Source organism: Amycolatopsis sp. GM8, assembly GCF_021653975.1.
Taxonomy (GTDB): Bacteria; Actinomycetota; Actinomycetes; order Mycobacteriales; family Pseudonocardiaceae; genus Amycolatopsis_E.
In genome coordinates, this window is the sequence record NZ_JAJKFK010000009.1 from 180,332 (window position 1) to 274,044 (window position 93,713).

Consider the following 93,713-nt stretch of genomic DNA (forward strand, 5'->3'; position numbering starts at 1 on the left):
GGTTTGGTTTTTGTGGTGGCGGGTACGGTCGTGTTGGCCCCGCGCGCCTGGGGGGCGGGGCCCCCCCACCCGGGCCCCCACGACGGCGTCGAACTGCTCTTCGGTGGTACGCAACAGATCCAGTACCGCCGCGGCGGACAGGAAGCTGTCCAGCCAGCCCTCGGCCGACTCGGGGCCCCAGGACGGGGTGCGGGCCAGGATCTCGGTGCCGGGACTTGCCGCCGCGCGCGCCCCGGCCTCGATCTCCTTCGTCATGGCTTCGGTGGTGTTGCAGTTGGTGACCAGGATTCTCACGCTGTCGTCCTCTTGCCCACGGCGAAGTACGCGACCGCCGACACGGCCGTGCCGATGAACCACGAGTACGGTGCGGCCGGAGCGAACAGCGGCACCAGTGCGATCACCGCGGTGAGTGCGGCCGTCGGCACGAACACCCCGAGGGCGCGCGGATTGATGCCGCGACGGTAGTGGTACGGCGAGCCCGCAGCGGGGTCGAACAGTCCGGCGATGTCCACCTTGCCTCGCTTGACCAGGTAGTAGTCGACGATCATGATCCCGAACAGCGGGCCGAGGAAAGCGCCGAGCCCACCGAGGAAGTAGTTGACCACGCCCGGTGAGGAGTAGAGCTTCCACGGCAGCACGCACAGTGCCAGCACCGCGCTGATCATCCCGCCGGTCTTGAAGTTGATCCGCCTGGGCCAGATGTTGGCCAGGTCGTAGGCGGGAGAGACGAAGTTCGCGACGATGTTGACGCCCATGGTGGCCACCGCGAACGTGACGGCGCCGATGATGAGAATCGGCGTGCTGTGCACTTTGGACAGTAGCTCGGCCGGATCGGTGATCGCTTCGCCGAACACCTTGAGGCTGCCCGCGGTGACGATCACCGACAGTAGCGCGAAGGCGGTCGAGTTGATCGGCAGGCCCCAGAAGTTCCCGCGCCGCACCGTTTTCTGGTCAGGCGCGAACCGGGAGAAGTCGCAGAAGTTGAGCATCAGGGTGCCGTAGGTCGCGAGGATCAGCCCCGCGGCGCCGAACCACTGGCGGAACTGCTCACCGGTGGAAAGCGCTTTCGGGCTTTCGGTGAACGAGATGCTCCAGTGCCCGGCGGCGAGGATCCAGACGGCGAGCGCGATCATCACGACCCAGATCGCGGGGCCGCACCAGTCCTGGAACTTCCGCACGGCCTCCATCCCGCGGGTGAGGATCAGGGCCTGGATCGCCCACAGGGCGACGAAACAGATCCAGCCGAGGGCGTGCAGGCCGAGGAAACCGTGTTCGGTCCAGGATTTCAGGCCGGGATCGATGGCGAGCACCAGCACCGTGATCGCGACCGACGCGAGGTAGGTCTGGATGCCGTACCAGAAGATCGCGATGATCGCCCGGATGAGCGCGGGCACGTTCGCGCCCGCGGTGCCGAAGCTGATCCGCGCGACCACCGGGAACGGCACGCCGGTCCGCTGCCCGACACGGCCCATCAGGTTCATGCCGAAATAGATGATCACGAACCCGAACAGCAGGGCGGTGAACACCTGCCAGGCGGACAGCCCGAGGACGAACAGGCCGGCGGCGAACGTGTAGTTGCCGAGGTTGTGCACATCCGACATCCAGAGCGCGAAGATGTCGTACACCTTCCACTTGCGCTCCTTGGCCGGGGCGAGATCTTCGTTGTACAGCCGGGAACCGGTGGCGGGCTCGGTTCCGGTCGCGGCTTCGACGGCGGTCACGACGACTCCTCCCGGTGGTTTGGGATACCAAAACTTGGTATCCCAAAGGTCGTACACTGGCGTCCGTACGTCAAGGGAGAGGCGGGTTGCGTTCGTGTTAAGTCAGAAACCGCTGGCCGTGGTACGGCAGCGAGTGGTGGACGAATTACGCGAGCGGATCATCACGGGCAAGCTGAAGCCCGGAGACCGGCTCGTCGAGCGTGACCTCGCCGAGGACCTGGGGGCTTCCCGGCTCCCGGTCCGTGAGGCGATTCGAGCCCTGGAGTCCGAGGGGTTCCTGGAAACCCCCTCGCCACGGCGCGTCGTGGTCCGCCAGTTGTCCAAGGTCGATGTCGAAGAGCTGTTCGACGTGCGAGAAGCACTGGAGGTCCTCGCCTGTGGCTTCGCCGCCGAGCGCGCCGGTTCGGCCGGGCTGGCCCGGCTGGACGCCGTCCTGGCCGATGCCGCCGACGCGACCGCCAGCGGGAAGGGGACCCGGATCACGGCCGCGAACAACCGCTTCCACGAGGAGATCCTCGCCGTCGCCGGGCACCGGCTGCTGTCGACGCTGATGCAGCCACTCGAAGGGCGGCTGGCCTGGCTGACCGGCCAGAACGAGCACTGGAACGATCTGCTGGCCGAGCATCGGCGGTTGTACGACGCCATCGCTTCCGGCGACCCGGAACAGGCGAAGACCTGCGCCCTGGAGCACGTGCGGGTCAACCGGAAGGTGACGCTGGGACTCCTGTTCCCGGAGTGAGCTTCAGGCCCAGGTGATCCGGTGGTCGTCGAAGCCTCGCGCGGTGCTTACCCGTGCTGCCTCGGATTCCACCGCTTTCCGAGCGGACGGCGGTAACGGGTCGAACAGGGTCACCGTGAAGTCCAGGCGTTTCCGGCCGCTGCCCTTGGTGCGCCAGACGCCCGCGATCTCGCCGCCCGCCAGCACCGCGCCGGGATTGCCGAGGATCTTCCAGATCTCCTTCTGCCGCGCCTTGTCCGGCACGATCGTGACCCTGTCCCGCGACTGCAGATACGGATCCCACGGCGGCAACAACCGCACCACATCCGGCTCGGGCGGGTTCGCGAGCCGGTCCACGTCACCGACCGGGATGAAGGTCTTCCGGCCGTCGAAGCGGACCTCCGCCAGGTCTGTGGGCCACATCTTCTTCACGGCACCGGCCGTGGTGCCGACGAAGCCCGCCGCGTCGGACGCCGTTCCCGGGCCGTGCAGGGACAGATACCGCGCCACCACTTCCGTCGCGTCGGGAACGGACGGCGTCGTGCGCACGCGACCGCGGCCGGCGACAGGCGCGAGTGTCGCGGGAGTCGTCCCTGCCTCCAGTCGCGCGCCGCCATGGATGGCGGCCAGGCGCATCACCTGCTCGAGGATATGCGTCGCCTGGCAACCCCGGCACCAGTAGGACAGGCCCGCCGGCACGATCTTCGTGATCTCCGTGCTGACCGCGCCCTTGGTCATCGTCCGGTCCACCACCTGGCGGATCGCCCGCGCCGCCGTGAACAGGCCGTCCGTGGCACTCATCCCGGCGGCCTCGACCTGCCGGCGCTGCCAGCCCATCCGTGCCATCGCATCGGCCTCGTCGAGCGGGATCAGCGCCCGCGTGACCGCCCCGATTTCCGCGGCACGGTGGAAATGCGGCGCACCCCGATGCGTCCAGGCGAGCACGAACCTGTCATCGTCCACAAAGGACCCGTCGAAGCGCGCCGCGACCGAGATCTCCGCGGTGTCCCGCTGCGTGCTCTGCAGCCCGAGATCGAACACCGCCAGTTCGGCGGCATCCTTTGCCGTCCGGTGCAGTCCCTGCGCCGCGATCCGGTAGGCGACGACCTGTTCGCGATCCACTTCCAGCATCGGTTCCTACAGGGTGTATTCGAACGTGTAGTCCATGGTCTCGCTCGCCCCGGCGATCGTCCCGCTGCCGCTGAGCCCCGCCAGCTCACCGGTCGCCGAACCGGGCACGACGGTGAACGTGCCGTGGACACCGTCGCTTCCATAACGTACCTCGTGCCGGATGACGAAACTGCCCTTCCGGCCGTCGACGCTGCCGGTGATGCGCTCCAGGCCGGGCGCCGTGTTGCCCCCGCCGTCGTACCCTTCGCCCGCGTAGTACAGCAGCGAGTCGCCCACCGAGGTGCCTTCGATGACCCCGATATAGGCGAAGGTGGCGTGCGCGTGCACGAACCGCGGCCCGTTCTCGGGCCCGTCGACGATGGCTTCTTCCCAGGTCTTCATGCTGAACGTGTTGGTCATGGTGTCAGGATTCCGCGGATACCTGCCATCTACTGTCAGGTTTTTGAGCGATACTGGAACCCGTGCGGGCGAGCAGGTTGCTGTCGGTGCTGTTGCTGTTGCAGAACCGCGGCCGGATGACCGCCGACGAGCTGGCGGCGGAGCTCGAGGTGTCGGTGCGGACGGTGTACCGGGACATCGAGGCGTTGTCGGCCGCCGGTGTGCCGGTGTACGCCGACCGCGGCCGGGCGGGTGGATATCAGCTGGTCGACGGCTATCGCACGCGCCTGACGGGGCTCACCGAAGAGGAGGCGCGATCGCTTTCGCTCGCCGGGTTGCCCGTCGCGGCGGCCGAGCTGGGGCTGGGCACGGTGCTCGCGGCGGCGCAGCTGAAGCTGTACGCGGCACTGCCCGCCGAACTGCGGGACCGCGCCGGCCAGGTCGCCCAGCGGTTCTTCCTCGACGTGCCCGGCTGGTTCCGTGGCATCGAGAGCCTGCCGCAGCTGGCCGAGATCGCGCGCGCCGTTTGGGAAAGCCGCCGGATCACCACCCGCTACCGCCGCTGGGACAACAGCGAAGTCGATCGCGTGCTCGAACCGCTCGGCCTGATCCTCAAGGCGGGCAACTGGTATCTCGCCGCCCGGGCGAACAGCGGTACCCGGACCTACCGGGTGTCCCGGATAGACCGTCTCCAGCTGGGCGAAATCTTCACCCGGCCCGCGGATTTCGACCTCGCCGGATACTGGCGCGAGTGGTCCGAGCAGTTCGAGCGGCGGATGTACCCGCGGGTCGCGGTGGTGCGGCTGTCGCGGCTGGGGCGGGACCTCGTACCGTTCTACCTCGGAGCCGTCGGCGCCCGCGCGCTGCGCGAGTGCCGCGACGAACCGGACGAGGACGGGTGGTTGCGAGTGGAGTTGCCGGTCGAGCCGGGTGCCCCGGCGCTCGGTGAGCTGCTGCGGTTCGGGCCGGAGCTGCAGGTACTCGAACCGGCCGACCTCCGCGCCGAGGTCGCCGCCGCGGTCGCCCGGATGGGTGCGACCTATGGGTGATCTGACCGGGCGCACCATCGGCGTGACAGCGGAGCGGCGCGCGGAGGAGTTCATCAGCGCGCTCGAACGCAACGGCGCGACAGTGCGGCACGCGCCGATGATCCACATCGTGCCGCTGCCCGATGATCTCCTACTGCGCGCGGCGACCGACGACGTGCTGGCCGAGGGTATCGACGCGCTCGCGGTGACCACGGGCGCCGGTTTCCGTGGCTGGTTCGAGGCGGCGGACGGCTGGGGTGTGTCCGCCCGGCTGCACGCGACGCTCGGCCGCGCGCGCATCTTCACCCGTGGCCCCAAGGGAAAGGGCGCTGTGCGCGGTCGCGGCCTGACCGAGGAGTGGTCGGCGCCGGAGGAGAGCAACCGTGAGTTGTTCGCGCACGTACTGGAGTCCGGTGTGGACGGTAAGCGGATTGCCGTGCAGCTGCACGGTTCCTCGCTGCCGGAGCACACGGACGCGTTGGCTGCGGCGGGTGCACGGCTGATCGAGGTGCAGCCCTACCGGTGGGAGTGGCCGTCCGATTTGGACCCGGCGTACCAGCTGCTGGACGGTGTGCTGGACCGGCAGGTGGACGCGCTGGCGTTCACCAGCGCCCCGGCGACGGCGAACCTGCTGAGCCTGGCGCGGCAGCGCGGTAAGTACGAAGAACTGGTGCGGGCCCTGCGAAGCGACGTGGTGTGCGCGTGCGTCGGGCCGGTCACCGCGGCACCGCTGACGGCTGCCGGGGTGCCGACGCTGCAACCGGAACGCCAGCGGCTGGGCGCGCTCGTGAAGCTGCTGGTGTCCGAACTGGGTAGTTAAACCATCTGATCCTGGGTCGCGCCGAGCCGCCAGTACCCGGTGAATGTGACGGCGTTCTTCGCGAATCCCCGGTCGTTCACCAGGTGCCGTCGGGCGTACTTGACCATGCCGGCCTCGCCGGAGATCCAGGCGTATGGCGTGCCGTCGGGGAACCGGGCGAGCCGGACGGCGTTGAGTACGGACTCACCGTGGGGCGCGTCGCCGCGATGCACCCAGTACGTCCGCACGTTCCCGAGGGTCGAGAACCGCTGCTCTTCCGCCGGCCCGTCGACCTCGATGAACGCGTGCGCCACCGCCCCGGGCGAAAGCCGTTCGAGGATCGCGCCGATCGCGGGCAGTGCCGATTCGTCGCCGATCAGCAACTGCCATTCGGAGTCCTCCGGCGGTATGTGCAAACCGCCCGTGCCGAGGATCGCGATCGTGTCCCCGGGCCGCGCGCCGTGTGCCCACCGGCTGGCCGGGCCGCCGTCGCCGTGCAGGACGAAGTCGATGTCCATCTCGGTGCCGCGATGGGCGCGCACGGTGTAGGTCCGCATCGGCGGCCGGATCTCGTCGGGCATCGCGAGGTAGGTGCGATACCAGGAGTCGTCGTGCAGCTCCGGCAGCCGCGGGCGATCCTGGCCGGGCAGCGGGAAGAACAGCTTGACGTAGGCGTCCGGACAGGGAGAGGTCATCCGCCGCAGGCCTTCGCCGGTGACGCTGACACGCACCATGTGCGGGCTGAGCCGCCGTACCTGCTTCACCCGCGCCTCGGAAGTCTCCACGAAGGGAAGGCTAACCTAACCATGCCGCTATCGCCAGCGGTACTTCCGCAGATCCACCTTCTGGCCGTCCGCCAGCACCCCCTCCGCGCGCAGCAGTTCGAGCTGACGGTGCGCGAGATGCGGGGCCGGGGTGCCGTTGGCGCGCAGGATCCGGTGCCATGGCAGGTCGTGCCCGTCCTCGGACAGGATCCGGCCGATCATCCGCGGCGACGGCGCGCCGGCGACGGTCGCGATGTCACCGTAGGTCGCGACCTTCCCCGCGGGCACCGACGCGATGACGTCCCGCACGCGCTCGTGCAGCTCCTCGTCCATGGGCCAAAGTTACTCCGGCGGCGCGGCCGTTCACCTTTCTGTCAGTGGGTCATGATTCGATCGCACTGTGAACACGCGCGGGACGACGACGCGGCGGGCGCGGCTGATCCGCCGCCCCGCCGAGCCGCTGCGCCCGCAGCACTGGGAACCCGCCGCGCAGGCCGTGATCGACGCGGCCGGCGGGTTCGTGCGGATCCTCGGCGGACCGGGCACCGGTAAGACATCGCTGCTGGCCACGGCGGTGGCGAACCGGATCGACGCCGGGATCGATCCCGAACGCGTGCTGGTGCTGACGGCTTCGCGCCGCGCGGCCGACTCGCTGCGCGCGGACATCACGCGCCGCGGCACGTCCGGCGCGCACGGCCGCACGATCCGCGAGCCGATCGTCCGCACGGTGCACTCGTACGCGTTCGCGCTGCTGCGGTTGCAGGCAGGCGTCCAGGGCCTGCCGCCGCCGCGGCTGCTGTCCAGTCCGGAACAGGACGTCGTGGTCCGTGAGCTGCTCGCCGGTGACCTAGAGCTCGGCGCCGAGAACTGGCCCGAGCAGCTGCGGCCCGCGCTGCCGGTGCCCGGGTTCGCGGAGGAGCTGCGCGATCTGATCCTGCGCGCGGCCGAACGCGGCCTCGGCCCGGACGATCTGGTCAAGCTCGGCCGCCGCACGGACCGGCCGCAGTGGATCGCGGCCGGGAAATTCTGGCGCCAGTACGAGGAAGTCACGATCCTGCAGGGCGCGGGCGGTGCCCCGGCGCTCGACGCGGCCGAGCTGGTCGCCAGCGCGCTCGTCGAGATGGAGGGCGATCCCGAGCTGCTGACCCGTGAGCAGGCGCGCGTCCGGCACGTGTTCGTCGACGACGCGCAGCATCTGGATCCGCTGCAGTTCCGGTTGATCACCCTGCTGGGCTCGGCGGCCGAGGACTTCGTGCTCGCCGGTGACCCGGATCAGGCCGTGTTTTCCTTTCGTGGCGCGGATCCCGCGCTGCTCGCCGACGCCGACCCCAACGGCGACCGGACGGTCACGCTGACCCGCGCGCACCGGATGAGCACCGAGGTGCACGCGGCGGTCACCAAGTTCGCGGGCACCCTTTCCGGCGCCAACCGGCATCGCGCGCCGCGGCTCGCGCCGGCCGCGGAGCACGGCGCGGTGAAGGTTCGCCTGCTGCCCACGCCGTCCGCGGAGGCGAGCTGGATCGCCGACCAGCTGCGGCGCGCGCACCTCACCGACGGGGTGCCGTGGTCGGACATGGCGGTGCTGGTGCGCTCCCCGAGCCGATCTTTTCCCGTCCTGCAACGGGCTTTGCGCGCCGCGGGGGTGCCGATCGCGTCGGCGGCGGAGGAGCTGCCGCTGGCGAAACAGCCTGCGGTGCGCCCGCTGCTGGCGATCCTGCGCGTCGCGGCCGACCCCGAGGTGCTCGACGTCGACCTCGCCGAGATGCTGCTGTCGTCCTCGCTCGGTGGCGCCGATCCGCTCGCGCTGCGGCGGATGCGGCGCGGCCTGCGGCGGCTCGAGCTGGCCGGCGGCGGGCAGCGGTCGAGCGACGAGCTGCTGCTGGAAGTGTTGCGGGACAACGACAAGCTCGCCGGGCTGGCGGCGGCCGAGGCGGCCCCGATCCGGCGCATCGGCGGGCTGATCGCGGTGACGGCGGCCGCGATCCGGCGCGGCGCACCGGTCGAACAGGTGTTGTGGGAGCTGTGGCGGGAAGGCGGGCTGCAGCCGCGCCTGGTGCGGCAGTCCGCCCGCGGCGGCACCCTCGGTTCGCAGGCGGACCGGGATCTCGACGCGATCGTCGCGCTGTTCCATGCGGCCGGGCGCTATGTCGACCGGCTGCCCAGGGCGAGTGTCGCCGCGTTCGCGGATTACCTGTCGTCACAGAACATCGCGGGCGACAGCCTGGCGCCGGTCGCCGCGCGGGGCGAGGGCGTGTCGCTGCTGACGGCGCACGGCGCGGCCGGACGCGAGTGGAATCTGGTCGCGATCGCCGCCGCGCAGGAAGGCAGCTGGCCGGACCTCCGGTTGCGGGGTTCCCTGCTGGGCGTGGAAAGGCTCGTCGACCTGCTGTCCGGTGTGGACGATGATGTGGTGTCCGCGACGGCGCCGATCCTGGCCGAGGAGCGGCGCCTGTTCTACGTCGCGGCCGGCCGGGCGCGGCACACGTTGCTGGTCAGCGCCGTCGCGGGCGAGGACGAGCAGCCGTCACGGTTCGTCGACGACATCGAGCCGAACAGCGCCGACGAGTCCGGTGTGGACTCACGCATGAAGCCGCCGGGCCGGTCACTCGTCCTGGCCGAGCTGGTCGGCGAACTACGCAAAGCCGTGTGCGACGAGCGAACCGAACCCGAGCGGCGAAAGCGGGCGGCGCGCCAGCTGGCCCGGTTGGCCGACGCCGACGTGCCGGGCGCGCACCCCGGCTCGTGGTACGGCGCGGCCGACGTGTCCTCGGAGAAACCGTTGTACGGAGCCGGTGACGTCGTACGCATCTCACCGTCTACTGTGGACACGCTCAAGAAATGCCCGCTGCGCTGGGTGATCGAGCGGCACGGCGGCAGCGACCCGGCACAGCTCGCGGCGATCACCGGCACCCTGGTGCACGGGCTCGCGCAGGCAGCCGCGGACGGGATGGACGACCAGCGGCTGCGCGAGGCGCTCGACGAAGCATGGGCGAAGGTCGACGCCGGCGCGCCGTGGTTCTCGCGCCGCGAGCGTGGCCGGGTCGAGCAGATGGTGCGCAACTTCCTGACCTGGCTGGAAACCAGCCGGGGCGAACTGGCGCAGCTGGGTGTCGAGCAGGACATCGAGGTCGAGCTGCCGGTGGGCGAGGACGGCCTGCTCGTGCGGCTGCGCGGCCGGGTCGACCGGCTGGAGTCCGACAAGGACGGCCGCCCGGTGATCATCGATCTCAAGACCGGCAAGAACGCCGTGTCCGCCTCCGACGCCGAGGAACACCCGCAGCTGGCCGCTTACCAGCTGTCGGTGCTGCTGGGCGCTTTCGGCGACGACAAGAAGCCCGGTGGCGCGAAACTGGTGTACCTGGCCAAGGCCAACAACAAGACCGGTGCCACGCAACGGGAACAGCCACCGCTCGACGAGGAAAGCGGCCAGCGCTGGCTCGAGCTCGTCCGCGACGTCGCGGCGTCCGCGTCCGGGCCGGGGTACCGGGCCGACGAGAACACCGACTGCGATCGCTGTCCCGCCAGGGGTTCCTGCCCGCTGCGGCCCGAGGGGCGGCAGGTGACCGGAGGATGACCGTCAGCCCGGCCGAGGTCGCCGCCGCGCTCGGCCTGCACCCGCCCACGCCCGAACAGGCCGCGGTGATCGCCGCGCCGATCGAGCCCGCGCTCGTCGTCGCGGGCGCGGGCGCGGGCAAGACCGAGACGATGGCCGCACGCGTGGTGTGGCTGGTGGCCAACGGTGTCGCGACGCCGGAACGCGTGCTCGGGCTCACGTTCACCCGCAAGGCCGCCCGCCAGCTTGCCGAGCGGGTGCGTGCGCGGCTGCGCCGGCTGGCCGGTTCGGGGCTGCTGGATCGCGTCGATCCCGGCGGCGCCCGCCGTGCCGCCGTGCTCGCCGGTGAGCCGACGGTCCTCACCTACCATGCCTATGCCGGGCGGCTGCTGTCCGAGCACGGGTTGCGGCTGCCGGTGCAGCCCGGTGTCCGGCTGCTGTCCGAAACCTCGTCGTGGCAGCTCGCGCACCGGGTGGTGTCCACATGGGACGATGATCTGGATACCGACCGGGTGCCCGCTTCGGTTACGGCCCAAGTGCTCGCGCTCGCCGGGGAGCTGGGGGAGCACCTGGTCACCGAAGAGCAGCTCGCGGAGTACAGTACCTGGCTGTGCGAGCTGATCGAGACCGCGCCGCGCGCCAAGGGAGGGCGCGCCGCGCTGCCGCAGGCGCTGCGAGAAATCGCTGCGGCACAACGGTTCCGGCTCGCGCTCATCCCGCTCGTCGAGGGGTATCACCGGCGCAAGCGGGCCGACGGCGCGCTCGACTTCGCCGACCAGATGTCGCTGGCCGCGCAGCTCGCGGAGAGCCATCCCGAGGTCGCGCGCGGCGAACGGGATCGGTTCGGCGCGGTGCTGCTGGACGAGTATCAGGACACCGGGCACGCGCAGCGCGTCCTGCTGCGCGCGTTGTTCGGTGGCGTGGGGGAGAACCCGCCGCTGCCGGTCACCGCGGTGGGCGACCCGGCGCAGGCGATCTACGGCTGGCGTGGCGCGAGCGCGGCCAACCTGCCCCGGTTCACCACCGACTTTCCCCGCTCCGACAACGGAAAGCTGGTGCCGGCTCGCGAGTACGGGCTGCTCACCAGCTTTCGCAACCCGCCGGAGGTGCTCACCCTCGCCAACGGCATCGCCGAGCCGCTGCGGGCTCGCGGGCTCGGCGTGGCGCGCTTGCGTGCGCGAGACGGCGCCGGCCCGGCGGATATCGAATGCGGGCTGCTTCCCGATATCCGCCAGGAGCGGGAGTGGGTCGCCGACGCGCTCGCGCGCCGCTGGTACGAACACGCGGACGCGACCGGTTCGCCGCCGACCGCGGCCGTACTGGTGCGCCGGCGAGCCGACATGGCGCCCATCGCGGCGGAACTGCGCGCGCGCGGGCTGCCGGTCGAGGTCGTGGGGCTCGGCGGGCTGCTCGACGAGCCCGAGGTCGCGGACCTCGTCGCGACCCTGCGCGTGCTGGCGGACCCGCTCGCCGGAACAGCGGCGGCCCGGCTGCTGACCGGCGCGCGCTGGCGGCTGGCGGCGTCGGATCTCGCGGCGTTGTGGCGGCGTGCCAACGAGATCGCCGCGCCGCCGCCGACTCCCGAGTCCAGTGTGGACGATCTGTTCGCCGAACGTGCCGAGCAGACCGGGCTCGTGGACGCCCTCGACGATCCGGGCAACCCCGCGCGCTACTCCGAAGACGGGTACGCACGGATCCGGCAGCTGGCCGACGAGCTGTCCAGGCTGCGGGGGCGGCTCGACCAGTCACTGCCGGAGCTGGTGGCCGACGTGGAGCGCACGATGCGGCTCGACGTCGAGTCGCTGGCCCGGCCGGGCGGTGCGGGCCGGGCCCATCTCGATGCGTTCGCGGATGTCGTCTCGGATTTCGCCGAAACCGCACCGGACGCCACGCTGATGTCCTTTGTGGACTATCTGCTGACCGCGGCGCACGCCGAGGATGGCTTGACGCCCGGCGAAATCGAGGTCCTGCCGGATCGCGTGCAGGTGCTGACCGTGCATTCCGCGAAGGGGCTGGAATGGCAGGTCGTCGCCGTGCCGCACCTCGCGCGCGAGGTGTTCCCCAACAGGCGCCGCTCGTCCTCGTGGCTGCGCACGGTGACGTCGCTGCCCGCGCACCTGCGAGGTGACGCGCAGGATCTGCCGACGCTGCGGGTGTCGATGGGCATGGACCGCAAGGAGATCAGCGAGGCATTCGAGATCCACGAGCAGAGTTTCGCCGAGCGGGAGGCCGAGGAGGAGCGGCGGCTCTGCTATGTCGCGCTGACCCGGTCGGAGCACGCGCTGATCGTGTCGGGGTTCTGGTGGAACGAGACGAGCACGCGGCCGAAGGGCCCGTCGGACTTCCTCGCCGAGATCGCCGCGCTCGCGGGCTCGACGGTCTGGGCGGACGAACCGGCGGAGGACGCCGAGAACCCGCTGGTCACGCAGTCGCGGACGGCGCAGTGGCCGGTCGACCCGCTCGGTGCTCGGCGCCCGGCCGTCGCCGAGGGTGCGGAAATGGTGCTGGCCGCGCTGGAATCGCCGGTGCTGTGGGAAGAGGAAGACGATCCGGACGGCTGGATCGCGGACACCGATGTGCTGCTCGCCGAACTGGCCGAGCGTGCCGGTGCGGCGGATCAGGTCGCCTTGCCGGGTCACCTGTCGGTGAGCCAGCTGGTCGAGCTGGCGTCCGACCCGGGGGCGCTCGCACGCCGGCTACGCCGGCCACTTCCGGTGCCGCCCAACACATTCGCTCGCCGGGGAACCGCGTTCCACGGCTGGCTGGAGCGGCGTTTCGCCGGTGCGCGCCTGCTGGAGATCGACGACCTGCCCGGCGCGGCCGACGAAGCGGCCGCACCGGATGAGGCGCTCGACGAACTGCGCGCGGCGTTCGAGGCGAGTAGCTGGGCGGTCCGGACGCCGCACGAGGTGGAGGTCCCGTTCTCCACGGAGGTCGACGGGGTGCTGGTGCGGGGCCGGATGGACGCGGTGTTCGCCGATCCGGACGGCGGCTGGACGGTCGTCGACTGGAAGACGGGCGCGGTGCCGGAGGAGCCGAAGCTGCGGTCGCTGGCCGTGCAGCTCGCGGCGTACCGGCTCGCGTGGGCTTCGCTTTCCGATGTGCCACTGGAAAAAGTCCGCGCCGCGTTCCATTACGTCCGCGACGATCACACCCTGCGCCCGGTGGACCTGCTCGACGCCGACGGCCTGAAAGACCTGCTGCGATCTGTACCTGAGGGTTAGGGTTCGCCCATGTCGATGCCGGATGACATGAGAGCCGTCAACAGAGCCATCGTGGACGAATTCCGGGCGAACAACGGGGTGGTGAGCGACGAGCGCCTCCGGCGGGGCCGGCATCGAAGCCGTGGCGACCACCGCCGAAGGCGCGGCACGCGAGCAGCTGTTCGCGCAACTTTCCCAGAGCCATCCGCACGTCGCCGCCCACCAGGACCGGACGGAACGCGAGATCCCGATCGTGGTCATCGACTGCTGACCCGGCTGCCGGGCGTCGCGACGGGTAGCCCTGCGGGGATTGATCCTTTACGATCCGCCGCGTGCGTGATCCGGACCCAGCGGACCTCGTCGGCGTCATCAGGATGCCGGAGCCGTCGATCAGCCCGCTGCGGTCTATCGGCCGGCGGGTGCTCGGCGCGCTGCTCGCGCTCGTCGCGACGGTCCTGATCGTCTACGCCGGGCGCGCCGGCTACCGCGACGTCAACGGCGACGGGCTGTCGCTGCTCGACGCCTTCTACTACTCGACGGTCTCGCTTTCGACGACCGGGTATGGCGACATCACCCCGGTGAGCGCGACCGCCCGGCTGGTCAATGTCCTGATCATCACCCCGCTCCGCGTGCTGTTCCTGATCGTGCTGGTCGGGACGACACTGGAAGTACTCACCGAACGGTCGCGGCAGGCGCTCCGGATCCAGAAGTGGAGGTCCAAGGTGCGGGACCACGTGGTGGTCGTCGGCTTCGGCACGAAGGGCCGGGCCTCGGTCAAGACGCTGCTGGGCGACGAGAACGTCGAGCCGAACCGGATCGTCGTGGTCGACACCGACCAGCAGGCGCTGGACGCGGCCGCCGCGCTCGGCCTCGTCACCGTGCACGGCTCGGCGACCCGCTCGGACGTGCTCCGCGTCGCGGGGGTGCAGCGCGCCCGGGCCGTGGTGGTCGCGACGAACCGGGACGACTCGGCGGTGCTCGCCACCCTGACCGCCCGCGAACTGGCGCCGAAGGCCCACATCGTCGCGTCGGTGCGCGAGGCGGAGAACGTGCACCTGCTGAAGCAGTCCGGCGCGAACCAGGTCGTCGTCTCCAGTGAGACCGCGGGCCGGCTGCTCGGCATGGCCACCTCCACCCCCGTCGTGGTCGACATGGTCGAGGATCTGTTGACGCCGGAGTCCGGACTGGCGATCGCGGAGCGTGCCGTCGAACAGTCCGAAGAGGGAGGTTCGCCCCGGCATCTGAGTGACATCGTGCTGGGCGTGGTCCGCGACGGCCGCCTGCACCGCGTCGACTCGCCGCAGGTCGACGCCATCGAACCGGGCGACCGCCTGCTGTATGTGCGGAAAGTGACCCCGGCTGACCACAACGAGTGATAGATCGAGCGCACAGCGGTCTCCCTGGGAATCCCCGGAATCATCTGGAACCATTGCGTCCGTGCGGTTGCGCTGGCAGAGCCTCGTGATCCCGGCGCTCGCCGGGATCGTGATCGTGTTCTTCGTGTGGTTGGCGGGCCCCGGCGTCCTGGGTTCGGCCCCGTCGAGCAGCGGCACGGTCGCCGAAGCCACGGTCATGACTCCGGCGGCCTGCTCGGACGCGAACGCCGTCGAGACGGTGCAGTTCCAGTCCGGCGGCCAGCCCCGCACCGGTTCGCTCGACGCTTGCGGGCACGACAAGAACGACCGTGTCGAGATCACCGTCCCGTCCGATCTCGGTGCCGGCACGGTGGACGTGCACCTGGCGGATGTCGTGGTGGGACACAGCGACCTGCGGCGCCCGGTCGGCCTCGCGCTGCTGGCACTGAGCTGCCTCAGCGGCGGCGGTTACGCGTTTCTGGTTCAGCGGCGTTCCCGCACGCCCGCGCTCGCGGGCTGAAGGCGAACTACGACACGTCGGCCGCGGGTGCGGCGAACGTGTTGCACTGCGCGATCCGGTTGTACTGCGCCCCCTTGCGCCACCACGCGGCGTAATGCGCGTTCGTGCCGTGGTCGTGGGTGCCGGAGGTGTTGTCCCCGCGGGTGTCCTGGTCGCGCCAGGCCTTTTCGTACATGTCCCGGGTGACCGAACCGCCCCGGTCGACCACCGCGCCCAGGAACATGCCCGAGAAGCACTGCGCCTGCAGCTCCTTGCGCCGCGACAGGTCCAGCCCGGCCGGGGTGACCTGCCCGACGCGGTAGATCTGCTGCCACACCGCGTCCATGATCCCCGACAACTCCTGCACGTGGTGGCCGTACTCGTGCGCGATCAGCGCGAGGTACACGCCGGGATTGTCGCCGTACTGGTCGATCTGCAGTCCCTTGTACGGCACGTACAGGTTGTTGTCGCAGTAATACGCCGCGGTCTCGACGCCGACGCCGATCGTGCCGCACGCGGTGTCGAACCGCGCGCTGTCCGGGAAATGCAGCGTCGGTGGCGCGAACGGCAGGCCGTACGCCTGCAGGAACGGGCCCCACGCGGCGTTCAGGCACTGCTCGGCGGCGGTGAAGAACGCCTCGACCGACGCCTCGTCCCGGTGCCATTCCGGCAGCGTGCAGACGATGTTCTGCAACCCGGCGTCCGGATCGCGCAGAATGGGGTGGTCGGCCAGGGCGAGCACCTTCTGGCCGGCGACCGCGCCAGGTGCGGCGTTGCCGCTGCCGGGTGCGGTGGAGGCGGGCGTGCTACCGGACGCGTTGTCCGAGCCGCCGGTGTGGCTCACCACGACGAACACCACGAGCCCGGCCAGTAGCACCGCGACCGCGCTGAGCGTGAACGCGATCAGCGGTCCGGAGGACGACCTCGAACTGCGGTGTCGTCGGGGCGGCGGCGGAGATGTCATCGCGCGCCAGCATAGCCAGCGCGGAGATCACGACTGGAGAAAGAGCCGCGCGCCCGGCATGGTCGGCCGCCGCGTGCTCTGCGAGAGTGGGCGCGTACAGACGAAGGAGACCTCGATGAGTGACACCGGGGGCTGGACCAACCCCGACCAGCCGCGCAGTGACCTGCCGCCCGCCCCGCCGCCACCCACGCGGGCGCCCGGCGGCGATTACGGCAAGCCCGGCGTGATCCCGCTGCGGCCGCTGTCCGTGGGCGAGATCCTGGACGGCGCCATCCAGACGATGCGGCGGTATCCGGCCCTGGTCTTCGGGGTCTCGGCGCTGATCGCGGTCGTCGCCGGCGCGCTGGACCTGGTGGCCTCCAACTGGGTGCTCGGTGACGCGCCCCGCGCGGTGCAGCCCGGCCCGGCCGCCACCCAGGCCGAGCAGATGCGCTACGTGACCGACATGTTCGGCAGCCTGCTCGCGTCGCTCGGCGTGCTGCTGGTGATCTCGCTGCTGATCCGCACGTTCCTGGCGGGGTTCATCACGGTCGTCGTCGGCAAGGCGGTACTCGGCCGCCCGGTCACGCTGCGCGAGTCCATGGCGGAACTGCGCCCGCGCCTGCTGCCGCTGCTGGGGCTGACCGTGCTGGTCACCATCATCGTCGCGGTCGCCTCGATCTTCCTGATCATTCCCGGCATCTGGATGTGGGCGCTGCTCAGCCTGGCCGCCCCCGCGCTGGTGCTGGAGCGGGCCGGGATCGGCCAGTCGATGCGGCGGTCCTGGCGGCTCGTGTCCGGCACCTGGTGGCGGGTGTTCGGTGTGCTGCTGCTCACCGGGATCGTCGGCGTGATCATCAGCACCGTCATCGAAATCCCGTTCGGGGTCGGGCTCGGCGTCACCTCCGACGCGGCGGACATCGCGAACGAGTCGATCGGCAGCCAGCTGCTGTCCACGCTCGGCAGCGTGATCGCGCAGACGATCGTCGGGCCGTTCACCGCGGCCGCGACCGCGTTGCTGTACATCGACCAGCGGATGCGCAAGGAGGGCATGGACATCCAGCTGGCGCGCGCGGCCGCGGCGCCGCAGTGATCCTGCCGCTGCCCGCGGACGTCCCGGTCACCATCGACCGGGACGCGGCGCAGCATGCGGCCCAGGCGGAACTGGCCAAGCCCGAGTACCACGCGGCCGATCCCAGCCTGGCCGGCCGGATGCTGAACTGGCTGGCGCACCGGCTGTCCGACCTGTTCGACGCCGCGTCCAAGGCCGTGCCGGGCGGTGTGCTGGGCCTCGTGGTGCTGCTGGCCGTGCTCGTGCTGATCGCGGTCGTGGTGCGGCTGCGGGTCGGGAAGCTGGCCCGGAACGCCCGCGTGCCCGGGACGGTGTTCGAGGACCGGACGCGCACCGCGGCGGATTACCGGCAGGCCGCTGAAAGCGCTTTCGCTGCCGGCGAGTTCGCCCCGGCCGTGCGTGACCGTTTCCGCGCGATCGTGCGCGGGCTCGAGGAACGCGAGGTGCTGGAAGCGCTTTCCGGGCGCACCGCCGACGAGGCCGCACGTGCCGCGGGCGCCCGGTTGCCGGGTTCGCGCGACGAGCTCGCCGTGGCGGCCCGGTTGTTCGACGACGTGCACTACGGCGACCGCCCCGCGACCGCCGAGGACTACCGCCGCCTCGCCGCGCTCGACGAGCAGGTGTCCCGGGAGCGCCCGGGAGTCCTTACGTGACAACGGTTTCTCCCGACGCCCGGCGGATCTGGCTGGCCGCGCGTGCGCCCGTGTTCATCGCCGTGGTGCTGCTGCTCGGCGCCGTCGCGCTCGTGCTGGCCCGGGACGACGGGAACCACGGTGCGCTCGATCCGGGGTCGGCGGATCCCGGTGGTTCGCGCGCGCTCGCGAACCTGTTGGCACAGCAGGGAGTCCGGGTCGTGCCGACACACTCGCTCCCCGACACGGCGGCGGCGCTGGATGACGGAACGACGCTGCTGGTCACCGATCCGAGCCTGGTCGGGCCTGCCCAGTTGGGCCAGCTGCGCGGGCGGGCCGGCGATGCCGTGTTCGTCGGGCCCGGGCAGGACGTGCTCGATCTGCTGCTGCCCGGTGTCGTGGTGCGCGGGCAGAACGACGCTTCGGTGCGCTCGCCCGACTGCACGGTCGCGGCGGCCGTCGCCGCCGGAAACGCGGTGATCGGCGGTCTCGAGTACGCGGCGCACGAGCGCGGTCGGCCGTGTTACGGCGGTTCGCTACTGCAGATCACCGGCAGCACGACGCTGCTCGGCGACGGCACCCCGCTGACGAACGCCCGGCTCGGCGACGAAGGCAACGCGGCGCTCGCGCTTCGGTTGCTGGGGCGGCACGGCACGCTCGTCTGGTACGTCCCGTCGCCGGGTGATCCGGCCGCCGCGGTGCCCCAGCGGTCGCTGACGGATTTGCTGCCGCGCGGCTGGCTGTTCGGCGCGATCCAGCTGGCGATCGCGGCGGTGCTGTTCGCACTCTGGCGGGCGCGGCGGCTCGGACCGGTCGTCGTCGAACCACTGCCCGTCGTCGTTCGGTCCGCCGAGACGACGGAAGGCCGCGGCCGACTGTATCGGCGTTCGTGCTCGGCCGCGCACGCCGCCGGGCTGTTGCGCGCCGCGGCGATCGAACGGCTGCTGCCCGTGCTCGGGCTCGGTGCCGATGCGGAACCCGCCGCAGTGCTGACCGCGATCGGCGCGCGGACCGGCTCGGACGCGCGGTGGCTGTTGTACGGGCCGGCTCCCGACGACGACGCGTCGCTGGTCCGGCTCGCCGACGAACTCGACCGGTTGGAAAGAGAGGTACGAGGATCTTGACGACTGAGGCGGCCGTGGACGCTCGCGACGCGTTGCTGGCGCTGCGGGCAGAGGTCGGCAAAGCGGTGGTCGGCAACGACGCCGCCGTCACCGGGCTGATCATCGCGTTGCTGTGCCAGGGACATGTGCTGCTCGAAGGCGTGCCAGGGGTGGCGAAGACGTTGCTGGTGCGCACTTTGGCGGCGGCGCTCGACGTCGGCACCACGCGCATCCAGTTCACCCCGGACCTGATGCCCGGTGACGTGACCGGCTCGATCGTCTACGACTCGGGGGAGTTCGCGTTCCGCGAGGGACCGGTGTTCACGAACCTGTTGCTGGCGGACGAGATCAACCGGACCCCGCCGAAGACGCAGTCCGCGCTGCTGGAGGCGATGCAGGAACGGCAGGTTTCGGTCGAGGGCAAGGCGCGGCCGCTGCCGGACCCGTTCATCGTGATCGCCACCCAGAATCCCGTTGAGTACGAAGGAACCTACGCGTTGCCGGAGGCGCAGCTCGACCGGTTCCTGCTGAAGCTCACTGTGCCCACGCCGTCGCGGGAGGACGAGATCGGCATCCTGCACCGGCATGCGCAGGGTTTCGACCCTCGTGACCTGCGGGCGGCGGGGGTGCGCCCGGTCGCGGGCGTCGCGCAGCTGGCGGCGGCGCGTGCGGCGGTCGGCGGGGTCGTGGTGAACCCGCAGGTGCTGGGCTACATCGTCGACCTGTGCCGGGCGACGCGTTCGCTGCCTTCGGTGCGGCTCGGCGTTTCCCCGCGCGGCGCCACCGCTTTGCTCGCGGCGACGCGAGCCTGGGCCTGGCTGGCCGGACGTGACTACGCGACGCCCGACGACGTGAAGTCCTTGGCGCGCCCCGCATTGCGGCACCGGCTGGACCTGCGTCCGGAGGCGGAACTGGAGGGCGTGACCCCGGACGGGGTGCTCGACCGGGTGCTCGCGACCGTCCCGGTGCCACGGTGACCCGATGGCCGTAACCGCGCGGGCGGGGGTGCTCGCCATCATCGGAGTGGTCGTCGTCGGGCTGGGAATCCCGTCGTGGCGCGGGATCGGGGCCGTGGCCGTGGTCATTCTGGTGCTGATCCTGCTCGATCTCGCCCTCGCCGGTGGGGTGCGCGGGCTGGTCTTCACGCGCTCCGGCGCGACTTCGACGCGGCTCGGCGAGCCGGCCGAGGTGCACCTGGCGATCACGAATCCCGGCAGGCGCCCGGTGCGCGGCATCGTGCGGGACGCGTGGCCGCCCAGCGCGGGTGTGTCGCTGGACCGGCATCCCGTCGTGATTCCGGCGGGGGAGCGGCGCACGGTGACCGTGACGCTGCGGCCGGCCCGCCGCGGTGAGCGCTCGGCGGCGCGGGTCACCGTGCGGGCTGTCGGACCGCTCGGACTCGCGGCACGGCAGGGATCGCACCGCGTGCCCTGGGCGGTCCGGGTGTTGCCGCCGTTCCACAGCCGCCGGCATCTGCCGTCCCGGCTCGCCCGCCTGCAGCAGCTCGACGGCCGCCAGGCGGCGCTCGTCCGTGGCGCGGGCACCGAGTTCGATTCCTTGCGCGAGTACGTGATCGGCGACGACGTGCGCTCGATCGACTGGCGCGCCACCGCCCGCGCGTCCGACGTCATGGTCCGCACCTGGCGGCCCGAACGCGACCAGCACGTGCTGCTCGTGCTCGACACCGGTCGTACGTCGGCCGGTCGCGTCGGGGACGAGCCGCGGCTGGACGCGATGATGGAAGCCGCGTTGTTGCTGGCGACGCTGGCTTCCCGGGCGGGCGATCGCGTCGACCTGCTCGCCTACGACCGGCAGTTGCGCGCGAAGGTCAGCGGCGGGTCGCTGCCCGAGCTGGTGAACGCGATGGCGACGCTGGAGCCGAGCCTGCTGGAAACGGACGCGCGCGGTTTGGCCGGTGAGGTGCTGCGGCGGACCCGGCAGCGGTCGCTGGTCGTGCTGCTCACCGCCGTGGACGCCGCGCCGCTGGAAGACGGGCTGCTGCCGATCCTGCCCTCGCTGACCGCCCGGCACCGGTTGCTCGTCGCGTCGGTGGCGGATCCGCGTATCGCGGAAATGGCTCAGGGACGGGGAAACGCCGAGGCCGTGTACGACGCCGCCGCAGCCGAACGCACCCTGGCCGAGCGTCGTCACGTCACGGCTTTGCTGCGCCGGCACGGCGTCGAGGTGGTCGACGCCACCCCCGCCGACCTCCCCCCGACCCTCGCCGACCGCTACCTGGCCCTGAAAGCCGGCGCCTGACCCGGCGTGTTTGCCGCCTACGCGGGCGTGTTGGCTCCTCACGTCGGTGAGTTGGCTGCCCGCGGGGCCAACTCGGTGACGTGGCGGGCCAACACGCCCGGCGCGACCAGAGCGGTGGGCCTCACGCCCAGGGCGCGGTGACCTCCCAGGTCGTGTCGTCGGCCCACAGGGTCGGTGTGTCCCAGGCGTTGCTGCCGCCGCCGTCGCGGGCGATGTAGACGGTGCTGTCGTAGTGGCGGAGGTAGTAACCGGGGTAGTTGACGGACTGGAACGACGTGTACTGGCCGGTGTTTCCCGGTGCGGGACAGAAGGTGGCGTCGCTGGCCATCAGGGTGCTGCCGTCGAACGGCTGGCGGTGCAGTTGGTAGCCGGAGTGCCGGAGGAATTCGCCGGGGTAGTTCCCGGACTCGAACGAAACGCACGAGCTGTTGGCGAAGCCGCGACGGACGATCCAGGTGGCGTCGTTCTTGTCCAGGGCGGAGCTGCCGGACGTGATCTCCGAGGTGACGGCATCGCCGTTCGCGTGGCGGATGTAGCGGGTGGTGCAGCAGGCCGTGGTGGCGCGCAGCGAAATCGAGGAGCCGGGGGTGAGGGTGCCGCCGGGCACGCCGTTGGCGCCGCCATAACCGGCGGCGACGATGTTGGCCTGCACGGCGTCGTCGGCGGCGTCGCTGGGCACCCCGGCGGTCATGACGCCCTCGAAGAAGTTGCCGGAGTCGGCGTTGCTGTTGTCGCCACCGGTGCCGAGGACGATCGCGCCCTCCTGGTGCAAGGGGGAGTAGCCGGACTTCACGGTGGGTTCGGAGCCGGAATACGTGGTGGTGAGGCCGCCGGTCTGGGAATTGCCGCGCTTGAGGGCGAAGTGATCCTGGCCGTTGTTGTTCAGCATCGCGGTGACGAACGGGATGACGCCGGGGCCGGGGTCGGACGCCTGGGTGCCGGTGTTGGACTGGAAGAGCCCGTTCTCCAGGTCGGCGGCCACCCACGGACCACCGGAGCTGTTGCAGCCGCCGAACTCGCAGCGCAGGCCGAGATAGACGGCGTCCATGTGGCCGTTGCCGGTGTCCTGGTTGTTGGTCTCGGCGTTGCCGTAGTCGAAGCAGCAGCCGCCGTTGACGTGCGTGGCCGACGCGACCATGTACATGCCTTCGGGCTGGCCGTTCACGGCGACACCGCTGGTGGTGTTGTCGCGGTAGCCCATGCCGGGCGAGATTTCGACGCCGTAGGCGGTGTGGCCGCCGACGCTGACCGGCAGCGCGTTGGCCGGTGCGCCGACGTCGGCGGCGCCCGCGCCGCCCGCCCCCTCGATGTCGAGGTCGTTGTGCCGCGGCGACTGGTCGTAGATCTTGTTGATGACGCACGTGGTGTCAAGGCAGAAGTTGTCCTGGGTGGCGGCGTTGGCGATGCCGCCGGGGGCGAGCAGGCCGATGTCGTTCAGCGCCCCGTCGGCGCGTTTGACCTGGTAGAGCGGCCCGTTGTAGGACGAGTAGAGCGCGCGGATGGTGCTGTGCGCGGCGACGCACGGGGTGCCGGCCGAGCCGTAGATGTCGCAGGGCAGCGAGGAAGCGGCCTGCGCCGGCGTGCCGGTGACCGCGAGGGCGGTCAGGCAGCTCGCCACGATGCTGACGATTCCGACGACCGACACGCGCAAGCGTGATCTGAGTGTCACGAAGACCTCCCGAGTCGAGTTTTGTGGTGCTAGCCGGTGAAGCCGTGGAAGATGTTCGTGAACTCGTCCTGTGACTGGGAAATGCTGCTGCACGTCGCGGAAACGCCGCCGCCGGGGCACGATCCGTTGTCCCGGCCCGCAGACCAGAACGCGAGGCGCCCGATGTGGTTCGCACCCGCCCACTGGACCAGCTGGGTCGCGTCGTTCTGCTCGAAGACCTTGCCGTTGTAGTTGCGGCCGATCATCGGCGTCACCCCGAGGTGCCGCTTCAGGTCCGCGTCCGACATCCCCGGCCAGATCTGCTTCAGCTGCCCCAGCGAACTCTGCGCGGCGGAGATCACCGCGTCACCCCAGTCGGCCTGGCTCGTGCCGAACTCCATCGTCATCGGGTTCACCAGCACGTCGACCCCGTGTGCCGCCGCGCTTTGCAGCACCTGCACCGAGTACGGGTCCATGCCGTAGTCGTCGCCCTGGACCCGCATCGTGTAGCTGATACTGGTGCCCCGCTCGGCCTGGATCGTCTTCAGTGCGGCGTTCACCGTGTCCTGCGGGATCGTCGCCTCGACGTCCACGTCGAGGCTGTTCGTGCCCACCGTGTCGAGGATCTTGCGGTACGCGCCGGCCAGCGCGTTCGCGTCGCCGCAGGTGTACTCCAGGTACGGCCCCGCAGCACCGCCGGTCGCCACGATGACCTGACCGCCCATCGCCTGGAAAGCCTTGATGTCGCCCAGGATCCGCGAGTCGTCCAGTGGGATCGTGCCGCCCCAGGACGGGTTGCACCCGGTGCTGTCGGCGAGCACGAAGGCCAGCGTGAAGGTCTTCTGCCCGGTCGCCTTGGCAATGTCCACAAGGGACGGTGCGGGCATCGTGATGTCGAGGTAGGGCGCCGATCCCGGCGACGTGACCGCCGCCTGTGCGGGACTGGCGAGGCCGGGCGCGGCCACCGCGGCCGCCAGGCAGAGTCCGATCCGGGTCAACCAGTGGGCCATGACGACCACCTCCACCGCGGGTGCGTGATTCACCAACGGTAGATGGTCTAGACCAGAGCGTCAAGAAGTGGTCAGCACCATGAACAACCTGGTGTTCACGGTTTCCAGCAACTGCGTGGAAATCTCGCCGACCTGCTGGTCCAGGGAGGCCTTGGGAACATGATCGAGCCGGGTGTAGGAGATGTGCAGGCCTTCGGGCGTGGTCACGGTCAGCGGGTCGGGGGTGGCGACGACGTCCATCGTGATCACGTACGGCACCGCGTCGAGATCGTTGAACATGTCCCCGCTGTAGACCAGCACGCGCCGCCGATCCGGGCCGGCGACCGACCAGAGCTGTCCTCTACGCGGCCGAAGAACCACGCCACTCCTGGCGGCGGCGGTACGCGGCGGTCTCCGCGCGGGCCTCGTCCGGGTGCGCCTGCCACCACTCGTCGGTCTTCTCGCACAGCTGCCGGAACGCCTCGCGCTCCACGGCGGCGACGATCCAGGCGTGCCCCGAGACCCCGGCCTCCGCGGCCAGCGCCCGCACCTGGGCATGCGAGTCGTCCGACAGAGACAGTGCCAGCCGCTTCCCCATGGCGTCACCCTACGACGTCCCGCGCCGGCGTCAGCCGAAGCACCCGAGGCGTGTCGCTCAGCCCGCTTCCGGCCGCACGTCACCGCCGTAACGGGCGTCGACGTCGCCGGTCACGCCCGCCCGCGCGGCCCGCCTGCCCAGCACGAACACATACGTCAGGAACGCGGCCTCGGCCACCACGCCGATCCCGATCCGGGCCCACGTCGGCAACCCGGACGGGGTCACGAAAGCCTCGATCACCCCGGACACCAGCAGCACGCACGCGAGCCCGAGCGCCATCGCCGCCGTCGCGCGACCCTCCTGGGCGAGCGCGACCCCGCGGCTGCGCGGGCCCGGGTTGATCACCGCCCAGCCGAGCCGCAGCCCGGCGCCGGCCGCGACGAACACCGCGGTCAGCTCCAGCAGGCCGTGCGGGGTGATGAGCCCGAAGAAAATGTCGAGCCGCCCGGCCGCGGACATCAGGCCCGCGCTGACGCCGATGTTCGCCGCGTTGGCCCACAGCGCGGCGATCACCGGAATCCCCGCCAGGACACCGAGGAACAGGCAGGTGGCGGCCACCCACGCGTTGTTCGTCCACACCTGCGCGGCGAACGAGCCCGCGGGGTTGGACGAGTAGTACGTCTCGAACTCGCCGCCGGGCTGGGTGAGGCGGCGGATCTGCTCGGGCGCGGCGATGCCGGCCTGCACGTGCGTGCTGGTCGCGACCCATGCGGCGAGCAGCGCGGTGACCACGATCGTGACCAGCGCGGTCGACAGCCACCAGCGGCGGGCGCGGTAGACGGCGGCCGGGAACCGCTGGGCGAAGAACAGCCCGACCTCGCGCCAGGCCGGGGTGTGGGTGCCGGTGACGGCCGAGCGGGCCCGGGTGACCAGCGTCGAAAGGCGGGACAGCAGTGCCGGGTCCGGCGCGGCCGAGCGCACCGTCGACAGCTGCGTGGCCGCGCGCTGGTACAGCGTGATCAGCTCGTCCGCCTCGGCGCCGTGCAGCCGGCGGCGGTCGAGCAGCTCACCGAGCCGGTCCCATTCGGCGCGATGCGCCGCGACGAAGAGATCGACGTCCACCCGGCCAGATTACAGTTAGCTGGTGAGTCCCGAACCCGATCTGGTGACCGGCGACGCGGTCGTCCTGGACCTGCGGCTGGCCCGGCTGGCGAGCCGCGGGCTGGCGTTCGCCCTCGACGCGGTCATCCAGCTCGCGATCCTGGTCGCCGGGCTGCTCGTGGTGATCATCGCCGGTCCCGACGACGACGCCCTGCGCGCCACGCTCCTGCTGACCCTGCTCGTGCTGGTGCGCGTCGGATATCCGCTGCTGTTCGAGGGGCTGGGCCACGGCCGCACCCCGGGGAAGTCCGCGGTCGGGCTGCGCGTGGTGCGCGACGACGGCGGGCCGGTCCGGTTCCGGCATACGCTGACGCGGGCCCTGGCGGGCGCGATCGTCGACTTCGGGCCGGTGTTCGCGTGGGGTGCGGTGGCGCTGATCTGCTCGCTGGTGTCGGAGAAGTCCAAGCGGGTAGGGGACTTCCTCGCCGGGACGGTCGTGGTGATGGAGCGCGCGCCCGCCGAGGTCCGGCTGGACCTCGCGATGCCGCCGCAGCTCATGACGTGGGCCGCGCAGCTGGACCTGTCCGGGCTCACCGACGATCTCGCGCTCGCCGTGCGCCAGTACCTCGCGCGGTATCACTCGCTGCGGCCGGAAGCGCGGGACAGCCTGGGGTTCAGCCTCGCGCAGGAGGTCGCCTGGCGGATCGGCGCGGCGGTCCCGCCGGGTGTGCCGCCGTGGGCGTACCTGATGGCGGTGCTGGCGGAACGCCGCAACCGCGCCTACCCGCCCCCCGGACCGTGGAACTCACCGTCGCGAATGTGGGACTCACCGTCCTGAACGTCGGACTCGCGTTCCCGAGTGTCGGACTCGCCGTCCCGAGCGTCGGACTCGCGGGCGGCACCGGCGGGCCCGCGCGAGTCCGACGTTCCCAACCGCGAGTCGTGCGTTCGGGACGGTGAGTTGTGCGTTCGCGGCCGGCTAGCTGACGTCGGCGTCGGGGGCGGCGAAGGTGTTGCACTGGGCGAGCCGGTCGCTCTGCGCGCCCTTGCGCCACCACGCCGCGTAGTGCGCGTTGGTGCCGTGGTCGTGGCTGCCGGACGTGTTGTCCCCGCGGGTCTCCTGGTCGTTCCATGCCGCGTCGAACACGTCCTGGGTGACCGTGCCGCCGCGGTTGGCCGTCGCGCCGAGGAACATGCCGGAGAAGCATTGCGCCTGCAGCTCCTTGCGGCGCGACATCTCCAGCCCGTCGGTGCTCTGCTGGCCGTCGCGGTAGATCGCCTGCCACACCGCGTCCATCAGGCCGACGAGGTCCTGCACGTGGTGGCCGTACTCGTGCGCGAACAGCGCGAGATAGATGCCCGGCTTGTTGCCGTACTGATCGGTCTGCAGCCCGCGATACGGGATGTACAGGTGGTCCTTGCAGTAGTAAGACGCCGTGGCCAGGCCGACGTCGATGGTGCCGCAGTCGGTGGTGAAGCTCGGCCCCGCCGGGAACTCCAGCTTCGGCGGGGAGAACGGCAGGTTCATCGACGTGAGCAGCTGCCCCCACCGGTCGTTGAGGCACTGCGCCGCGGCGGTGAAGAACGCCTCGGAGGCGGCCGGGCTGCTCGGCCAGCCGGGCAGGTTGCAGCCCGCGTTCGACAGGCCCGCGTTCGGGTTGGTCAGCAGCGGATGGTCGGCGAGCGTGAACACCTGACGCGGGCCGGCCGGCGACGACGGGGTGCTCGACGTCGACGTGGTGGCGCGGCTGGATGACGTGCGCGTGCTGGTCGAGGGGGTCGTGCGGGTGCTCGACGTGGGCGACGGCGTGTCCGTCGTGTCGTAGGAGGCCGCGTTGCTGGAGCCGGACGGCCCCGAGGTCAGCGCGACGACCAGGGACACCGTGAGCAGCACCGCCGCGCCGAGTGAGATGGCGACGATCGCCCCCACGGGCTTCTTCTTCGGCGCGGGTGGCTGCGGCGGGCGCGGACCCCACGGGGGTGGCTGCTGCGGGGGATAGGGACCCCAGGGCGGCGGCCACTGGCCTGGTGGAGGTTGGCTCATCGCCCGCTTGTCTCCCGGTGCTCGGGCACGCCTGTCTGCGCGCGTCTTGCAGCATAAGGGGTGCGCCCGCCGCCGGGTGCCCTCCGGCGGAATTCGACCCCTCGGTATCCGGCCCGACCACACCCGCCGCGACCTGCGCATCGCCGGTGTTCAGGTCGTCTGTCCAAATAGGACACGTGCGCTTTGTGGCAACGCGTGGCCTGGATGGCGCACCCCGAGATCCAGGACGCCGCCATCTGCTAGGCCATTCGCCGGGGAAGTCGGCCGAACGCTGGGGGCCGACGCTTGTCGTTTACCGACGGGCCGTCGCGCGCTCACCTTCCAGTCCCTCTCTTGTTTGTTTACCCGAGCAAAGCTTTCGATCTCGGCGGCGGAACTCACGCCAGCCGCCGCTCTGGGGTGATCAGCTGTGGGGTCGTCCCTTTGTCGCAGCGGTCTCGGGACCGCACCAGGAGGGGGACCACGTGTCGCGCTTCCAGTTGTACCGCACGGATGAATCGAGAATTCGGTGGAGACTGCTCGGGGGTAACAACCGCGTGTTGTGCGTGGGCGAGCGCTGGCACGCCGATCAGGCGGCGGCGCTGGCCGAGGTCGCGCTCGTGCGGCTGGTCGCGCCCCGCGCCGATCTCACGGTCGAGCACGAGGAAACCGCGTTGTGGTGGTGGCGGGCCGTCGTGGGAAAGGCGAACCTCGTCAAATCGGCCCAGGGATTCGCGCGCCGCATCGACGCCGAACGAGCCGTCGAGCGTTTCCGGCGCTGTGCGCCGGCCGCGGTGGTCGAACCGGGGCTGGCGGTCTTTCCCCCCGGCCGGCGCGGCCGGTTGCTGCATCCGGTGGTGCACCGTTCGCTGAACCGGAGCAAACCGAATGGTTTAGACGTTGCGCCGCAGCGGCCTGTTGGCTGACCGTTCACCCCGCGATCCGGCCCCGGTCATGCCGGTGCACTTCGCTTTCCTTGGGGCACTGCGGGTTTTTCGAGAAGAAGAAAAGTCGAGAGGCGGGAAGGTTCTGTGACAACGCTGGCCGGCGACACCGGGTCGTCAGGCGCGGACGCTTCGGCCGACAAACCGCGATCGATCCGGCCCGGGGTACCGGTTTCCGACCGGGTGTTCCGCGCGATCGCGCGGGGCGGCGGAATTCTCATGCTGGTCATCATGCTCGGTATCGCGGGCTTCCTGGGCCAGCAGGCGGCGCCCGCGCTCGGCGTTTTCGGCTGGCATTTCTTCACGGTCCAGACCTGGGAGGGCGAGCACCTCGGGGTGCTCGGGGTGATCACCGGAACCCTGCTGGTCGCGGTCGTGGCGATCGTGGTGTCGTTCCCGCTGGCGATGTTCACCGCGCTCTACATCGCCGAGTATTCGCCGCGCTGGTTGCGCCGCACCCTGATCGCCGTCCTCGACCTGATGGCCGCGGTGCCCAGCGTGGTGTACGGCCTGTGGGGATTCGCGGTCCTCCAGAACAACACGATCTACCTGTCCCGCTGGCTGCACACCTATCTCGGTTTCCTTCCCTTCTTCCACGTCGACACCGATCCGCACGCGGCGTTGTGGGACAAGAGCATGTACACCTCGTCGATCTTCATCAGCGGCCTGGTCGTCTCGCTGATGGTGATCCCGATCGCGTGCTCGGTGATGCGTGAGGTGTTCTCCCAGGCGCCGCAAGGGGAACGGGAGGCGGCGCTGGCCTTGGGCGGCACCCGGTGGGGCATGGTTCGCGCGGTGGTGCTGCCGTTCGGCCGAGGCGGGATCATCGGCGGCACCATGCTCGGGCTGGGCCGCGCGCTGGGCGAAACCATTGCCATCACCTACATCCTGTCGCCGGACTTCAGTGTGCACTTCCGGATTCTCGAGAAGGGTGGCAGCACGATTTCGTCGCTCATCGCGAACCGGTTCGGCGACGCCACGGGTGTCCAGGTGTCCGCACTGCTGGCCGCGGGCCTGACGCTGTTCGCCATCACGCTGGTGGTCAACATGATCGCGGGCTTCGTGGTCGCGCGCAGCCGTAGCGGTGCGGCGACGGAGATCTGAGGAAACCCATGCAGGACAACACGAACTACGGCGCGGTCGACGGAGCAGGCCCCAGCACCGGCGAAGCGACCGTCCCGATCGACGTCGGCGCCGGGCCGGGTGCCACGGCCACCGCGACCGCCCCGGCCAAGCCCACCACCGCCACAATGGCCCCGGCGCCGCCCGCCCCGGCGCGCCCGAGCGGTCCCGCCAAACCCGAGCGGCGGCGCAATCTCCGTACCTCGACGCTGGACGACTACCTGTCGGTGATCGGCGCGCTGATCGGCTCGCTGTGCCTGGTGTGGTTGTGCTACAACCGCTTGCTGCCCTTCTCCGGCCCGCTCGGCTTCGCGGTGTGCTGGTTCGTCGCATTCCTGGCCTTGTACGCGGTCGTCACCTCGTTGCGGCACGGCCGGCCCCAATTGGCCGATCGGATGATGGCGGTCGTGATGCACGCGGCGGCCATCATCGTCGTCGCGACCCTGGCGTACGTCGTCGTCAGCACCCTGTGGGGCGGCCGCGATGCCTTGTCCCACTTGAACTTCTTCACCGAGGACCTGCGGAACACCGGCTCGCTGGACCCGCTCAGCAGCGGCGGCGTGCTCCACGCGCTGGTCGGGACGCTGGTCGAGATCGCTATCTCGATCGTGATCGTGTTGCCGCTGGGGGTGCTCACGGCGGTGTATCTCAACGAAGTGGGCGGCCGGGCGGCGCAGATCGTCCGCACGGTGGTGGAGGCGATGACCGCGCTGCCGGACATCCTCGCCGGTCTGTTCATCTACGTGTTACTGCTCCTGGTTCTCGGGTTCCAGTTCTCGGGTTTCGCGGCGGCGGTGGCGCTTTCGGTGACGATGTTGCCGATCACCGCTCGCGCGGCCGAGGTCGTGCTGCGCGTGGTGCCGAACGGGCTGCGCGAGGCGAGCCTGGCGCTTGGCGCGTCGCAGTGGCAGACGGTCTGGCGAGTCGTCCTGCCGACCGCGCGCGCGGGCCTGGCGACGGCACTGATCCTCGGTGTGGCCCGTGGTATCGGGGAGACCGCCCCGGTGCTGCTCACCGCCGGATACGGGACCTACCTGAACGCCAACCCGTTCAGCGGGCCGATGGCCTCGCTGCCGCTGTTCGCCTACACGCTGTCCAAGTCGCCGTCCGAAATGGACGTCGCGCGCGGTTATGGCGGCGCGTCGGTGCTGCTCGTGCTGGTTGTGCTGCTGTTCGTGGTCGCGCGGGTGCTCGCCGGGCGCGGCCGGGAGGGTCGTCGATGAGCGGCCGGAATTCAGTCGATCGGGAGTCCGCAGGCGTGGGAGAAGGAAAGTGTTGAACGAGATGCGGCGGCACCGATGGTGGCGCCCGATGGTGCGACTTGTGGCGATACTCGGCGCGGCAACGCTACTGATCGTGAGCGGTGGCCCCGGAGCGCCGGTGGCCGGCGCGGTGGGCGAGGCGATTTCGGGCAGTGGCTCGACGTGGAGCTTCCCCATGGTGAACCAGTGGCGGGCGGACGTCGCATCGCAGGGCACGAACGTCAACATCGGGCCGGGCGGGTCGAGCGTCGGGCGTCAGCAGTTCGCCGATGGGATCACCGACTTCGGTGACTCCGACATCGCTTACCAGGGCAGGGATCTCCTCACCGGCCAGCAAGACGTGTCCATCCGTGCCTACGCCTATATTCCGGTCATCGCCGGTGGTACGTCGCTGATGTACCACCTGGAAGCCGGTGGGCAGCTGATCCGGAACGTGCGGCTGTCGGACCTCACCGTGGCCAGGATCTTCACCGGCAAGATCACCATGTGGAACGATCCGGCCATCACCGCGGACATGAACGGTCATGCGCTGCCGGCCAAGAAGATCCAGGTGATCGTCAACTCACAGGGCGCGGGTACGTCGTTCCAGTTCACCGACTGGCTGTCGAAGCGGCACCCGGATCTGTGGAAGGACTACGCCGGCAACAACGTGCCCACCTCCTACTACCCGATCAAGTTGCCCAACTTCTCGGGCCAGGCCGGTGACGACCGGATCGCCGCCACGATCGAGGGCCCGAACGCCGACGGAGCGATCAGCTTCGTCCAGTACTCGTACCCATTTTCGAAGGGCTGGCCGGTGGCCAAGGTGCTGAACCCAGGTGGCTACTACACGGTGCCGACTCCGGGGAACGTCGCCTTCGCGCTCCAGAGCGCCCGTGTCGAGACCGCCAACCACGACCCCAAGGTGTACCTGACCCAGGATTTGTCGGGCGTCTACACGGCGGGCGACCCGCGGGTTTACCCGCTGTCATCCTACTCGTACATGATCATCCCGATCGACCCGAGCGACCCGCACGAGACTGAAGGCAAAGCACAGACCTTCGCGAACTTCTCCTACTACTCGTTGTGTAACGGGCAGGCGAAGGCGCCGGCGCTGGGCTACTCACCACTGCCGTACGTCCTGGTGCAAGCCGCGTTCGACCAGGTTCCGAACTACTCGAAGATGAAGCCGGAGTTCCACAGCAACCAGGACCCGAAGACCTGTGACAACCCGACCTTCGACAAGAACAACCTCAACCGGAACCTGCTGGCCGAAACCGACCCGTTGCCGCCGCCCTGCGACAGGGTGGGGCAGGGACCGTGCGAGTCGAACGACCCCAATTCCCCCTCGTCCCGGAACCCGGCCGGTGGCGCGGGCGGCAACGGTAACGGCAACGGCGCGAACGGAAACGGAAATGGCAACGGCGCCAACGGAAACGGCGCGAACGACGACGCTGCCAACGGCAACGCGAACGGCGACAACGCGGCCCAGGACGCCGCGCTGGGTCTCGGCCAGGACCAGAACGGCTCCGCGGATTCCGCGGTGGCCGGCACGTCGAGCCAGTTGGCGGCGTTCCGCGGTAGCGGGATGACCACGCTGCTGGGCGTGCTCGCGGCGATCGAACTGATTCTGGTGCTCCTGGTGCCCGCGCTCGTGCGGCGCGCGCTCGAGCGCCGGCAACAGGGGCAGAAAAATGGGAACGGCTGACGTGCACGAGCACAGGGACGGGAGAACCACGGTGTTCGGGAAATCGGTGCGGCGCCGGGAGTTTCCCCGCCCGCTGCGGAAGTTCGGCGGGCTGGTCGCGGTACTGGTCCTGGTCGCCATGAGCATGGTCGTCATTCCGGCGAGCGCGGCACTGCCGGCGCCGCAGCAGGTCGCCGCGCCCGGTTCCTGTGACGGGTGCACGCAGACCCACCCGCTGACCACCTGGCAGATCGCCGACCCGAACGCGGATCCCAAGACCCTGACGAAGGTGACGACCGCGCCGGCGTCGGTGACCGTGTCGCAGCGGACGAACCTCCAGCAGCGGCAGGTCATCACGGTCGGCTGGAACGGGTTTATCCCGAGCGTCAACGGGGGTCCGAACCAGTTCGACGGGGTCAGCCTCGATCCCACCAACTTCCCGGTGGTGATCGTGGAATGCTGGGGTACCGACACCGGTGGGCAGAATGGTATGGACCCCACGCACTGCCAGGGACCTCCGTTTACGAACGGGGGACACCGGCTGCTCAGCCTGGGCGGAGGTGTCAAGGCCACGATGACGAACGATGCGAACGAAGTCGGCGCGGCAAATCCGACGGATATCAGCGGTGGAAACGCCATCACCGGCCCTGACACGCTGGGGTTCACGGCCGTGGACGGCACGCATTACAACATGATCGCCGAGGTCCCACCCAGCCTGAACGCGGACGCTACAGCGCCGTTGCCGGGCAACGCCCTTTCGACATTCAGTGACGCGACCGGTTCCCGGTCCGGTGTGGCGTTCGAAGTGCGCGGCGGCAGTGACATGCCGGTGCTGGGCTGCTCGAACCAACAGGCGTGCACCCTCGAGGTCATTCCGATCATCCGGCCGTACTGCAATCCGGATCTCTACACGGCAAACCCGGCGTTCAAGATCCTCGTCGGCACGAGGTGCCTGCAGGAGCCGGCCGCGACCGACGGCGCTCCGAACCCGTTTCTGACCGCCGACGGCTGGTGGCTTGCCGCGCAGTGGCAGAACCGGTTCTCGTTCCCCCTGCAGATGGCCCCGCGGCCTGGTGAGTGTCCGGTGGTGGACCAGCGGCCGACCGTCACGATCCAGGGATCCGAGGCGGCGCAGACGGCTGTGGCGGGGACCTGGAGCCCGTTCTTCTGCCTGGACCCGAAGAGTGCGTTCAAGCTGACCCAGACCGTGACGCCAGAGGACGCCGCGCGGACGGCGCTGACCACCGGCAGCGCGAACGCGATCTTCACGTCTCAGCCGGTCACGGACTCGCCGCGTCCGGTGGTGCATGCCCCGGTGGCCGCCACGGGCTGGACGGTGGCGTACCTGGTCGACGACCAGAACGGCCAGCAGTATCTGAACCTCACGTTGTCACCACTGCTGCTCGCCAAATTGATAACGAACTCCTACACCACCGACTTCGGGATCGAGCCGGCGATCGGTGGCAATCCGACGAGTTTGTTCCAGGATCCGGAGTTCGTGGCGCTCAACCCCGATTTCCATACGGCGGAGACCCGGGTGAACGTGACCTGGCTTTCTCAGGACTCGGATCTGTTCACCGCGATGTTCGCCTATATCGACGCCGACCCTGATGCGCGCGCGTTCTTGGACGGGAAACCGGACCCGTTCAGCGGCATGGTGATCAACCCGGCGTACCGGGGCCAGCTGCACCCGCCGCAGGCGGGTTACCAGCAACTCGACACCTTTGTGAATCCGCCGTCGAGCGTCAATGAAGCCTGCAACGCCCTGCCGCTGAAGTTGTACGACCTAGCGGCACAGTATGCCATTTCCCTGGATGCGGCGGCACAAGACGTGCTCGGCCGGAAGGCGCCGTTCCAAATCTGCAAGGGTGGCGCTGCCGGCGTACCCGCATCGTGGGGAATCAACAACGACAGTCAGCGTATTGGCAGCCGGCATGTATTGGCGTTCACCAGCGTTCCGCTGGCGGAGCAGTACGGTCTGTCGATGGCCAGGCTGCAGTCGCATTCCGCGAATTCGCGGCCGGTCGCGCCATCCGGATGGGAGAGCACTGGCGGTTTCAGCACCATCCAGGCCGCCTTGGGCTATACCAAGCAGGACAAGGCAACGGGCGTCACGTCGCCGGACTTCTCCATCTTCCCGTACAACAACGCGTATGCGGGTATGACGCCGGTTTACGCGGCGGTGCCGACCTGCGGGCTGGATCCGGCGGAGGCCGGGCGCCTGGCGGACTTCCTGGACTTCGCCGCCGGCCCGGGCCAGACCCCGGGGACACTGGCCGGGCAGCTGCCGCCGGGCTACGCCCCGCTGCCCACCGCCTACACCGACTACACGAAGACCGCGGCGGAAGCGGTGCGGCATCAGACCTGCGCGGTTCCGCCGCCGCCCGCCGACCTGGCCGGGGCGGTGCGCGACGAGCTAGGCCTGCCCGCGCCCGGGTCGACCGGCGACTTCGGTAGTTTCGGCGGCTCCGGAGCAGGCAACACGAATGCGGCGAACGTGGCGGCCGGCGGCCCGGCTGCAGCCAACCCGGCCTTGGCGCCGAACGCCGGTGGCGCGCCCCCGGTGGCCACCGGCAAGCCGACGACGACGGCCGCGACCCGCGGGGCCGGCTCCCTGCTCGGCCGCTGGGGCCTGGCGGTGCTGCTGATCGTCGGTCTGGTGGCGGGGCTGCTGGTGCCGGTGGTGCGGGTGGCGGGACAACCCGGGCATCCGGTGCGGGTCTTCTTCGTCCGCGTCGGCCGATGGCTGAAGTCGGCCGTGCGGCGGGAATCGGTATGACACGGAGCCGGCCGGGCCACCGCGAGCACGACGTCGAGGAGCGAGCGTGACGACGACCGCACCGGATGAGCTCGAGGCGACCGGGGAGATATGGGCGCCGCCGCCCGAGCCGGCCAAACCGGCCCGCCCGCCACGCCGTCCGCTCAACTTCTGGTTCCGCCTGCTCAGCCAGTTCCTGCTGATGCTCGCGGTCGGCCTGATCGGGCTGGCGGGGTACCTGATCGTGGTGACCCCGGTCCAGCAGAGCAACGACCAGGACCGGCTGTATGCCACCTACCGGGAACAACTCGCCGCGGCGACCGCGCCGACCGGCGGCCTGATCGACCCCGGACTGCCGGTCGCGCTGCTCGCCATTCCCGGCCTCGGCTTCAACCAGGTGGTGGTGCAGGGCACCGCGTCGGGAGACCTCGAGGCAGGACCGGGCCACCTGCGCAACACCCCGCTGCCGGGCCAGGCGGGCACCTCGGTGATCTACGGCAAGTCGGCCACCTTCGGGGCGCCGTTCCAGCAGATCGACCGGCTCCAGGCCGGCGACCGCATCGAGGTGACCACCGGCCAAGGGGCGTTCACCTACCGGGTCATCGACGTCCGCCGTCCCGGCGACCCGTCGCCCAGCACGCTTGCCAAGGGCGCCGGGCGGCTGACCCTGGTCACCTCGCAGGGCGCGAACCTGCTGCAGCGCGGCGACATCCTGCTGGTGGACGCCGATCTGCTGGACCAGCCGCAACCGACCCCGTCCGGCCAGCCGAGCCTCATCCCGCGGGAGGAGCTGGCGATGGAGTCCAACATGGCGATCGCGAACCTCGGGTTGGTCCTCTGGTTGCAGGCGCTGGGCCTGGCGCTGGCCGGTGTCGTCTGGGCCCGGCAGCGCTGGGGCAAGCGCGAAGCCCTCGTCGTCGGTGTGCCGATCGTGGTGGCGATCGTCTGGAACCTCTACGAGACCGTCGGTCAGCTGCTGCCCAACCTGGTCTGAACCTGTGCTCGCGGTAGCCCCGCCGCACTGGAAAAGGACCGCCGCGACCAGTGTGGTTCCTGGTCGCGGCGGCCGGTTTTCACGCTGGTGCCGGGGTCACCGGTTCCAGCGCACCGCCTGGAAGCCGCTGGTCGCGCTGTCCGAGCCACCGACGATCAGGGAACCGTCGGAGTTGAGGCCGAAGGCCGCGCTGGTCGCGCCGGCGGGCGCACCGGGCAGCGTGCCCAGGTCGATGGTCCGGCCGCGCTGCCACAGCACGGCGTGGGCGCCGCCGTCGGCCGCCAGGTCCGCGCGGCCCACGATGTCACCGTTGTCGTTGATCGCGTTGGCGTTGCTGAAGTTGCCGCCGAGGGTGCCGAGGTCGGTGACGGTGCCGTTGGTGTTCCAGCGCACCGCGTGCGAGCCGCCGTCCGGCGTGTTCGAACGGCCGACGACCACCCCCGCGCAGTTGATCGAAGTGGGGGCCGAAGCGCCGCCCAGGCCACCGAGGTCGGTGACGGTGCCGTCGGTGTTCCACCGTGCCGCGTGGGTGCCGGAGGCTCCGACGATCACGCCCGAGATGTTGATCCCGGTGGCCGAGCCGAAGAAGTCGCCCGGCAGGGTGCCCAGGTCGGTGACGGTGCCGTCGGTGTTCCAGCGCACGGCGTGGGAGGTGCCGTCGGTCGCCGTGGAGCGGCCGACGACGACGCCACGGTCGTTGATCGCGTTCGCCTCGGTGAAAGTCCCGCCGAGTCCGGCCAGGACGGTGCTGGTTCCGTCCTTGTTCCACTCCACGGCGCGGAAGGTGCCGTTGGCCGCGGCGGAGCGGCCGACGACGACGCCGTAGTCGTTGATGCCGTGCGCCTCGCTGTTCACGTCGCCGGGCAGGATGCCCAGATCGGTGATCGCGCCCTTGGCGGTCCATCGGGCCGCATGCGAGAACCCTGTGGAGTCGAACACGCGGCCGGCGCTCACGCCGTACGCGTTCGCCGCGCTGGCCTGTCCGTTGATGCTTCCGGACAGCGTGCCCAACGTGTGGATGGACGTGGCGGCCTCGGCCGGCGCGATGGTGCCGACCGCCAGCACGGCCGCCGCGGCAGCGGTGATGGCGAGTGCGGAACGACGGCCGAAGGACGGGGATCTTCTGTCGGTGTCCACCGATTTTCCTTTCCCGGAATGGGGATTCGTGAGGGGAGAACAACCGGACGGCGCGGAGCGCGCCGTCCGGGAATAGCTGATGGCCGGCGGCCACAGGGCCGCCGCCCACCAGGTCGTGCGTCAGTTATGTGGTGCTCTGTGGTGCGGTGATCAGATGTGCTCGGCGAAACCGCAGACCGAGCTGGTGTGGCCCGGCAGCAGGCCGAAGCCTTCGCGGGTCACCTCGTTCTGCCCGGCGGTGCTGCAGACCCAGCCGTTGACGCCGGTGCCGTCACCGAGCAGCGGCTGCAGGGCGGTCGGCACCGAGAAGTTGCCGGCGTTGCGGGTCACCAGGTACACCGGACGGAAGCCGACGAAGCCCGTGGTGTTGAGCTTGATCTGCGTGGACAGGTTCGTCGGGAAGGTGGACCGGGCCTTCGAGAACGGCGCGACGGCGTCGGCGTTGTTCGCGATCTGAGTCGGGTCGTGCTCCTGCACCGTGGCGACGCAGGCACCCAGGTCCGCGTCGGTGATGCCCAGCTGGCTCTCGAAGAACGACCGGGTGCCCGAGCCCGCCTGCGGGATCTTCGGCTGGATGGTGCCGGCGCTGCCGCCCACCTGGTTCCAGTTGGTGGTCTGGCACTTGTAGATCGAGGCCAGCTGGGCGTTGGTCAGCGCGGGCGCACCGTGGCTGGCCACGGCGTTCGACAGCGCGTACCGGACCTCGTCCTCCGCGACCGGGATGAACAGCAGCGGGTTGGTGCCGATGGTGTCGCCGGTCTGGGGCTTACGCGAGGAACGCGCGAGGTCGATCTTGGCCGGGTTGGCGGTGTCGGCCTTCAGGTCCGCGATGCCCTCGCTGGAACCGTTCGACCGCTGGATCGAAACGCCCGGCTTGACGGTGATGCTGTCGTGGATCACCAGGGGCTGGATCGCCGGGTCGTTCGGGCCCGTGCCGGTCGGCTTCGTGGCGTTCCACGAGTCGAACTTCTTGGCCGGGCTCGTGGCGTTGTACAGCGCGGCGAAGTTGTTGCCGAGGAACTCGATCGTGTCCGAGCCGACGGCGGTGATGTCGGTCGCCGCGACGGCCTGGGGCGGGTCTGCCGAGGCCGGCGTGATCATCGCCGTAGTCAGCGCGGCCGCGCTGGCGACCAGCGCGGCGAGCTTGACAACTTTGCGCATTGAATGAACTCCCTGTTTCTTCAACGGAATGTTCACCCCTGTTGGGGGCAGCTCAAAGCGTGCCAAGGAATAACCGACGTAACCACGACGTAACGGGGAAGGGATAGTTCTTGGGCACCACCGTGCGGGTTAACCAGCACCCAACAGCCACCCGTTCTGGCTAACGAAGAAATCACGGTCAACGCCGTTTGCCGGGCTCAGCGGCGTGCCGCGCCAGGCCGAATGTCACGGCCATGTGTCGTGCACTCTTCGTTCACGTTGCGACGGGTGTTCGTGCGCCAGAGCATGCCAGATACGTCTTTTCGTTGCGATCGGCTGGTCGAAAAGGGTGACTGTTGGGTGCCGGTTAACCTCCGCGTTGTTGGGCGAAAGCTTGGTTTTCGTCGTAGGAATTCTGGTCGTGGGTTTCGTTCGGTGTCACTCTCCGATTGGCCGCATTAGGTGAACCGTTGAAAGAACTGGGGTTTCTCATGCGTTCGATCATCAAAAGTGCTTTCCTGCTGGCCGGCGGGCTTGCGCCGCAGCCGGTGGCTTCGTCCGACATCACCATGGTCAACGACGACACCGTTGCCTACCCGATGAAGGACCTGTGCGCCGCACACGGACCTGTTTGTCGTTGATCTCACTGGGTGTACGCGTGCTCCCCGAGCCGGTGACATCATCGGCGACGACCCGTTGCTGTTCCTTCCGGTACGCGTTGTCGAACGCCGTGGCCAGCCACGGTGTGAACGGGCTGACCAACGCCCAGCTCGCGTCCATCTACAAATGCCAGACCACCGACTGGAGCCAACTCGGCGGCACATCCGGCACCATCCAGCCGCTGATCCCGCAGCCGGGTTCGGGCACCCGGGGCTTCTTCGAACAGCAACTCCTCATCACCGACGCGGATCTGGGTTCCTGTGTCACCACAGTGCAGGACGAGGTCGCGACCCCGATCGCCACCAACGCCAACGCGATCGCACCGTTCTCGAAACCCAAGTCCGTCTTCCCGGTGAACCTCTCCAGCCAGATCAAGCTCAACACCACGGGCTTCGCCGGTTTCCGTTCGCTGTACCTGGTTTCTCGCGACGCCGGCGGTGCCACCATCCCGGCTTATCTGCAGCCGTTCGTCGGCGACGGCACCGGCGTCAACGGCTGGGTCTGCGACTTCACCGCGCAGAACGAGGTGATCCGCGAAGGATTCGGCCTATTGCCGGGGCACACCAGCGACTTGTGCGGCTTCGCGATTTAACGGCGGCTCGCCAGCGCATAGCTGTTGGCCGCGGCGAAAACCTGCTGTGCGTAGTCCACCGAGCCGTTGTAGGACAGCATGGCCGACCACCAGCCGTGTGATGTGGACAGGTCGCGCTGATCGGCGCAGAGATAGCGGGCGGCGCTCAGCGCGGCGTCGTCGATGTTCTGCGGGTCGGGTTTCCGGCCGTCATGCCCGGCCCGCGTGCCCCAGGTGTCCCATGTGGACGGCAGGAACTGCAGCGGCCCCACGGCGTGCTCCCACACCGGGTCGCCGGTGAGCGCACCCCCGTCCGTCGCCGGGATCCGTTGCATGCCAGGAGATCCGTCCAGGGCGGGTCCGATGATCGGGGTGCGCGGGCGGCCGTCGGCGCCGAGTTCGGTGCCGCCGAACCGGCCGTGGTCGGACTCCACCCGTCCGATCCCGGCGAGCGTCGACCAGGAAAGGTGACAGCCCGGCGCGAGCGTGCGCGTGGCGATCTCGGCGTTGCCGTAACCCACCAGCGCCCGCGCCGGAACACCGGTGGCGCCGGCCATCCGGGCCGCCCACCCGTTCAGTCCATTTTGGACCGAGGCGCCGGGAGCCGGCGGCTGCTCTGTGACCGAGTCGAAGGAGTCGGCCGCGGACTGAATCCCGGTATCACCGGCCCGCAACACCCACATCGCACCGCCACCGACGGCCAGGATGAGGAAAGCGAGGACCAGCCAGACGACCAGCAACGCCGCACGGCTCGGCGGGGTATCGACCTCTTCCTCCGTCGACGTCACGGCAATCACGTTACGGTCGCGCGCCGCTGCCACGGGGAACACAGCCGGGGTGGCCATGTTCGGTGAACCATCAGTTCATGTGCGCGCCACCCGGTCTGCCTACCGTCGACATACGTGACTTCACCTAGCGCGCCCGCGGACGGGTCGGCCGAGAGAACCCTCATCGACCTGCATCCGAGCGAAGTACCCGAAACCGGCCTGGTGCCCGACCTGGATGTACAGCCCGGTCGGCCCGGCGGCGGGGACGGCGGCGCCACGCTGGACGCGGTCCAGGTCTCGGCCTGGTTCGGTAGTCACAAGGTGCTCGAGCGGGTTTCGCTGACCATGCGCGCCGGCACCGTCACCGCGCTGATCGGCCCGTCCGGCTGCGGCAAGTCGACCTTCCTGCGGATCCTGAACCGGATGCACGAGCTGGTGCCCGGCGCGTCGCTCGCCGGTGAGGTGCTGCTGGACGGCGACGACGTCTACGACGCGGGCGTCAAGGTCACCGATACCCGGCGCCGCATCGGCATGGTCTTCCAGAAGCCGAACCCGTTCCCGGCGATGTCGATCGCGGAGAACGTCACCGCGGGGCTGAAGCTGGCCGGGGTGACGGCGGGCCGGCACGAGCGCAACGACCTGGTGGAGGAGTGCCTGACCAAGGCCGGGCTGTGGCGCGAGGTCCGGGATCGGCTGCGCTCGCCCGGTGGCGCGCTGTCCGGCGGTCAGCAGCAGCGGCTGTGCATCGCGCGGTCGCTCGCCGTGCGCCCGGACGTGCTGCTGATGGACGAGCCGTGCTCCGCACTCGACCCGACCTCGACCCGCCGGATCGAGGAGACCATCGCGGAGCTGCGCGACGAGGTGACGATCGTCATCGTCACCCACAACATGCAGCAGGCCGCCCGGGTCTCCCAGCACTGCGCGTTCTTTCTCGCCGAGGACGGCGCGCCCGGGCACATCGTGGAGTCCGGCGCCACCAACGCGATCTTCTCCCAGCCGGCCGACCCGCGGACCGCCGACTACGTGCACGGCCGGTTCGGCTGAGTCGCTCGTGCCCGCCCCCGGCGATTGGCCGTATGGTGGGCCCATGCCCGACAACTCGCGCTTCACCCTGCCCAACGGCTTGCGCGTCGTGCTCGCCCCCGACACGACAGCGCCCGTGGTCGGCGTCTCCGTGCACTACGACGTGGGCTTCCGGTCGGAGCCCGAGGGGCGGACCGGGTTCGCGCACCTGTTCGAACACCTGATGTTCCAGGGCAGCGAGAGCCTGGAGAAGCTGGCGCACTTCAAGATCGTGCAGTCCAGCGGCGGTACCTTCAACGGCTCGACGCACCCGGACTACACCGACTACTTCGAGGTGCTGCCGTCCGCGGCGCTCGAGCGCGCGCTGTTCCTCGAGGCGGACCGCATGCGCGCGCCGAAGCTGACGCAGGAGAACCTCGCCAACCAGATCGACGTGGTCAAGGAGGAGATCCGGCTCAACGTGCTGAACCGGCCCTATGGCGGGTTCCCGTGGATCCTCCTGCCGCCGGTGCTCTACCAGACCTTTCCCAACGCGCACAACGGTTACGGCGACTTCACCGACCTCGAGCAGGCGAGCCTGGACGACTGCGCCGCCTTCTTCGACACCTTCTACTCGCCCGCGAACGCGGTGCTCACCGTCGCCGGTGACGTCGAGCCGGAGCGGGCGCGCGAGCTGATCGAGAAGCACTTCGGCGACGTGCCGCACCGGCCCGCGCCGGCCAAGCGCTCGTTCGCCGAGCCGCCGCCGGCCGGTGAGCTGCGCGGCAGCCACACCGACCCGCACGCGCCGCTGCCGGCACTGGCGGTCGGCTACCGGATGCCGGATCCGATCAACGATCTCGACGGCTACCTCGCGAACCTCGTGCTCGCCGGGGTGCTGACCGACGGCGACGGGGCGCGGCTGCAGCAGCGGCTCGTGCACCGTGAGCCGCTGGTCACCGACATCGGCGCGGGAGCCGGGCTGTTCGGCCCGTTCGAGGCACGCGACCCGGACACCTTCTCCATCACCGCGATCCACGCGCCGGACGTCTCGCCCGACCGCGTGCTCGGCGCGGTCGACGAGGAACTGGAGAAGCTCGCCGCGACCCCGCCCGAGCCGCAGGAGCTGGCGAAGGTCACCGCCCGCTGGAGCGCGAGCCTGCACTCCGAGCACGACCGCCTGGTGTCCCGGACCCTCGGCCTCGGCTCGTTCGAGCTGCTCTACGGCGACCCGTCCCTGATGTACCGGCTGGCCGACCGGATGGCCGCCGTCACCGCCGAGGACGTCGCGGCGGCGGCGAAGGCCCTGCGCCCCGACTCGCGCGCGGTCCTGGTCGTCGAGCCCCAGAATGGAGAGAGCAAGTGACTTCAGCGACGCATCGCGACGCGGCGGAGATCGGCCGGACGGAGCAGGGCCCGCGCCCGGTCCCGCCGCTGGGCGACCAGCGCGCCGCCGCAGGTCTGTCCTCTGTGGACACCACGCTCGGCAACGGGCTGCGCGTGCTCGCCGTACGCAAGGCGAACGTGCCGCTGGTCGAGCTGCGGCTGCGGGTTCCGTTCGCGGGCGCCGATCCGCTGCACTCCGCGACGGCCGAGGTGCTCGCCGAGACGATCCTCACCGGCACCGCCCGGCGCGACCGGATCGAGATCGACACCGAGCTGGCGCTGATCGGTGGCGAGATGAACGCGTCGGTGGACCCGGAACGCCTGTCCGTCAACGGGAACGCGCTCGCGAGCGGGTTGCCGACGCTCCTGGACGTGCTCGCCGACGTGCTCACTTCGGCGTCCTATGTGGACAATGAGGTCGGCCGCGAGTCGGTGCGCCTGGTCGAGCGGCTCGCGGTGTCGCGCACCCAGCCGCGGGTGATCGCGCGCGAGGCGCTGCTCAAGCACGTCTACCTCGACCACCCGGTCACCAAGGAGGTGCCGGAGGCCGAGGACGTCGCGAAGGTGACCCCGGACGCCGTGCGCGCCCTGCACGCCAGCGCGGTGCTGCCGCGCGGTTCGGTGCTGGTGATCGTCGGCGACTTCGACCCGGCGACCGTCGTGGCCGACATCGAAAAGGCCTTGCAGGGCTGGCAGTCCGGCGATTCCGCGTCGGTGCTGCCCGAGCTGCCCGGCGTCGCCGGCGGTGACGTGCTGCTGGTGCCGCGGGCCGGTGCCGTGCAGGCGCAGATCCGGCTCATCGCCCAGGCGCTGCCGCGGACCGACCCGCGCTACGCCGCGCTGCAGCTGGCGAACCTGACCTACGGCGGGTACTTCTCCTCGCGGCTGGTGGAGAACATCCGTGAGGACAAGGGTTACACCTACAGCGCGCACTCCGGATTCGAGTTCACCGGTGCCACGGCGACGGTCGGGGTGGACGCCGACACCGCGAACGAGGTGACCGCCGCGGCGGTGCTGGAGACGTTCTACGAGCTGGGCCGGCTCGCGCTGGTGCCGCCGTCGGCCGAAGAGGTCGAGTCGGTGCGCCAGTACGCTGTCGGTTCGCTGCTCACCTCGACGGCGTCGCAGGCGGGACTGGCCAGCCAGCTGTCCGCGCTCGCGTCGAGTGGGCTGGGCGCCGAGTGGCTCGCCGAGCACCCGGGGCGGCTGCAGGCCGTGACGGTGGACGACGTCGCACAGGCCGCGCTGGACTTCTTCGCGCCGACCCGGTTCACCGGTGTCGTCGTCGGCGACGCCGACAGTCTCGCGCCGAGACTGGCCGCGCTCGGCGGGTTCACCGTCGGTGAGCCTGGCGAGTCATGACCGCGCCGTTCCAGCTGGCCAAGCTCCCGACCCTGTCTCGGTCCACTGTGGACCGCCAGGAAACCTTGCGTACCAACCCGGAGCGGCTCGTCTCGCGCTGGCCCGGGGCCCAGGTGGTGGTGCTCGACAGCAGGTCGCGCACGCCGGTCCGGGAGGGCGAGAACGTGCTCGCCACCCGGAAAGCGCTTACTTTCGGGGACACGCCGCCGGATGAGGCGGTGTTCCTCGGCGAGTGGCAGGGCGTCGACTACTGGTCGCTGCCCGGCGAGCCGGCGGGTGAGCCGGAACTCCTGGAGGCGGAGGGAAGCTGGGGCTTCGCCGAGCAGATTCCGCGCTACGACGGCGAGTTGTGGGTCGATTTGCGGGCGTTCGGCGACCGTTTCGACGACACGTCGGCGGGCCTGTTCACGACGGCGCAGTCGCTGCGCAACTGGCACCGGGCGGCCCGGTTCTGTGCCCGCGACGGCAGCCCGACCCAGCGCATCCAGTTCGGCTGGGCGACCCGGTGCGAGGCGAAGGGGCACGAGGAGTACCCGCGCACGGACCCGGCGATCATCTGCCTCGTTCACGACGAGACCGGGGTCAACGGCGAGCGTGTTCTCCTTGCGCGGCAACCGGTCTGGCCGAAGGGCCGGTACTCGGTGCTCGCCGGTTTCGTGGAGGCGGGGGAGTCGCTGGAGGGGTGCGTGGCCCGCGAGATCCGCGAGGAGGTCGGCGCCGAGGTGCGTGACGTGCGGTATCTCGGCAGCCAGCCGTGGCCGTTCCCGCGGTCGATCATGCTCGGTTTCGCCGCACGCGCGGACTCGTCGCTCCCGCTGGTTCCGGCGGACGGCGAGATCGAGGAAGCGCTGTGGGTCGCGCGCGCCGACGTGCGGGCGGCGTTCGCGAACAACGGCGCGCCGACCCCGATCGGCGACGGTGACGCGAGCATCATGTTGCCCGGCAACTCCTCGATCGCGCGCGTGATGCTGGAAGCGTGGGCGTACGCCGAATCCGGGGCGTGACATGCGGCTGGTGAACGAGGGCCTGGCTTTCCTGCTGGAGCTGCTCGCTCTCGCGGCGCTGGCCTACTGGGGTTTCGCGACCGGCGACGGGACCACGTGGAAGATCGTGCTCGGCGTCGGGGCGCCCGTGCTGGCCGCCGTCGTGTGGGGCCTGTTCGCCGCGCCGCGCGCGACGTTCGGCCTGCCGATCGCGGGCATCCTGGTGGTGAAGGCGATCGTGTTCGGCGCGGCGGTCGCGGCCCTCGTCGTCACCGGGAACCCGGTCCTCGCGGTGATCTTCGCCGTCCTGGTGGTCGCCAACACCACCTACGTCACCGCCACCCGCCGCCGGCGCACTTAGCTCGGCTCCGTTGCCAGTGCGTCGAGGGCGGTGCGCACGATGTCGCCGGGGTCGTCGGCGATAGCGGCGACGATGCCGTGCTCATCGGACTCCAGCGGTTCGAGGTCGGCGAGCTGGGAGTCCAAAAGGGACACCGGCATGAAGTGCCCGGCGCGGTGCTTCATTCGGTCGGCGATGAGTTCCCGCGGCCCGTCGAGGTGGAGGAACCAGACGTCACCCCCACCACGCAGCACGTCGCGATAACGGCGTTTGAGCGCGGATGAGGAAACCACACCGCCGGCGGCCCGATGATCGTGGATCCACGCGGCGATCGCCCGCAGCCACGGTCCGCGGTCGTCGTCGGTGAGCGGATGGCCGGCGGACATCTTCTCGATGTTCGCCTTCGGGTGGAACGAATCGGCCTCCGCGTACTCGACACCGAGACGTGCCGCCAGGTCCTGACCGACCGTCGTTTTTCCGGATCCGGCCACGCCCATCACCACGATGACCATCATTTCGCCCCTCCGACCTCGTCGTCCCCGGGTAGTAGCGTCACATCATGGTGGACGGCAGACATGCGCGGGTCCTCGACGAGCTGGGTACCGCGATCGTCACCGGGCGCATTCCGGCGGGCACGGTGCTGCGCCTCGAACAGTTGCAGGCGAACCACGGCGCCTCCCGGACGGTCGCCCGCGAGGTCGTCCGCGCGCTCGAAGCCATGTGCCTCACCACCAGCAAGCGCCGGGTCGGGATCACCGTGCGCGATCCGGCCGGCTGGAACCATTTCGATCCACGCCTGATCGGCTGGCAGCTCGACAGCGACTACCGCGCGCAGGCGCTGCGGACGCTCATGGAGCTGCGCTGGGCCGTCGAACCCACGGCCGCGCGCTTCGCCGCGGTGCGCGCGAGCCCGGAGGACCGCGGACGGCTGCGCGCGCTGGCCACCCGGCTGGAGATCACGGCCGAGGCCCGCGATCCCGCCACGTTCCTGGAGCACGACATCGCCTTCCACCACGTCGTGCTCGCCGCGTCCGGCAACCCGATGTTCTGCCAGCTCTCCGCCGTCGTCGCCCAGGTCCTCACCGGGCGCACCGAGCGCGGGCTGATCCCGGCGGAAGCCGTCGCGATGCACGTCCAGGTCGCGAAAGCCGTCGACAGCGGTGACGCCGAGCAGGCCGAACACGTCATGCGCGGCATCATGGAGCAGGCCCGCGACAAGGTCGCCGAGCAGTTCGATAATCTTCGCCGGAACACGACTACCGGGGGCAAGTGATGAACGCGGCGCGGGCAATCGGGCTGCTGCTGGGGGCGGCCGCCGACGGGGTGATCGGACGAGGCGAACTCACCCCGATCGAACGCGGGCTTCCGACAGCGGGCGGGCTCGTCGTGGCCGGAATCGTCATCGAACGGGCCACCAGGCGCAGCCCGGTGCTGCAGGCGCTCGGCACCGCTGTCGCCACCTGGGCGGTGCTCGGCGGGGCCAGGCTCGCCACGGACGGTACGGCGCTGGCCCGCGATCTCGAAGAGGGCCGGCTCGACGAGGCCCGTGGCGCGCTCGCCGAGCTCGACACCCGCGAGACCGAAAGCCTTGACGTCATCGGACTTTCCCGCGCGACGGTCGAGTCGCTCGCGCGGCACACCTCGGATTCCGTGGTGGGGCCGATGTTCTGGGGCGCGGTCGCCGGGATTCCCGGGCTGGTCGGTGCCCGGGCGCTGACCCTGTTGCGGGTCCAGGGACCCTTGGCCGAGCTGGCGAGCTTCGCGCCGACGCGGGTCGCCGCCGCGCTGACCGTCACCGGCGCACCGGTCGTCGGCGGTTCCGCGAGCGGCGCGTGGCGGGCCTGGCAGCGGGACACCGTCGCGCATCCGGACCCGAAAACCGGCCGGATCGAGGCGGCTTTCGCCGGTGCGCTGGAGGTTCGCCTCGGCGGGCGGACGGCCTACCCGAGCGGCGTCCAGGAGCGGCCGGTGCTGGGGGACGGGCGCAATCCCGACGCCGGGCACGTGACTCGGGCGGTCGAGCTGTCGCGCGTCGTGGGCTGGCTGGCCGCGATCAGTTCTGCCGTGCTGGCTCTTCTGACTGGTCTTCGGCGGCGGCAGACTCGTTAGCCTCGTCTTCCGCGAGAATCTGCGCGACGGACTTCCGCTTCCATTTTTCCTTGGAGCGTTCGCCCATTTCCGCCAGCACACCACCGGGTTTCAGCTCCCGGATGGTGAAGTAGGCCAGGCCGCCGAGCGCCATCAGGCCGAACGCGATCCATTGCAGCGCATAGGAGAAGAACGGGCCCGAATCCAACTGCGGCAGCGGCAGCGCGTTCAGCACACCGGGAGTATTCGGGTCGAGCTGGTAGTAGCCGCGCCGGATGTCCAGACCACTGGAGTGGGCGACCACCCGCGAGTCCACGTCGTAGCTCTGCAGCTTCCCGGCCGTGGAGGCGTCGGCGAACGCGGGGCGGTTCTTCGGATCGGTCTCGTCCTGCCGGATCCGCGCCAGCACCTGGACGGGCCCGGCGGGCGGCGCGGCGTACGGCGGAACCACGCCGTGGTCACCGGGCTGGACATAGCCGCGGTCGATTAGCACGGTCTCGCCGGTGGTGGTGCGCAGCGGCGTGAGGATCTCGTACGCGGGCTCGCCGAGCACGGTGCGCAGCCGCGCGACCACCTCGTGTTCGGGCAGGTACGTGCCGTCGATCGTGACCCGGGTCCACTCGGTGTGCTGATCGGGTGCGACGCCCGGCGCGAGCACGCTGTCGAGCGGCTTCGGCTCGGCGGTCATGGATGCCTGGACCGCGCTGTTCTGGGCCTCGCGCTCGGAGTTGCGGCTGAACTGCCACGGCGAGAGGAGGTAGAAACAGGCGAAAGCGAAAATCAGTACACCAAAGACCAGCGCGAGCCAGCTGGGCCGGAGCAAGAACTTCCACCGCACGCTCCCACGGTAGCCCCGTGCGGTCAGCGCAGCGCGGCCCGGGCCGCGGTGAGGGCCTGACGGCCGTACCCGCCGCCGAACACCGCCGCGTGCATGAGCAGCGGGAACAGCTGGTGCACCGGCACTCGCTCGCGCCAGCCGTCGGCCAGCGGTGAGCCCTCGTCCTGGGCGCCTTCGGCGTACGCGCCCAGGATGCGGCCCAGCTGCGACGTGCCGAACAGCTGGAGCATCGCGAGGTCGCCCTCGCGGTGCCCGCCGTGTGCCGCCGGGTCGATCAGCCAGACGCCGTCACGCGCCCAGTGCACGTTGCCGCTCCACGCGTCGCCGTGCACGCGTGCGGGCGGCTCCGGGTCGGCCAGTTCGCCCAGCTTGCCGCACAGTTCTTCGAAGACGCCGACCTCGTCGGTGGTGAACTGCTTCTGATCGGCGCACTCGCGCAGGTACGGCAGGACGCGGTGCTCCGCGTAGAACGACGGCCAGTCGGGACTGGGCTCGTTGCGCATCGGCGCGACACCCATCCACGCGTCGGCCGGGCCATCCGGCGGGGGACTGCCGAACGCGTCGGCGCCCCGCAGGTGGAGTCTTGCGAGATTCCGCCCGAACGTCTCGGCCGCTTCGGCGGACGGCGACGCCGGCGGGACGTACTGCATCACCAGCCACTCGTCGTCGTGCTCGTACACGCGCGGCAGCGGCACGTCCCCGGGCTCGCCCAGCCAGCGCAGCCCGGCGGCCTCGGCCCGCGTCGCGCCGGGCCCGATGCCGTGCTTGGCGATGACCGTCTCGTCGGTGAGGCTCACCAGGAAAACCGAGCCGCCGGCCTGCCGGACCCCGATGACACTTCCGCCGTGCAACCGCTCGACCGCTTCGCGAGCGTTCCTCGTCACGCGCGTAGTGTGCCCAACCTCTCGCGCACCCAATCGAGCAGGGCGGGCACCGTGCGCTCGATCATCGCCAGCACGTCGTCGAAGCCGTCGTCGCCGCCGTAGTACGGGTCGGGCACCTCGGCGCCGGCCGGTGCCGACGGATCGAATTCGCGCAGCAGGCGCACGCGGGACGGGTTGTCGATCTTGCGCCGGAGGTCGCGGAGGTGACCGGCGTCGGCGGCCAGCAGGAGCTCCGCGGAGAGGTGCGCCTCGTCGACCTGAGCGGCGACGTGCGTCCCGCCGTACCCGTGCTGTTCGAGCGTCGCCAGCGCGCGGGGGTCGGCGGGTTCGCCGACGTGCCACGGGCCGATGCCCGCGCTGCTCACCCGCACCTGATCGGCGAGCCCGGCGCGGCGCAGGTGCTCGCGGAACACGAGCGCGGCCATCGGGGACCGGCAGATGTTGCCGGAACAGACGAAGGAAAGGTGCAGTGGGGGTTCGGTCACGCCGTTAGTGTGCCGCGTGCACCTTGATGACGGCTTCGACGGCGTCCGGGTCATCGGGGGTCAGGACGGCCGCACCGTCCGGCCGAGGTCGAGGATCAGCGCGGTCTTCTTGCGCGGCCGGCCCGGGTCGAAGCCCGCCCAGTAGCGCGGGCTTGCCGTGCCCCAGATGCGACCCCTGCCGGTGAGCGCGTCCATCTCCACCCGGCGGACCGAACGGATCGAGCGATACGGGATGCGCTTGGTACCCCACGGGAAGTAGTAGCCGCGGATCCGGATCTCGTCGGCGGTGCACTCGATCCAGCGATCGCGATACTCGCTCATCGGCCCAGCGTGACACCGGGGCGGTGCGGCGGCAATCGGGCGGGTGCGAAGATCCCGGTATGCCCGAACTCGCACAGGTCATCGCCGCCCTGGAGGACGCTTATCCGCCTGAGCTGGCGGAAAGCTGGGACGCCGTCGGGCTCGTGTGCGGGGATCCGGCCGACGACGTGGACCGCGTCCTGGTGTGTGTCGATCCCGTCGAGGCGACCGTCGGCGAGGCGATCGAACGCGGCGCGCGGCTGATCGTCGCGCACCACCCGCTCCTGCTGCGCGGGGTGCACGGCGTGCCTGCAGACACCACCAAGGGCCGCCTCGTGCACCGGATGATCCGCGCCGGCATCGCGCTCTACTGCGCGCACACCAACGCGGACGCCGCGAACCCCGGCGTCTCCGACGCGCTCGCGGAGGCGATCGGGTTGCGCGTGCTCAGACCACTCGACCCGCACCGCGAAACCACCGGGATCGGCCGGATCGGCGAGCTGCCCGAGGCCGAATCGTTCGCCGTGTTCGTGCAGCGGGTCGCGGAGGCGCTGCCGGAGACCGAACCCGGCGTCGTCGGTGCCGGTGACCCCGACCGTCCGATCAGGACAGTCGCGGTGTCCGGTGGCGCGGGCGACAGTTACCTCGCCGCCGCGACCGAAGCGGGCGTCGACGCCTACGTGACCGCCGACCTCCGCCATCACCCCGCGGGCGAGCACCTCGAGGCCGGTGGTCCCGCGCTCGTCGGCGTCACGCACTGGGCGAGCGAGTGGCCGTGGTGCGAGCAAGCCTCGGGGGTTCTGCGGCGCGCCTTTGCGGGTAACGTCGACACCCACGTGTCCACCCGCCGCACCGACCCGTGGACCATCCGAACCTCAAGGGAGCGCAACCAGTGAAGGCAGACTCAGCCGTCCAGCGTCAGCTGCTCGAACTCGCGAAGGTGGACGCCGAGCTGTCCCGCGTCGAGCACCGCCGCCGGACACTGCCCGAGCTGGCCCAGATCGAGGACGCCGAGAAGCTGGTCCGCGAGCACCGCGACACCCGCGTCTCGACCCAGACCGCCGCCTCCGACCTCGACCGCGAGATCGCGCGCCAGGAAAAGGAGATCGAATCCGTGCGGGCGCGCGAGGACCGCGACCGCAAGCTGATGGAGTCCGGTTCGGTGCAGGCCAAGCAGATGAACGACCTGCAGCACGAGCTGGACACCCTCGCCCGCCGCCAGTCCGCGCTCGAGGACGACCTGCTGGAACTCATGGAGCGCCGCGAGGCACTCGAGCTGGACGGGCAGCGCACCGGCGCCGAGCTGGACAAGGCCGAGCAGGCTCTGGCCGACGCCGGGCGCCGCCGCGACGAGGCCGTCGCGGACCTCGACACCACGCAGGCCCGCCGCGACGAGGACCGGGCGAAGCTCGTGCCCCGGTTCCCCGAGCCGCTGCTCAAGCTGTACGAACGGGTCCGCGCGCAGAAGGGCATCGGCGCGGCGCTGCTGCGGGCTCGGCGCTGCGGGGCCTGCCAGCTGGAGCTCGACCGGAGCACCATCTCGGAGATCAAGACGGCCGCCGAGGACGAGGTCGTACAGTGCGAAAACTGTGGCGCGATCCTGGTGCGCACGCTGGAGTCCGGCCTGTGAAGGTGATCGTCGAGGCCGACGGCGGTTCGCGGGGCAATCCCGGTCCCGCCGGCTACGGCGCGGTGGTCAAGGACGCCGAGACCGGCGCGATCCTCGCCGAGCGCAAGGACGGGCTCGGCATCACCACCAACAACGTCGCCGAGTACACCGGCCTGGTCGCCGGGCTGACCGCGGCGGCCGAGCTCGCGGCGTCCACTGTGGACGTCCGGATGGACTCGAAGCTCGTCGTCGAGCAGATGTCCGGGCGGTGGAAGATCAAGCACGCCGCGCTGCAACCGCTGGCGCGGCAGGCGAAGGAGCTGGCCGCCCGGTTCGAGCGGGTGTCCTACGAATGGATCCCGCGCGCCCAGAACACGCACGCGGACCGCCTCGCCAACGAGGCGATGGACGCCCAAGCGTCGCCCACCGCCGCGCCCGCCACGACGCCGGCCCGCTGGACGGGCGCCCGCGGCAAGCCGACGCGGCTGCTGTTGCTGCGCCACGGCCAGACCGAGATGTCTGTCGACCGCCGGTACTCCGGGCGCGGCGACGTGCCGCTGACCGAGCTGGGTCGCGAGCAGGCGGCGGCCGCGGCGAAACGGCTCGCCACGATGGCCGGCGGGGAACCGATGCCGGTCGTCACCTCGCCGCTGACCCGCACCCTGCAGACGGCGCAGGCGGTGGCGGACGCGATCGGCACCCGGGTCGAGACGAACCAGGGCCTGATCGAGACCGACTTCGGCGAGTGGGAGGGCATGACCTTCCGTGAGGCCGGCGAGCGGGACCCGGACCTGCACGGGCGATGGCTGCGCGACGCCTCCATGCCGCCGCCGGGCGGGGAGAGCTTCGACGCGGTGTACCGCCGCGTGCTCGTGGCGCGTGACGAGCTGATCGACGCGTACGGCGGGCAGACGGTGGTGGTCGTCAGCCATGTCACTCCGATCAAATCGTTGCTGCGCCTGGGTTTGGACGCGGGGCCGTCGCTGTTGTTCCGGCTGCACCTTGATCTCGCGTCGTTGTCGATCGTCGAGTTCTACCCGGACGGCAACGCGTCCGTGCGGCTGGTCAACGACACCTGTCACCTCAGCTGAAGGACCGCCCACAACGCCACCACCGACGCGACGAGTGTCGCCGGCGCGGTGAGCATCCCCAGCCGGAAGAAGTCCCGTGACGCCGGGCGTTCCGGCAGGGTCCGTCGCCACAGCAGGGTCGCCAGCGAACCGTGGTAGGTCGCGTTCGGGCCGAGGTTCACCCCCAGCAGCACCGCCAGCACCAGGCCGGCGGCCGGATGCGGGCCCAGTGCGGCGACCAGGAGCAGCGTCGCGGGCAGGTTGTTGACGACGTTCGCCAGCACCGCCGCGATCAACGCCGTGAGCAGCAGCGCGGGCAGGCTCGTCGCGTCCGGCAGCACGGCCCCGAGCAGGTTCTCCGGCACGAGGTCCACCAGCGTCGCCAGCACGAACACCACCAGGCACAGCACCGGGTTCGCCGCCCGCACCAGATCCGAGACCCGCACGAGGCGCCGGGCCAGCGCGGGCCCGGCCAGCACCACGGCGGACGCGGCGGCGACCCACACCGGCTGGGCGTGTGCCAGCTCGGCGAGCCCAAACCCCGCCAGCGTCAGCGCCACCACGACCAGCGCGAACACCGGTGCCGGCGGCCCGTCCGCCTCGTTCACCCCGGAACCGGTGAGATCCCGCGCGAAGAACCGCACGAACACGCCCAGCTCGATCGCGATCGTGACCAGCCACGGCAACGCCATCAGCTGCGCGAACGCCGCGAAGCTCAGCCCTGACGCCGAGAACGCCAGCAGGTTGGTCAGGTTCGACACCGGCAACAGCGTCGAAGCCGAGTTGGCCAGGTGCGCACACGCGTACACGTGCGGCCGCGGGGCGAGCCGCAGCCGCTCCGCCGTCGCGTACACGACCGGCGTGAGCAGCACGACCGTCGCGTCCAGGCTGAGCACCGCGGTGGTGCCGGCGGCGGCCGCGAAGGTCAGCACCAGCAGTCGCCGCGGGCTGCCGTGACAGGCCGCGGCCAACCGTGCGCCCAGCCAGGTGAACACGCCGTACACCCCGGCCAGGTGTGCCACCACGAGGATCGCCGCCAGGAACCCCAGGGTCGGCAGTACCTCGCGCACCCGATCACGCTAGCCGGTCAGGCGTTGACCCCGATCGGCTCCGGCGTGGCCGCGCCGCGGGCGGCGTCCTTCTCCAGTTCGCGGATGATCGGCAGCACGTGCTTGCCGAAGTGCTCGACCTCCTCGTGGTAGTGCAGGAAACCGAGCAGCAGCAGGTTCGCGCCGCGCCGCTTGTACTCGATCGCGCGCTCCGCGATCTGCTCCGGCGTGCCGATCAGGCGGGTGCGGAAGCCGTCGTTGTACTGCACCAGATCGGGGAACTCGGAGTCGGCCCACATGCCTTTCTTGTCCGAAGTGGAACTTCCCGCCTGCTGTACGGCCGAGCGGAACCCTTCCACCGCCTCGGCATTCGCCTTCGCGACGATCTCGCGCAGCGTGTCGCGGGCCTCGGCTTCGGTCTCGCGGGCGATCACGAACCCGTTGAGCCCGAACCGCACCGGGTGGTCGTTCTCCGCCGCGTAGCCGCGGACCTCCTCGACCTGCTCGGTGAAACCGTCGTAGTCCTTGCCGTTGCTGAAGTACCAGTCGGAGACCCGGCCGGCGAGCTTGCGTGCCGCGGTGGAGTTGCCGCCCTGGAAGACCTCGGGATGCGGGCGGCCGGGCGAGGCGATCGGCTTGGGCTTGATGTCGAAGTCGTGGATCCGGTAGAAGTCCCCGGCGAACTCGGCGCTGTCGCTGGTCCACAGCTGCTTGAGCACCCGGATGAACTCCTCCGACCGGCGGTACCGCTCGTCGTGCTCCAGCCACGGCTCGCCGAGACCGGTGAACTCGTCCTTGAACCAGCCGCTCACGACGTTCACCGCGGCGCGGCCGCCGGACATCACGTCGGCACTGGCGACGAACTTCGCGAGCACGCCCGGGTGCCACAGGCCGGGATGGATCGCCGCGATCACCTTGAGCCGTTGGGTGGCCAGCAACAGGGCGAGGCTGAAGCCGGTGGACTCGTGCTGGTAGGCGGCGCCGTAACTGGCGGTATAGCGGACCTGGGTGAGCGCGTACTCGAAACCGTTGTTCTCGGCGATGACCGCCAGGTCGCGGTTGTATTCGTAACCCCAGTCGGTGCGCTGCTCGATGTCGCTGGTCACGAGACCGCCGCTGACGTTGGGGACCCAGTAGGCGAATTTCAGGGGCTCTTCGGTAATGGGCATGCCCGGGAGTGAAGCGAGGGCACGCGCGCGAGGGCAATGGTGTCCACGACCTGGGACCGGGCTACCCTGGGTGACGCGGACGAGTTGGCCGGGCGGCCGCGAGGGCGTGAGCCTTCGAGGAAAGTCCGGACTCCGCAGGGCAGGGTGGTTGCTAACCGCAACCCGGGGTGACCCGCGGGACAGTGCCACAGAGAACAGACCGCCCCAGCGCGTGCTGGGGTAAGGGTGAAACGGTGGTGTAAGAGACCACCAGCATCCCGGGTGACCGGGATGGCTCGGTAAACCCCACCCGGAGCAAGGCCAAGAGGGCACCTTCACCGGTGCCTGCGCAGGCGTTCGAGGGCTGCCCGCCCGAGCCTGCGGGTAGGCCGCTCGAGCCTGCCGGCAACGGCAGGCCTAGATGGATGGCCGCCACCGCTTTCGCGGTACAGGATCCGGCTTACAGGCCAACTCGTCCGCCTTCGACCGGCGTGTTCGCCCGCCACGCTGGCGTGTTTGCCCGCCACGTCGGTGAGTTGGCCGCGCGCGGGGCGAACACGGTGACCTGGCGGGCAAACACGACGGTTAAGCCCTGCCCTCATCGCGACGCACATCCCGCGCGCCTGGACGATCGCCACCGCGGCGCGGACGCTCGAAGCGGTCGACGTCATGCTGCGGCGCCTGCTCGGCGAAGCCGTGTCGTCCGCCGAAGTCGCCGAGGCAGCCGAACTTGCCCGTCAGGCCACGGAAGCGTGCACGCCCGAAGGTCCCCGTCGCCGCGAAGGCCACCCGCGGCTGGTCCGACGCGGAGTGGGACGAGGCGTCCGCTCGGCTCCAGGAGGACGGGATCCTCGACGCCGACGGGCTCACCGGCAAGGGGGTAGCGCTGCGCGAGCGCGTCGAGGAGCGGACGAACGCGGCCGCTTGCGCACCGTGGCGGCGCCTCGGCGCCGAGAAGTCCGAGCGGCTGCGCGAGCTCGGCCGTGGGCTGCGCGGGCTCGGCCGTCGCGGCGGGCGCGTTCCCGGACGGGCTTTTCGCCGCCCCGCGGGCCTGACGTGCACGGATAGTGACCGCCTCAGAGAGCAGGTCATGCTTCCGCTATCCGGCACATGATCGACTAGGCCGGGCGCCTTGTGATTGTCGGGTAGAACTCTTGCCTCCGAACGGGGCATGCCAAACTATGGTCCGCCGGAACCGAGCGGCGGTCCGAACAACCCAGAGTGAGCAGAGACAACGCTGACGGGGTCGGTTCGTGTCCAAACTACGCAATACGAGTGGACGGGGTTATTCCTGAGCGGCCTTGCGGACATGATGGAAGGCGACGAGTTCAGGGAGAGTGGCCGTACTGTGCCTGGTGAGGAGCGACGACCTACGACGGAGAGCACTTTGACCGTTACGGGTAGTCACGCCATGATGTAGACCGGACCAGACCGTTCAACCCCGTGGGCCCCGCCCGGCGAGACCCATCCGACCACGCTCCTCGCACCCGGGAGTACGCGATGACCATGATGACACTTGTGCAACACCTGGCACAGGGCGAGATCAAGACCCGAGGTGTCCAGCAATGGCTGCTGGACAACGTTATCCCGCTGGTACTGCTGGCCGTCGCGCTGCTGCTGCTCTGGCTGGGCGGTGGCAAGGGCGACAACGCCGGCGTGATGAAGCGCCTCGCCGGGGTCGTGATCGCGCTCGCGATCATCGGCCTCGCGGTCAGCGGGCTGGGCGTGAACGTCGGCGAATGGATCGCCGGCCTGTTCACCGGTTAGCGGAGCCCTCGTGCGGATTCGAACCGATGACGACGTCTACCGGGTCGATGCGGTCTGGCTCGGCCCGCCGAAGGCCACCTTCCCGTGGCGTGCCAGGTACGTGTCGTGGGGTGTGGGCATCGCGGTCTTCCTGGTCGTGCTGACCGTCGAGCGGCAGATCGGCGTCGGGTTCGGTTTCTTCTCCACGGCGTGGGCGTTCATCCTCACGATCTTGATCACCAGGCTGATCACGAGCAAGATCAGTCATGAGCGCCCACTCGGCGCGGTGTTCACGATGTGGCTGCGGGAGCTGCACACCCCGCGCGAGCGGCCACGAGGAGACGGCGGCGCGGTCACCGCCACGAAGCTCCGGATCCGTCCCCAGCGTCCCTTGCCCAAGCACAAACGCGTGGGCCCCCGGCAGGGGGCCGGAAACAACACTCACAGGCCCCGAGCACGCCAAGGCCGCGCTGCGGTCAAGGCGAGGAGGTAGCTGTTGTTCGGTCGCCGTAAGGACCGGGAGCACGACGCGGGCGGCGCCACCCAGTGGCAGCCGCGGCCCGGTCGTGGCGTGCCGCCGAATGCCCAGAGAGCCCAGCCGAAGCAGGGCAGGCGGTTGCCGGGGGAGCAGGCCATCCCGAGCTACACCCCGTCCATCGCCGCCCGCAGCATCGACGGCCACCTGGTCCGCACCGGGCACGAGGTGTACGCGTGGTACCGGCTGGCCCCGCAGCGCTGGTCGTTCCGGTCCGACTCGCAGCGCCGTGACCTGATCGCCGCGATCGCCGGGCAGTATGCGGAGCTGCAGGGCCGCTGGCTGCACCTGCGGGTGACGACCCGGCCGTACCCGATCCGGATGTGGGCCGAGGCGCATGTGCACAACGCGGTCGGCCGTCCCCGGGACACGCCGGGCACGCTGTCCTTCGACGACTACCTGATCGGCGAGCAGCAGCAGCTCATGGGCCGCTCGATGGCCGAGAAAGAGGTCTACCTCGGGGTCCAGGTGCAGACCCGCCGGATGGTGGACCGCGCGGTGGAGAGCGCCGCGCCGCTGCTGCGCCGGATCCTGCCGGAGGCCGTGGACGCCGAGCTGACCGCGCTGGACTCCGAGGTCGAGCACCTCGACCAGGTCATCGGCTCGTCGGGGCTGGAGGGCCGTCCGGTGCACGCCGAGGAGATGTCCTGGCTGATGCACCGGTCCTGCTCGCTCGGCCTGCCCGCGCCCCGCAACATGCCCGCGGTGCCGGGCGCGGAATGGGAGCCGGAGGACCTGGCGAGTTTCACCGACGCGGCGGACTTCCACGCCGACCCGTACGCGCCGACGCTGACCGTGCGCGGGCGCACCGGGTCGAACGCCGGGGTGCGCCGCCATCTCGCGGTGCTGACCGTCGGCCAGATGCACGGCCTGCAGATCCCCGAGGTGGACGACCCGTGGGTGCAGCACGCGGACCGGCTGCCGGCTTCGGTCGAGTGGTCCGCCCGGATCTACGTGCGCCGCCCGGAAGAGGTGGCGGGTGAGCTGCAGCGCCAGATGAACAAGGTGCGTTCGCAGGTCAAGCACTACACCGACGAGCACGAGCTGGAACCGCCGCAATCGCTTTCGCGCCAGGCGTCCCGGGTGCTCGAGATCGACGACGAGATGACGTCGGGTTTCACCGCGCTGGCCACCCGGGTGCGTTCGTGGTGGCGGCTGGCGGTGTCGGGCCCGACCGAGCGCGACGCGCTGCGCCTGGCCCAGCAACTGCTGGACCTGTACAAGCCGAAGATCGCGATCGAGCATCCCGAGGCGCAGTACGCGATGGCCCGCGAGTTCATCCCGGGCGAGCCGCTCTCGTCCGCGGCGTACATGCGCCGCGGTTCCGTCGTGTGGGCGGCCGCGGCGGTGCCGACGGCGACCGCGGAGGTCGGTGACCGGCGCGGCATCCTGCTCGGCGAGACGGTCACCGCGACCCGGCGGCCGGTGGCCTGGGACCCGTGGATGGCGCAGGAGATCCGCGACGGCTCGGGGCTGACCGCGATGGTCGCCGGCCTCGGTGGCGGCAAGTCGTTCCTCGGTGGCGGCATCGTCTACAAGACCCTGCGCGCGGGTGCGAGCTGGACGCTGCTCGACCCGTCGGGTCCGCTGTCGCGGCTGTGCGACCTGCCGGAGATCAAGCCGTACGCGCGGCCGATCAACCTGCTCAACGCCCAGCCCGGAATCCTCAACCCGTACCGGGTGGTCGCCGAGCCGCAGCTCGAACACTTCCTCGACGAGGAGAACCCGGAGCGGGCGTGGCGGCGCGAGCGCGCGCTGGCCGGGGCCACCCGGCGGCGGCTCGTGCTCGACGTGCTGGCCGGGATCCTGCCGTACGAGGTGGCACGCATGCCGCAGAGCCGGATCGTGCTGCTGCGCGCGGTCCGCGCGGTCGGTGGCCGTTACGACGCCGACCCGGGGCAGGTCATCGACGCGCTGCGCCGGGACTCCAGCGAGCATCACGAGCACGCGGTCGTGGTCGCGGACTTCCTCGACGAGATGCGCGAGCGAATGTCCTTGCTCATCCCGGAAAACGACGCCGACCCGTACTCCGAGGGCCGCGACGACCGGCTGACCGTGCTGACCATGGCGGGGCTGACCCTGCCGAAGGACGGCGTCGGCCGCGAGCACTGGACCGACGCCGAGGCGCTCGGTGTCGAGATGCTGAACCTGGCGGCGTGGCTGACTCAGCGGTCGGTCTACGAGAAGCCGAAGGACCAGCGCAAGGGCGTCTGGATCGACGAGGCGTTCTTCCTGTCCGAGGTGCCGACGGGGCGGGTGCTGATGAACCGGTTCGCCCGTGACTCGCGGAAATGGAACGTCCGGGTGCTGCTGTCCTCGCAGATCCCGGCGGACTTCCTGAAGATCCAGGGTTTCGTGGCGCTGCTGGACTCGGTGTTCGTCGGCCGCCTCGACGACGACGAGGCGCAGGCGGATGCGTTGCGGCTGCTGAAGGTTCCGGTCGGGGTCGGCTACGAGCAGGTCGTCGCCGCGCTCGGCCGGCGGCCCGGCGCGCACCGGGACGCCGAGCGCGACCGCGAGCCGCGGCAATTCATCTTCGGTGACGGCGCGGGTGGCGTGGAGCGGATCCGGGTCGACTTCTCCGGGCCGCACCTGGAACATCTGCGTGCCGCGATGGACACCACACCCGGTTCGAAGGACGCGTTGCCCGCGGACAACCGCGCGGCACGCGAGGCCGAGCAGCAGCAGAAGGCCCAGTACGTGCCGGCCCCGCCACCGGACGACGACGAGCTGGAACAGGATCTGGAGCTGGCGGCCGAACGCGAGGTCGGCCTGACCGAGGAGCAGTTGCTCGCCGAGGAGGTGCCGGGTGCTTCGAACGGCGCCGCGACGAGCACCGAGAACGGCGCCGAGCCAGAGGGGGAACACGCGACCGCGGGTAAGCGGGGCGGTCACGGCCGGGACGCCGCATGACGACCCTCCTCACGCTCGGTGGAGTGCTGGCCTTCTCCTGGGGCTGGTACGCCTTCAAGGGTTTCGTGCGCCGTGGCGGGTTCCGGGGCAAGCGTCCCGGGCGGTGGGCCACGATGGTCGCCGTCGCGTTGCTGGTCGGTCTGCAGGCCGTAGCCACCGCGCCGGCCGCGTCGGCCGCGGCGTGCGGTGAGGCGCCGACGCCGGAGCGGCCGGGCTCGGGCATGGTCGGCGCGATCGACCCGCCGGCCACACACGGCGAGAACGGCAGCGCGTACCTGGACTACAGCTACGCCGGGATGGTCTGGTACGTCTACCAGACCGACTGCAGCCCGTTGTCCGGCATCACGAGCCCGAACTCGACGATCGACACCTGGGCCGGCAACGAGATGTTCGACATCGGCAAGAACATCGTCGGTGCCACGAACTCCTTGCACTACACGGTGATGGAGGGCGGGCTGCTCAACCCGATCTACGGAGCGGTGAAGAGCGGCGCGGAGAAGGTCTACAACAACATCTACGCCCAGCTGTTCGGGCTCGCGGCACTGATCCTCGCGATCCTGATGTTCCGCAACATCTGGCGCGGCGATCTGTCCACAGTGTCCAAACGCGCGCTCTACGGGCTCGGCGCGGTGTGGCTCGCCGCGTCCTCGCTCGCGATGCTGAGATATTTCGATCCCATCGACAAAGCGATCGTCCAGACCACCACGAACATCCAGGCGGGGTTCGTGGACGACTCGGGCAATCGCGTGGTCCGCGAGATCCTGCCCACCGAGCTGCACACCCAGGTCGTCTACAACAACTGGCTGCGCGGCGAGTTCGGCGCGCCGGACGCCGCGCAGGCGACCCAGTTCGGCCGGCCGCTGCTGGACGCGCAGGCGTTCACCTGGGACCAGGTGCGCAACGGCGACGATGCGAACCAGGCCGTGGTGGACTCGAAAAAGGCCGCGTACAAGAACATCGCGGGCCAGCTCGGTACCGCCACGCCGTACTTCACCGGCGAAGGCGGCAGCCGTACCGGTTCCGGTTTTCTCGCGCTGCTGCAGAGTCTCGTGTACGCGCTGTTCCAGTTGGTGGCCAAGGCTTCCGTGCTGCTCGCCCAGGTGCTGATCCGGCTGTTCGCGCTGACCGCGCCGCTGATCGGCCTGGTCGCGCTGGTGCACCACGACATCCTGCGCCGGGTGGGCAAGGTGCTCGGCGGCGTCGGGTTCAACCTGATCGTGCTCGCGGTGCTCGCCGGTGTGCATTCCTTGCTGCTGCAGGCGATCTTCGGCGCGGGCAACTCGCTGTCGATGCTGACGCAGATGGCACTGGCCGGTCTGGTGACCGTGCTGCTGTTCCTCATCGGCCGCCCGGTCCGGCGGTTGTGGCAGATGGTGGAGATGTCCGTCGGCATGGTCGGTTCGTCGATTCCGGCGCCCAGCGGCGGGATCTTCTCGCGGTTCCGCCGCAAGCCGGGGCCGACACCGCAGGACGAGTTCTGGCAGGGCGTCCGCGACGCGGACGACAGCGATGTGGAGACCCGTGGGCCGATCGGCGCGACGGCCGGTGGCGGCCGCTACCGCCCGGAGGCGACGATCTTCGCGAACTCGCAGCGGCTCGACGGCGCCGGTTCGATGGCCGCGCGCCCGGCCGCCGCGTGGTCCGGCGCGCCGTGGCCGGGCGGGGGAGCGTTGTCCGGTAACGGAAACCGGCCCGCGCTGCCGTCCGGTGGCGGGCCCGGGGTGTACCCGTCGTACGGGCCGGGCGGCGGTGGTCAGGACCACTACGTGTACTCGGCACCGCCGGGTACCACCCGTCGTTCGGACGCCGGCTGGGTGCCACCGCAGCCGCAGAGCCGGCGCGTGGACACCTCGCCCGTGTTCAACCGGGACGATCTGCCGGACTCGGTCGTCGTCCCGTCGCGGATGCGGTCGACGCCCGCGGCGCCCTTCGTGCCGGCGCAGCAACCGCGCCGCGCCGAGCGCGAACTCGTCGGCGGCAAACCGGTGCACGTGATCTACCGGCCGTCCCGCGGAATCGAGGTGCGCGAGGAACCGCGCGACACCGATCAAGTCGTGAGGTAAGAGATGCCGATCAGGACCAACCGCGGGCGGGCCGCGGTCTACCGCCGCCTGTGGGGTTTTCCCCTGCGCTCGCCGCGGCATCTCGCCGGGACCGCGATCGCGGTCGCGATCCTCGTGCTGGCCATCGGGCTCGTGGTGCCACAGCTGCTGGGGCCCGGGCAGCGCAGCACCGTCACCCCGGCCCGGATCCCGGACCCGGCGTCGACGGCGGCGCCCCGCCCGGCGAGCGGCTCGTCCTCGGCCCCGATGTCGACGAGGCTGACCGCGCCGCTGGTGCAGCCGACGTCCGCGGCGCCGAACCCGGAGGCGCTGAACATCGCGAAGCTGTGGGCGCAGGCGTGGGTGAACCACCCGGCCGGGATCACGAACGCGCAGTGGCTGGACGGGCTCCGCCCTTACACCACCGACGAGTTCCTGCCGCAGATGTCCACAGTGGACCCGTCGAACATCCCGGCGAGCAAGGTGACCGGTGACCCGAGCGCCGCCCAGTCCTACACCAGTTCCGTCCTCGTCGTCGTGCCCACCGATGGGCCCAAGCTCAGCATCACCGTCGCGCAGACCCCCGCCGGGTGGCGGGTGGCCGAGTACGACCAGGCGAGCTGAGTATGCGGCTCGGGGTACTGATCGGGGTGGTGGTCGCTGTGCTCTTCGCGGGTGTGCTGACCGCCGGCGTCGTGGTGAAGGTGGTCACCGACCAGCAGGCCGCGCAGGCGCAGGCGGTGCAGAACACCAGCTGCGACGCGGCGATCGGCCCGACCAGCCCCGGCCAGGCACAGACCGCGCAGGGTCAGGCGCAGGGCCTCGACGGCGACCAGCGGCAGATCGTGCAGCAGATCGTGGACATCGGCAAGCAGCGCAAGCTGTCGCCGCGGGCGTGGCAGATCGCGATCCAGGCGGGCATGACCGAGTCGGGCCTGCGGAACCTCGCCTACGGCGACCGCGACTCGCTGGGCATCTTCCAGATGCGGCCGTCGATGGGCTGGGGCAGCGTGCCGCAGTTGCAGGACATCGGGTACGAGATCAACAAGTTCTACGACGTGCTGCTCGCGGTGCCGGGCTGGGACCAGCAGCGGCCGGGTTCCTCCGCGCAGGCCGTCGAGCGTTCCGCGTTCCCCGAGCGGTATCACCGCTGGGAGCCGATGGCGGCATATCTCGTGGAGAACGTCGGTCAGGTGGCGGACATGGTCGGCTGCGGGCAGAGCGCCGGGCTGGCGCTGCCGCCGAACCAGGCCGCCGCGTCGGCGATCGCGTTCGCCTTGGGGGAGCAGGGAAAGCCGTACGTCTGGGGCGCGGAGGGGCCGGACTCCTACGACTGCTCGGGCCTGATGCTGCGCGCCTACCAGGCCGCCGGCATCACCCTCGACCGGGTGTCGCAGGACCAGTACCACGACGGCGCGCTGCTGCCCGCGCGCACCGCGCAGCCCGGTGATCTGCTGTTCTGGGCCTATGACCCGTCGAACCCGAACACGATTCACCATGTGGCGATGTACCTGGGTGATGGGAAGATAGTGGAGGCCCAGCAGACCGGCGTGCCGGTGCACGTCCGGTCGGTGTCGTTCGACGAGAGCGAGCTCGTGCCGCAGGCCGTGCGGCCGGGTGTGTGACCAACGGAGAGTTCTGTGGCCAAGAAATTCGGGAAGAAACGCAGCCCCGGCAAGGATCCGCGGGATCTCTTCGGCGCGCCCCCACCGCCGCCGCGGTCGGCCGCGCGCCCGGCGTCGAGTACCCCGCTGGCCGACTACCTGGCGCCGAACTGGCCGGGGGTCGACGAGAACTACGTCGTGCTGCCGCGCTCGCTCGCCGAGGGCATGTCGTTGCCGTGGCAGCAGCAGATGTCCGCGTTGCTGGCGCAGTTCCACCAGCAGCACCAGAGCCTGTCGTGGCCGGTGTACCGGGTGGTGCCCTCGCGCTACGAGAACCTCGCCGACCTGGACGAGGAACAGCTCGCCGAGGCGGGCTACCTGGTGGAGATCGACGCCGACGGGGAAATGGTGTACCGGGAGCGCAGCGGCCGGAAGGTCGAGGACCCGGAGCACACGCGCGTGCTGGTGTCGGTGCTCGACCCGATCGCGCCCCGGCGTGGCCGGAGTGACGCGCCCGCGGAGCCCGCGCCCGAGCGTCCGCGCGCGGCGCCGATGAACATCCCGCCTGGCCCGGTCTGGCGTACGACGCCGAAGCCGCCCGAGGCGCCGCCCGCCGAGGAGCCGCGTGTGGAGCGGGAACCGCGTGTGGAGCAGGAGTCCGCGAAACCGCGGGTGCCGCCGCTGGGTTTCGAGGCGGCCTTCGAGGAGAAGCCGGCTGTGGAAGGGACTCCCGAGCCGGTCGAGCCCGACGCCGATTCCGACACCCCGCCTCGCGGCATCCCGCTGTCCGACCGCGGCTGGTTCGACGAGCACCCCGACCAGCAGCCCGGCCAGTTCGGTCCTAGCGGGCAGCCGACGGAACTTCCCTATCGCTACCGGTCTTGACGGGTTCCTCCGCGACGTACTTGCCGCCGCGGAGCCAGGAAGCGATGGCCGCGACCAGGCAGGCCACGATGGCGAAGCCGAACGCCACGGTGAGTCCGGTCGCGAACGGGCCCGAGATCAGGTCGGGGAAGAACTCGCGCCCGGTCAGGAAGTCCGCCCGCGCCGGCGGCAGCTGGTGCAGGACGTTCGGGTCCAGCAGCGTCTGCAGCGGGTTGTAGCCCAACAGGGACGCGAACAGTACGGCGACCGGCGGCAGCGCCGCGAGCGCGCCGGCGCTCGACGCGGGCACGCCCTGCGCGACGAGCCCGCTCGTCAGTGTCTGCGGCAGGGTGCGCGCGATCCCGGTGATCATCAGGCTGAAGAAGATGCCGATCGACAGCACCATGGCCGAGTTCTGGAACGTCGTGCTGATGCCCGCGCCCACCCCGCGCTGGTGCGGCGGCAGGCTGTTCATGATCCCCGCGCGGTTCGGTGAGGCGAACAGGCCCATGCCGAGCCCGTTGACCAGCAAGGCGAGCGCGAACTGCCAGTAGGAGAAGTTCACCGGCAACATCAGCAGCCACAGGAAGCTCAGCGCCGCGATCACCATGCCGCCGGTGGCGAACGGCCGCGCGCCGAAGCGGTCCGAAAGCCAGCCCGAGATCGGCCCGGCGACCAGGAAGCCGACGGTCACCGGCAGCATGTAGATCCCGGCCCACAGCGGGGTCGACTCGAAGCTGTAACCGTGGCGCGGCAACCAGATCCCCTGCAACCAGATGATCAGGATGAACTGCAGCCCGCCGCGGCCGAGGGCGGACAGCAGGCTCGCGATGTTCCCGGCGGTGAAGGCGCGGATCCGGAACAGCCGGAGCCGGAACATCGGGTCCGGCACCTTCGTCTCGATGACGCAGAAGATGGCCAGCACCACGATCCCGCCGAACAGCGCGGCGAGCACCATCGGGTTGGTCCAGCCCATGGTGTGCCCGGCGTAGGGCTGGATGCCGTAGGTGATGCCGACGAGGACCGCGATGAGGCCCACCGCGAAGGTCAGGTTGCCCCACCAGTCCAGGGTCGCGGGGTTGCGGACGCCGGTGTCGTGCAGCTTCCAGTACGCCCAGATGGTGCCGAACACGCCGATCGGCACCGACACCAGGAACACCGTGTGCCACTCGACCGGCCCGAGCAGACCGCCGAGCACGAGCCCGATGAACGACCCGGCGATCCCCGCGACCTGGTTGAGGCCGAGCGCGAGACCGCGCTGCTCGACGGGGAACGCGTCGGTGATGATCGCGGTCGAGTTGGCCATCAGCAGCGCGCCGCCGACGCCCTGCAGGATCCGCATGATGATCAGCCACAGCGCGCCCGCTGTGCCGTGCATCCAGGTGACCGACAGCAGGATCGAGAAGATGGTGAAGACGGCGAAACCGGCGTTGTACATCCGGACGCGGCCGTACATGTCGCCGAGGCGCCCGAAGCTCACCACGAGCACGGCGGTGACCACGAGGTAGCCCATGATCAGCCACAGCAGCAGGCTGGTGTTGCCGGGGGCGAGCGGGTCGATCCGCAGGCCGCGGAAGATGTCGGGCAGGGCGATCAGCAGGATGGAGGAGTTGATCGTCGCGATGAACACGCCGAGTGTCGTGTTCGACAGCGCTATCCATTTGTACCGCGGGTTCCGCACGGCGACGGCGGCCCGTGCCTGACGATCCACGTGACCCCACCTCTCACTGTTTATATGCCATAACTAACTATATCTCGCGGGCATGACAGCGGCGGGGTGAGATGGGACGCTCGGGGCATGAACGATCCGAACCCGGACCAGGGTTGGTACTACAACACGACGACCGGTGAAGTGGAACATCTCGAGCGCTCACGCTCGATCGACCTGCTCGGCCCGTACCCCGACGAGGCGACCGCCCGCCGCGCCCTGGACATCGCCCGCGAGCGCACCAAAAAGGCCGACAAAGAAGACGCCGACTGGGACTGACCGCCCTCCGGCGAGTCCGACGCTCACGACCGCGAGTCCGACACTCGGGACGCCGAGTCCGACGTTCCAGACGCCGAGTCCGACGTCCACGACGCTGAGCTCGACACTGGCGACGCCGAATTCGACGTTGCGGCTGCGCGAATGTCGAGTTCGCTGTCGTGGCTGTCGAACTCGCGGTCTCCAGCGTCGGACTCGCCGTCTCCGGTGTCGGACTCGCGGGTCACGCTTGGGTGAGGGCGGGTGGGCCGGGGACGAAGTCCGGGTCCACCTGGGCGGCCAGGTCCTCGCCCGTCCGGTCGTTGCCCCACGAGCGCGCGTTGCGCAGGTGGAACTCCACGGCCTGCCGGTGGTACCGCTCCCAGTCCCGCTCGACCGAGTCCACCGTGGACACCAGCTTTTCCAGCGCCGACAGGTTTTCCGGCTCCAGCGCGTCGATCGGCCGGACCTGGCCGCGCTCGGTCGCGCGGACGTGCCCGGAGCCGGTCAGCCAGCACAGCAGCGCGTCGCCGAGCTGGTCGCGCAGGAACGCGACATCGTCGTCATCAGTGACCTTGTTGCCCACCACCGCGAGCCGCACCCCGAAATCGCGCGCGTAGTCGGCGTACTGCCGGTACACCCCGACGCTGCGCAACGTCGGTTCGCACACCAGCAGCGTCACGTCGAAGCGGGTGAACAGGCCCGAGGCGAACGCGTCCGCACCCGCGGTCATGTCCATCACCACGTATTCGCCCGGCTCGTCGACGAAGTGGTTGAGCAGCAGCTCCGCCGCACCGACCTTCGAGTGGTAGCAGGCGACACCCAGATCGTCCTCGGTGAACCGGCCGGTGGCGCCCAGTCGCACCCCGCTGACCATGCGGAAGCACTGGTCCAGCACCGGGTCCGCGGCGAACGGCCGCAGCAGGCGCGAGCCGCGGCCAGGCGGGGTGGTCTTGATCATCGCGTCGGCGCTGGTGATGCGCGGATTGTCCCCGCGCAGGTGTTCCTTGATCAGCGGCAGGTGGTCACCGAGCGTCGGCAGCGTGACCGCTTCCTCCTCGCTCGCGCCCAGTGCGGCGGCCAGATGCTGGTTGATGTCGGCGTCGATGGCCAGTACCGGTTTGCCCGACGCGGCAAGGTAGGCGGCGAACAGGGAGGTCAGCGTCGTCTTCCCGCTGCCGCCCTTGCCGACGAACGCGACCTTCACCGTGCATACCTCCGAAAACGATATCGATTTTCATTACTGACAAGGGAAGATACACCCGAGTGGCCCAGCCCCGAACGAGGGATCAACTCGGCCCAGGCGCGTTAGGGTGAGTGGGTGGCTCGTTTCACGGCCGGCTCACCTGCGGCGGACGGGGGCTTCGGTCACCTGCGCGCCGAGTTCGAGCTGCCGGAGTCCTTCCGCGCGGACGTGCTCGCCGAAGCCGAGGCGGCGGGTGTCGATCCGCGTGAGGCCGTGCGCGAGGACGCCACGCACCTGCCGTTCGTGACGATCGATCCGCCCGGCGCCAAGGATCTGGACCAGGCCATGGTCCTTTCCCGCCGCGGCGACGGGTTCCGCGTGCAGTACGCGATCGCCGATCTGGGCACGTTCGTCGTGCCGGGCGGCCCGGTCGACCGTGAGTCCCGCCGTCGCGGCCAGACGCTGTACCTGCCCGACGGCAATGTCCCGCTGCATCCGCCGGTGTTGTCCGAAGGCGCCGCGAGCCTGCTGCCGGGGGAGATCCGGCCCGCGGTCCTGTGGACCATCGATCTGGACTCGCGCGGTGAGCCGACCGCGACCCGCGTCCGCCGGGCGCTGGTCCGGTCCACCGAGCAGTTCGACTACGAAACCGTGCAGGCGGCACTGGAAACGGGCACCGCGCATCCCTCGATCACCGCGCTGCCGGAGCTGGGACAGTTGCGGCGGGAGCTGGCCTTGCGGCGTGGGGCGGTCGAGCTGCAGCTGCCCGAACAGGCCGTCAACGGCGATGCCGGCGACGGCTGGTCGCTGGGCACGCGGCCGCGGAACGACGTGGACGCGTGGAACGCGGAGATCTCGCTGCTGACCGGAATGGCGGCGGCCTCGATCATGATCGAGGCGCGCGTCGGCGTCCTGCGCACGCTGCCGGATGCCGACCACGATTCGATCGCGTGGCTGCGCCGGTCCGCGCAGGCGCTGGGGATCGCGTGGCCCGCCGGCGCCTCGGTTTCGGAACTGCTCGCGGGCCTGGACCCGACGCTGCCGGAGTCCATGGCGCTGTACACGTGCAGCACGAGGTTGTTGCGTGGTGCGGGTTACACGTCGTTCGAGGGCCAGTTGCCGCCGTCGACGACGCACGCCGGCATCGGTGCCCCGTACGCGCACGTGACCGCGCCGATCCGGCGGCTCGTGGACCGGTTCGCGGCGGAGATCTGCATCGCGGTGGACGGGGACCGAGAGGTGCCGGACTGGGTGCGTGCCGCGTTGCCCGACCTGCCGTTCCTGATGAGCGCGTCGGATTCGCTCGCCGCGCGGGTCGAACGGGCGTGCATCGACCAGGTCGAGGCGTGGATGCTGGCCGAGCGGATCGGCGGCACGTTCGAGGCCGTGGTGCTGCGCGCGGAGGAGGCCCGTGCGGAGATCCTGGTGGAGGATCCGCCGGTGATGGGCAAATGCGTCGGCGCGAACCTGCCCGAGGGGGAGCGGATCACGGTCCGGCTCACCGCGGTGGACGTGGCCAAGCGCAAGGTCTCGTTCGAGCGGGCCTGACCGATGACGTTGTTCGATGATCTGGGCGAAGACGTTCCCCTGCGGGGTGTGCCGCGGCGGGTCGTGTCGCTCGTGCCGTCGCTGACCGAGGCGGTCGAGACCACGCTGCCCGGTGTGCTCGTCGGCGCGACTGACTACTGCACCCATCCGGCCACGCTGGACGTGCCGCGCGTCGGCGGTTCGAAGTACCCGAAGGTCGACCGGGTGCTGGACCTCCGCCCGGATCTTGTGCTGGCGAACTCCGAAGAGAACCGCCCGGAGGAAGTGGAACGCTTGCGGGCCAACGGTTTTCCGGTGTGGGTGACCGAAGCCCCGGCGACGGTCCCGCACGCCCTCGCCTCCTTGCGGCGGGTGCTCACGCAGGCGTTCGAGGCCGACGAACCCGAGTGGCTCGTGCGAGCGGAGGAGCTGTGGCGGGACACGCCACCGGTGCGGAAGCGCGCCGTCGTCCCGGTCTGGCGCAAGCCATGGGTGATCCTGGGCCGCGACACCTTCGGCGGTGACGTTTTGCGCCGGCTCGGAGTGTCCATTGTGTACGGAGAGCACCAGGACCGGTACCCGCGCCCGAAGCTCGGCGAACTGCGATCGTGGTTCGCCGACGGCAGCGCCGATCTGCTCGTGCTGCCGGACGAACCGTACGAGTTCACCGCAGCCGACGGCCCCGAGGCCTTCCCCGGCGTCGGGTACACCCTCGTCAACGGCCGCCACCTGACGTGGTATGGACCATCCCTTGTGGACGCACACCGGGAACTCGGCCGGGTGCTGTAGGCGCGAGTCCCGGTTGTACCGAGGCTTTGCCCTCCGCTTAGCTTCGGTCAGGTACCTTCGTCCCGGATTACCGCGTCACACCCAGGGGAAGGCCCTCAATGTCCGCTGTGACATATCTCGAGGCAATTGTCGTCGGCGCCCTGCAAGGTGTGTCCGAATTATTCCCGGTGTCCAGTCTCGGGCACAGTATTCTGCTTCCGGCGTGGGTCGGCGGGAAATGGGCGCAGGACCTGAGCATGGGCAAGGACTCGCCGTATCTCGCGGTGCTCGTCGCGATGCACGTGGCCACCGCGCTCGCGCTCGTGATCTTCTTCTGGCGCGACTGGGTGCGCATCATCCGCGGCCTGCTGACCTCGATCCGGGACCGCGAGATCGTCAACCCCGACCAGCGACTCGCCTGGCTGCTCGTGCTCGCCACCATCCCGGTCGGCATCGGCGGGGTGCTGCTGGACAGCCTGGTCCGCGACCATCTCGGCAAACCCATACCCGCGGCGATCTTCCTGACGCTCAACGGCGCCGTGCTGCTGGCGGTCGAGCGGTTCAGCAAGACCCGCACGAAGGTCCCCGTCGCCGCCGAGCAGACGATCGACTTCTCCGCCGAGGCCACCATGCCGATGCGGGCGGTCAGCGTCGAGGAGGCGTCCGATCTCCGGCTGTCCAAGCTGAGCGTCGGCGAGGCGGTGCTGATCGGCGCGGCGCAGATTCTGGCTCTGTTCCCCGGAATCAGCCGGTCGGGCATCACGATGGTGGCGGGCCTGCGCCGCGGGCTCGACCACACCGACGCCGCCCGGTTCGCGTTTCTGCTTGCCACCCCGGCGATCCTGGGCGCTGGCGTGTACAAGACGCCGACCCTGTTCACCCCGGAGAACCACGCGTCCCTCGGCCCCGCACTCGTCGGCAGCCTGGTCGCCGGAATCGCGGCGTATATCGCGGTGCGATTCCTCACCTCGTATTTCGAGACGCGTACGCTGAACCCGTTCGCTATCTACTGTGTGATCGCCGGAGTCGGTAGTTTGGTGTTTTTCCTGGCATGAATGTTCCACTTTCCTGGGGGAGAGTGTTCGGGGCCTGGACGATCGACGTCCCGGCGGTCGTTTTCGTCCTGATCCTCGGTATCGGTTATCTGCTCGCCGCCCGCCGGGTACCGGGGTGGCCGCGCGGACGCACCGTGGCGTTCCTCGGCGGCCTGGCCACGATCCTGCTGCTGACCTGTTCGTTCCTCGGCGTCTACGACGACGCGCTGTTCTGGGTCCGCGCGGTGCAGGTCGTCGTACTGCTGATGGTCACCCCGCTGCTGCTCGCCCTGGGCGCGCCGCTGACGCTGACGCTCGCGACAGCGCCGTTCGCGGATCGCCTGCGCAAGATCGGTCGCGGTGCCCTCGCGCGCACGCTGACGTTTCCGCTCGTGATCACCGTTTTGCTGATCGTTCCGCCGTTTCTCCTCTACCTGACCCCGTTGTACGAGTTGACGCTCCGCAATTCCGCGGTCGACGCGATCGTCCGGCTCGGGCTGATCTGCTGCGGGTTCGTCTATTTCTGGACCCGGCTGCGCGTCGACCCGACGCCGCGCGAGGACCACCACCTCGTCTCGTTCGGCATCAGCTTCGCCGAGGTGATCGTGGACGCGGCGCTCGGCCTCATCCTGTGGCTGGGTCCCGTGCGCGCGGCCGGCTACTACCACGAGCTGGCCCGCGCCTGGGGCCCCGATCTGCGCACCGACCAGATCATCGGCGCCGGCATCCTGTGGATCGGCGGCGACCTGGCCGGCCTGCCGTTCGTCGGCGCGCTGTTCAGCCGCTGGATGCGCGACGACGCCCGGCAGGCCAAGCAGATCGACCGCCAGCTCGACGAGGAACCGCAAGCGGATGGCCTCTGGTGGGAAAACGACCCGCAGCTGGCCGAGCGGTTCAAGCGACAATGACCACCCGACGTGTGTCCTCGACGGGTGGTAGTCGGGTGAAGGGTTGGCGGCTAGTGGAACGTGTGCTCGGGCGCCGGGAACTCGCCGCGCCGTACCTCGTCGGCGAACGCCGTCGCGGCACCGGAGAGGACCCCGGCCAGGTCGGCGTAGCGCTTGACGAACCGCGGCGCCTTACCGCGGCGCAGCCCCGCCATGTCCTGCCACACCAGCACTTGCGCGTCGCAGTCCGGCCCGGCGCCGATGCCGACCGTGGGGATCTTCAGCTCGTGCGTGACCCGCTTCGCGACCTCCGCCGGCACCATCTCCATCACCACGGCGAACGCCCCGGCCTCCTGCAGCGCGAGCGCGTCCGCGACCAGCGTCTCGCCGGCCTCGCCGCGGCCCTGCACCCGGTAACCGCCGAGGTTGTGCTCACTTTGCGGGGTGAACCCGATATGGCCCATCACCGGCACACCGGCGCCGGTCAGCGCCTCGACATGGGGCGCGAACCGGCGCCCGCCCTCGAGCTTGACCGCGTGCGCCCGGCCCTCCTTCATGAACCGGACGGACGTCGCCAGCGCCTGCTCGGGCGAGAGCTGGTAGGAGCCGAACGGCAGGTCGGCGACCACGAGCGCGCGCTTCGTGGCCCGCGTCACCGCGCGGACCAGGGGGAGCAGCTCGTCCACCGTGACCGGCAGCGAGGTGTCGTAGCCGAACACGTTGTTCGCGGCCGAGTCGCCGACGAGCAGCACCGGGATGCCGGCCTCGTCGAACAGTTCGGCGGTGTACATGTCGTAGGCGGTCAGCATCGGCCACGGCTCGCCGCGGTCCTTGAGCTGCTGCAGATGGTGGATGCGCACCTTCTTGACGGGCGCGGTTTCCTGCGGGCCACTGCCGTAAGGCGCGGTGGTCTCACCAGTAGGGGTGGACATCTTCGTCGACCAACCTTCCCTCGAGGCCCTCGTCGGGTCCCCGGGTCGTGGATCTGGGAACACCAGCGTGACACCGCGATACGCACGTCCCCAAGGACCTGCGATGAGCTTCACACGGGACGGTGACCATGGTTCCCCAATGGCGGCGGAAGGCCGGTGGCGTGGTCGCCACGGTCGTCGAACTGGGTGCGGTGATGTCCATCGCACTGCTGATCTGGGGCGGGCACCACGGCTTCTACCGGTGGACGGTCGGGCTGTTCAGCCTGGTCAACATCCCGGCCGACTCGAACCTGCTGATCGCGCTGGTGCTGGGCGTGCTGGGCGCGGCGCTGCGCAGGCGCAAGCGGGCCGCGCTCGACACGCTGATCCTGTTCCAGGTCGGCGGCCTGCTGCTGACCATCGCGTTCCAGGCGACCCTGCTGTGGGCGCCGGACCTGCTCGCCCGCGAGCGTCATCCGCACGTGCCGCTGGTGGGGCTGACCGTCACCGACCTCATCACGGTCGGGCTGATCGTGTTCCTGCTCGCCTTGCGCCCGGCGTTCCCCGCCCGGCTCGCGCCCGGCGCCTGGCGGCACGCGCTGGTCGTGGGCGTGTCCGGGATCATGGCGGTGATCTTCGGCGGCTGGGCGCTGCTCATCGTCTGGCCGGGCACGCTGCACGGGCTCGGCGAGAGCTTCCTCTGGGCGGCCAACCACGCGACCGGTGAGCTGCTGCAGCTGCGGCGGCTCGGGGTCCGCGAAGGCCCGGAGTGGATCGACCTGTTGCTCGACCTCGGCGGCACCCTCGTCGCCGTCGCCACGCTGTCCACGTTCTTCCGCGGCGTGCGCAGCCGCCGCCATCACACCGACGACGAGGAACTGCGGCTACGCGAGTTGCTGGCTAAGTTCGGCGAGGACGATTCGCTCGGGTACTTCGCCACGAGGCGCGACAAGAGCGTGGTCTTCGCGCCCAACGGCCGCGCCGCGGTGACCTACCGGGTGCTCGCGGGCACGAGCATCGCGAGTGCCGACCCCGTCGGCGACGTCGAGGCCTGGCCGCAGGCGATCGAGGCGTGGCTGGCCGAGGCGCACACCTACGGCTGGGCGCCCGGGGTGCTGGGCGCGAGCGAGCGCGGCGCGCGGGCGTACGCGCGGGCCGGGTTGAAAGCGCTCGAACTCGGCGACGAAGCGATCCTCGACGTCCGCGAGTTCAGCCTGTCCGGCCCCGAACGGCGTTCGGTGCGGCAGGCGGTCAGCCGTATCGAACGCGCCGGTTACACGGCGATCGTCCGGCGCCACAACGAGATCACACCGTCCGAAATGGACGAATTGGTGCAACGGGCGGAGCGCTGGCGCGGCGCGGAGATCGAGCGGGGCTTCTCCATGGCGCTGTCCCGGCTGGGCGACCCGAGCGACGGCCGGTGCGTGATGGTCGAGGCCTACGACGCGTCCGGCGCGCTGCGCGGGTTGCTGTCGTTCGTGCCGTGGGGCCGTCGTGGACTGTCGCTGGACCTGATGCGGCGGGACCGCGACGGCGAGAACGGGCTGAACGAGTTCATGGTCGCCCGGCTTGTCGAGCAGGCCGGACGGTTCGGCGCGCAGCGGATTTCCCTGAACTTCGCCATGTTCCGGGCGGTTTTCGCGGCGGGGGAGCGGATCGGCGCGGGTCCGGTGGTGCGGGCGTGGCGCGCGGTGCTGGGTCTCGCGTCCCGGTTCTTCCAGCTGGAGTCGCTGTACCGGTCGAACGCGAAGTACAGCCCGGACTGGGAACCTCGGTTCGTCTGCTTCGTTTCGGCGCGCCGGCTCGCGCGGATCAGCCTGGTCGCGGGCGCGCTGGAGGGTTTCCTGCCGTCCAGTTGGCGATCTCCGCGCAGGGCCATCGCCGGTGGCGGGGTGAGCGACGAGTTTCTGGCGCGGGTCAAGGAGATCGACGAGATCCGCACCGAGCCGCGGGCGCTGCGGCGGCCCGAGCAGGTGCGGGTGCGGATCGCGAAGCTGGACCGGTTGCGGGAGGCCGGTGTCGACCCGTACCCGGCCGGTTTCGTCCGCGACACCGTGCTCGCCGAGATCGTGGCCAAGTTCGCCGGGCTGCCCCCGGACAGCCACACCGGATGCGAGGTGCGGGTGGCCGGACGGGTGGTGGCGCTGCGCGACCTCGGCGGGCTGTGTTTCGCCCGGTTGCGTGATTCCAGCGGCGAACTGCAGTTGATGCTCGCCGGCGACGAGTTGTGGCGCTCCGGCGTCGATCTCGGTGACCAGGTGGGCGTCCGCGGTGAGGTGGTGACGTCCCGGCGTGGCGAGCTTTCGGTGCGCGTCGACGAGTGGACCGTCACGGCGAAGTGCCTGCATCCGTTGCCGGACAAGCGAAAGGGCCTCGCCGACCCGGAGACCAGGGTGCGGCGGCGCTACCTCGACCCGGACCTGCCGGATCTGCTCCGGCTGCGTGGCACGGTTGTCCGGGCGGTGCGGGAACGCTTGTACGCCAACGATTTCCTCGAGGTCGAAACGCCGATGCTGCAGACCGTCCACGGTGGTGCGAACGCGCGGCCGTTCGTGACGCACATCAACGCGTACGACATGCGGATGTACCTGCGGATCGCGCCGGAGCTGTACCTCAAACGGCTGTGCGTGGCCGGGATGGACCGGGTGTTCGAGCTGAACCGGAACTTCCGCAACGAAGGCGTGGACGCGACGCACAACCCGGAGTTCACGATGCTGGAGGCGTACCAGGCGTACGCCGACTACGACTCGATGCGGGTCCTGACCCGGGAGCTGGTGCAGCAGGCGGCGATCGCCGCGTACGGTGCCCCGGTGGTGCGGCGGGAGGACGGCGAGCACGATCTTTCCGGTGACTGGCCCGTGATCACGGTGCACGACGCGGTGTCGTCGGCGCTCGGGGAGTCCGTCACGCCGTCGACTCCCGTGGACACCTTGCGTGGTTACTGCTCAGCGGCGGGCGTTCCGGTTGCCGGTGAGGCGGGTCATGGCGACCTGGTGCTCGCCGCGTTCGATCATCTCGTGGAGCCCCACACGGTCGAACCGACGTTCTACACGGACTACCCGACGGACGTTTCGCCGTTGACACGGCAGCATCGCGGGGATCCGCGGCTGGCAGAGAGGTGGGATCTCGTCGCGTTCGGCTCGGAAATCGGGACGGCGTATACGGAACTGACGGATCCACTGGAGCAGCGCCGCCGGCTGGAAGAGCAATCGCTGCGCGCCGCGAGCGGTGATGTGGAGGCGATGGAGCTCGACGAGGACTTCCTGCAGGCGCTGGAGCACGGCATGCCGCCGACCGGCGGGCTCGGGCTGGGGGTCGACCGCCTGCTGATGATGCTGACCGGCGCGTCGATCCGGCAGACGGTGCCGTTCCCGTTCACCCGCCCCCGCTCATGATTCCCTTGCGGCACAAGGAATTCCCAAAACTGTCGGACCCCGGTGCGAGGATGTCCCCACTGACCGTCTTCCACCGAAGGAGCACCTCATGTCCGGCAACGTCCGACCCGTCCGCGACGAGCGCGATGGCCTGCTCGCCTTCCTCGCCCAGCAGCGGTATGTCCTGCGCCTGACCGCTTACGGCCTGACCGACGCGCAGGCGCGGCTCGTGCCCAGTGACAGTGCGCTGAGCATCGGTGGCCTGCTCAAGCACGTCACCAGCACCGAGCGTGGCTGGATGAACACCGTGCTGCAACGACCACCCGAGGGCACGATGGAGGAGAGAGCGGGCGAGTACCTGGACGATTTCCAGTTCACCGAGGACGACACGCTGCCCGCCGTGATCGCCGATTACGAGCTGGCGGGGCGGGAGACGGAGGAGATCATCGCCGGTATCGCGGACCTGGGCCAGCCGGTTCCGGTGCCCAAGGGCGTCCCGTGGTTCCCGGACGACATTGACGCGTGGTCGGTCCGGTGGGTCCTGCTACACCTGATCCAGGAGACCGCGCGCCATGCCGGACATGCCGACATCGTCCGCGAGCACATCGACGGCGCCACCGCCTTCCCCCTGATGGCCGCCGCCGAAGACTGGCCCGCCACCCCCTGGATGACCCCCTGGCAACCAACCCCAACCTGACCCGCTCGTTCGCACCCGGGCCCGTCCGCCCCACTCCGCCCGGCTCGGCCCGGCTCGCTCGCGCCCGGCCCGCTCGCCCGGCCCGGCTCGCCCGCCCGCTCCGCGAGTCCGACTCTCGCGCCCGCGAGTCCGACCCTCACGCCCGCGAGTCCGACCCTCACGACTCCGAGTCCGACGCCCGGAACGGCGAGTTCGACGCTCACGACCGCGAGTTAGACGCCCGGAACGGCGAGTTCGACGTCCAGAACCGCGAGTCCGACCCTCGCGACGCCGAGCCCGACCCTCACGGCGGCCGTGTTTGCGTCTTGTGCGGGCGTGTTTGCTGCCCACGTTGGTGAGTTGCCGCTCGTGTCGGTGAGTTTGCCGCCTGCGTCGGTGGGTTTGCCGCTCTCGCCGGTAGAGGGTGTAGCTCGGTCTGGCGCATCGTTGCCGGGGTAGGGCTTGAGGTTTTCCGACGGTGGAGGTTCCTACGCCTTCCATCCGAAAGATCTCGACGTGCGTGACGCTGCCCCTCCAGCCGGGTTCGGCCGCCCGGTTCTGACCGCCCGCTGCTGACTAGAGGGCCTGGGCCTGGAGGTCGTTGGCCAGCGACTTGATCCCGGTCGAGCATCTCGGACATCAGCGCCGTGAGGTGCGCTCCTGCTCGCGGCCTGGATCGCCGCCGCGCCGCCGCCCCCGGCCGATGGAGCGGTGGTGCGGGCTACCGGTCGTCGTCGTCCCCGGCGGCGACGGTGTCGAGTGCTCGCTCGAGGTACGTCGTGAGCCGCTCGATGTCGGCGTGCTTGAACGCGGTGTCGCCGATGATGCTGCGCAACATGCGCACCCCGGTGCACATCGACAGCAGAAGTGCCGCTCGCGCCGTCGCATCGTCGCCGGGGAGTTGCTCGGCGAGCTGTCGCTGCGAGCTCGTCTCGAGGCGCTGCCGCATGATCTCCGCCGCCTGCGGGTTCGATGCGGAGCGGAGGATGAGCAGCATCGGGTGGGGGTCGTCGTTCTCGGCAGTGAGTGCGTCCAGGGCGGCGGCCCGGTTGGTGCCGCTCACGCCGATGAGTGACTTCTGGAAGAGCTCTGCCACCACCTCGGTGAACAGGCCCTCCTTCGACCCGAAGTACCGGGTGATCAGACGCGGATCGACTCCCGCGTTCCCGGCGATCTCGCGCGTCCCGGTGCCGTCGAACCCGGAACGGCTGAACGCGGTGAGGGCGGAATCGAGGATGGCCCGCTTGGTCGCCGCGGCGTCGCGCGGGCGTGCGCTCCGTCGCGTGGTCTCGGCCATACGTCGAGGTTAACCCATGAGATCCGCCATGTCTGCATTTGGGGACTTGCGTTGTCCTCGACTGGGGACTTATGGTGTCCTCAGTTGGGGACTTAGCGCGCTGCCGCGTCGCGACGACGAACACGAAAGGCATGACCATGACTGGATCAATTCCCACCCGCGCCCTGGGCACCGAGCGTCTGACCGTCGGGGCCGTCGGCTACGGCGCGATGAGTTTCGCCGACGTCTATGGCCAGAGTGGCTACGACAAGGACGAGAGCGCGCGCGCCATCCTGGCCCGTGCCGCGACACTCGGGGTGACGATGATCGACACCGCGGACGTCTACGGGCCGAGCGAGGAGATCCTTGGACGGGCACTCGACGGGCATCGGGAGGACTTCGTCGTCGCGACGAAGTTCGGTATCCGGATGTCCGCGGAGCCGAACGTGCCCCCGAAGATCGACGGTACCCGCGCCTACATGCGCCAGCAGCTCGACCAGTCGCTGCGCCGCCTCGGGACCGATTACGTCGATCTCTATTACGCGCACCGCATCGACCCGGACACGCCGATCGAGGACACGGTCGGCTGGATGGCGGAGCTCGTCGCGGAGGGCAAGGTACGGCACCTGGGACTGTCCGAAGCTGCTGCCGACACACTCCGCCGGGCGAACAGTGTCCACCCGATCGCCGCGGTGCAGACCGAGTGGTCGCTGTGGCAGCGCGGCATCGAGGACGAGGTCCTCCCGACAGCACGGGAGCTCGGGATCGCCGTCGTCCCCTGGTCCCCGCTCGGTCACGGCGCGCTCACCGCGACCATGCCTTCCCGCGACGAGATGACGGAGACCGACAGCCGCCGGCTGGTGCCGTACTTCTCCGAGGAGCACTTCGACGCGAACCAGGCCACGCTCGCGATCGTTCGCCGGATCGCGGCCGAGGTCGAGGCAGAACCCGGTCAGGTCGCGCTGGCGTGGCTGCTACACCAGGGTGACGACGTCGTCCCGATCCCGGGAACGCGTCGCGAGCGTTACCTCGAGCAGAACGCCGCAGCAGCGTTCGTCGCGCTGAGCCCCGACCAGCTGGCCGACCTCGCCACGATCCGTGTCCACGGGGCGCGCTACGAAGGAATGGGTGCGATCCCGAACTGGAACGACGGCGTCACCCCGCCGCGGGTCGCCTGACCGCGACGGCGCAGGCTCGACCACCCGGCAGCCATAGGGCAGCAGCTAGAACAGTGTCGGTTCGTCGGCCCGGGCGCCTTCGATCACCAGCATCCGGCGCTTGGTCTCCACGCCGCCGGGCGCGGAGAACCCGACCATCTTGCCGTCGGCGCCCAGCACCCGATGGCAGGGCACGACGATCGGAAAGGGGTTACGTCCCAAGGCCCGTCCCACCGCCTGTGCCGAACCCGGCATGCCCAGCCGGCTCGCGACGTCGCCGTAGGTGAGCGTCTTCCCGGGCGGGATCGTGCGCGCGATCTCGTAGACGCGCCGATGGAAGTCCGGCACGCCGCCGAGATCGAGCGGGATCTGGAGCAGATCGCGTGATTCGCCGCGCAACAGGGCGACGATGTCGGCGATCGCCTGCCGGACCGGCTCCGGCGGCTCGGTCTCGGCGGCGTCGGGATAGCTTGCGTGCAAACGTGCGCGGGTCAGCCCGGCGCTGCCGTCGGGCAGACGCACGCCGACCACACCGCCCTCACCCCAGGCGATGCCGCAGTGCCCGATGGCGGTGCCGAACACCGCAAAGCCTTGCGCCGTCATAGCCCGCTAATTCTCCGGCACGAGACAGAACGGGTGGCCTTCGGGGTCGGTGAGCACGGTCCAGTCGGCGCCGCCCGGCTGGAAGTCCGGCCTGCCGGCACCGAGCGCGAGCAGTTCGTGCGCGGTCGCGCCGACGTCGGCAACGGTGAAGTCGAGGTGGAAATGCTTGCCGTCGTCGGGCCAGCCCGGCGACCGGTATCCCGCGATCCGCTGGAAACCCAGCTGGATCGTCCCGTTGCCACGCAGATACGCGGTGTCCGCGTCGCTGGAGGTGATGTCCCAGCCGGTGACCTTCGAATAGAACCCGGCGAGCGCGCCCGGGTCCGCGCAGTCGATCACGACGGCGGCGAGTACGGCTGTCATGGAAACTCCTTTCGTTTTCCTTGCCCCGCAAGCCTGCCGTCACTCGTGCCGTGCGTATTGAAGATTCTTGCGCGCCCGGAATTGTCGTACCCCCGGCGTAGCTTCCGGGACATGCGCTCCGCCGTCGAACTGGCCGCGCGGCCGGAGTTCGCCGTGCACACGGTGTCGTGCCGAGACGACCACCGTGGCTGGTCGCCGCCCGAGCATCGGCAAGGCTACGGGCTGGTTCTCGTGCGCCGAGGCCGTTTCCGTCGCCGTGCGGAGGGCGTGACCGCCGACGTCGATCCGACGATCGGTTATCTCAGCCTGCCCGGTGCCGAGGAACGCTTCGCGCATCCGGCCGGCGGGGATCTCTGCACGTCGATCAGCCTCAGCCCCGAACTGTGGCACTCGATGACCCACGACCGCGTGGGCGGAAGCCTCTATGTCGACGCGCGACTCGACTTCGCGCACCGCAGAGTCCTGGCCGCCGCGGCGAAAGGCGATGTCGACTACGCCCTCACCGAGCAACTGCTGACGCTCGTCGCCACGGCCCTGCGCCGCCGCGAGCCGCTTCGTCCCGAAAGGACTCTCGTGGCCCGTGCCCGCGCGGCGATCCAGGCCGACCACCCGGCGTCGAGCAGCCTGCTCTCGTTGGCCGGGCTACTCGGCGTTTCGCCCTACAAACTGAGCCGCGCGTTCTCCCGCGAGCTGGGGATTTCGCTTACACAGTACCGGAATCGCGTGCGCGTGGGCCGGGCCCTGGACCGCCTCGAAGCCGGCGAGCCGGACCTGGCGGGCCTCGCCGCCGACCTCGGTTTCGCCGACCAGGCCCATCTGACCCGCACCGTCCGCGACCACTGCGGCCGCACCCCGGCGGCCCTGCGTCGTGAACTCAGCCGCGCTGAGCCCCTTCACGCCAACCGTTCGTGATCGGCAGCCGCCGGTCCCGCCCGAACGCCTTGAAGGTGATCTTCGTGCCGATCGGGTACTGCCGCCGCTTGTACTCGGAGCGGTCGACCATCCGGATCACGCGGTCGATCGTCTCCGCTTCGAAACCGGCCGCGATCAGGTCCGCGTACCCGCGGTCGCCCTCCACGTAGTCGTCGAGAATGTCGTCCAGCAGCGGGTAATCCGGCAGCGAGTCGGTGTCCAACTGGCCCGGGCGCAGCTCCGCCGACGGCGGCTTGGTGATCGAGTTCTCCGGGATCGGCGGCGTCTCACCGCGCTTCTCGGCCTCGGCGTTCCGCCACCGCGCCAGCTCCCACACGTGCGTCTTGAACACGTCCTTGATCGGCGCGAAACCGCCCACCGCGTCGCCGTAGATCGTCGAATAGCCGACCGCCAGCTCGGTCTTGTTCCCGGTCGCCAGCACCAGGTGACCATCCAAATTGGACAGTGCCATCAGCAGCATGCCGCGCACCCGCGCCTGGATGTTCTCCTCCGCGAGCCCCGTCCCGGCGAGCTTCAGCTGGTCGACGTACACCCGCACCATGTCCTCGACCGGCTCGGTCCGGAAGTGGCAGCCGATGCGCCGCGCCAGTTCCGCGGCATCCGAACGAGAGTGCTCCGACGAGTACGCGGACGGCATCGACACGCCGTACACCGAATCCGCGCCCAGCGCGTCCGCCGCCAGCGCCGCCGTGAGCGCCGAGTCGATCCCGCCGGAGAACCCGAAGGTCACCGAGTGGAACCCGTTCTTGTGCACGTAGTCGCGCAGCCCGACGACGAGCGCCGACCACACCTCCGCCTCGTCGGACAGCGGCTCGCTGATCGGCGTCACGACCGGTTCGTACGCCGGCACCGGCTCTCGCCCGAGATCCCGCCGCCGGACTTCCATGCCCTCGAAAGACCCCTCGGCACTGTGCCCGCCCGACGGCAGGTCGAGATCCACCACCAGCAGGTGCTCGACGAACTGCGGCGCCCGCGCGAGCAACTCACCGTCCGCGCCCACGACGATCGAGTCCCCGTCGAACACGAGGTCGTCCTGACCGCCGACCAGATTGGCATAGACCAGTGGCGCCCCGGCTTCGGCCGCGCGCCGGGCGACCAGCGGCAGCCGGACGTCGTCCTTCGAGCGCTCGTACGGCGAAGCGTTCGGCGCCACCACGAGGTCGACGCCCGCCTTGCCCAGCGCCGTCACCGGACCGCCGTCCTGCCAGATGTCCTCGCAGATCACCATGCCGATGTCGAGCCCGTGCAGCCGCACCACGTCGAGCGTCTGCCCCGGCTTGAAGTACCGCAGCTCGTCGAACACGCCGTAGTTCGGCAGGTGGTGCTTGAACTGCCGCCCGACCACCTCGCCGTCGTGCAGCGCCGCGGCCGCGTCGCGGGGCCCGACGTGGTCGAGATCGAGATATCCCACGTACGCCAGCAAATCGCCGCACCCGGCCTGGTCGAGCCGCCCCGCCAGCTCGTCGACCGCGGCGCGGGACGCCTCGGCGAACGTCTTGCGCAGCGTCAGATCCTCGACCGGGTAACCGGTCAGGGACATCTCCGGGAACACCACGACATGCGCGCCCGCTTCGACGGCCTTGCGAGCCCAGTCGACGTGCAACCGCGCGTTGCCCGCGATGTCGCCGACCGTCGGGTTGATCTGGGCGAGCGCGATCCTCAGCTGTGGCATACGCCTATTCTCGCGCACCCGCGGAGCCGCCCACAGCGAATGTGCGCAAGGGCAACCCCGCGGGTGACCGGGCTCAGTCGCGCCCGCGCTTCATCAGGCTCCGCACCTGCTTGAGGGTCTGCTCGAAGTCCGAGTCGAACGGGCTGTCGTGCACCAGATACGTCCACGTCGAGCTCGGCCGCCGCACGCCCGAAGCCGCCACGTCGACACCGTCGTCCGTGATCTCCGCATCTTCGAGCGTCTGCACCGAACGCTCCTCGATCGCCGGGATGATCTTGTGGAACTCCGGGATCGCGAGTCGGTGGAACTCGTCGAGCGGCGTCTCCCGCGCGATCGCCCGCAGGTGGATGCTCTCCCGCACGTCGGTCAGGTACGCCAGGTGATCCGACCACAGCTCGTCCAGGTGGAACAGCATGACCTCGCGGCACACCTGCGCCAGTGGCTCCTCGTCGAGCGCCTCCTCCAGCTCCGCGAGCCGTTTCGGCGCGGCCTCCTTCAGCTTCTCCACGGCCAGATCCGTCCGCAGCAGCTTGTCGCGATGCGCCAGCAACTCGTTCCGCTGGTGCTCGATCAGCCGCGTGTAGCGCCAGGTGTTGCGGTGGATCTCCAGGTGCACGCCCTCGGCGACGCGCTGCGCGTGGTTGATCTGTCGCTGCGCCGCGGAATCCTCGATCTCACCGGACTCGTCGTCGGCGTGGATGCCTTCGGGCACGTCCGGCGCGTTCGACAGCACCAGTTCGTCGTTCAGCGACGCGAAGAACACCGCGCTGCCCGGGTCGCCCTGCCGGCCGGACCGCCCACGCAGCTGCCCGTCCAGGCGGCTGGAGGGATACCGCGCGGTGCCGATCACGTGCAGCCCGCCCAGTTCGGCGACACGCTCGCGGTCCTTGCCGTCGGCCCCGCCCAGCCGGATGTCCGTACCGCGGCCGGCCATCTGCGTCGACACGGTGACCGCGCCGTAGGTCCCGGCTTCGGCGATGATCGCGGCCTCTTCGGCGTCGTTGCGCGCGTTCAGCACGACGCACGGCAGGTCGACCTTCGCGAGTTTCTCCGCCAGCTCCTCGGATTCGGCGACGTCCTGCGTGCCGACCAGGATCGGCCGCCCGGTCTCGTGCACCTCCCGGATCTCCGTCTCGATCGCGCGCAGCTTGTGCGACGGCGACGCGAAGATGCGGTCCGGCCGGTCCTCGCGGACGTTCGGCTTGTTCGGCGGGATGACCGCGACCTCGAGCTTGTAGAACTCGCGCAGCTGCTCGGCGACCGCGACCGCGGTCCCGGTCATGCCGGCCACCTGCGGGTACCGCGCCATCAGCGCCTGCACGGTGATCGAGTCGAGGATCTCGCCGCGGTCGGTCGCGGCCAGCTGCTCCTTCGCCTCGACCGCGGCCTGCAGCCCGTCCGGCCACCGCTGCAGCTCGGCGATCCGGCCGCGCGAGGTGTTGATCAGGTGGACCTTGCCGTCCCGCACGATGTAGTCGACGTCCCGGGTGAGCAGCGCGTGCGCGTGCAACGCCACGTTGACCGCCGCGAGCCGGTCGGAGCCGGAGTCGCCGTACAGGTCGATCCCGCCGAGCGACTTCTCCACCACCGAAGCGCCCGCCGTCGTCAGCCACGCGTTGCGGCCGTCGCTGTCGGTCTCGTAGTGCAGGCCCAGCCGCAGCCGCCGCACCACGTTGGCGACCTCGACGTCGGCCACCGCGTGGTCCACCGAGCCCGCCATCACCAGCGGCACCCGCGCCTCGTCGACCAGCACCGAGTCCGCCTCGTCGATGATCGCGACCTCCGGTTCGGGCTGTGCGAGCTCCTCGACGCGGGTGACCAGCCGGTCCCGCAGCACGTCGAAACCGATCTCGCTGACCGCGCCGTAGGTGACTTCCTTGCCGTACGCCTCGCGCCGCTCGTCGCGGGTCAGCGCCGGCTCGACCCAGCCGACGGACACGCCGAGCAGGTCGTACACCGGTTTCATCCACTCGGCGTCGCGCCGGGCCAGGTAGTCGTTGACGGTCGTGACGTGCACCCGTTTGCCCTGGATGGCGTACCCGGCCGCGGCCAGCGCGCCGGCGAGCGTCTTGCCCTCACCGGTCTCCATCTGCACGACGTGCCCGGTGAGCAGGCCCATGGTGCCCAGCAGCTGGACGTCGAAGGCGCGTTCGTCGAGCGCCCGCCGCGCCGCCTCCCGGCCCAGCGCGCACACCTCCACGAGCTGGTCGTCCTTGAACACCGCCTCGAGCCGGAGCTTGCCCGCCCGCTCGGTGAGCTCAGTGTCGGTCAGTCCCTCCAGCTCGGCTTCGAGCTCGCCGATCGCCGGAAGCAACGCCTCGTACCGGGTCAGTTCGGCGCTGCCCGGCCGCTCGATGAGCTTGCGCAGCCGCTTGCCCATCCGGGTGATCAGTGCTGGCACCCTGGTCTCCTGTCTCGTTCTGCGTCGACCAGCCAACGAGGTGGTGGTGGTCCGGTGTTCCCCGCCAGGATGGCACGATCGGCCCGTGCCCTTCCTCCAGCGAGCCCGGTCGCGAACCGCGCGTGTAGCCGTCCTCATCGGTGTCTGCCTGCTGATGCCACTCGCCGCGTGCACCTCGACGCAGCCGAGCACACCCCAGGCGCAGACCGAGACCGAGGCGAAAGGACCGCTAGGTCCGGTTCCTGCTGGTCTGGACAAGTTCTACGCGCAGCCGTTGACCTGGGCCGACTGTGCACCCTACGCGACTTCCGACGACGCCAAATCCGTCTTTCGTACGCAAGGCCTGCAGTGCGCGCGGCTGACGGTCCCGCTGGACTACGCCGCCCCGCAGGGCGACACGATCAACCTGGGTGTGTTGCGGCACAAGGCGTCGGGTGACCGCATCGGCGCGCTCGTGCTCAACCCGGGCGGGCCCGGGGCGTCCGGCATGGTCGCCGCGGCGGGCCTCGCGTCGCAGGTCTCGAACACCGAGCTGGGGCAACGGTTCGACCTGGTGGGTTTCGACCCGCGGGGGATCGGTGCGAGCGAGCCCGACGTGACCTGCCTGACCGACTCCGAACGTGACACCGAGCGCGCGGAGGACCTCGACACCGACGGCTCGCCCACCGGGGTCGTCAAGCAGGAGGCGCAGTCGAAGGACTTCGCGGCCAAGTGCGCGCAGCGGACCCCGCACGGCACGGCGATGCTCGCCAACCTCGGCACCAGGGACGTGGCCAGGGACATGGACGTCCTGCGCTCCGCCCTCGGCGAACAGAAGCTGACCTACCTGGGCTACTCGTACGGCACGCGGATCGGCTACACCTACGCCGAGGCGTTCCCCGCCAACGTCCGCGCGATGGTCCTGGACGGCGCGCTCGACCCGAACCAGGACGAGACGGAGTCGCTCGTCGCGCAGGGCGCCGGCTTCGGCGTCGCGTTCAACCAGTTCGCCGCCTGGTGCGCCGCCCGTCAGGACTGCGCGCTGGGCCAGAACGCCGGCGCCGCCACGAAGGCGTTCCAGGATCTGGTCCGCCCGCTCATCGCGAAACCGGTGCGGCTGGCCGACGGCCGCGTGCTCACCTTCGACGACGCGACCCTCGGCGCGATCCAGGCGCTGTACTCGCAGCAGCTGTGGCAGCCGCTGAACAACGGACTGATCGAGTTGAAGAACGGTCGCGGCACCACGCTGATGGCGCTCGCCGACCAGTACAACGAGCGCGACAACAGCGGCCACTACACGAACACGCAGGACGCCTTCACCGCCGTGCGCTGCGTCGACGATCCGCGGGTCACCGACAAGACCGAGATCCTCAACGCCGAAAACCGCTACGACCAGGTGGCGCCGTTCCTCGACGACGGCAGGCCGAACGGCGCCGCGCTCGACGCGTGCGCGTTCTGGCCGGTGCCCAACACCTCGCAGCCGCACGAGCCGAAGGTCGCCGGTGTGCCACCGGTGCTGGTGATCTCGACGACGCACGACCCGGCGACCCCGTACGAGGCCGGGGTGAACCTGGCGAAGGCGATGAACGGCGCGCTGCTCACCTTCGAGGGCACCCAGCACACCGTGTTCCTGCAAGGAAATTCGTGCGTGGACCAGGTGGGCACCGACTATCTCGTGGACGGGACACTCCCGGCGGCCGGCAAACGTTGTGCCGGACAGTGACCGGGCTGGCACGATATGAGAGATGCCTTTCCGCCGCCGGCTGGCGGCTGTGCTGGGCCTGGTGTCGTGCCTGCTGATCGCGTGCACGCCGAACCGGGTTTCGCCGCCGCCCGAGCCCTCACCCGTGTCCGACGTCCACGCATTCGACCGGTTCTACGACCAGAAGCTGTCGTGGGATGACTGCGCGCCGTACGCGACGGAGGAGCAGAGCCAGGACGCGTTCCGCACGCCCGGCGTCGAATGCGCGCGGCTGACCGTGCCGCTGGACTACGCGCTGCCGCACGGGGAAACGATCACGGTCGGCGTGCTGCGGCACAAGGCGGCCGATCCCGCCGACCGGATCGGTTCGCTGGTGATCAACCCGGGCGGGCCCGGCGGGTCCGGGATGGAGGCGGCCGCGCGGCTCGTGCCGACCGTGGCGGACAACGCGATCGGGCTGCGCTTCGATCTGGTCGGCTTCGACCCGCGTGGTGTCGGCGCCAGCCAGCCGCAGGTGCATTGCCTGACCGACGCCGAACGCGACGCGGAGCGCGCCGGCCACCCGGGCGACGGCATCTCGCCGGCTTCCGCGGCGGCCTGGGCGGCGGAAGCGAAGGACTACGCGGCGAAATGCGTCCAGCGCACCGAACACGGCACCGACCTGCTGGCGAACATCGGCACCCGTGACGTCGTGAAGGATCTCGACGTGCTGCGCGCCGCGCTCGGCGACCGGAAGCTGAGCTACCTCGGGTACTCCTACGGCACGCAGATCGGCGCCAGTTACGCCGAGGCGTTCCCCGCGAACGTCCGGGTCCTGCTGCTGGACGGCGCCGTCGACCCGACCGAGGGCGAGATGCATTCCCTTGTGGCACAAGGGGAAGGATTCGCCCGCGCGTTCGGCCTGTTCGCCGTTGAATGCGCGAAGCACGCCGGCTGCGCCGTCGGACCGGATCCGGCGCGTGCCGTCGCGACGTTCGAGGACCTGGCGCGCCCGCTGCTGACCTCGCCGGCCCCAGCCGGCGGCGGGCGCGAGCTGTCCTACGACGACGCGATGACCGGTGTCGTCGAGGCGATGTACTCGCAGCAGTCCTGGCCGGTCCTCAACTCCGCGCTCAACCTGCTGCGCTCCGGCGACGGCAGCCTGCTGCTCAAACTCGCCGACGACTACTACGAACGCGGTACCGACGGGCGGTACTCGTCGCTGCAGGACGCCTACTACGCCGTGCGCTGCGTCGACAACCCGCAGAATCCGGCCACCGTCACCGCGACCCACCAGCAGATGCTGGCGGCGGCGCCTTTCTTCGGCGGTGGCCGCCCGGACGAGGGCGAACCCGACATCTGCGCGTCCTGGCCGGTGCCGAGCACGTCCCGGCCGCACCGCCCGGCCGTGCCCGGAGTGCCGCCGCCGCTGGTGATCTCGACCACCGACGACCCCGTCACGCCGTACCAGGCGGGGGTCAACCTGGCCACCGAGACGGGCGGTGGCCTGCTGACCTACGAGGGCGCGCAGCACACGGCCTTCCTGCACGGCGACCGGTGCGTCGACGTTGCCGGCCTCGCCTACCTCGTCGACGGCACCCTGCCCCCACCAGGCACCCGCTGCCCCTAGCACCGCCCTAGCGCCGCCCGGCGTGTTCGCCCCCCCGCGCGGGCGTGTTTGCCCGCCACATCGGTGAGTTTGCCCGCCGCGCGGATCTAGCCGGTCGGCGTCGCGCTCGGCCGCGGCGAGTTGAGCGCGGACAGCCCCAGTTCCAGCATCACGGCGCCTTCGTTCGGCTGCCGCGGCGGCACCTGGATCCACACGCGCACGAGATTGCGCGGCTCGGCCTGGGTGACCCAGAACTTCACGTCCACCCCGGCCCAGACCTGCGGCAGCACGCTGGTGATCACTTCCCGGCTCAGCTCGCCGGTCACCCGGTACGTCTCGACGCCCTCGACGTCTTCCTTCGTCTCCGTCTTCAACCCGGTCGCGCTCGTGAGCAGTTTCGACAGCCCCTGCCCCTGGGCGAGCAGCTTCGCCGGGTTGTACTCGGCGGGCACCGGTTCCTGCGTGCGCGTCCCGTGCTTGTCGGTGAGGATCAGCTGGTCGCCGTCGATCTCGTAGGTCAGCTCGAACCGGTTGGCCGACTCCTGCATGTCCGCCTGCCCGACGGCCGTCCCGGCGGGCCCGCCTTCGCGGCTCGCCCAGCCCTGGACCTCGCGGATGTCCAGCCCGGGCACGCTTCCGCTGATGCTGAAGTCGTACTTCATGCTGCGGACACCGGCGAACGTCGAAGCGGCGGCGCTGACCAGTTGGTTCGCGTCCGGCAGCGGGCCGCGCGTGTCCGGCGAAGACGAACAGCCGCTGGCCAGGGCCAGAATCAGCAGGAACACACCCGCGGTGCGGCGGCGGAGCATGTCGACCACCGTAGCGGTGCCGGTCAGGAGCCCGAGAAGGTGCGCCGGTACGCGAGCGGCGCGACCCCGATCGCCGCGTTCAGATGCTGCCGCAGCGACGCGGCAGAACCCAGCCCGGACTCGGCGGCGACCCGGTCGACCGGCAGGTTCGTCGTCTCCAGCAGGTGCCGCGCATGCAGCACCCGCTGCTGGTTGAGCCAGGCCCGGGCGGACATCCCGGTCTCCGCCCGGAACCGCCGGCTGAACGTCCGCACGCTCATCCGAGCGTGCCGCGCCAGCGTGTCGAGGTCGAGCGGTTCGCCGAGCCGTTCGAGCGCCCACGCGCGCGTCGCCGCCGTGCTGCCTTCGTCGGCAGGCAGCGGCCGCTCGATGTACTGCGACTGGCCGCCGTCGCGCCACGGCGGCACGACGCAGTACCGCGCCGCCCGGTTCGCGACCTCGCTGCCGTGATCCGACCGGATCACGTGCAGGCACAGGTCGACGCCCGCGGACAGCCCGGCCGAGGTGAGCACGTCGCCGTCGTCCACGAACAGCACGTTCTCGTCCAGCTGGACCTGCGGGTACAGGCGGCGGAACTCCTCGGCGTGTGCCCAGTGCGTCGTCGCCCGGCGCCCGTCGAGGTATCCGGCGGCGGCGAGCACGAACGCGCCGGTGCAGATCGACATCACCCGCGCGCCGTCCGGGATGAGCGCGAGCGCGTCGGCCAGCTCGCCCGGCATCGTCCCGTGCCGGCGAGGCCCGGCGACGCGGGTGCCCGGAATGATCACCGTGTCCGCCTCGGCGAGCGCTTCCGGCCCGTGCCCGAACCGGGCTTCGTAGCCGAGGCTGACCCGGACGGGCTGGTCGTCGACCCCGCAGATCCGCACGTCGTAAAGCGCCTGCCCGTCCTTCGTCGCGCTCGAGAACACCTGCGGCGGGATGTTCAGATCGAACCCGACGACCTCGGAGATGGCGAGAACCACGATCCGGTGCATGGCCGAATTTTTGCACATATTGGCGCTTCGGCCACTCGTTCACGTGGCGAAGATCGCTCAAGCTGACCGGGTGACAACTCGACTGCGGGTGCACCGCGCCTGGGGGGTGGCCTTCGCGGCCTTCGTCGCACTCGTCGGAGCGGCCGGTTTCCGTGCCGCGCCGAGCGTGCTCATCGACCCTCTGCACCAGGAATTCGGCTGGTCCACCGCCACGATCTCGGCCGCGGTCTCGATCAACCTCCTGCTCTACGGCCTCACCGCGCCGTTCGCCGCGGCACTGATGGACCGCCTCGGCATCCGCCGGGTGGTCACCGGCGCGCTGGTGCTGGTCGCCGCGGGCAGCGGGCTGACCGTGTTCATGACCGCGAGCTGGCAGTTGCTGCTGTGCTGGGGTGTGCTCGTCGGGCTCGGCACCGGGTCCATGGCGCTGGCCTTCGTCGCGACCGTGACCTCACGTTGGTTCGTCCGCCAGCGAGGGCTCGTCAGCGGCATCCTGACCGCGGCGGGCGCGGCCGGTCAGCTGGTGTTCCTGCCCGTGCTCGCGGCCCTGGCCACGCACGACGGCTGGCGCACGGCGTCCCTGGTGGTCGCGTTCGCGGCGCTGGCGGTCGTGCCCATCGCGCTGATCTTCCTGCACGACCACCCGAGCGACGTCGGCACGACGGCACTGGGTGCGACCGAACCGGAGGAGAAGCCGGCGCCGAGTCGCGGCACTGCCCGCCGGGCGCTGACCGTGCTGCGCGATGCCGCCAAGACCCGTGTCTTCTGGTTGCTGGCAGCCGGTTTCGCGATCTGTGGCGCGTCGACCAACGGGCTTGTCGGCACCCATTTCGTCCCCGCTGCCCATGAGCACGGCATGCCACCGACCACCGCGGCCTCGCTGCTCGCGCTGGTCGGGTTGTTCGACGTCGCGGGCACCATCGCGTCGGGCTGGTTCACCGACCGCGTCGACCCGCGCTGGCTGCTCGGCGGGTACTACTTCCTGCGCGGCATCTCGCTCTTGCTGCTGCCGCACCTGTTCGCGCCCACGACCGAGCCGCCGATGTGGGCGTTCATCATCTTCTACGGCCTGGACTGGGTGGCCACGGTCCCGCCGACCGTCGCGTTGTGCCGGGAGCGGTTCGGGATGAGCGGTCCGATCGTGTTCGGCTGGGTGTTCGCCTCGCACCAGGTCGGCGCGTCGATCGCCGCCTACGGCGCCGGCGTCATCCACGACACGATGGGAAGTTACGACCTCGCGTGGTATCTCGCGGGCGGGTTGTGCGGTCTTGCTGCGCTGCTTTCGGTCGCGATTCCCTCAGTCGGGGCACAAGGAGAACCGCGAAACATGGCGTTAACACGATCCCCGTAGGGTGCGGCCATGGATCGCCAGCAGGAGTTCGTGCTGCGCACGCTGGAAGAACGCGACATCCGGTTCGTTCGTCTGTGGTTCACCGACGTCCTCGGATTTCTCAAGTCCGTGGCTGTCGCCCCGGCTGAGCTCGAGGGCGCGTTCAACGACGGAATCGGGTTCGACGGCTCGGCCATCGAAGGCTTCGCGCGGGTCTACGAATCGGACATGATCGCCAAGCCCGACCCGTCCACGTTCCAGGTGCTGCCCTGGGAAACCGAAGACGGCGGACACTACTCGGCGCGCATGTTCTGTGACATCGCGATGCCCGACGGCTCCCCGTCGTGGGCGGATCCGCGGCATGTCCTGCGCCGCCAGCTGTCCAAGGCTGGTGAGGCCGGCTTCACCTGCTACGTGCACCCGGAGATCGAGTTCTTCCTGTTGTCCAAGCTGACCGAGGACGGCACCGAGCCCGAGCCCGCGGACAACGGCGGGTACTTCGACCAGGCCAGTCACGCGACGGCGACGCACTTCCGCCGGCACGCGATCGAGACGCTCGAAGCGATGGGTATCTCGGTCGAGTTCTCGCATCACGAGAACGCACCTGGTCAGCAGGAGATCGACCTCAGGTACGCCGATGCGCTGACGATGGCCGACAACGTGATGACGTTCCGCTACGTCATCAAGGAGGTCGCGCTGACGCAGGGGGTGCGCGCGACGTTCATGCCGAAGCCGTTCACGGCTCAGCCGGGCTCGGGCATGCACACGCACGTCTCCCTGTTCGAAGGGGACCGCAACGCCTTCCACAACCCCGAGGACCCGTTCGAGCTGTCGGAGACGGGGAAGGCGTTCGTCGCCGGCCTGCTGTATCACGCACGCGAAATCTCGGCCGTCACCAATCAGTGGGTCAACTCGTACAAACGGCTGATCACCGGGGGAGAGGCGCCGACGACCGTGTCGTGGGGCCGCGCCAATCGGTCGGCACTGGTACGCGTGCCGAACTACTCGCCGGGCAAGGCGTCCTCGCGTCGCGTGGAAATCCGCACGATCGACTCCGCGTGCAATCCGTACCTGGCTTATTCGGTGGTGCTCGCGGCCGGGCTCAAGGGCATTGAAAAGGGCTACGAGCTCCCGCCGCCGGCCGAGGACAACATCTGGTCGCTGACCGACGCCGAGCGCAAGGCCGCCGGCTACGAGCACCTGCCGCAGAACCTCGGTGAGGCGCTCACCGAGATGGAGCGCTCCGAACTGTTGCCCGAAGCACTCGGCGAACACGTGTACGACTTCTTCCTCCGCAACAAGCGCGTCGAGTGGGACAACTACCGGAGCGCCGTGACCCCCTACGAGCTCCGGACCCTGCTTCCAGTGCTCTGACCAGGGGATTCACCTTTAGTGGACCCCCCTGTTTCTGGGGGGTTTCAGTGTGTGTAATCTTCTCTTCGTCGCCAGGGAGACCGGCGGACGGGGCCAAAACCCCGGACGACGGAAACCAGGGTCGGGCGGTTGACACCGCGAACCGAACCCGGTAATGTACTGCGACGGCCCTGATGGAGCCGCCAACAACCACTACGAATGAGTAGCGGTAGAGGCAGCTCTTCTTGGGAAAACAAAAGCTTGAAACAACGTCAAGTTGCGTGTTGTTTGAGAACTCAACAGTGTGCTAGTGAACTAAGCCAGTAGAGCTTATTTTTGAACCCGTTTTTGGGTTCCTTTGAGATTGACATAGAGTCGATCGAATTTTCTGATGCATTGTTGGAGAGTTTGATCCTGGCTCAGGACGAACGCTGGCGGCGTGCTTAACACATGCAAGTCGAACGCGACCATCTTTGGGTGGTTGAGTGGCGAACGGGTGAGTAACACGTGGGTAATCTGCC

The 93,713-nt window shown here is 70.1% G+C and carries 86 protein-coding genes, 1 rRNA gene, 1 other RNA gene and 1 pseudogene; 56 read left to right on the plus strand and 33 right to left on the minus strand.

What is annotated here, in order from left to right:
* Both LOZ83_RS33925 and LOZ83_RS33930 read right to left on the minus strand, forming a co-directional pair.
* Window positions 1-294: aspartate/glutamate racemase family protein (locus LOZ83_RS33925; RefSeq protein WP_236795891.1), on the minus strand; the 294-nt coding region annotated here is incomplete at its 3' end.
* A complete protein-coding gene (locus tag LOZ83_RS33930) occupies window positions 291-1,721 on the minus strand; it encodes an NCS1 family nucleobase:cation symporter-1 (protein ID WP_236795892.1) in 1,431 nt (476 codons plus the stop codon). The genes LOZ83_RS33925 and LOZ83_RS33930, both read right to left, overlap by 4 nt.
* A 136-nt stretch (window positions 1,722-1,857) precedes the next feature.
* Between LOZ83_RS33930 and LOZ83_RS33935 the strand changes: the two genes are divergently transcribed.
* On the plus strand, window positions 1,858-2,460 hold the full coding sequence (locus tag LOZ83_RS33935; protein ID WP_374202751.1) for a GntR family transcriptional regulator: 603 nt from the start codon (window positions 1,858-1,860) through the stop codon (window positions 2,458-2,460).
* 3 nt (window positions 2,461-2,463) lie between these two features.
* Here the strand turns inward: LOZ83_RS33935 and LOZ83_RS33940 are convergent, their stop codons facing one another.
* The gene (locus LOZ83_RS33940) at window positions 2,464-3,570 is read right to left on the minus strand and encodes a DNA glycosylase AlkZ-like family protein (protein ID WP_236795895.1); all 1,107 of its coding nucleotides are present in this window, start codon (window positions 3,568-3,570) and stop codon (window positions 2,464-2,466) included.
* Between the two features lie 6 nt (window positions 3,571-3,576).
* Window positions 3,577-3,969 (minus strand): DUF3224 domain-containing protein, encoded by a 393-nt coding sequence (locus tag LOZ83_RS33945; protein WP_236795897.1) that lies wholly within the window; start codon window positions 3,967-3,969, stop codon window positions 3,577-3,579.
* Window positions 3,970-4,031: 62 nt separating this feature from the next.
* Here LOZ83_RS33945 and LOZ83_RS33950 point away from each other — a divergent pair, with 62 nt between their 5' ends.
* Together LOZ83_RS33950 and LOZ83_RS33955 are read left to right on the plus strand one after the other, a co-directional pair.
* Entirely contained in the window at window positions 4,032-4,997 is a 966-nt protein-coding gene (locus LOZ83_RS33950) for a YafY family protein (protein WP_236795899.1), read from the plus strand.
* Window positions 4,990-5,796 (plus strand): uroporphyrinogen-III synthase, encoded by an 807-nt coding sequence (locus LOZ83_RS33955; protein ID WP_236795900.1) that lies wholly within the window; start codon window positions 4,990-4,992, stop codon window positions 5,794-5,796. Before LOZ83_RS33950 ends, LOZ83_RS33955 begins: the two co-directional genes overlap by 8 nt.
* Here LOZ83_RS33955 and LOZ83_RS33960 read toward each other — a convergent pair.
* On the minus strand, window positions 5,793-6,560 hold the full coding sequence (locus LOZ83_RS33960) for a siderophore-interacting protein (RefSeq protein WP_236795902.1): 768 nt from the start codon (window positions 6,558-6,560) through the stop codon (window positions 5,793-5,795). The two genes, LOZ83_RS33955 and LOZ83_RS33960, sit on opposite strands and share 4 nt — an antisense overlap.
* Before the next feature lie 27 nt (window positions 6,561-6,587).
* Window positions 6,588-6,872: an MGMT family protein gene (locus LOZ83_RS33965; RefSeq protein WP_236795903.1), complete on the minus strand. Its 285-nt coding sequence runs from the start codon at window positions 6,870-6,872 to the stop codon at window positions 6,588-6,590.
* Window positions 6,873-6,939: 67 nt separating this feature from the next.
* Between LOZ83_RS33965 and LOZ83_RS33970 the strand changes: the two genes are divergently transcribed.
* The 5 genes from LOZ83_RS33970 (at window position 6,940) to LOZ83_RS33990 (ending at window position 15,170) form a co-directional block, all read left to right on the plus strand.
* Window positions 6,940-10,113, plus strand: a complete 3,174-nt coding sequence (locus LOZ83_RS33970) for an ATP-dependent helicase (protein WP_374202752.1) — start codon at window positions 6,940-6,942, stop codon at window positions 10,111-10,113.
* A complete protein-coding gene (locus LOZ83_RS33975) occupies window positions 10,110-13,316 on the plus strand; it encodes an ATP-dependent DNA helicase (protein WP_236795905.1) in 3,207 nt (1,068 codons plus the stop codon). The genes LOZ83_RS33970 and LOZ83_RS33975 overlap by 4 nt, the downstream gene beginning before the upstream one ends.
* A 112-nt stretch (window positions 13,317-13,428) precedes the next feature.
* Window positions 13,429-13,566, plus strand: coding sequence for a nitroreductase/quinone reductase family protein (locus LOZ83_RS33980; protein ID WP_308190365.1), 138 nt, complete (start codon window positions 13,429-13,431; stop codon window positions 13,564-13,566).
* A gap of 103 nt (window positions 13,567-13,669) precedes the next feature.
* Entirely contained in the window at window positions 13,670-14,671 is a 1,002-nt protein-coding gene (locus LOZ83_RS33985) for a TrkA family potassium uptake protein (RefSeq protein WP_236796015.1), read from the plus strand.
* 61 nt (window positions 14,672-14,732) lie between these two features.
* Entirely contained in the window at window positions 14,733-15,170 is a 438-nt protein-coding gene (locus LOZ83_RS33990; protein ID WP_236795908.1) for a hypothetical protein, read from the plus strand.
* Between the two features lie 7 nt (window positions 15,171-15,177).
* Here LOZ83_RS33990 and LOZ83_RS33995 read toward each other — a convergent pair whose 3' ends face one another.
* Window positions 15,178-16,113 (minus strand): neutral zinc metallopeptidase, encoded by a 936-nt coding sequence (locus LOZ83_RS33995; protein ID WP_236795910.1) that lies wholly within the window; start codon window positions 16,111-16,113, stop codon window positions 15,178-15,180.
* Window positions 16,114-16,228: 115 nt separating this feature from the next.
* Between LOZ83_RS33995 and LOZ83_RS34000 the strand changes: the two genes are divergently transcribed.
* From LOZ83_RS34000 to LOZ83_RS34020, 5 genes are read left to right on the plus strand one after another with little or no spacing between them, the layout of a single operon-like run.
* Entirely contained in the window at window positions 16,229-17,185 is a 957-nt protein-coding gene (locus LOZ83_RS34000) for a hypothetical protein (protein WP_236795911.1), read from the plus strand.
* Entirely contained in the window at window positions 17,182-17,817 is a 636-nt protein-coding gene (locus tag LOZ83_RS34005; RefSeq protein ID WP_236795913.1) for a DUF4129 domain-containing protein, read from the plus strand. The genes LOZ83_RS34000 and LOZ83_RS34005 overlap by 4 nt, the downstream gene beginning before the upstream one ends.
* The gene (locus LOZ83_RS34010) at window positions 17,814-18,920 is read left to right on the plus strand and encodes a DUF4350 domain-containing protein (RefSeq protein ID WP_236795915.1); all 1,107 of its coding nucleotides are present in this window, start codon (window positions 17,814-17,816) and stop codon (window positions 18,918-18,920) included. The genes LOZ83_RS34005 and LOZ83_RS34010 overlap by 4 nt, the downstream gene beginning before the upstream one ends.
* Window positions 18,917-19,876: a MoxR family ATPase gene (locus tag LOZ83_RS34015; RefSeq protein ID WP_236795917.1), complete on the plus strand. Its 960-nt coding sequence runs from the start codon at window positions 18,917-18,919 to the stop codon at window positions 19,874-19,876. Before LOZ83_RS34010 ends, LOZ83_RS34015 begins: the two co-directional genes overlap by 4 nt.
* 4 nt (window positions 19,877-19,880) lie before the next feature.
* A complete protein-coding gene (locus LOZ83_RS34020) occupies window positions 19,881-21,158 on the plus strand; it encodes a DUF58 domain-containing protein (protein WP_236795918.1) in 1,278 nt (425 codons plus the stop codon).
* A 121-nt stretch (window positions 21,159-21,279) separates the two neighbouring features.
* Here LOZ83_RS34020 and LOZ83_RS34025 read toward each other — a convergent pair whose 3' ends face one another.
* From LOZ83_RS34025 to LOZ83_RS34045, 5 genes are read right to left on the minus strand one after another with little or no spacing between them, the layout of a single operon-like run.
* Window positions 21,280-22,827 carry an alpha-L-arabinofuranosidase B gene (locus tag LOZ83_RS34025; RefSeq protein WP_236795919.1) on the minus strand — a complete coding sequence of 516 codons (1,548 nt, stop codon included), beginning with the start codon at window positions 22,825-22,827 and terminating at the stop codon, window positions 21,280-21,282.
* 29 nt (window positions 22,828-22,856) lie between these two features.
* Window positions 22,857-23,816, minus strand: a complete 960-nt coding sequence (locus LOZ83_RS34030) for a chitinase (protein ID WP_236795921.1) — start codon at window positions 23,814-23,816, stop codon at window positions 22,857-22,859.
* A gap of 60 nt (window positions 23,817-23,876) precedes the next feature.
* The gene (locus tag LOZ83_RS34035; protein ID WP_236795923.1) at window positions 23,877-24,176 is read right to left on the minus strand and encodes a hypothetical protein; all 300 of its coding nucleotides are present in this window, start codon (window positions 24,174-24,176) and stop codon (window positions 23,877-23,879) included.
* Window positions 24,157-24,393 (minus strand): hypothetical protein, encoded by a 237-nt coding sequence (locus LOZ83_RS34040; RefSeq protein ID WP_236795925.1) that lies wholly within the window; start codon window positions 24,391-24,393, stop codon window positions 24,157-24,159. Before LOZ83_RS34040 ends, LOZ83_RS34035 begins: the two co-directional genes overlap by 20 nt.
* 57 nt (window positions 24,394-24,450) lie before the next feature.
* Window positions 24,451-25,455, minus strand: coding sequence for a stage II sporulation protein M (locus LOZ83_RS34045; RefSeq protein WP_236795926.1), 1,005 nt, complete (start codon window positions 25,453-25,455; stop codon window positions 24,451-24,453).
* Window positions 25,456-25,477: 22 nt separating this feature from the next.
* Between LOZ83_RS34045 and LOZ83_RS34050 the strand changes: the two genes are divergently transcribed.
* The gene (locus LOZ83_RS34050; protein ID WP_236795928.1) at window positions 25,478-26,272 is read left to right on the plus strand and encodes an RDD family protein; all 795 of its coding nucleotides are present in this window, start codon (window positions 25,478-25,480) and stop codon (window positions 26,270-26,272) included.
* Between the two features lie 141 nt (window positions 26,273-26,413).
* Here LOZ83_RS34050 and LOZ83_RS34055 read toward each other — a convergent pair whose 3' ends face one another.
* Entirely contained in the window at window positions 26,414-27,364 is a 951-nt protein-coding gene (locus LOZ83_RS34055; RefSeq protein ID WP_236795930.1) for a neutral zinc metallopeptidase, read from the minus strand.
* Window positions 27,365-27,942: 578 nt separating this feature from the next.
* Here LOZ83_RS34055 and LOZ83_RS34060 point away from each other — a divergent pair.
* The 6 genes from LOZ83_RS34060 (at window position 27,943) to LOZ83_RS34085 (ending at window position 36,203) form a co-directional block, all read left to right on the plus strand.
* Window positions 27,943-28,383 (plus strand): hypothetical protein, encoded by a 441-nt coding sequence (locus LOZ83_RS34060; protein WP_236795932.1) that lies wholly within the window; start codon window positions 27,943-27,945, stop codon window positions 28,381-28,383.
* Window positions 28,384-28,488: 105 nt separating this feature from the next.
* Window positions 28,489-29,505, plus strand: a complete 1,017-nt coding sequence (pstC, locus tag LOZ83_RS34065; protein WP_236795933.1) for a phosphate ABC transporter permease subunit PstC — start codon at window positions 28,489-28,491, stop codon at window positions 29,503-29,505.
* Between the two features lie 8 nt (window positions 29,506-29,513).
* The gene (gene pstA / locus LOZ83_RS34070; protein ID WP_236795934.1) at window positions 29,514-30,746 is read left to right on the plus strand and encodes a phosphate ABC transporter permease PstA; all 1,233 of its coding nucleotides are present in this window, start codon (window positions 29,514-29,516) and stop codon (window positions 30,744-30,746) included.
* Window positions 30,747-30,834: 88 nt separating this feature from the next.
* Window positions 30,835-32,472, plus strand: a complete 1,638-nt coding sequence (locus LOZ83_RS34075; protein ID WP_236795935.1) for a substrate-binding domain-containing protein — start codon at window positions 30,835-30,837, stop codon at window positions 32,470-32,472.
* Between the two features lie 421 nt (window positions 32,473-32,893).
* Entirely contained in the window at window positions 32,894-35,230 is a 2,337-nt protein-coding gene (locus LOZ83_RS34080) for a hypothetical protein (protein ID WP_236795936.1), read from the plus strand.
* 46 nt (window positions 35,231-35,276) lie between these two features.
* Window positions 35,277-36,203 (plus strand): sortase, encoded by a 927-nt coding sequence (locus LOZ83_RS34085; protein WP_236795937.1) that lies wholly within the window; start codon window positions 35,277-35,279, stop codon window positions 36,201-36,203.
* Between the two features lie 96 nt (window positions 36,204-36,299).
* On the opposite strand, the gene LOZ83_RS34090 is transcribed toward LOZ83_RS34085, so the two are convergent.
* Together LOZ83_RS34090 and LOZ83_RS34095 are read right to left on the minus strand one after the other, a co-directional pair.
* Entirely contained in the window at window positions 36,300-37,340 is a 1,041-nt protein-coding gene (locus LOZ83_RS34090; protein ID WP_236795938.1) for a hypothetical protein, read from the minus strand.
* A 150-nt stretch (window positions 37,341-37,490) separates the two neighbouring features.
* A complete protein-coding gene (locus tag LOZ83_RS34095; protein ID WP_236795939.1) occupies window positions 37,491-38,501 on the minus strand; it encodes a substrate-binding domain-containing protein in 1,011 nt (336 codons plus the stop codon).
* Between the two features lie 449 nt (window positions 38,502-38,950).
* On the opposite strand from LOZ83_RS34095, the gene LOZ83_RS34100 reads away from it, so the two are divergent.
* Window positions 38,951-39,121: a hypothetical protein gene (locus LOZ83_RS34100; RefSeq protein ID WP_236795940.1), complete on the plus strand. Its 171-nt coding sequence runs from the start codon at window positions 38,951-38,953 to the stop codon at window positions 39,119-39,121.
* Window positions 39,122-39,138: 17 nt separating this feature from the next.
* Entirely contained in the window at window positions 39,139-39,732 is a 594-nt protein-coding gene (locus LOZ83_RS34105) for a substrate-binding domain-containing protein (protein ID WP_236795941.1), read from the plus strand.
* Here LOZ83_RS34105 and LOZ83_RS34110 read toward each other — a convergent pair.
* Window positions 39,729-40,499 (minus strand): murein transglycosylase, encoded by a 771-nt coding sequence (locus tag LOZ83_RS34110; protein WP_236795942.1) that lies wholly within the window; start codon window positions 40,497-40,499, stop codon window positions 39,729-39,731. The genes LOZ83_RS34105 and LOZ83_RS34110 overlap by 4 nt on opposite strands.
* A gap of 258 nt (window positions 40,500-40,757) precedes the next feature.
* Between LOZ83_RS34110 and LOZ83_RS34115 the strand changes: the two genes are divergently transcribed.
* The 5 genes from LOZ83_RS34115 to LOZ83_RS34135 are packed head-to-tail and all read left to right on the plus strand — an operon-like array spanning window position 40,758 to window position 45,572.
* Entirely contained in the window at window positions 40,758-41,522 is a 765-nt protein-coding gene (locus LOZ83_RS34115; RefSeq protein ID WP_236796017.1) for a phosphate ABC transporter ATP-binding protein, read from the plus strand.
* A 43-nt stretch (window positions 41,523-41,565) separates the two neighbouring features.
* Entirely contained in the window at window positions 41,566-42,846 is a 1,281-nt protein-coding gene (locus tag LOZ83_RS34120; RefSeq protein WP_236795943.1) for a pitrilysin family protein, read from the plus strand.
* On the plus strand, window positions 42,843-44,228 hold the full coding sequence (locus tag LOZ83_RS34125) for a pitrilysin family protein (RefSeq protein WP_236795944.1): 1,386 nt from the start codon (window positions 42,843-42,845) through the stop codon (window positions 44,226-44,228). The genes LOZ83_RS34120 and LOZ83_RS34125 overlap by 4 nt, the downstream gene beginning before the upstream one ends.
* Window positions 44,225-45,232: an NAD(+) diphosphatase gene (gene nudC, locus LOZ83_RS34130; protein ID WP_236795945.1), complete on the plus strand. Its 1,008-nt coding sequence runs from the start codon at window positions 44,225-44,227 to the stop codon at window positions 45,230-45,232. Before LOZ83_RS34125 ends, nudC begins: the two co-directional genes overlap by 4 nt.
* A gap of 1 nt (window position 45,233) precedes the next feature.
* Complete coding sequence (locus LOZ83_RS34135) at window positions 45,234-45,572, plus strand: YrdB family protein (protein WP_236795946.1); 339 nt, start codon at window positions 45,234-45,236, stop codon at window positions 45,570-45,572.
* Here LOZ83_RS34135 and LOZ83_RS34140 read toward each other — a convergent pair.
* A complete protein-coding gene (locus LOZ83_RS34140; protein ID WP_236795947.1) occupies window positions 45,569-46,066 on the minus strand; it encodes a gluconokinase in 498 nt (165 codons plus the stop codon). The two genes, LOZ83_RS34135 and LOZ83_RS34140, sit on opposite strands and share 4 nt — an antisense overlap.
* A gap of 44 nt (window positions 46,067-46,110) precedes the next feature.
* Between LOZ83_RS34140 and LOZ83_RS34145 the strand changes: the two genes are divergently transcribed.
* Together LOZ83_RS34145 and LOZ83_RS34150 are read left to right on the plus strand one after the other, a co-directional pair.
* On the plus strand, window positions 46,111-46,824 hold the full coding sequence (locus LOZ83_RS34145) for a FadR/GntR family transcriptional regulator (RefSeq protein WP_236795948.1): 714 nt from the start codon (window positions 46,111-46,113) through the stop codon (window positions 46,822-46,824).
* Window positions 46,824-47,660, plus strand: a complete 837-nt coding sequence (locus LOZ83_RS34150) for a cobalamin biosynthesis protein (RefSeq protein WP_236795949.1) — start codon at window positions 46,824-46,826, stop codon at window positions 47,658-47,660. The genes LOZ83_RS34145 and LOZ83_RS34150 overlap by 1 nt, the downstream gene beginning before the upstream one ends.
* Here LOZ83_RS34150 and LOZ83_RS34155 read toward each other — a convergent pair.
* From LOZ83_RS34155 to LOZ83_RS34170, 4 genes are read right to left on the minus strand one after another with little or no spacing between them, the layout of a single operon-like run.
* Entirely contained in the window at window positions 47,605-48,477 is an 873-nt protein-coding gene (locus LOZ83_RS34155; RefSeq protein ID WP_236795950.1) for an SURF1 family protein, read from the minus strand. The genes LOZ83_RS34150 and LOZ83_RS34155 overlap by 56 nt on opposite strands.
* A 23-nt stretch (window positions 48,478-48,500) precedes the next feature.
* Window positions 48,501-49,361, minus strand: coding sequence for a fructosamine kinase family protein (locus tag LOZ83_RS34160; protein WP_236795951.1), 861 nt, complete (start codon window positions 49,359-49,361; stop codon window positions 48,501-48,503).
* Entirely contained in the window at window positions 49,358-49,846 is a 489-nt protein-coding gene (locus LOZ83_RS34165; RefSeq protein WP_308190363.1) for a low molecular weight protein-tyrosine-phosphatase, read from the minus strand. The genes LOZ83_RS34160 and LOZ83_RS34165 overlap by 4 nt, the downstream gene beginning before the upstream one ends.
* A gap of 60 nt (window positions 49,847-49,906) precedes the next feature.
* Window positions 49,907-50,167, minus strand: coding sequence for a PH domain-containing protein (locus tag LOZ83_RS34170; protein ID WP_236795952.1), 261 nt, complete (start codon window positions 50,165-50,167; stop codon window positions 49,907-49,909).
* A 59-nt stretch (window positions 50,168-50,226) separates the two neighbouring features.
* Between LOZ83_RS34170 and LOZ83_RS34175 the strand changes: the two genes are divergently transcribed.
* From LOZ83_RS34175 to LOZ83_RS34185, 3 genes are read left to right on the plus strand one after another with little or no spacing between them, the layout of a single operon-like run.
* Window positions 50,227-51,042, plus strand: a complete 816-nt coding sequence (locus tag LOZ83_RS34175) for a Nif3-like dinuclear metal center hexameric protein (protein WP_236795953.1) — start codon at window positions 50,227-50,229, stop codon at window positions 51,040-51,042.
* Window positions 51,039-51,776 (plus strand): zinc ribbon domain-containing protein, encoded by a 738-nt coding sequence (locus LOZ83_RS34180; RefSeq protein WP_236795954.1) that lies wholly within the window; start codon window positions 51,039-51,041, stop codon window positions 51,774-51,776. Before LOZ83_RS34175 ends, LOZ83_RS34180 begins: the two co-directional genes overlap by 4 nt.
* 2 nt (window positions 51,777-51,778) lie before the next feature.
* Window positions 51,779-52,846, plus strand: a complete 1,068-nt coding sequence (locus tag LOZ83_RS34185) for a bifunctional RNase H/acid phosphatase (protein WP_236796020.1) — start codon at window positions 51,779-51,781, stop codon at window positions 52,844-52,846.
* Here the strand turns inward: LOZ83_RS34185 and LOZ83_RS34190 are convergent.
* On the minus strand, window positions 52,834-53,895 hold the full coding sequence (locus tag LOZ83_RS34190; protein WP_236795955.1) for an SLC13 family permease: 1,062 nt from the start codon (window positions 53,893-53,895) through the stop codon (window positions 52,834-52,836). The two genes, LOZ83_RS34185 and LOZ83_RS34190, sit on opposite strands and share 13 nt — an antisense overlap.
* 17 nt (window positions 53,896-53,912) lie before the next feature.
* Window positions 53,913-55,043 carry a dimethylsulfone monooxygenase SfnG gene (gene sfnG, locus LOZ83_RS34195; RefSeq protein ID WP_236795956.1) on the minus strand — a complete coding sequence of 377 codons (1,131 nt, stop codon included), beginning with the start codon at window positions 55,041-55,043 and terminating at the stop codon, window positions 53,913-53,915.
* Between the two features lie 80 nt (window positions 55,044-55,123).
* Here sfnG and rnpB point away from each other — a divergent pair.
* The 10 genes and pseudogenes from rnpB to LOZ83_RS34240 all read left to right on the plus strand — a co-directional run bounded on the left by rnpB (window position 55,124) and on the right by LOZ83_RS34240 (window position 64,747).
* Window positions 55,124-55,501, plus strand: an RNA gene (gene rnpB, locus LOZ83_RS34200) — RNase P RNA component class A.
* Window positions 55,502-55,652: 151 nt separating this feature from the next.
* Window positions 55,653-55,730: pseudogene (locus LOZ83_RS40930) on the plus strand (hypothetical protein); the annotation flags it as partial.
* Window positions 55,731-55,752: 22 nt separating this feature from the next.
* Window positions 55,753-56,136: a hypothetical protein gene (locus LOZ83_RS34205; RefSeq protein ID WP_236795957.1), complete on the plus strand. Its 384-nt coding sequence runs from the start codon at window positions 55,753-55,755 to the stop codon at window positions 56,134-56,136.
* A gap of 386 nt (window positions 56,137-56,522) precedes the next feature.
* Complete coding sequence (locus LOZ83_RS34210) at window positions 56,523-56,789, plus strand: hypothetical protein (RefSeq protein ID WP_236795958.1); 267 nt, start codon at window positions 56,523-56,525, stop codon at window positions 56,787-56,789.
* Window positions 56,790-56,799: 10 nt separating this feature from the next.
* Window positions 56,800-57,261 carry a hypothetical protein gene (locus LOZ83_RS34215; protein WP_236795959.1) on the plus strand — a complete coding sequence of 154 codons (462 nt, stop codon included), beginning with the start codon at window positions 56,800-56,802 and terminating at the stop codon, window positions 57,259-57,261.
* A 78-nt stretch (window positions 57,262-57,339) separates the two neighbouring features.
* Window positions 57,340-60,216 carry an ATP-binding protein gene (locus tag LOZ83_RS34220; protein WP_236796022.1) on the plus strand — a complete coding sequence of 959 codons (2,877 nt, stop codon included), beginning with the start codon at window positions 57,340-57,342 and terminating at the stop codon, window positions 60,214-60,216.
* Window positions 60,213-62,279, plus strand: coding sequence for a magnesium transporter (locus tag LOZ83_RS34225; protein ID WP_236795960.1), 2,067 nt, complete (start codon window positions 60,213-60,215; stop codon window positions 62,277-62,279). The genes LOZ83_RS34220 and LOZ83_RS34225 overlap by 4 nt, the downstream gene beginning before the upstream one ends.
* Window positions 62,280-62,282: 3 nt before the next feature.
* On the plus strand, window positions 62,283-62,882 hold the full coding sequence (locus LOZ83_RS34230; protein WP_236795961.1) for a hypothetical protein: 600 nt from the start codon (window positions 62,283-62,285) through the stop codon (window positions 62,880-62,882).
* A gap of 2 nt (window positions 62,883-62,884) precedes the next feature.
* Complete coding sequence (locus tag LOZ83_RS34235) at window positions 62,885-63,883, plus strand: C40 family peptidase (RefSeq protein ID WP_236795962.1); 999 nt, start codon at window positions 62,885-62,887, stop codon at window positions 63,881-63,883.
* 15 nt (window positions 63,884-63,898) lie between these two features.
* Complete coding sequence (locus LOZ83_RS34240; protein ID WP_236795963.1) at window positions 63,899-64,747, plus strand: hypothetical protein; 849 nt, start codon at window positions 63,899-63,901, stop codon at window positions 64,745-64,747.
* Here LOZ83_RS34240 and LOZ83_RS34245 read toward each other — a convergent pair.
* Window positions 64,704-66,437, minus strand: a complete 1,734-nt coding sequence (locus LOZ83_RS34245) for an MFS transporter (protein ID WP_236795964.1) — start codon at window positions 66,435-66,437, stop codon at window positions 64,704-64,706. The genes LOZ83_RS34240 and LOZ83_RS34245 overlap by 44 nt on opposite strands.
* An 87-nt stretch (window positions 66,438-66,524) precedes the next feature.
* Here LOZ83_RS34245 and LOZ83_RS34250 point away from each other — a divergent pair, with 87 nt between their 5' ends.
* Entirely contained in the window at window positions 66,525-66,713 is a 189-nt protein-coding gene (locus tag LOZ83_RS34250; protein ID WP_236795965.1) for a hypothetical protein, read from the plus strand.
* A 220-nt stretch (window positions 66,714-66,933) separates the two neighbouring features.
* Here the strand turns inward: LOZ83_RS34250 and LOZ83_RS40315 are convergent, their stop codons facing one another.
* On the minus strand, window positions 66,934-67,896 hold the full coding sequence (locus tag LOZ83_RS40315; protein WP_236795966.1) for an AAA family ATPase: 963 nt from the start codon (window positions 67,894-67,896) through the stop codon (window positions 66,934-66,936).
* Window positions 67,897-68,010: 114 nt separating this feature from the next.
* Between LOZ83_RS40315 and LOZ83_RS34260 the strand changes: the two genes are divergently transcribed.
* From LOZ83_RS34260 to LOZ83_RS34275, 4 genes are all read left to right on the plus strand, one after another.
* Window positions 68,011-69,423: an RNB domain-containing ribonuclease gene (locus tag LOZ83_RS34260; protein WP_236795967.1), complete on the plus strand. Its 1,413-nt coding sequence runs from the start codon at window positions 68,011-68,013 to the stop codon at window positions 69,421-69,423.
* Window positions 69,424-69,426: 3 nt separating this feature from the next.
* Window positions 69,427-70,191 (plus strand): helical backbone metal receptor, encoded by a 765-nt coding sequence (locus LOZ83_RS34265; RefSeq protein ID WP_236795968.1) that lies wholly within the window; start codon window positions 69,427-69,429, stop codon window positions 70,189-70,191.
* A gap of 98 nt (window positions 70,192-70,289) precedes the next feature.
* Entirely contained in the window at window positions 70,290-71,225 is a 936-nt protein-coding gene (locus tag LOZ83_RS34270) for an undecaprenyl-diphosphate phosphatase (RefSeq protein WP_236795969.1), read from the plus strand.
* Window positions 71,222-72,112: a cytochrome c oxidase assembly protein gene (locus LOZ83_RS34275; protein WP_236795970.1), complete on the plus strand. Its 891-nt coding sequence runs from the start codon at window positions 71,222-71,224 to the stop codon at window positions 72,110-72,112. The genes LOZ83_RS34270 and LOZ83_RS34275 overlap by 4 nt, the downstream gene beginning before the upstream one ends.
* 50 nt (window positions 72,113-72,162) lie before the next feature.
* Here LOZ83_RS34275 and panB read toward each other — a convergent pair whose 3' ends face one another.
* Window positions 72,163-73,023 (minus strand): 3-methyl-2-oxobutanoate hydroxymethyltransferase, encoded by an 861-nt coding sequence (gene panB / locus LOZ83_RS34280; RefSeq protein ID WP_236795971.1) that lies wholly within the window; start codon window positions 73,021-73,023, stop codon window positions 72,163-72,165.
* Window positions 73,024-73,151: 128 nt separating this feature from the next.
* On the opposite strand from panB, the gene lysX reads away from it, so the two are divergent.
* Entirely contained in the window at window positions 73,152-76,397 is a 3,246-nt protein-coding gene (gene lysX, locus LOZ83_RS34285; protein WP_236796024.1) for a bifunctional lysylphosphatidylglycerol synthetase/lysine--tRNA ligase LysX, read from the plus strand.
* A gap of 88 nt (window positions 76,398-76,485) precedes the next feature.
* Window positions 76,486-77,073, plus strand: coding sequence for a DinB family protein (locus tag LOZ83_RS34290; RefSeq protein ID WP_236795972.1), 588 nt, complete (start codon window positions 76,486-76,488; stop codon window positions 77,071-77,073).
* Between the two features lie 700 nt (window positions 77,074-77,773).
* Here LOZ83_RS34290 and LOZ83_RS34295 read toward each other — a convergent pair.
* Window positions 77,774-78,349: a TetR/AcrR family transcriptional regulator gene (locus LOZ83_RS34295; RefSeq protein ID WP_236795973.1), complete on the minus strand. Its 576-nt coding sequence runs from the start codon at window positions 78,347-78,349 to the stop codon at window positions 77,774-77,776.
* Window positions 78,350-78,486: 137 nt separating this feature from the next.
* Here LOZ83_RS34295 and LOZ83_RS34300 point away from each other — a divergent pair, with 137 nt between their 5' ends.
* Window positions 78,487-79,506, plus strand: a complete 1,020-nt coding sequence (locus tag LOZ83_RS34300) for an aldo/keto reductase (RefSeq protein WP_236795974.1) — start codon at window positions 78,487-78,489, stop codon at window positions 79,504-79,506.
* Between the two features lie 45 nt (window positions 79,507-79,551).
* On the opposite strand, the gene LOZ83_RS34305 is transcribed toward LOZ83_RS34300, so the two are convergent.
* Complete coding sequence (locus LOZ83_RS34305; RefSeq protein ID WP_236795975.1) at window positions 79,552-80,088, minus strand: methylated-DNA--[protein]-cysteine S-methyltransferase; 537 nt, start codon at window positions 80,086-80,088, stop codon at window positions 79,552-79,554.
* 6 nt (window positions 80,089-80,094) lie between these two features.
* Window positions 80,095-80,451, minus strand: a complete 357-nt coding sequence (locus tag LOZ83_RS34310) for a VOC family protein (protein ID WP_236795976.1) — start codon at window positions 80,449-80,451, stop codon at window positions 80,095-80,097.
* A 267-nt stretch (window positions 80,452-80,718) separates the two neighbouring features.
* On the opposite strand from LOZ83_RS34310, the gene LOZ83_RS34315 reads away from it, so the two are divergent.
* On the plus strand, window positions 80,719-81,363 hold the full coding sequence (locus LOZ83_RS34315; protein ID WP_236795977.1) for a helix-turn-helix domain-containing protein: 645 nt from the start codon (window positions 80,719-80,721) through the stop codon (window positions 81,361-81,363).
* Here LOZ83_RS34315 and LOZ83_RS34320 read toward each other — a convergent pair.
* Window positions 81,326-83,056, minus strand: coding sequence for an NAD+ synthase (locus LOZ83_RS34320; protein WP_236795978.1), 1,731 nt, complete (start codon window positions 83,054-83,056; stop codon window positions 81,326-81,328). The two genes, LOZ83_RS34315 and LOZ83_RS34320, sit on opposite strands and share 38 nt — an antisense overlap.
* Before the next feature lie 73 nt (window positions 83,057-83,129).
* Window positions 83,130-85,457 carry an accessory Sec system translocase SecA2 gene (secA2, locus tag LOZ83_RS34325; protein ID WP_236795979.1) on the minus strand — a complete coding sequence of 776 codons (2,328 nt, stop codon included), beginning with the start codon at window positions 85,455-85,457 and terminating at the stop codon, window positions 83,130-83,132.
* A gap of 154 nt (window positions 85,458-85,611) precedes the next feature.
* Between secA2 and LOZ83_RS34330 the strand changes: the two genes are divergently transcribed.
* On the plus strand, window positions 85,612-87,159 hold the full coding sequence (locus tag LOZ83_RS34330; RefSeq protein WP_236796025.1) for an alpha/beta hydrolase: 1,548 nt from the start codon (window positions 85,612-85,614) through the stop codon (window positions 87,157-87,159).
* 22 nt (window positions 87,160-87,181) lie between these two features.
* A complete protein-coding gene (locus tag LOZ83_RS34335; RefSeq protein WP_236795980.1) occupies window positions 87,182-88,747 on the plus strand; it encodes an alpha/beta hydrolase in 1,566 nt (521 codons plus the stop codon).
* Between the two features lie 86 nt (window positions 88,748-88,833).
* On the opposite strand, the gene LOZ83_RS34340 is transcribed toward LOZ83_RS34335, so the two are convergent.
* Both LOZ83_RS34340 and LOZ83_RS34345 read right to left on the minus strand, forming a co-directional pair.
* Window positions 88,834-89,535 (minus strand): LppX_LprAFG lipoprotein, encoded by a 702-nt coding sequence (locus LOZ83_RS34340; protein WP_236795981.1) that lies wholly within the window; start codon window positions 89,533-89,535, stop codon window positions 88,834-88,836.
* A 23-nt stretch (window positions 89,536-89,558) separates the two neighbouring features.
* The gene (locus LOZ83_RS34345; RefSeq protein WP_236795982.1) at window positions 89,559-90,509 is read right to left on the minus strand and encodes a GlxA family transcriptional regulator; all 951 of its coding nucleotides are present in this window, start codon (window positions 90,507-90,509) and stop codon (window positions 89,559-89,561) included.
* Window positions 90,510-90,579: 70 nt separating this feature from the next.
* Between LOZ83_RS34345 and LOZ83_RS34350 the strand changes: the two genes are divergently transcribed.
* The 3 genes from LOZ83_RS34350 to LOZ83_RS34360 form a co-directional block, all read left to right on the plus strand.
* Complete coding sequence (locus tag LOZ83_RS34350) at window positions 90,580-91,860, plus strand: MFS transporter (RefSeq protein ID WP_236795983.1); 1,281 nt, start codon at window positions 90,580-90,582, stop codon at window positions 91,858-91,860.
* A gap of 9 nt (window positions 91,861-91,869) precedes the next feature.
* Window positions 91,870-93,213: a type I glutamate--ammonia ligase gene (gene glnA / locus LOZ83_RS34355; protein WP_236795984.1), complete on the plus strand. Its 1,344-nt coding sequence runs from the start codon at window positions 91,870-91,872 to the stop codon at window positions 93,211-93,213.
* Window positions 93,214-93,588: 375 nt separating this feature from the next.
* Window positions 93,589-93,713, plus strand: a 16S ribosomal RNA gene (locus tag LOZ83_RS34360); the annotation flags it as partial.

Coding starts and splice junctions, on each gene's coding strand:
- LOZ83_RS33940 (WP_236795895.1), bottom strand. CDS start 3,570: ATGCTGGAAGTGGATCGCGAACAGGTCGTCGCCTACCGGATCGCGGCG.
- LOZ83_RS33945 (WP_236795897.1), bottom strand. CDS start 3,969: ATGACCAACACGTTCAGCATGAAGACCTGGGAAGAAGCCATCGTCGAC.
- LOZ83_RS33955 (WP_236795900.1), top strand. CDS start 4,990: ATGGGTGATCTGACCGGGCGCACCATCGGCGTGACAGCGGAGCGGCGC.
- LOZ83_RS33965 (WP_236795903.1), bottom strand. CDS start 6,872: ATGGACGAGGAGCTGCACGAGCGCGTGCGGGACGTCATCGCGTCGGTG.
- LOZ83_RS33975 (WP_236795905.1), top strand. CDS start 10,110: ATGACCGTCAGCCCGGCCGAGGTCGCCGCCGCGCTCGGCCTGCACCCG.
- LOZ83_RS33985 (WP_236796015.1), top strand. CDS start 13,670: ATGCCGGAGCCGTCGATCAGCCCGCTGCGGTCTATCGGCCGGCGGGTG.
- LOZ83_RS33995 (WP_236795910.1), bottom strand. CDS start 16,113: ATGACATCTCCGCCGCCGCCCCGACGACACCGCAGTTCGAGGTCGTCC.
- LOZ83_RS34000 (WP_236795911.1), top strand. CDS start 16,229: ATGAGTGACACCGGGGGCTGGACCAACCCCGACCAGCCGCGCAGTGAC.
- LOZ83_RS34020 (WP_236795918.1), top strand. CDS start 19,881: ATGGCCGTAACCGCGCGGGCGGGGGTGCTCGCCATCATCGGAGTGGTC.
- LOZ83_RS34030 (WP_236795921.1), bottom strand. CDS start 23,816: ATGGCCCACTGGTTGACCCGGATCGGACTCTGCCTGGCGGCCGCGGTG.
- LOZ83_RS34040 (WP_236795925.1), bottom strand. CDS start 24,393: ATGGGGAAGCGGCTGGCACTGTCTCTGTCGGACGACTCGCATGCCCAG.
- pstA (WP_236795934.1), top strand. CDS start 29,514: ATGCAGGACAACACGAACTACGGCGCGGTCGACGGAGCAGGCCCCAGC.
- LOZ83_RS34075 (WP_236795935.1), top strand. CDS start 30,835: ATGGTGCGACTTGTGGCGATACTCGGCGCGGCAACGCTACTGATCGTG.
- LOZ83_RS34095 (WP_236795939.1), bottom strand. CDS start 38,501: ATGCGCAAAGTTGTCAAGCTCGCCGCGCTGGTCGCCAGCGCGGCCGCG.
- LOZ83_RS34120 (WP_236795943.1), top strand. CDS start 41,566: ATGCCCGACAACTCGCGCTTCACCCTGCCCAACGGCTTGCGCGTCGTG.
- nudC (WP_236795945.1), top strand. CDS start 44,225: ATGACCGCGCCGTTCCAGCTGGCCAAGCTCCCGACCCTGTCTCGGTCC.
- LOZ83_RS34135 (WP_236795946.1), top strand. CDS start 45,234: ATGCGGCTGGTGAACGAGGGCCTGGCTTTCCTGCTGGAGCTGCTCGCT.
- LOZ83_RS34140 (WP_236795947.1), bottom strand. CDS start 46,066: ATGATGGTCATCGTGGTGATGGGCGTGGCCGGATCCGGAAAAACGACG.
- LOZ83_RS34145 (WP_236795948.1), top strand. CDS start 46,111: ATGGTGGACGGCAGACATGCGCGGGTCCTCGACGAGCTGGGTACCGCG.
- LOZ83_RS34150 (WP_236795949.1), top strand. CDS start 46,824: ATGAACGCGGCGCGGGCAATCGGGCTGCTGCTGGGGGCGGCCGCCGAC.
- LOZ83_RS34170 (WP_236795952.1), bottom strand. CDS start 50,167: ATGAGCGAGTATCGCGATCGCTGGATCGAGTGCACCGCCGACGAGATC.
- LOZ83_RS34175 (WP_236795953.1), top strand. CDS start 50,227: ATGCCCGAACTCGCACAGGTCATCGCCGCCCTGGAGGACGCTTATCCG.
- sfnG (WP_236795956.1), bottom strand. CDS start 55,043: ATGCCCATTACCGAAGAGCCCCTGAAATTCGCCTACTGGGTCCCCAAC.
- LOZ83_RS34210 (WP_236795958.1), top strand. CDS start 56,523: ATGACCATGATGACACTTGTGCAACACCTGGCACAGGGCGAGATCAAG.
- LOZ83_RS34225 (WP_236795960.1), top strand. CDS start 60,213: ATGACGACCCTCCTCACGCTCGGTGGAGTGCTGGCCTTCTCCTGGGGC.
- LOZ83_RS34230 (WP_236795961.1), top strand. CDS start 62,283: ATGCCGATCAGGACCAACCGCGGGCGGGCCGCGGTCTACCGCCGCCTG.
- LOZ83_RS34235 (WP_236795962.1), top strand. CDS start 62,885: ATGCGGCTCGGGGTACTGATCGGGGTGGTGGTCGCTGTGCTCTTCGCG.
- LOZ83_RS34250 (WP_236795965.1), top strand. CDS start 66,525: ATGAACGATCCGAACCCGGACCAGGGTTGGTACTACAACACGACGACC.
- LOZ83_RS34265 (WP_236795968.1), top strand. CDS start 69,427: ATGACGTTGTTCGATGATCTGGGCGAAGACGTTCCCCTGCGGGGTGTG.
- LOZ83_RS34270 (WP_236795969.1), top strand. CDS start 70,290: ATGTCCGCTGTGACATATCTCGAGGCAATTGTCGTCGGCGCCCTGCAA.
- LOZ83_RS34275 (WP_236795970.1), top strand. CDS start 71,222: ATGAATGTTCCACTTTCCTGGGGGAGAGTGTTCGGGGCCTGGACGATC.
- panB (WP_236795971.1), bottom strand. CDS start 73,023: ATGTCCACCCCTACTGGTGAGACCACCGCGCCTTACGGCAGTGGCCCG.
- lysX (WP_236796024.1), top strand. CDS start 73,152: ATGGTTCCCCAATGGCGGCGGAAGGCCGGTGGCGTGGTCGCCACGGTC.
- LOZ83_RS34290 (WP_236795972.1), top strand. CDS start 76,486: ATGTCCGGCAACGTCCGACCCGTCCGCGACGAGCGCGATGGCCTGCTC.
- LOZ83_RS34295 (WP_236795973.1), bottom strand. CDS start 78,349: ATGGCCGAGACCACGCGACGGAGCGCACGCCCGCGCGACGCCGCGGCG.
- LOZ83_RS34300 (WP_236795974.1), top strand. CDS start 78,487: ATGACTGGATCAATTCCCACCCGCGCCCTGGGCACCGAGCGTCTGACC.
- LOZ83_RS34305 (WP_236795975.1), bottom strand. CDS start 80,088: ATGACGGCGCAAGGCTTTGCGGTGTTCGGCACCGCCATCGGGCACTGC.
- LOZ83_RS34310 (WP_236795976.1), bottom strand. CDS start 80,451: ATGACAGCCGTACTCGCCGCCGTCGTGATCGACTGCGCGGACCCGGGC.
- LOZ83_RS34320 (WP_236795978.1), bottom strand. CDS start 83,056: ATGCCACAGCTGAGGATCGCGCTCGCCCAGATCAACCCGACGGTCGGC.
- LOZ83_RS34330 (WP_236796025.1), top strand. CDS start 85,612: ATGCCACTCGCCGCGTGCACCTCGACGCAGCCGAGCACACCCCAGGCG.
- LOZ83_RS34335 (WP_236795980.1), top strand. CDS start 87,182: ATGCCTTTCCGCCGCCGGCTGGCGGCTGTGCTGGGCCTGGTGTCGTGC.
- LOZ83_RS34340 (WP_236795981.1), bottom strand. CDS start 89,535: ATGCTCCGCCGCCGCACCGCGGGTGTGTTCCTGCTGATTCTGGCCCTG.
- LOZ83_RS34345 (WP_236795982.1), bottom strand. CDS start 90,509: ATGCACCGGATCGTGGTTCTCGCCATCTCCGAGGTCGTCGGGTTCGAT.
- glnA (WP_236795984.1), top strand. CDS start 91,870: ATGGATCGCCAGCAGGAGTTCGTGCTGCGCACGCTGGAAGAACGCGAC.